Here is a 106,850-nt window from a genome sequence, read left to right on the forward strand (position 1 = left end):
GCTTCAGAACATTATTCTGAAAATCAAAAAATTTTATTTTTTTCATTACTTGTTCATATTAAATACCTTAAACTACTAATTTATATTTAAATTTTTCTTGATATAATACTTAAAATCATTTAATTCTGATTTTTTTGTTTATAACTTAGTAAAAGTTGAACCAACCACCTCTGAACCATGAAAACTCAAACCCAACCCAACTATCTATTTATTAATGAGCATGATCTAGCCCATCATTTACATAATTCCGATCCAATAATCAAAATAAATCTATATGGTGAGCATCTTGAAGAATCTCCGTACAAGCCACTATACATAAAACTTTTGGATCGATCCAAATTAAAATTCAACCAACTCGATCATGTCATCCGATCTATCATAAAAGCCCACGCCAATTATGCTTTAGCGTTTAAGTGTGAATGCTTGAATTTCATGAATGTCGGAGAAGGCGTTTTCAAAAACAGTTCTCAAATGAGCTTAAACTATTAAATAAAAATGGAGAGAGCTGCTAAACCGGAAACACCCCTGTAAAAATTATTTTTTTTGTTAAACCCTCAAGTGATTTCAATGCGACTGACCTTGTAAAGGGTGCAATACCCCATATTTTTCAAAGCATAAACCCCGCCCTCAATCTCAGTTTGCGGATTCCCATGTGGCTAAAAAACTAAGCCAAACAAACACCCACGACTCTTTTCACTTACTGAGCTAAAAACTCCAAAAGTGGCTTAATAAACTTTTCGAAACTTTGAATGTGAGGCAGGTGACCTACATTTTGAATTTCTACAAGTTTGGCATCTGGAACTGCATCTCGGGTCTTTTCCCCCAGTTGTCCATACAATCCCAGCGTTTTTCTTACCTCTTCATTTACAAGCTGCTTTCCTAGTGCTGTTCTGTCTTTTGTCCCAATTATTAACAGTGTGGGCATTTGGATTTCACCGAATTCATATAGAATAGGCTGGGTAAAAATCATATCATAGGTCAGTGCTGCATTCCAGGCAATCCGTTCGTATTCAGGATTGAGAGTCCATCCTGCCAACAACTTCACCCACTCATTGTACTCTTCCTTCCAGTCGCCATGGTAGTAATTTGACAATTGGTACTCTTTAATCTGCTCATAATCCTTGTCCAATTCATTCTGATACCACCACTCTACTGGTTGATAAGGGACTTTCAGCTTCCAGTCTTCTAGGCCTATGGGATTTTCCAAAATGAGTTTTTCGGTGACTTCTGGATACATAAGAGCGAATCTCGTAGCCAACATTCCTCCCATGGAATGCCCCAGTACACTGACTTTATCAATAGTAAGTAAGTCAAGTAGTGCTTTGGTATTCAAAGCCAATTGATGGAAGGTGTATTGGAAATATGCTGGTTTGGAAGATTTGCCGAAGCCAATTTGATCGGGGACAATTACCCGATAACCACTTTCGGACAAGCGCTGGATGGTTGTTCTCCAATAAGCCCCATTGAAGTTTTTGCCATGTAGCAACATGACGTTTTCCCCATTTGGTTTTTCAGGCTTTACATCCATGTACCCCATTTTCAGCTCTTGGTTTTGAACATGAAGGTTCAGAAACTGAACTTCATAAGGATAGTCGTAATTCGAAAGGTTAAGATCCAACGATTTGAGCTCGCTTTGTTGAGCAATTGTACTGTTGATGGCTATGCAAAGGAGAATAGAAGTCAATGCTATAATTAATCTGTCCATCGTTTTTCAAGAATATTTGGTAAAACTTGTGATTAGCTCACCTAACTAGCGTGGCAACCAGGTAGGCCTTTTTCTTCCTAAATTCTTATTGGGATCATTTTATGGTTTCTCAATTTGTTTGCTTTCCAGATGAGTAGCACTTCCGAGAAAAAGCTCTGCTGCTTCCATAATGGTCTCAGAGAGCGTTGGATGCGGATGGACAGTTTCCGCTATTTCTTGCGCTGTAGCCGCCATTTCTATGGCAAGGCAGATTTGGGAGATCAAAATCCCAGCATCTTTTCCTGCTACGCCCCCTCCAAGTATTCTCCCCGTTTTAGCATCAAATATGAGTTTTGTCAGTCCTGTCTCAGTATCCAGTAAAACCGCCTTTCCAGAGGCTGTCCAAGGAAATTTGATCACCTTTGCATCCAGTTTTTTCTCTTCCACCTGAGTTTCCGTCACCCCGCACCAAGCGATTTCAGGATGGGTAAAAACTATTCCGGGGATAACTTTCGGTGCATATCCGGCACCTGCTTCTCCTGCCAACACTTCCGCTACTACTCTGCCTTCATGCGTGGCTTTGTGGGCAAGAAGGGGTTCTCCTGTAATATCTCCTATTGCATAGATATTCTCCACCTGGGTTTTACGCTGCTCATTTACTTTCAAAAACCCTTTTTCATCTGTCTTTAGATTCGCTTTTCCCAGATTCAAGGAATCTGTGTTTGGCTTCCTTCCCACAGCCACCAGCACCTTATCATATTCTTTTATCTGCTTTCCATCACCTGTTACTAGACTTACTTTTGCCTTCCCATTTTCCAAAAGATCGACTTTCTCCGCCTTAGTATCTAAGTATAAGGCTTCAAACAGATCCTTACACTCTTCTTCAAACACGTCCACAAGATCCCGATCGGCACCAGGAAGCAAGCCTGAGGTCATTTCCGCAATTGTTACTTTAGATCCCAAAGCAGCATATACGCTACCCAATTCCAATCCGATATATCCTCCTCCTATGACAAGCAGCTGGTCAGGAACATCTTTGAGCTCCAAAGCGTCAGTAGAATCCATAATCACCTGATGATCTATTTTTATATGTGGTAAATGCGTAGGAATTGATCCTGTTGCGATCACAGCTTTTTGAAATTCAAGAATACTATTTCCACCATCATTCATTTCCACATCAAGAGAATTCTCAGATCTGAATTTTGCTTTTCCCCTGATGTACCCAATCTTACGATGCTTGGCAAGTTGTCCCAATCCCGTAGTGAGTTTTTCGACTACATTATATTTCCAAGCATTGATTTTCTTTAGATCGACTTTGGGATTTTTATAATTTATTCCGCTTTTCCTGGCATTAAGCGCATCCTGCTTCACTTTGGCGATATGGAGCAAGGTTTTGGAAGGAATACATCCTCTGTAAAGACATACACCGCCAGGATTTGCCTCCGGATCTATCAAGGTGACTTCCAGACCTAGATCCGCAGCCCTGAACGCTGCCGCATAGCCTCCCGGGCCAGCTCCAATGATGACTATTTCCGCTTTCCTATTTCCTGTCATATTCTATCAATAAAGGATTTACACGTTTTTTCCTGCTGCCAAATGAGTGGCGGCTCCCTGGTAAGCTTCCGCAGCTTCCATAATACTCTCGGAGAGTGTGGGATGCGGATGTACGATAAGGGCTATATCCTCAGCACTGGCGGAAATTTGCAAAGCAAATGCGATCTCAGCGATCAAACTGCCTGCCTTTTCCCCTACCACTCCCCCTCCAAGGATTTTATTGCTCTGGGAATCAATGAGAAGTTTCGTAAGTCCTCTCCTTATCCCCATAGAAGCAGCTCTTCCCGAGGCTGACCATGGAAATTTTGCCACTCTGATTTCTATTTCTTGCTGTTTTGCTTCGGCTTCCGTCAAACCGCACCAGGCCATTTCTGTTCTGGTGGTAGCCACGATAGAAGGAATAGCTTTGGGGTCAAATTTATCTCTGTGTTTACCGGCTATTAGCCCTGCCACGAATTTGCCCTCATGGGATGCTTTATTTGCAAAAAGAGCTTGGTTGACAAGGTCTCCAATGGCAAAAATGTTCTCTTTGGCAGTTCTCCTTTTATCATCCACTTGTATAAAACCACCTGTGTCTGTCTCTATACCTGCTTTTTCCAGATTCAAAGAATGGGTATTGGGAATTCTCCCCATAGCTACCAAAACCAAATCAAAAGTCTCTTCCCATTCCTTTCCTTTGGTTTCCAACTTCACTTTTACCTTTTTCTTATTATTTACTATAGCTTCTTTTAGGGTGGTTTCGAAATGGGACTTTTCGAAAAGCATCTCATTCTCCTTGGTGTAAGCAGTAGCCAGATCAGGATCTATCCATGACAGCAGCCCTTTCGTCTCCTCCACCAAAGTCACTTTAGAGCCCAGAGACGCATAAATGCTCCCGAGTGAGGGACCAATATATCCTCCTCCGATTACCAGCATGCTTTTCGGAATCTTCTTCAACTCCAAGGCTTTAGTAGAATCTATGATTCTCTCCGAATCAAACTTAGCTTCGGGTAATTCCTTCGGAACAGATCCGGTGGCCAGTATGACATTTTTGAAAGTCACGGGGTACGGTTTACCTTCCACTGGTTGGATCTCCAGTTCATTTTCCGAAAGGAATACCGCTTTCCCTTTTATGTATTCTATCTCCCGATCTGTGGAAAGCAACCCTACTCCCTCGGTGAGTTTTTTCACAATTTCATCTTTCCATGTAGCCAAAGCCTCAACATCAATAGTAGGCTTGCCGAATTCCAGCCCCCATTCCTTTGCTGTAACAGCATCTTCCTTGATTTTCAAGGCTTCTATCAAGGTTTTTGTCGGGATACAACCTTCATAAAGACAAGTACCTCCAGGATCGATATCCGTACCAATGAGGGTGACTTGAAGCCCAAGATCCGCTGCTCTGAATGCCGCCGCATAGCCGCCAGGTCCCGCCCCGATGATTACCAGCTCCTTTTCTTTTGATTTGGCCATAGTGTTTTTATTTAACTTCAATTCTTCGAAGCATTGGTCAAAGAATCAGGCCCCTAACAGAGCCTTATAAGGATCTTCCAGTGCCTGGCAGATCCACCTCAGAAACCTGGCTCCATCTGCCCCATCGATTAGGCGGTGGTCGTAGGAAAGACTCAAAGGAAGAATCTGTCGGGGCTCGAAGCTGCCATCGATATAGACTGCTTGCTCTTTGGCTCTGGAAACTCCCAAAATCGCCACCTGTGGAGAATAAACAATGGGAGTAAACTGAGTCCCTCCTATGCCGCCGAGATTAGAAATTGTGATATTTCCTCCTTGCATTTCTTCGGGGGAGAGTTTTCCCTGCCGGGTTTTTTCTGCCAGTTCCGAAATCTCTACCGCCAATTCAACAATTGTCTTCTTTTCTACATCGCGGATTACCGGAACAAGTAGTCCTTTGTCCGTATCTACTGCGACCCCTATATGGAAGTATTTCTTCAGGATTACTTCCTCATTTTCCATGTCAATACTGGCATTGAACTGAGGAAACTGCTGTAGGGCACTGGCCATGACTTTCACCAGAATAGCGGTGATGGTCAGTTTACCACCGGCATTTTCTGTTTTGGATTTGTTTTCATCCATATACTGCGTTATGCCAGAGATGTCAGCTTCGTCAAATTGAAACACATGCGGAATAGATTGCCAGGAAGTGAGGGTGTTTTTGGCTGTGGTCTTTCGAATATTGGATAAGGCTTCCCGCTGCACGGCTCCCCACTTGCTAAAATCCGGTAGGTCAACTTCTTTTGATTTTTTGTCTTCACCTTCTTTCTCCGCTTGCTTTGACTGGGATTTTACATCTTGCTCAGTGATTCTACCTCCGGCTCCACTGCCCTTTATCCGCTTGATATCTACGCCGGATTCTCTCGCAAGTCTTCGCACACTTGGGGAAGCTGGGACATCGCTTGCTTCCATTTCAGCTTCTTTTGTCTCGCTTTTTTCTCCCGCCTTTTCATCTCTTGTAGGTTCATTTTTTCCCTCGTCTTCAGAGCTTTCCTCCTCACTATCATCGGTTTTTTCAGCTTTTTCACTTTTCCCGTTTTTCCCGGATTCCGAATCTTTATCGTTTTCTTTCTTATCTTTCTTTTGTTCGGTTTCACCAGAATCATCATCCCCATTTTCCTTTCCCTCTTCTTCACCACCTTCATCGTCAAGGATCAGGATGACATCCCCCACTTTGACTTCGTCCCCTACGCTGACTTTGATTTCTTTGATCACTCCGCTATGGGAGGAAGGAACCTCCACAGAAGCCTTGTCTGTCTCCAGCGCAATAATGGACTGTTCTTCTTTGATGCTGTCGCCTTCTGAGACCAGCACTTCTATTACTTCCGCGGTATCTACACCTTCTGATATGAGTGGAATTTTCACTTCTATAGCCATGACAGTTTGTTTTGGTTGATAAAATGTTCAGGAAGTTCTGGGAATGGATTTTTCAGGATCAATGCCCAGATCCTTGGCAGCTATTTTTAATTCCTCCGTTTTAAATTGCCCTGCCAATGCCAATTCATAGAGTGCCGCAAAAGCAATATGGTTTGAATTCACCTCGAAGAATTCCCGAAGTGCCTCCCGGGTGTCGCTTCTGCCAAATCCATCGGTTCCAAGCGTGGTCACTTTCCTTGGAAACCACCTGGCCACTGATTCAGGAAGAGCCTTGAGGTAATCGGAAGCGGCAATGAAAACGCCATCTTCATTTTGGAGGCACTGCTGGATGTAATTCGGTTTTTGATCCGGATCGGCACTACAGCGATTACTTCTATCCGTATCGATCGCATCATCATACAGCGATTTATAGCTGGTGATACTCCATACATCCGCAGCTACACGGTATTTCTTTTCCAGCAGTTCAGCAGCCTTCAACACTTCCGTCATGATGGCTCCACTGCCAAAAAGATGTGCTTTCTTCTTTTTGCTTTTGCTTGAGGACTTTTTGAATCTGTACATTCCTTTTAGAATACCTTCCTTGCTATCCTTAGGCATTCTTGGCATCACGTAGGTATCATTTCCTACGGTGAGGTAGTAGAAAACCACTTCCTTCTCCACATACATCCGCCTGATTCCATCCTGTACAATGACTGACAGTTCATAGGCAAAAGCCGGATCATAAGCCATCAGGTTGGGAACCGAATACGCATAGATATGGCTCTGCCCATCCTGATGCTGAAGTCCCTCTCCCGGCATACTGGAGCGACCGGAAATCCCTCCAATGAGGAAGCCTTTGGCACCTGCATCTGCCGCAGCCCAGATCAGATCCCCGATGCGTTGGAAACCAAACATGGAATAGAAAAAGTAAAATGGAATAGTATTGACCCCATGAACCAAATATGCCGTACCGGCTGCGATAAAATCGCTCATGGCCCCTGCTTCAGTGATCCCTTCTTCCAGGATCACTCCTTCCTTCGATTCTCTGTAGTACAAGAGGCTTTCCTGATCCACAGGATCGTATTGCTGACCTCCCGGCGCATAGATTCCCACCTGTCGAAAGAGGGATTCGATACCGAACGTGCGGGATTCATCAGGGATGATGGGTACAATCAATTTCCCGTAATCCTCATCACTGAGAAGCTTCGCCAAAATCTTGACCATCGCCATGGTAGTGGCCGCCTCGGATTTCCCTGAACCTTTAAAAAAGTCTGAAAATATGGATTCGGATGGTTTTTGGAGCCGTTCACTTTTATCTGATCTTTCGGGTATAAACCCACCGGCTTCTTCTCTTCTTTGCAGCAGGTATTTGATTTCAGGACTGTCTCTGTCCGGCTTGATAAAAGGGATATCCTTCAGGTCATCATCGGATAGCGGGATGTTGAAGCGATCACGATACTCCTTTAGTTCTTCTTTTTTAAATGACTTAGTTTGGTGGGAAACATTACTGGCCTCTCCTGCATTGCCTTGCCCATACCCTTTGATGGTTTGGGCGAGGATAATGGTGGGTTGACCTTTATGCGCAAGAGCTGTTGAATAGGCCTGATAGATCTTGACTGGATCATGCCCTCCTCTTTTCAGATTTTGAAGTTCCTGGTCTGAATAATTGTCGGCAAGTTTCCGGAGATTCTCATCCCCTTCAAAAAGATCCTTCCGAATAAATTCACCATCGGAATAGGCATATTTCTGAAACTGCCCGTCCGGTAATTCATTGAGCTTCTTGATTAGTGTCCCGTCTTTATCTTGCTCGAAAAGAGGATCCCAGTCACTGCCCCATAAAAGTTTGATCACATTCCAACCCGCACCTATAAAACTTGATTCCAACTCCTGGACTATCTTCCCGTTTCCCCTGACCGGACCATCCAATCGCTGCAGATTGCAGTTGACCACAAAGATCAGATTGTCCAATTTGTCCCTGGAAGCTACCCCGATCGCCCCTTTTGACTCCGGCTCGTCCATTTCCCCATCGCCTAAGAAAGCCCAAACTTTCTGCCTGTCTTCTTCAATAAGCCCTCTCTTCTTCAAATACTTGTTGAATCTGGCTTGATAGATAGCCATGATGGGGGACAAGCCCATGGATACTGTAGGAAAGCTCCAAAACTTGGGCATCAGATAGGGATGGGGATAAGAAGAAAGCCCTTCATCCGGTTGTAGCTCCCTGCGGAAATTGAGGAGTTGTTTCTCCGTAATTCTTCCTTCCAAAAAAGCTCTCGCATATACTCCGGGAGTGGCATGTCCCTGAAAGTAAATCATATCCGATTTGCCGTCATCATGGACTTTGAAGAAATGATGAAATCCCACTTCCCATAGATCAGCAATAGAACCATAAGTAGAAACATGTCCTCCGATTCCTTTGGATCTTTTATTGGCTTTTACGACCATAGCCATGGCATTCCAGCGTATCATGCCAGTCAGCTTTTCTTCTATTTCCAGATCTCCGGGATATTCTGCTTCATCCTCAGGAGGAAGAGTATTAATGTAAGGAGTGTTGAAGGACATGGAAGATCCAACTCCATTTTTTTGCGCCTCAAGGCGAAGCAAGTCCAAAATTTCCTGAACCCGCTCTTTAGATCCGTCTTTCAGGACATAACGTAGTGAGTCCAGCCATTCCCTGTTTTCAAGCTGTTGTATTTCTATCTTATCGATATTTGACATCTCTAGTTGGTTTTTATCCAAATCAGCAAACCTCAGGCACATTGCCCCTGGCTTTGTGTTCAGAACATTTTCTTCTGAAATTTTAAATATTTGTACAATTCACCTGCACCGATGATCACCGAGGAAATAAGGATAATCACCAGAAAGTCAAGAATCGGAAAATCCTCAAACTCCAATAAATCCCGGAAAAATGGGATCTTCACCATAAGGAACTGGAGAACTATGGCAACAATAAAAGCCAGATTGACCCAACGGTTACTCAACGGGCCGATTTTGAAGATTGATAAACGGAGCGAACGCATGTTGTATGCATTGAACAGCTGTGTGCTGGAGACCACGATAAAGGCTCCTGTGTGTGCCATCTCCTCACCTTCTGGCAGGTAGTATGAAAATGTGAGCATAGTGAGTGTAACCATCACAGCGGAAACCAAAAGCAGATATGGCAGAATGTCCCAACTCAGGATTTTCTCACTTTTCTTCACCGGCTTCTGTTTCATAATATCCCCATGGCCTGGCTCTGTTGCCAATGCCACATCCATGATTCCGTCTGTGATAAGATTGACATATAAGATCTGGGCCGCAGTAAACAGTAAGGGCCATCCTATAGAGATCCCCAACATAAAGGCTATAGCAAAGGCAAAATTGGTGGTGAGCAGAAAATAGCTGGTGATTTTGACATTATTGAATACTATACGCCCCTCCCTGATGGCGTTGACGATGCTGTTGAAATTATCATCCTGAAGTACAATTTCAGATGCGTCTTTGGCCACATCGGTGCCTCTGATCCCCATGGCAATCCCCACATCTGCCCTCTTCAGGGCGGGAGCGTCGTTCACCCCATCACCGGTCATGGCTATCAGGGTATCCTTTGCCTGTAGGCGCTCCGCTATTCTTAGCTTCGTGTCAGGATTCATGCGGGCAAAAACATTCACGTTATGGATATAATCATCAAACTCCTTATCCTCTACATCCAATTCCTGGGTAGTCATTGCCGATGGATAGTCATCTTCCTTCTCCTCACCTGACAGTATGCCCACTTCCTTGGCGATAGCCCTTGCGGTCTTTTTGTGATCTCCCGTTACCATCATGACCCTAATTCCTGCTGTCTTACATTCCTCTATAGACTCTTTTACCCCTTCACGTGGGGGATCCACTATTCCTACCATCCCTACCCAGCAAAGCTCTTTCACATCTTCCGCGGAAATACTTTCTTTATCCTCCGTCTTTCGAAAACCCAGTGCCAATACCCGCATGGCATCATCAGCCCATTCATCCATTTTGTCCTGGATTTCCTGCTTCATTTTCTCCCCCAGCTCCTCTGAACCCTCTTCAGTGAGGTATTCTGTGCTCAATTCCAAAATCCTCTCCGGAGCGCCAATAGCAAAAAGTTCCGGGCCTTCTTCTGTATCAACCAAGGATGCGCGAAACTTCTGTTCTGACTTAAAGGGAAGATCATCCAGGAGTTTATATCCGACAAAAGGATCCTTCTCCATCACTCCTGCTTTCTTGCCCATCACCAGCATAGCTACCTCTGTGGGATCTCCCACCACATCCGGTTCATCATTTTCTTCTGCATCTTCCTCCTCTTCCTCTTCTTCTTCCACATCTTCTTCATCTTCAGTTTCCTCAGTTGCTTGGGATTTTGTTTTCTTAAGCCTGATATTTATATCTACCTGATCCTCTTTCACATTTACTTTTACATCCATATTCTCCTCCCCTTCAGGATTTTCATCCGGCACATTCGAAATTTTTGTCTGCTGCCGCTCTTCCTGATTTCCCTCAGATGAACCTTCTTTTTTAACCTCACCACCGGATTCTTTTTCTTCTCCGCTTCTCTTGTTGTTTTGGACATTAGCATGGCCGGAAGCTTTCTCTTCTTTGGATGATTCATGCCCTTTACTACCTCCCCCTTCTTCTGATTCTTGGGTTTCTCTGGGTGATGTATCCTCCGAGGTTTTACTTTCCTCCTCTGAGTCCCTGGTTTCTTCTTGGCCATTCTTCACCTGTGCATCATTGCAAAAAGCCGCTATGGCCAGAAGCTTTCGCTCTACCGGATTTTCCTCCCAATCGAAAGCATTACCATTTGCGTTGAATTCTCCGCTTAGTTCATAGCCGTGACCCGAAACTGCCACTTCACTACCGCTGCCAGTGAAAATTTTCTTGATAACCAGAATACTCTGGGTCAACGTCCCGGTTTTATCCGTGAGCAAAGTGGAGACCGAGCCCATCATTTCCGTGGCGGTAAATTCTCTGATGAGGGCATTTTTCTTCGCCATTCTATTGGCCCCTATTGCCAATACAATGGAAATCACCGCCGGCAAACCCTCAGGAATAGTAGAAACCAGCACAGCAATGGTTACCAGCAAAATTTCCTGAAACTCATAGTCACGTACCCAATAACCTAAGGAAAAAATGACCAGTGAAACGAACAAAGCAAACACAGCCATTTGCTTCCCCAGAAGATTGGTTTTTTTCCTAAAGTTGGAATCCTGCATTTCCATTTCGTCCATAGACTTGGCTATCTTCCCTATTTCCGTCTGCTTACCGATAGCTGTCACTACAGCCTTCCCCATGCCGTTGACTATATTTGTACTGTTCCATACCATATTTACCCGGTCTCCGAGGGAGGCGTCTTCGTCTGTAGTATCGGTTATTTTATCCACAGGCATAGATTCCCCGGTAAGGGAAGCCTCTGAGGCACGTAGTTCATTTGCTTCGATCAACCTTCCATCTGCAGGAACCCGGTTGCCTTCCTTTAGTATCATAATATCACCAGGCACTACATCCTCAGCCAGAATTTCCTCCTCCTCTCCATTCCGCAGGACTAGGGCCTTTTTTTGCTGCATGCTCTTGATGGCCTGAATGGCTTTTTCAGCTTTGAATTCCTGTACAAACCCCATGATGGCATTAAAAAGAATCACGGCTAAAATGATGTAAACATCGGTCATCTTATCGGCCCAAAAAGCTATAGCCGCTGCCACAAAAAGTATGAGTATCAATAAGTCTTTAAACTGCTTCAGAAACAACAACACCGGATTGGTTCCGCCTTTTTCGGGCAGCTTGTTCTTCCCGAATTGTCTCTGCCTTTTGGACGCTTCATCTGAAGTAAGCCCGTTTTCATCTGAGGAGACCTTCTTGAAAACTTCATTGCTTCCTATGGTGTGATAAGGATGTTTTTGATCTATATCCATAAGGCCTGGTCGGTATATAGGTTGATAAAATAAATACTTTCAAAAATTTACTTTTGACTTTTGAGAAAGCTTATCCATCAGCGGCATTTTCAGCTTCTAGGATATTCTTAATCCCTTTTGCGACAGCATCCGGATTGAAGGAAATTCTGGAAATCCCCTCGCTGACAAGGAACTTGGCAAAATCAGGGAAATCGCTCGGAGCCTGACCGCAAAGCCCTATTTTGATTTCTTTCTTTTTGGCCCGCTCAATGGCCATACTGATCATTTGTTTGGCTGAGGAATTATTTTCATCAAATAGCTCACTGACCAGTGCTGAATCCCGGTCCAGTCCCAGTGTGAGTTGGGTGAGGTCATTGGAACCGATGGAGAAGCCGTCAAAAACTTCAGCAAATTCCTCTGCCTGCAGGACATTGGAAGGAATCTCGCACATCATGTAGATTTCCAATCCATTCCAGCCCTTCTTTAGCCCAAAGTCTCCCATAAGGTTTACCACTTTTCTTCCCTCTTCCACCGTTCTGCAAAAAGGAACCATGAGTTTGACATTGGAAAATCCCATTTCATCCCGTACGAGTTTCATGGCATCGCACTCCATTCTGAAGGCTTCCCTATATTCCTCGCTATAATATCTGGATGCTCCACGGAAGCCTAGCATTGGATTTTCCTCGGTAGGTTCAAATTCCTCTCCACCAATAAGATTTGCATACTCATTGGATTTGAAGTCGCTCATGCGGACAATTACTTCCCGTGGATAAAAAGCAGCGGCAATAGTAGAGACCCCTTCAGCCAGTTTTTCCACGAAAAAGAGCCGCTTTTCAGAATAGGATCCGATCAGTTCCGCGATTCGCTTTTTGGTTTTGGGATCCTTCAACTCCCCATAATGGAGGAGTGCCAACGGATGAATCTGTATGGTATTATTGATCACAAATTCCAGGCGCATAAGCCCAACCCCTTTCACGGGATATTTACTATAGCTATAAGCCAAATCCGGATCGGCAAGGATAAGCATTACTTCGGTTTCTGGATCGCCATAGGTTTCGAAGTCAATCTCGTCTTCCTCCCAATCCAGGTATCCCTCATATATTCTTCCTGTGGCTCCTTCCGCACATGAAACGGTGATTTTCTGACCATCTTTGATCGTTTTTGTGGCATTTTCAGTACCCACCACGGCTACAGCTCCAAGTTCCCTAGCGACTATAGCCGCATGACTCGTACGCCCACCGCTGTCGGTGATGATGGCAGAGGCTTTTTTCATGACATTATCCCAATCAGGATTGGTAATAGCAGTGACCAGCACATCTCCATCCTGAAGCTTATCGGAATCTTCAGGTGAATCCAATAATCGGCCTATTCCTTTGGTGATTTTATCACCTATTCCGGTTCCTGAGGTGATCACTTTACTTTTGTCTTTCAGTCTATATTCTTTGACTTTTGTATTTTCTTTCCCCGAATGCACTGTTTCAGGCCTAGCCTGCACGATGTAGAGTTCCCCGGACACTCCGTCTTTGGCCCATTCTATATCCATAGCCCTGCCATAATGCTCCTCTATTTCCACAGCCCATACAGCTAGCTGTTTTATTTCTTCATCATTGATGACATACTTTTTACGCTTCGGGCCCGGAGTTTTTTTGTTTACAGTTGTATTTCCCTTTTCCTGATCCGAATCAGCATACACCATGGTAATTTCTTTGGTACCGAGTTTTTTGGAAATTATGGAACGAAGCCCCTTTTTTAATGTGGGTTTGAACACATAAAACTCATCAGCATTAACTGCTCCCTGGACTACATTGTCGCCGAGCCCCCAGGATCCTGTAAGGAATATGGTCTTTTCAAAGCCGGAATCAGGGAGAATGGTAAATCCCACCCCTGCGGAAGCCTTATCAGAGCGGACCATTTTCTGTACTCCTGCTGACAGCGCTACTTGCATATGGTCAAATCCATTGTGTTCCCTATACCTGATGGCACGGTCGGTAAACAGGGAGGCAAAACATTTCTTAACTGTTTCCAATGTATTCTCCGCTCCATGTATATTCATAAAGGAATCATGCTGCCCCGCAAAAGATGCCTCGGGAAGATCCTCGGCCGTGGCACTGCTTCTCACTGCTACACTTGTCAAGGCTTCTTCCTTTTTCTCCAATTGGCGGTAAGCTTCCTTGATCTGACTGGCCAGCTCCTCGGGAAAATCTCCCTTTAGGATATATTGCCTCAGTGATTCACCTGTTTTTCTGAGGTTCTTAAACCACTTCTTATCCAACTTATCCAGACTCTCGCCCAGTTTCTCTCTAAGATCGTTATGATCCAGATAGTCCCAATAGGCGTCTGAGGTAGTGGCAAATCCTGTGGGTATCCGGATCCCTTTGGGCGCCAGTTCCCTGATCATTTCTCCCAGAGAAGCATTCTTGCCACCCACCAATGCTGTATCTTCATGATTTAGATCGTTGAAAAACCGAATGTATTTACTCATTTTTCTATAGTTATAATTTGAGATAATTGACCCTCATATACTTCCTTCTGATCTGACAGGAGTATGCCTTCTATAGGACAGGGACAGGGGATTCCGCACTTGATTATTGTAGGTATAGATTGCCTAATCTTCTGCCTACGCGCGGTCTAGGCCTGGGAATATCTGATCAATTGAAATCCCGCATGTTTTATGAGCACAGGCAATCAATTTGGCTCACCCCCCACCTAATCAACTATTTGCGACAAAAAAAATGCCTTTACTCCAATCTGGCCATATATATGTCCTTAAGGAAAAATATGGTTGTTAAACCTCTGCTAAAAGAAAGTTTGAGGTGTTAATTCATCAAAATGAGCATAGTTTTTTCCCCTTCAAGACAAAAAACCACTCAGAGATGTAACATAAAAGCAACAGGTGGTAAGCATCTTGTATCACTGACTTACCACTAGGGCATACGTGGGACTCTTTTAGCAAGTCCTGTCTAAAAGGTTGGTTTACTCTGGGCGAAGCAAGGAGCTTCCGGTCATTTCTTCCGGAGTCTCTATACCCATCAGGGAAAGAACAGTTGGTGCCACATCGCAGAGCTTACCGTTGGATAGCTTATGCGTTTCCCTATTTCTTATGACAATACAAGGCACGGGATTGGAGGTATGCGAAGTGAATGGTACTCCTTTATGGTTTGTCATTTTTTCGGCATTTCCGTGATCTGACACTATCATTACTGCATAATGATTTCCCCGTGCTGCTTCTGCTACTGACTTCAAACAGGAATCGATTGTTTCACAGGCTTTAATGGTTGCTTCCATATCCCCTGAATGGCCCACCATGTCCGGATTGGCAAAGTTTAGACAGATAAAATCGGCACTTCCTTGGTTTAGTATAGGAATGATCTCATCACGGATACCGGCAGCGCTCATTTCGGGTGTTTTATCAAAAGTAGAAACATCAACTGTATCTACCATGATCCGATCTTCTCCTTCAAACGGCTCCTCTCTGCCCCCGCTGAAAAAATACGTCACGTGTGGATATTTAATGGACTCAGCTATACGGATCTGTTTCTTGCCTTTATTAGATAAAACTTCACCTAAAGTAAGCTCCAGATCCTGATGTTCAAATAGTACCGATACATTCGTAAACCTCCTGTCATATTGGGTCATGGTGAGGTATCGAAAATCCATTTTTTTCATATTATGATTAGGGAAATCCTGTTGAGTAAGTGCCCGAGTGATCTGCCGGACACGATCGGGGCGGTAGTTGAAGCAGATGATCACATCACCATCGCTGACGGTCGTCACCGGTTTGGAATTATCCTTTAGCACGATGGGGTTGATAAACTCATCTGTTTCCCCATTCCGGTATTTCTCCTCCATAGCTTCTTTCCATTTCCCCCCATCGACCTGAGTCTGTGAACGACCGTGTACCAAGGCATGATAAGCTATGGCTGTTCTATCCCAATTCTCTCCTCTGTCCATGGCATAATACCTTCCAGTAATACTTGCCAGTTTACCGGTAGTTTCATGAAGGTGTCCTTGTAAATCAGCGATGAACTCTACCCCACTGTTGGGATCCGTATCTCTTCCATCCGTGATGGCATGGATATATAGCTCCTTCACATGATGCCCACAAGCTATATCGCAAAGTACTTTGAGATGGTCAATATGGGAATGAACGCCACCATCCGAAACAAGTCCAAGAATATGGACTTTTTTTCCTTCCTCTTTAGCATAGTCAAGGGCGTCCAGCAACTGTTCATTTTTCTGTAAACCATGTTCTTCTACCGCTTTATTTATTTTTAAAAGCATTTGATATACAATCCTTCCTGCCCCAATGTTGATGTGCCCTACCTCTGAATTGCCTATCTGTCCCTCCGGCAGCCCCACTGCCATTCCATCAGCCCGCAATTGGGAATTCGGATGGCTCTGAAGAATTTCATCCAGATAGGGAGTACTAGCTTTCTCTATGGCTGACTGCTCCCTTGCATTTTCCGGGGCTATGCCCCACCCATCAATTATTACAAGGAGGACTTTTTCTTCTGATCTCTCCATTTGCTTTAGCTTGAAAATTGATTTTTACCTTTCTCCCACGGACTATCCAGATTTTTTATCTGGGTTTCCTTTGGAATTGATCCATTCGAAGATTTCCTGGACGTTTTCCTTGCGGCACAGTTCGGTGCCAGGGGTCATGGTCGCAGCTGTTCCCGCAGCCACTCCCCATTTGACAGCATCACGAATATCATCTCCACGAGATAGAGACAGAACAATGCCTGCCACCATGGTGTCACCAGCCCCAACGGTGCTTTTTTGCATTACAGTCGGAGGGACTACATATTCCAAGAGTTCCTTCGTCACCAGCATGGCACCTCTGGCTCCAAGTGATACGATCAGTTTATTTGCCTTTCCCTCACTGATGATTCTTCGTGCAATTTCTTCCTGTTCCATTCCTGAGATTTCATCTTTACCTACCAGTTCGCTCAATTCTGACAGATTCGGTTTCATTAAGTAAACCCCTGATTCAGCTGCCTGAAGTAGAGGCTTTCCGGAAGTATCTATTATACATTTCACATTTTTCTCACGGGCTATTGCTGCTATCTGGGCATAAAAATCTTCAGGTGCTCCAGGAGGAAGACTCCCGCTTGCTACCAGGTATTCTACTTCATCGGGCAGTTCCCGGACAGCATCTAGGCACTGCTGCAGTTCACTTTCACTCAATTCACTTCCGGGCATGCCAAATCGGTAATGCTTGTCTGTGGATGACTCCATTACCAATAGATTCTCACGGGTAGGCTCTTGGGTTTTGATGCGATGCTGGACGACTCCCTCCTTATCCAGCAAGACTTCGATTCGGTCTCCTTCAGGACCGCCTGCGGCATAAATAGCCAGCGATGCTCCGCCAAGAATATTAATCGCCCTTGAAACATTGATACCTCCGCCCCCAGGCTCATAGGTGGGTACTTCACAGCGAAGTTTTTTTTCTGGTTGAAGCCTATCGATGGTTGTGCTTTTATCGAGGGCAGGACTTATGGTTAGGGTTGCTATTTTCATGTGTTTATAATTGTTTTTTTAACGGTCACTTGAAATCCCTGCCTACCGCAGGCAGGTTTGACGATTAATCCGCCAGTCGGCGGAGCACTGTGTGTTTTAATGATGATTTTAATCGTGTCGATTTCATAACTAAAATTTCTTAGTTACTAATTTTAATGACTGTATTATAACTAAAGGCAGCAGACTTGTAACGATAATCAGCCCCCAAATACGGGGCTCCAGTTCCTGAAAGGATAATACATCTGAGACCGCGGGAATAAAATACGCAGCAATCAGGGTGACACCACAAAAGGCCAAAGCCATCCAGATATACTTGTTTCGCGTAACCTGATTATTCAACACATTTTCATGCGGATCCCTCATATTAAATACATGCAGTAATTGTGCAAAAGCCATACTGAAGAATGCCACATTATTGGTGATTTCTTCAGACTGATCCCACACAAAGTATGCATAAAAATAAGCACCGGTAATACAGGCTGTCATGATCCCTCCGTATAATGCAATCTGCCACCAGTTTCCCTTATCCAAGATCGGCTCATTTGGATCTTTCGGCTTTTTATTCATAATCCCTGAATCGCCCGCTCCCACACCTAGAGCCAAAGCTGGGAAAACATCGGATAACAAATTAAGAAACAGAAGCTGCAAGGGGAGTATGGGTAGAACAAACAAGGTAAAACTGATCAACGCAATGATCAGAATCTCACTCAGATGATAGGATAATTGGTAAGTAATAAATTTGCGGATATTTCCGAAAACCACCCTTCCATGTTTAATGGCCTCTACTATAGAACCAAACGCATCATCTTTCAAAACCATATCAGAGACTTCCTGGGCTACTTGCGTACCTCTCTTCCCCATCGCGATTCCAATATTGGCACGCTTCAGGGCAGGTGCATCGTTGATTCCATCACCTGTCATTCCTACTATTTCTCCCTGCTGCTGGAATAATTTGATCAGTTGAAGCTTTTGTGAAGGATCCACACGGGAGAACACACGGGTCTTGGCCACCATAGAATTGCTTTCTTTGGCTAGTTCCTCTTTCAGGTCAGTCCCAGCAAGGGCGTGGTCGGCATCATCATCCGAGTTAGAAAAATTGAGTTGTCTGGCAACATTTTTGGCTGTCCCGGCATGATCCCCAGTTACCATGAGTACTTTTATTCCGGCCTCATGACAAACAGAAATGGCTTCAGCTACTTCCTTGCGGGGAGGGTCAATAAATCCTATCAAGCCTATAAAAACCAACTCACGCAAGAAATCCTCCGCTTCCTCTCCTTCCGGCAATGCCTCAATATTTTTATAGCCAAAAGCCAAAACACGTAAACCCTCATCTGCCAGTTCATCATTTTTACTGTTCCAAAAGGCTTTATCTTCATTCGTCAGATCTTTTACCTCTCCTTGAAACAAAACCTGAGAGGAACGGTCTAGAATAGCATGGGCGGCTCCTTTTCCCGCTACATAAAATCCATCTCCATCCGCATTGACGCTTCCCATCACCATAGCCTCTGAATCGAATGGGTCATGGAGTTTGCGTTTTAATCTCCTGCACTCATTGTAAAAATCCTGATCATATTTTTGCGCAAACTCAAGTAATGCTACTTCCAATGGGTCTCCTTTGTCTTTTGCTCCTTCCTTCTCCTCATCATTGTCTTTAGATTTTGCCTGATCTTCAGATGTTGCATCATCCGCCCCTAAAGTGGCGTCATTGGCCAAAACGGAGATTTTTCTGAAATGATTGAAATTCTCATTCTCATCAAGCCTTTCTTGCTCTTTTAGAACAGGCCTGCCTTTATTGTCCCAATCCACTTCCTTCCGAAGATCATTCGGAAAAAAAAGGGTGCTCACCGTTAACTCGTTCTTGGTTAATGTCCCGGTTTTATCAGTAAAGATGACGGTGGTTTCCCCAAGGGTTTCCACTGCTTCCATCTTCTTGACGATCACATTTTTCTTTGCCAGATGCAGCATACCCCTGGCCAGTGCGATACTGGCGACAATGGGGAGTCCCTCCGGAATGGCGGCAATAATCCAAGCTATGGATGTCTGGACTAGTTGATAGATTTCCTCACCTGCTATCCAGCCGACTAAAAAAAACGCAGTTGCCAGACCCAGCGTCATAAAAATCAGCGCTTTGGTAAGCTTGCCCAATTTTCGGTTCAGGGGGATCTTATCTTTTTCCTCTTCACCGACCATCGCTGAAATACTTCCCAATTCAGTTTTCATGGCAGTACCAAAAACCACTGCTTTGCCGGTTCCGCCTGTGACTGCCGTGCCTTTGTAGAGAATATTGGTCCGGTCCGCTACCGGTTTATCCCCTTCAAGTGCTTCTATGGATTTATGTACAGGTACAGATTCTCCAGTGAGCGGGGACTCGTCCACATTCAGTTCGGTGGCCTCTAGAATTCTAGCGTCTGCCGGTATAAGGTCTCCTGCCTCTAGCACTAGTATATCTCCGGGAACCAGCTCTTCTGCATCGATGGTAGAGTTGTTACCATTTCGTAACACCTTGGATTTTATTTTATCCATCTTTTTTAAAGCCTCCATGGATTTCTGGGCTTTGAACTCCATCCAAAAACCAATGATCGCGTTCAGAAGAAGTACTATCAGAATAGCTGTACCCTCGGCGGTATCTCCAAAAATAAACGCAAGCACAGCCGCAGCCGTAAGCAGATAAACAATGGGGTTATTAAGCTGAGAAAGAAGGATTTGCCATATCCCCCGCTTTTTTTGCTCTTTAAGAATATTAGATCCATATTTTTCACTCCTCTCAGTTACTTCCTTATCAGAAAGGCCACGGTTAGGATCCACGGATATTGCTTCAGCTACTTCTTTACCAGATTTTTTATAGGCATCTTTAACGATTGCTTTTGGCTCTTCTGAAATATCCATATAAGGTCTGGTTTGGGATTCCCATTTCTACTTAATGTCTAATGAGGGATAGTTGATTCAAAAATCAGGTCATAGCTAATCAACAGCTGGAAAAACTCCTGAAAATCAACTATTCTTTGCTTTCACCTCAATCTCAGGCAAGAGAAAATTCCCTTGGGATTCCCTTGTGGAACTCACAGATATCATTTACAACACCGATTTTTAGTTTATCCTTATGTCCTTCTTCAAAAACAATTTTCAGATTTCTTCCTGAAATAGAGACCAATACCCAATGGCTCCGGAAGTTCACTTTCAATGACATCTCCTTGATATGGTCAAGCTTGTGAGGGTTGATCCAAAGTGTTTCCTCCCCCACTTCCAGCCCCAAGAATCCCCGTTGGACCAGATCAAGTGAACCTGCCATCGCTCCAAGATGAATTCCCTCTGCCGTGGTACCGCCCTGTATATCTTCAAAGTCACTCACTAGGACCTTTTCAAAATTCTGCCAAGACTGAAGCTGATTATACTTTAAAAGAATCCATGAAAAGACAACCCTGCTAAGCGTAGAACCATGAGAGGTTCGTTTTCTATAGTATTCGATGTTTTTCACAATTACATCTTCATTCACTTCATGACCAAGCTTCTTAAAAATCAAATGGAGCTCATCCACTGAAAACAAGTAAAAAAGCATAAGCACATCAGCTTGTTTGCTTGCTTTGTAGTTATTTGGATCTTTGTTTTCATTTTCTAAAACACGGTCCAGTCGGTGGATATCATCATATTTCTCCCGGTATTCATCCCAAGGAAACTCATCTAGCTTTTCATAGCCCTCAAATTGGTTGATAATACCCTCTTTAATAAAAGGAACATACATTTTGTGACTGATTTCCTTCCATAGTAGTATTTCCATATCATTGATCTCCAATAACTGAAGCAATTCCTCCTTGCGTCGAGTATCGATAATCTCAAGGATCTCCAATGCCTTTTGCATCACCCAGGCAGTCATCACATTGGTATAGGCATTGTTTTTCAATCCAGGTTCCTCTGATCCTGGATAGGCAGTATGATATTCATCGGGCCCTACTATTCCGTGGATTTCATAGCGGTCCTCCTCCGCATTATATATGACCATACTTGCCCAGAATGCCGCAATACTCAAAAACATTTCAGCCCCGAAAAAAGACAGAAACTTTCGATCTCCCGTAGTCAGAAAATAATTCCAAATGTTATACGCTATAGCTGAATTTACATGTCGCTGCAGATAAGTGTTATCTGCAATCCATCTACCCGATTCTGGATTAAGGTGTAGAACCTGGCTTTCAGACCTGCCATTGCTACCACTTTGCCAGGGAAACATTGCCCCTCTTTTCCCCTCCTCCTTAGCGGCATACCGTGCCTCATCTATCCGGTGGTATCGATACATTAACAAACTCCGGGTAATCTCGGGAAAGCGGAGATTGAGAAATGGGAAAACAAACAATTCATCCCAAAAGATGTGCCCCCGGTAAGCTTCGCCATGAAGCCCTCTGGCAGGAACCCCCACATCTACCCCGATAACATTGGGAGACACAGTCTGAAGGATATGGAAGGTATGAAGACGCAACAAAAGCTGGTTTTTATCATCATCCACCAACTTTATATCAGCCCGATGCCATAGGGTTTCAAATGCCAAGGTATGTTCACGTAACATCTCCGCAAAAGAACCTGCCCGTCTTACACTTTTACATGCTTCCTGCATGGGTTCGCTGATCGCAACATCCCGGGACGTATAGATAGCTACGGTTTTTTCCACTGCATATTCATTTCCCTCCTTGACTTCCGTAGAAAAAACCTGACTGATACGGCCTTCATCCTGATGTGTTTCAATATCAGCTGGGAGCGGTTTCCCTTTATGAAGTATAACGGCACTTGCAGCTTGCGCCATGGTGATCTTGGATTGCTTGGTCTGGACAGATAGCTGAATGATTTGATCCTGGCTCAGATCTGTCCTATGAGAAACCAAGTGGTGACTTTCCAAGTCTCTGTACCTTGCCACATTGTCATTGATCACATTTCCATCCAATGCTGAAAGGAATTCGACTTTCCCGCTCCAATTTTCAGGCCTGAAGATCCATTGCAGACCCACCATATGCTTCTTGTGCATACTTACCAACCGACAACTATGGATATGGGTTTTTCTGCCTTCCGCATCTTCTACCCGAAAATTTCGTTCTAAAACCCCCTTCTTCATATTAAGTGTCTGGCGGTATTCCAGCACCTTGAATCTTTCCAGATCCAGCCATTCTCCATCTGTGGGTCTGAAATTTAGACAAAGCCAATTGGGGAAGTTGACAAAATCCTCATTTTCTATAGTCCTTCCTGAAATTTCTGTTTTGGCCCTGTTGAATCCTCCTGCCAAGTAAGTCCCAGGATAATTATACTCCGTGTTGCCGCTCTCCTCTGCGGCACCCCTGGTAGCAATGTATCCATTGCCCAAAGTGCAGATAGCTTCTCTATGATTTTGTTCTTTTGGATTCCAGTTTTTATATACTATGCTGAATTTTTTCATGTGTATCCTGAAATGGTTTAGCAGTTATTGAAACAGAAAAATCTATTGAACACCACCTGGGATCCGACTATAGATTTAATTTATAAAATGTATTTATTTCATTTTTCTCTGTTCATCAATTTTTTTAATTCTTTTAAAAACAGATTGACATCTTCCACATTTCCCAAACTGTAGGACGCCGCAGTCTCTGTCTCATGAGATCCTACTATAATTCCAATGCCCCTACCCTGAATTGCCTGAAAAGCATCTTCATCCGTAATATCATCTCCTATGAAAACCGGGAACAGCTGATCAGTTTCAGATCTTAATTCTTCCAACAGCCACAAAAGAGCCTTCCCCTTGTGCCAATCCAAATCAGGTTTTAGCTCTCGAATTTTCTTCCCCTTCCCTTTTTTTAGTTTTGGCTGTTTTTCAATTTCTTTGGAGACAGCAGTTTTTACTTGCTGTACGAACTCTTTGTCAACATTTCTATAATGCACTGCTATGGCATATTTTTTACGCTCCACCTGCACCCCTGATACGTTTGTCAAACTTTCTTTTAGATTACGCTCTGCTTCATCCAGAACAGGTAATATTTCCTGACCTTGTTCATGTTGCTTCTGCATGCCATTTGGCCCTGAAATATCAAAACCATGGCTCCCTGCATAGATCAATTTTGGGATGCCGATCATGGATTCCACATTTTCCCGGTCACGTCCACTAATAAGTGCTATGGTAATGTCAGCAGCCAAATCTTTCAAGACCTCTTTGGTTTCAGATGATAGGACTGCATCTTCAGGATTAGGGACAATGGGAGTCAGGGTACCATCATAGTCTAAAAAAAGCATAGGTCTTTTCCCATCAAGCTTTTTAGCTATTTCATGAAAATTTTCCAATGCATCCGGAAGCTCTATGTACGGTTTGGTGTCCAGTAGTTCTTTCATAGTTTTAGCTCAGTAAGTTCTTTCACAATCCTATCTGCACCTGCATCTACCTGCTCTCTCTCTTCTCCATTTCTTGCCACGCCCACCACTTGGGCAAATCCGCCTTTCTTACCAGCTGATATGCCGGCAATAGAATCTTCCAGGATCATTGCTTCTTGGGGTGTCACATTGAGGATTTCGCAGGCTTTAAGAAAAATATCGGGTTCGGGTTTTCCCTTGGTCCCCTCCTCACTTAGGGTTTGTCCATCTACTCTGGCGTCAAACAATTCTGAGAGCCCTGCAGATTCAATAATGTATTTGCAATTCCGGCTGGAGGAAATAATTGCCAATTTAATCCCTGCCTTACTCCATTTTTCCAGCATCTCCAAGGCATCATCATAGACGTGTGCCCCTTTGGTCTCAACCAGCTCCCGGAAAATCACATTTTTGCGATTCCCCAAACCATAGACAGTCTCTTCGTCGATGCTGTCTTCATAATGTCCTTCAGGAATTTCTATTTGCCTTGAGGCTAAAAAATTACGCACACCGTCAAATCTTGGTATGCCGTCAATGTATTGTTTATAGTCCTTATTGATCACCAAAGGCTGAAAGTTATTTTCATCTCTTTCTTTTAAAAATCCATCAAACATCTGCTTCCATGCCTCCGCATGTAACATGGCCGTCTGTGTGACTACACCGTCCATATCCAATATAATTGCTTTGTAATTATTCTTCGTTTCTGACATAATTCTTTGCCTGCTTTTATTAAGTGAGTGACAGTTGGGTCATGTATGGTTATACCTGTAACCCTGATGCAACAGGTGTCTCAATTAATTTTAGCGCATTCCAGCAAGCCTAAGCAATCCCGATCTCCGGATTGAGATAAATATCCTGAACTTGATTCAGCAATTCAACCCCTTCCTTCATAGGTCTTTGAAATGCCTTTCTGCCCATGATCAGCCCCATTCCTCCTGCACGTTTATTAATCACTGCCGTTTTGATAGCCTCTTTGCTATCTCCCTCACCTATAGATGCGCCTCCAGAATTGATCAACCCAATTTTTCCCATATAACAGTTTGCTACTTGATAGCGGCATAAGTCTATGGGATGCCCACTGCTGAGTTTGTCATACATTGCCGGATCTGATTTACCAAAACCAACCGTAGTAAATCCCCCATTATTGGTCGGCAATTTTTGTTTGATTATATCCGCCTGGATCGTTACTCCCAGATGATTAGCTTGCCCTGTAAGATCAGCAGCTGTCTCATAGTTGGTTCCGTCTTTTTCAAAAGCTTCATTTCTGGTATAGCACCACAAAATGGTGGCCATGCCCAATTCGTGCGCACGCTCAAAAGCTGATGATACTTCAATAATCTGCCTATTAGACTCTTCAGCCCCAAAATAGACGGTTGCTCCCACAGCAGCCGCTCCCAAATTCCAGGCCTCATCCACTGATCCAAACATGATTTGATTGTGCTTATTGGGAAATGTTAGCAACTCATTGTGGTTTAGTTTGGCTATAAAGGGGATCTTATGGGCATACTTCCGGGAGAGAATGGCCAAGGAACCCATCGTGGTAGCCACGGCATTACACCCTGCTTCTATGGCAAGTTTGATGATATTCTCCGGATCAAAGAAGATGGGATTTGGGGCAAAAGCACTTCCTGCTGAGTGCTCTATCCCCTGATCTACAGGAAGAATGGACAGATACCCCGTCCCTCCCAATCTCCCGCTACCGAACAGCAAATTTAAATTTCGGAGCACCTGGCAATTTCTATTGCTATATAAGAAAACCTGATCTACAAAGTTTTCTGAAGGCAACTGCAAAAGGTTTTTACCAATGGTTTTACATTCATGGCCAAGTAGGTATTCAAGCTCTTCTCCTAGCATTTCAGCAAGTTTAGTATTCATATTAGTGTAGGTTAGGTTTAGTAAAGAGAAATCCCATTTAATGGGATCGATCCTAAAGACTAGTTAGTGTATGCTGAAAAACATGGGCAATCGATTAAAAGCTATCACCTGAATGAGATTGATCCATTTGTCATGCGAGCGGTTTTTTCAGCTAGTCGTAAGCAATAACATTACTTCTATCATAGACCAGATACACTCCAGCGAGGCTGCTCTTAATTAAGATGCAGACTACCTGGTTTATTTTCAACTCACAATTAGAGTTCCAATTGACACTATCCACAAAAGCTGCGTGGTATCCCATTCTATTCTTCATGAAAACCAGCAATATTCACTTGGGGATAGTTTATGATCTCAGCTATTTGAAAGCTATATGTTGTTAAACACTTACAAAATGTAGTTTTCTCACCACACCCTCTTCCTAAAAATTGTCTTCATCTGTTTATGATTGTTTTAAAATGGTCACATGCCCGCCTGTCGTCCGACAGGGAATCCCTGACTGAATCCTGTAGGTAGGCTCGATTTCATAAGCTAAAGTCTATCTGGCGACATCCCCAAATACAAAATGACTAGAGTTGAATAGCTATAGGATCATGGGCATTAGAGCAAATAATTCTTTTTCTTTGCCTCCACATGCTTTGCAGTTACCTTCTGCCAAAATGTTCAACTCTTCTATATTCAGCTTCTTCAATTAATCCAAATTAGCCTTTGCCAGCTTCACGACATTATTCCAGGCTTTGCATTTGTAATGGGGATGAAAATGAGAATTCTCCTGTAAAGCGTGCTTGTCAAAAATGTAACTTACGGCGCCTTTACAGTCTATCAACTTACAGAGAATGTTTTTGTCTGAAAAAGTCTGAAGTATGCGGTACAGACTCATACTGTCAATTTTGTCTTTGAACAGAACGATACTTGTCAATTAATACAATTTTATTGCATTAATTGACGGGAATGAATGGTGTTGTAAAGTTTTACGTTCAAAATCCAAATGGAAAAGTCAACGCTATTACAAAACGAGAACAACCTTTTCACATATACAATGCCTGGTTTAAACGAATAGCATAATAGGCACCGGGATTGGGTAAAAATCCTATTTCAACTGGACATCCATGTCAGTACCCTACCACCTATAATCGATGCTTTAACCCAAATTCTTGCATTAGAAAATCTAATACAGCTTCAAACCGCCTCAAAAAATGTTTTTGATTGCAATAGATGTCCCGATGATAAAATTATGATTTGTTGGCTCATTTTCACTGTTTAACCATCGCCCTTAAATTCTGCACATCGTTGATTATTTTGAATCCGAAAAATCCCCCCGGCAAAAATCTTTCTTATGGGAAGACACGTCGTGATTGTAATAGCTTTTGAAGTTTGAAAACTGACCATAATGGAAGAGTCTCAAAACACGCATGATTTCGGAACAGGGAAAGGAAGCATCTCTATTCATCAAACTACTTAGTTGATTATTCAAGAAGGTGTTTTAGGATTCCTGATCCAAAATCACTATAAAATCGTCGATGAAAACAAAAAATTCGGTAATTTCACCCTTAATCACAAGCGATTGTTTTTGGTTTTAAAATATTGAATCCCAAAATCTTAATACATCCAAAAACCCCATTCTCCTACTCGATTCTTTACAATTCCCCCCAGTTCATATTAGACAGGTATTATATGCCTATGAATACGCAACTTTATACCTTGTCGTTATCTGACTTGGTCTTCATCTGGCAACGCACACCCCATTCTACAAATGGGTTAACCACATGCATGAAAAACTGACTTGATGCCGAAAAACATCGTATGCTAAACAACAAAATAACTGTCAGGAAACTACAAGCGGGAAACCAAGCCACTTTCAAGGCAGTATATATGCAGTATTATGCCAAATTGATGGGCATAGGAAGGAAATTCAATTTCCAGTTGTTGTCTCCTGAGGATTTTGTACACGAAACCTTTTTAAAGCTATATGAGAAAAGGGGGCTGCTAAAAGAAGAAGTGCTTTTGGACAAACAGTTGTTCGTGATATGCAGAAATGTTATCCTCAACCATCTCAAAAGAGAAAAGAAACATAGTTCATTTGACCCAGCGGATCTTCTTTATACGCTCTCAAATGAGAGTGAAAGCTCGGACGATGACCAACTAGCGGAAAAACAGCAATTGCTGAATGCGCTTATAAATAAGCTCCCCAAAAAACAAAAGGAAATTTTTACACTGCACAAAATAGACGGATATTCTTACGAAGAGATTGAAGAAATGACCAGCCTCTCCCAAAAAACCATTGCCAACCATATTTATCTTGCCAATAAATTCATCAAAGAAAACCTGGGAAGCGCAGCGATCCTTGAAATCTCAATATCCCTGCTGATCAGCTGGTCCTGATTTTTTTTTCCAAAAAACCCTTTTCCCATTAGGAACTTTTCTTTTCCCAATTGTCATGACTGCTATATACCATATCAGCGAATTTATGACTGTAGAAGTTTTTAAGACCAATGTAAAGGGTAACCGGCAGGCCAAGGAGCTTTTGGAATTGATGCAGATGAAGTTGGCCGACTGCATCATCAATTTTGATCTGGAAGACTGCGATAAGATTTTAAGGGTAGAAACCAATGGAGGCTGTGAGGATCTATCGCAACGGGTCATCTCCCTGTTAACCTCAAAAGGCTTTTTCTGTGAAGAACTGGCATATTAACCTCCGGGACAATGGATAGAAAAAGAATAACAGATTATTTGAAAGTCCTTTGGGAACAAGAGTATCCCCGAAAACCAACAGCGGAAATGGAAACCTCATGGAGGCATTTTTCGGAAAAGGCATTTAAAAGAAAGGCGCCCCCACTATACCGTCGCTGGTATGTGGTTTCGCCAGCCGCGGCTGCGGTACTTATACTGCTGATTTTTATGTTTAATAATATTGGCAACAAACCTGCAGGTGGTGAAAGCGGGTATATGATCGCACAAAATTCGGGTGGTAGGGTAAAGACCCTCTATCTTCCCGATAGCACGGTGGTAAGGCTACAGCCCAAAAGTACCCTGTACTATGCCAAAAATTTTGGGGAAAAGCGATCTGTCAAACTGATTGGAGAAGCTTTTTTTGACGTGACCCGGAACGAGGCCACTCCCTTTACCCTGGCCGGCCTGAATACCATGACCACCGTATTGGGTACCTCGTTCCATATCGAAGCGCTGCCGGAAAAAGGCGTTATGCTTCAGCTTTATGAGGGCAGCGTAAAAATGGAAGTGGAGGGACTGGAAGGCAGCTGGGAATTGGCTCCGGGCCAACAATTTGACTACATCGGTGGTGAGGTAGATATCGACCTCTTTACAACTTATATAGATTTTGAAAACACCACGCTGGGCAAGGTCATGGAATATATTCTGGATACCTACGGATACACCGTTGCGGCCGATCAAACTCTGTTGGGGAAAACCGTTACCCTGCGGGTGAGCAAAAGTGACCATTTAAGTGATATTATAGAGACTATTGCCGCAATATATGGATTGAACATTCAAACAGATGAGGGCTTGAAGCAGATTACCTTGTCAGAATAAATGTATCAACAGAAAACAACCAACTAATAAATGAAACCCTCCTTTTTTGCGGCCTTTTTTATACTTATGATTTCGAAGGCCTTTTCACAAGGAATCTCCGTGGATCTAAAGAATCCCACGCTCCGGGATGTATTCCAGCAAGTAGAAAACCAAAGCAACTACAAATTTGCTTATGATGACGGACTGCCCCTCTCAAATTCGGTGGGGACAGACCTGAACATAAAAAATGCAGCCATTGATGAGGTGATTGCAACCCTAAATGAGAAACTCCCTTATAATTTCGTCCCGAAGGGAAAAAATATAGCCGTACTACTAAAAACGGAGCCCTTCCAAAAACCTAAGGATTCGCAGGCATCCTCTTACACCTACAGCGGTGTGGTGCTCGATGAGGCCAACGAACCCCTGATGGGTGCCACCATCTATATAAGGGAAAGGCAAACCGGCGCTGTAACCGACGAAAACGGAGCTTTTTCCATAACACTTTCAAGAGGTGCCCATACGGCACGAATCAGCCATATCGGATTTTCAGACAGGGAAATAACCCTAAATCTAACAGGAGATGTCCATGAGACCTATGTTTTGGATGCCGATGGCGAGGTGCTGGACGAGGTGCTCGTGACTTCCATAAAGAACAGTGCTGAAATAAAAAACCCACAGATGAGCATGAACCGGCTTTCGGTGGCTGAAATAAAACGGATGCCGGCGGCGCTCGGTGAGCCCGACCCACTGAAGTCTATCCTGCAGCTACCCGGTGTAACCAACGCCGGCGAAGCATCTTCCGGCTTTAATGTCCGTGGCGGTGCCGCCGACCAAAACCTCATTCTTTTGGACGGCGTTCCGATATTGGGCGATTCGCACCTATTCGGTTTCTTCTCCATATTCAACGCCGATGCCTTAAGTGGTTTGGAATTGTACAAAGGGGGTATTCCCGCCGGCTACGGCGGCAGGGTTTCTTCGGTGTTGGACGTACACCAGAAGACCGGCGATGACAGGGACTTTTATATAAACGGGGATATTGGCCTTATTTCAAGCAGATTGATGGCTGAAGGCCCGCTAAAAAAGGATCAGAGTTCCTTTATGTTAGCCGGAAGAAGTTCGTATGCCCACCTGTTTTTGAAACTGACAGAGAATCTTAGGGATAACGTAGCCTATTTTTATGACTTCAACGCCAAATTGAGCCATAGGCTTGGTCCCAACGACAACCTCTACTTCTCGGGATACCACGGAAGGGATGTTTTTAATATTGGAGGCGAATTTGCAAGCAGATATGGAAACTCGGTGGCCAACCTGCGCTGGCAACATCGTTTTTCGGACAAGTTGATTTCGAATCTGTCTGCAATGTACAGCATGTATTTATTCGAACTTGACCTAAACATTGTGGATTTTGGTTGGGAGAACTCGGTAACGAACTACGGGCTGAAATACGATTTCAACCATTATTTCTCTGATGATTTCATACTGAATTATGGGGCACAAGCTGTTTTTTACGACTTTAATCCCGGTACACTTACCGCCAAGGGTGAAAACTCGAGCTTTAATTCCACCCAGCTGGATAGAAAATATGCCATGGAACCCGCAATTTATATCGATGCCGAACACAAATTTTCTGAAAGGTTTTCGGTACGCTATGGAGCACGCTATAGCCTGTTTTATCGGATAGGGAGCGAGGAAATCAAGCAGTACGAAGGTGACAGGGCTGTGGTGTTCAATCCTGATTTTCAGCTATACGAAGGGGCTACGCCTACAGGATCTGTGCATTACGGGAGTGGCAAGACCATATCGAGCTTCGGCAATATAGAACCCCGTATGGGGATTTCTTATGCTTTCAATGAGGACATGTCCGTCAAGGCAAGTTACAACCGAATGGCCCAGTACATCCACCTTCTGGCCAATACCCAATCCCCCATACCGATCAACTTATGGACACCAAGTGGGCCATTCATAGACCCCCAGCAGCTAGACCAGATAGCCCTGGGATACTTCATGAACTTCAAGGGCGGAGATTTCTCACTGGAAACCGAAGTATTTCATAAAACCGTCCAAAACCGGATTGATTATATCGATGGGGCCAACCTTATCGCCAACAATGCCATTGAGCAAGTAATCCTCAATGGGGAGGCGCGCGCCCATGGGCTGGAAGTATTATTGAAGAAAAATACAGGAAGGCTCACAGGCTGGGTGGCCTATACGCTTTCAAGGGCTGAACAACGTACCCCCGGGCGTACACCTGAGGAAACAGGGATTGCCAACGGTGAATGGTACCGATCCCCCTATGACAAATTACACGATATATCTGTCACAGGGGGCTATCAGCTGGACTCCCGCTGGACGCTGGGTGCCAACTTCGCTTTCCAGACCGGACGGCCGGTTACTTTCCCCGACGGACAGTACGAGTTTGGCGGTATCAAGATACCCAACTACGGATCCCGGAACGACAGTAGGCTCCCGGCTTACCACCATCTTGACCTCTCGGCCACATACGTGCCCAAATCCAAAAAAGAAAAAAAATTGCAGGGCGAGTGGGTGTTCAGTTTGTACAATGTGTACGGACGAAACAACGCAGCGTCCATCAATTTTCGGACGAACGAAGAAACCGGAATCAATGAAGCCGTCAGGCTTTCCATATTCGGCATAGTCCCCGGTATTTCGTATAATTTTAAATTCTGATAAACATGAACTTATATAAGCGTATAGGCTACTTGCTAATTTTGGCATTATCCACGTCCTGTGAAGACGTCATCGATGTAAACCTGAACACGGCGGAACCGCGTCTGGTCATCGATGCCAATATATCCTGGGCAAAAGGGACGGACGGCAGCCAACAAACTATCCGACTGAGCACCACCGCCGATTATTATGCAGCCGAAGTCCCTCCGGTATCGGGAGCAGAGGTATTGATAGCCAACAGCTCCGGGGAAGAATTTCATTTTGTGGAAACCTCGGAAGCCGGGCGGTATGATTGCGGCAATTTTGTACCGGTTATCGGAGAGGAGTACCGCTTAACCATCATCAACAACGGACATACATACACCGCTAGCGAAAAGCTTATTGAAATGCCCGAAATTTCCGCCGTTGAACAAGATGGGGTCAGTTTTTTTGGGAACGAGTGGATCCGGATCAAGGTCTATTATCCGGATAATGGAGAGGAAGGCAATTTTTACCTTTCCGAAGTCAATACGGCTTTTCTGGCAACCCCTACCCGAACGCTCATCGACAATGAGTTGTCCCAAGGCAATCGAATACAGGTTGATTTTATGCATGAAGACCTGGAAGTGGGCAATGAGGTGACTTTTAGGATTGGCGGCATATCCCGTCGTTTTTTCCATTATATGACGCTCCTGGAAGAAGTGACGAGCGGTGGTGCTTTCAGTACACCGCCTGCCAATATCAGGGGAAATATTGTCAATCAGACTGACGGGAGCGAATATGCTCTGGGGTATTTCAGGCTGTCCGAAGTGGAGGTGATATCGTATGTGGTGAAATAACCGGGTTTTCGGGCTGGCAAAATAGGAAAAGACAAGCAACACGGTATTTGGTTTCCCTACAGCAGGAATAGACAGACAAGCGACGCTTAACGAAATCGCCCCCTCCAGGAGCAGTCAAAACGCTTGTGGGACTGGGTGGGATTTGCCTACCCTACAAGCTGGCCCTTCGCTAGATTAGTCCACCGGACTAATCCTAAACGCTCAGTCCTCCTACAAGCTGGCCTCCCGATATCGCTTTGCTCACCGGGACAGGCTTTCGCTAGATTAGTCCACCGGACTAATCCTAAACGCTCAGTCCTCCTACAAGCTGGCCTCCCGATATCGCTTTGCTCACCGGGACAGGCTTTCGCTAGATTAGTCCTCCTACAGGCTGGCCCATGGCTCCCCTCCCTGCATGCTGGCTCCTAGCTAAATCTTTTCAATGGAAAGATTCTTAACGCTAGGCCCTCCTCTGGAAGATTTCTTCACGCCCTGTCCTACCCGGTTATTAGCACCAATTTGCAATTGGCTTATCTACCTCATCCATCCTCCAGATATCGCTTTGCTCCCCTAATCACTTCGTTCTCTGGATTAGATCATCGGGACAGGCTTTCTCCTAAAGAAGGATCATGTTTAGAACTATAATATCATATCAAAATTTTGAGGATTAGGAAGGTTGTGAGGATTGAAAAAAATACCAAGAAGGGAATTTGAAAGTTGTTGTGGGAAAAAGCCTTAATACTTTTTTGAGGTGTTTTGTTTAAAATAATCCAAGGAGCTAATAATCGCCCTATCAATTGGTGTTGATTCAAGATTCAATGCTTGCAATGCTTTTTTGTTTGTGTAGTAGTTGTTGATTGTTAGCACTTTGACATTAACGGATGACAGTTCTGTCCTATGCTTAAAAAACCTGCAAAAATCACCAAACACTCCCAGAAGCATTAGTATGAGGTTAGGCAGTGGAATCAGTTTGGTTTTTTGATTGTTCAAATGAATTACCTTTTTGAAGAAATCCTTATAGCTTAAATTCTCATTTGCTAGAATAAATTTCTGCCCTGACTGTTTCAAGTATAACGATTTAATAATTGCCTTTGCGACATCATTAACATGAACAAAGTTTTTGCCTCCAGAAGGGTAAAACACAAAGCGTTTGTTCAATGCCATTAGTATTATCCTGCCTGAACTTGGTTTACTATCATAAGCACCAAGCATAAAAGTAGGGCATATGGTTGTGATATTTAGTTTTGAGGAAGCCTTGTCAATTATTCCTTGAGCTTGATTTTTGCTCAAAGCATAATATAACTTTGTATATGGAGGCTTCATAGGCAAATTCTCATTTCCAGGATTTGAAATATTACCATACCCGAAAGAGTTGGCTGTGCCAATATAAACCATCTTTTTGATGTGGTTTTTTACACATGCTTTCATTACATTCTGAGTTCCAAGCACATTTGCTGAATAGTATTCGCTTAGACTTAATAGCTTTTGTGAAGTATTTGCCGCAATATGAACAACAAATTTGCACTCTTGTATTTCTTTAATTAGTAGTTCTTCATTTTGCAATTCACCTTCAACTATTTTCAAATTTTCATGTCTTTGAATCACAAAACTGTGTCGCTTTCGAACAAATGCTACAACAAAGTAATTTTGTTCTAAAAGCATTAAAATCAAATTTGTGCCAAGCAATCCATTTGCTCCAGTAACAAAAACGCTTTCCACTTTTTTTAATTTATTATTTCCCTTCTTACTGCTTTTGAGAACAATGGCAACCTAATCCATATTGGGATGAATTTCAACAAAAGCCAACTGAGTCCATTTGTTCTCAACATTATTAATGTATCTCTTTTGAAAAGCTGTTTCACGGATATTTCAGCTACTTTTTCTGGTGACATCAATCCCAGTCTGCCCAAAAAACCTTGTCTGTTTATTCTTGCGGTTACATCTGAATTGGTTTTCATGGGACCAGGGTTTACCACGCTAACAAAAACATTTGATTTTTTAAATTCCTCATACAAACCCCTTGAAAAGAAATGCACAAATACCTTTGAAGCAGGATATACTGTTTTGAATGCAACAGGACTAAATGCGACCATACTTGAGACATTGAGAATGTATGATTTTTCCTGTTTTTGCAGATTCGGAAATATTTGCTTGGTCATAATGGTTGTTGCCATTACATTAAGCTGAATAATAGTGTTAAGATAATTAAAGTCCGCATCCTCAAATCGTTTAGTCCCACCAACTCCCGCATTGTTAACCAAAATTGAAACATTATATTTTTGGTTAATATCATCTGACATCTCGATTATGTTTCCGATATTAGTTAAATCAGTTTCATAATATAAAGACTTGTTACTGTATTTGTTTTCAATTTCATTAGAGATAGATGCCAATTCTTTATTTGGCAAATCAATGAGGATTGTATTATACCCTATTTTTGCTAATTCAAATGAAAAGGCCTTTCCAAGTCCTCCAGCGGCACCTGTTATTATTGCGAAACTTGTCATGGTTTTATAGACTATTCTAGATGATTATAACCTTATGACAACTCACTTAAAATTTACCCTTACTACAATCCTAAAATTATTTTCGAAAATTAGCAATCCGCAAAAAGAATTCGGACAAACTTTTTACCATTAACAAGAATAAGTAAGCCAATTGAAAGCCCCTTGAAGAATCACCGTTCATAGTCTAAAAGGCCGCTTTTACTAGTGAGGCTAGTTTGCAAAATTTTTATTGCTTTGTCAATTTACACTTGTTTCCTACATTTTATTAGGTGAAACGGGTAATTTTCGGTCACTTCTGTTACTTCAAATAGTCCTGCATTCCCAAATTCATTTTCTATGGCTTCCTTGCGGTAAAAGATAAAACTCATACCAATGAGGCATTACCATTAGAAAAACAGAAATCATGAAGTTTTAAGCCTATCATACCCAAGGGCCCTTGATCGCCAATGTAAGTCCGGCATGCTGAATGTTCACAAAGAGCGTTTTACCGCTGGGAGAAAAGCAAGCACCAGCCAATTCTGATTCATAGCCTACATTCAAACCCAGATGATAAACTTCTCCCTTAGAAGTAATACCAATCAGCCTGGGGTGCTTATCATCCTCACACAGCACAAGATCCCCCCAAGGAGCCACGGTGAGATTATCACAGGCACGCAAAATCTCCTTATCATTTGGCTCCGAAAACAATTCAAGAAGTCCTCCACCTGCTTGATCCCCCTTCTTTTCATCGGCTGAAGGAATATATCGGAATACTTGCCCCTGCTTTTCCTTACCGCCATTGGTACAGGCAAAATAGACCTCGTCATTGCCATACCACATACCTTCTCCCCTGGCAAATCTCGCTGCACCCTGCGCAAAGCCTCTGAGTCTAAGATCATCTTCCTCAGGATCAGTATCTTCAAGATAGATCCATTCTACTTCAAGTTGCTTTCCTGTTTTGATAGTCTGGCTTTCCCAGTTTCGGGTATCAAATCCCTTTTGTCCTTTAATACCAAGCGCCTGAAGTTTGCCTCCAGCACGTAGATTTCCAGGTTCATTTGGGATAAAACGATAGATGAGCCCATCCCCCCGATCTTCGGTGAGGTACACCAGCCCACTATCAGGATCGATTGCGACTGCTTCATGGTTGAATCGTCCCATCTCTTTTAAGGGAAAAGGCTCTGCCAGCAGGGCAACATCGGATACAGGCACCTCAAACACATACCCATGGTTTTGCTCATTTACTCCCTCCAGCTTACTGTCAAAAGTCTCTTCACAGCTAAGCCAGGATCCCCAGGGGGTGAGCCCTCCCGCGCAATTGCGTATAGTTCCTGCAAGGGAAAGATACTGGTACTCTATTTCCTGTGTATCCTCATTGAACACAAAGGTTGTGGTCCCACCCAAACTCGGGTTTTTGCCATAGCCCCTGTCGTAAATATCGGCCTCAGATAGCTGTTGAAGCTTAGCGTTGTCAACTCCAAACGGCCCGTTCTCAAGATCGTCAGAAGAGATCTCATGATTTCTGACTACGATTACCCTACCCTCTTTTCCCGGGAATGCGGCCATGGCATCGTTGCGGCCTGGAGACAAAAAACCATCATCCATAAGTTCTCCGGATCTTGAGATGATTTTATAAGAAAAGCCTTTTGGCAGGTCAAAGATACCTTTTGGATCCTTTAGCAATGGACCATATTTGTTATAAAGGGAAGTACTGTTTGCGGCAAGTGCTGAGGTACCTGTAAAATACCTAAGCCCCATAAAGCCCGCACTTACCATTAATGAGTTTTTTATAAAGGTTCTTCTTCCTGAATTTTCTTTTTGTTGCTCCGATTTCATTTGTGCCGTTTAGTAAGTAACAATTTAAAACACTCGAAATTAAAGTTATATTTTTTCATACAGATGAATGAAGCGTTACCCTTTTGTGAACAGGGATGAACGGTAATGCCTTTTGGGGCTTGGTGCCTAGGATGACTTTACCATGATTATGGATAGTTACTGAAACTTCAACTACATGTTAATCAGTAAGTCATTTACCATAAAGTTTCAGGTAGGGAACTTTCACCAATTTCACATAAGCTATACATAAATGAATTTAGAAGAAGGAAATAGCATCTAACAAAAAAACAACCTTCATTAACGCTTATACACCTAACTTAGGGCCTGCTAAAAAACGCTCGTATGAAAAATAGGCTTATCATGCAAAATGAAAGCTTTTAATCGGTTGCTGGCGTTTTTCAGCAGGCCCTACTTAAAAAAAAGCTGCCTGAAAAACCCAGACAGCTTTTAGCCATTCTAACCAATTCTACAATCAATGGTCATGATCGTCTTCAGCATGGATCTCAAACTCCAGTGCCAACACGTCTTGACCAGGAAATCTAGTTGCATAGTCATTTGAATTCCAGTCGGTTCTGGTAATAGTAGCTTTAGTGTCAGCTTCAGCAAATTCTCTAAGAACATAAGTGATCATGAATTCTCCCTCATTAGACTCTCCAAGCGTAAAGTACCCTAATATACCTGTAGTCTCATACTGACCGCTTACTGCTGTGTCATCACCATAAGTCTGCTCTCTAGGCTGGAAAATAGCACCAGACTCATCGTCGGTATCCGGATTCATAATAAGGTCACCACCGATAAGAAAAGCTTTGTACATATCCGCAGTGGCTTTGTCCTTGATAAAATCACCTTCCACTCTGTTGCCTTGGTAATCCCAAGCCTGAAGCTCAACCTTGTAAACCCCATCTGGGTGAAGATGCAGATGTCCTCCAGAAACCGCATTTCCCTGGGAATCGAATTCGATAGTGGAAGACTCTCCCTCTGTCGCTGAGTTGATTCCATGGAAATGGTCTCCGTGAGGCCCAAAATCACCCTCTCCGGAAATCTCAGTAAAGATCAAACTTGCCTTTTCTATGCCTTCCTGGACAATTGGATCCGGATCATCTTCCGAGCAGGAAAATGTCAAAAAAGCTCCGGCAATCAATGCTGGCATTAGGAATCTTGTGTTGTTCTTCTTCATGTTAATCATACTGGTAATTATAAAATAGTTGATTTAGTAGTCTGAGATCTGAGCGACAAACATACAACATTGTTGCAAAAACCAGAGCAAATAATGCAATATAGTTGCGTTAATTTTTACAGAAGGTCGATTTGTTATTTAATATTGCAAGCCCTCCAATCCATCAAAAGCCTCAAATTCCAGGTACAACAGGCTTTTCTCACCCAAAGTCAGGGATTCAGCATAGTACTGTGACAGAAGCTATCATAGTACTGTCAGGACACTACAGAAATGCTGTTTTTTAATGCTCAGCTTATCAGCTATTGCTTTTCTGCTAGTTTACCTTGATGCTTATCCCACGTATTGTCTGCCAACCTTCTTTATCTGTGAGTTTGACCATAAAATGATAATCTCCCGGGTCTATATCCTCAGGAACCTCCAAGGTCTGCGTTACCTGATATTCTTTTTGACCTGAAGGAATAGGGAAACCTTCGATTACCAACCAGGGATTCACGGGAGTTTTGACCGGATCCATCTCACAATCATTTACTTCAGTACTATGTGTGTGATGGTCGAAGTTGTGATGGATATCCAGGCTGTAGCTCCCCAACTCAAAATTATCAATAAACCGAGCTGCAAACTCATATGTTTCTCCCCGCTCCAGCACATCACATTGTTTGGGGAAGGCTTCGGCAAAGTCCATATCGATCACTGGCAACTGCGTGTCTATTTCGTCTTCATTGCCCGAACAAGCTAGTAGGGAAAAGGAAAGTAATGCTAGAAGAAAGGCTGATTGTAATTTCATTGTAATTAAGTTGGTAAGTTTAAAACTGATAATGCAATGACAAGGCTATGTTCCTGCCGGCCTCAGGAAGGTCTATCAGCCTATAGAAACTGGTATGGTTGAGGTATTCGGTGTTAAATAGATTTTGAACCTGAAGGTCAACGTTCACTTTCTGTCCGGCGATTGGCAGCTCAGAGCCCAGTCTTAAATTCACCAATTGGTAGCCAGGGGTCAGCTTTTCCGGCGGCACAATGTTGTTCTGTCTGGCTGTCAACCTACAATCCAACGTAATGTAGGGCGAACTGAAATTGCCCTGAAGCGCGGGCTTATACGTCACACTGACTATCCCGGATGGCGGTGGGGAAAACGGTAAGGTGAAGCCTTTTTTGTCACCAGAAAGCTGATGGCTATAGACATATTCACCTAGCAGCTCAAAGCTCCATTGGGAATCTAACAGATATGCGGCAGAGATTTCCGCCCCATACCTAAACACCTCGCTTTGGGTATAATTAAACACCTGATTTCCTGCACCATACAGATAATCATGCTCAAAAGAAGGATTGAGATAAATGTAATTGGGGAAATAGTTTAGAAAGGGACTGATACTTACCTTTAATTGCTCTTTGTTGATTTCAGTACCCAGATCCAATTGGAAAGAACGCTCCGGTGAGAGATCGGCGTTTCCTCGTTCGTATCTGAAATAATGATAGTTGACACCATTGGCCGCGAGCTCTTTGGCGATGGGAACCCGGAAACTTGTGCCCACATTTCCTTTAAAGCTAATATCTCCCGGGACATAATTGAACCCTGCCGACCATACCAAACTCCGAAAATCTCTTTTGAAATCCACGGCACGGTACAGGTAATCAGCTTCTGTGGCTTGACTTGCGTCTTTTACACTGGGAAACCAATCCTGATACGCAGAGACCTGGATCTGGCTGTGGTCATAGCGCAAAGCCCCTGTCAACTGCAGACGTGGGTTGACCTTGAACTTCTCTACTGCAAATATGCCATAACTGAACTGGTTAAACTCCGGAATCAAAAAACCCCATCCACCGATGGCGTTGTCCTGATACTCAGCACTTGCACCAAAAGATAATATGTGCTTATCCCAGAACAGCTCATTACGGATGTTAAGCGAAATCACTTCCTTGTCAAAAGCCCTTTCCAAAGATGAAGAATAGGGCATTTCCGAAGGAAACACCGGGGGCATATAGCCATGATTCACATATTGGCTCCACTCCTTGCGGTTATTTCTCTGATAACCAAGATCCACTTCGAGTAGATTATTACCTACCGCATAGCTGAGTTTATTGATATACTTGGTATGATCTACTTCCTGATATGGCAGCAGAATGTCCCTATTGGAGCGGTCATGAAGTTCTGTATCCACCTGACGGGGCTCTAGCCCATGTGCGTTGGCAAAGAATCCAGATTTGGAGCTCACTCTGGAAACTGAAAAAGTATTGCGAAGCCTGTCTCCTATGTAGCCTACTCTGCCGCTAACATTAAATTCGTCTCCCGCGGTATTTCTTACGTGATTATTGGCTAACTCCACCCCGAAATCATAAACAAATACTGAATCCGTAGGTACTCTGAAGTCGCCATAAGAAGCATATGTAATCCTCCCATCAACAAACCAGCGATTCTTCCTGGCAAATAAACTGACAGAACCTCCTAACCAAGCATTATTTGATTTAGCACCCAGATCTACTGTCCCACCAGCGCCGTTTTCTGAAGGGGCAGGACTTTCACGTATGTCCACTACTCCGGCTATAGCATCCGAACCGTATTTAAAAGAGGCTGGCCCTTTGATGATCATGACCTGATCAGCGGCGTACTGATCTATCTCCAATCCGTGATCTGCGCCCCACTGCTGGCCTTCGTGTTTTATACCATTCTCTACCACCATAACCTGATTGAAGCCCAAGCCCCGGATCAGTGGTTTGGATGCGCCGGATCCAATACCTATGGTACTGATTCCAGGCAGGCGCTCAAGAGACTTCATTAAACTCCCACCCCTATTTTCCCTTATAAAGCCCTGTTTTACAATATCCAGAGCGTTTGATTCCTCATTCCTCAACTGATAAGCCCGATCTATTAAAAGAAATTCTTCCAAGTTGACCGTACTGGATGTATCTGAGGGTATTGTATCTGTAGCTTGAGTAGAATATCCGGAAATGGTGGTCGAACCAGACTTATTCAAGCTACCATCTGCTGCGATTTGAAAGAGAGAGGTCAATTGAACTAGTCCCACCAAAGTGGATAAGAGAGAAAGCATAAACCATTATTTGCAACTGAATTGCAAATATACTTGCAATCGCTTTACGAAACAAAGTTGCAAAAACAAACTGGATTGGATTTCTTTCAAAGGTTATCTTTTGATTTGAACGACTCTCCAGTCCTGTTTTCTGTCTATAGGCAAAAAGTGCATCTGCTTAACTGCAGGTATGTGCTTTCAGTTTAAAATTGGGAATCCCATCCGTAGCGACGAGGATCAAGGTGGAATTCCCCAAGAATAGAACCAAACAGAGTTCAAGTAAGGGCATTAAAGTAATACGCAGAAAGCCAGAATGAATACTCCTCTACACAATGTCCCTTATTGACAGGGAGCGTGTAATTTCAAAACTTCAGAAACCGGGCGGGAAGAAAGCTTCCCATCAGGTGTTCTTTTCCTTAAGATGTAATCAGCAAACGGAGCCCAATAGGTAGTAGGGTCAATTGTCTCAAGTCTTAGTTTACTCCAATAGACTTGTCCATTTGAATCTCTATAAGTGGATTCCAGCTGGGTAATCAGCTGATCAGCCCCAAGCCCGAAAGACTGTCCCAGTATGTCAGGCAACCGAAGTTCTTTTGCCTGCTGGTTAAACAAGTAGATCAATCGTGTATCAAAATCTACTGTAGCGAGGTGGATTTTTTCAGAACCATTCGCCTCCTTGAGTTTCCTCACCTCATACGCCTTGCTCTCCAACCCTGCAATTACTTCATTAGGCTCAGGAATAGCAGTAAACTCGATGTACTCGTCCTTGGAAGGGATGGCAATAAGATTATCCTTGGGCTCCAGATATACCGAGTCCACCGTGACTACCCTGCCGTTGCCTGGCCCTTCGGCTTCTGTGCCGAAGGTCAGGTAACTGCCGTCAGGCTGGGCAATGAGGTAGTGGACCATCTCATCTTCCCTGCCCCATGCGGCGTGGTCAAAGAGGAAGCGCTTACTGCAGGTACTGTAATAGACCCACACTTCCCCTGACCTACCCGTATGATCTGAATAGGAGTAAATAATAGCCTGATCGAAATAAAGTCCGCCTTCTTCGCTGTCGTAGGTGGCAAGGTCTATGTCTTGGGTAAAAGAAGGTGTAAACGGAATTAAGAGGCAACACAATAGTGAAAAACCTTTAAGCTGTCCTATTACTAATTTATCTTTTAAGGAACTTACGAGCATATCTCTAATGTGTCGGTTAATCAATAATTTCTACAGTAAACGAAATCATGATAGGGGGATTCATTCCTCCAAGGTTTGCAAAAAAGTAGTAAGGTGGATTTACGAGGGGCGGCCCATGTTCAGCTTCGCCTTTTCCTTCTTGCATCCTGTTGTAATATTGTTCGTAGTTTGTGAGTTTGCGAGGATTTGTCAATTCATGTAAATATACCCTTCTATGAATATTACCAAAATTGATGTCTCCGGAGGCCAGTTTGTTAGACAAATGAGCTTGCCCATTTATCGCAACCCGTTCAGTTTCCCCCTCTAATGCCGCTCTGTTTACCTCAAATTCCCTCACTCGATCAACACGAAAAATCGCTTGGTTGCTATGATCGTTCGATTTTTCTAATTCTGCATCCTTTGCAAACTTATAAAAACCGAAATAAATAGGCCTGCTGCCTCCGAAAGTCAAATTCTTTTCCTTGTCAAAATAGTAGATATCGTGCTTATTTTGAGACCTCGATTTCGGTATATCAAAAACACGTGCAGGTGTGTTTCCTAGACTGTTCAATTCAGAGGTTCCTGAGGAAGTTTCTCTGTATGCTCGAATACTGCCAGTTCCATATAGCTCAATTGGCAGTTTTTTGGCCAGTCCATGGAAAGAATTCCCCACAGATGTGTCCCAAAATAAGGACGATGATAAATAAATAAACTTATATTCCACCCTCACCTTTACCGTAGCACTTAGCTTCTTACTCTCCCGCTCAGCTTCTGCCTGGCTGATTTTAATCATTTTATACCCCAATTTTGGAGCTACGAGATACGTGCCATTACTCCCAACCGCAATCCGACCGTTGGCCCGGGTATTCTTGGAGTTATTTTCGTAGATCGGATCAAACATCACGGTCACATCATCCTCATTGGTCTCGTACCCGAATAATCTTCCTTCTGGAGAACCTATGCCATAGGCATTTCCTAGGATCAGTGCTTCTCCGTACGCCTTACTTTTATCTTTATTGTCAGGAAAATTCCTAACATTCACGAAGAGGTTCCTTTTCGTGCCACTCGCATCGGCCATGCCTTCGATACGGTAATAGCCCCCGATGTTTCTAGCTGTTTTCTTTGGTGTCATCGCCATCTGAACTCCTACTTTGGGTGTCCCCGTAGCTTTCTGGACTACCGTACCACTTCCTTTAGAAAATGTGCCTTTTTGAAGTGATGTCGCTGCTTGAGCTTTATTTGCTTGCTGGCTCGTTAAGGTTTGATTCTTGAATATGGGGCCTCCAAAAAAGCGCGCACCTTTGGTGCTCTCGTGCATAAACATCGTGGCATTATCATTCGCTCTAATGAAAATCCTGAACTTCTGATCCAGCGAATGCCATGGATTTTTGTCATATTTCAGTGTACCCGCGACTTCCTTATTAGCCATTGTACCCGTAAGCGAAGCCCTCATGTTTTCCTTTTTGTGAATAATTTCCCCGGTGATCGTATTTCCATTTTGGGTCAAATGGTACTCGATATTAGGATCCACTTTTGACTTGTCATTCACCATAGATGCATTCCATACGCCTGTGAAATTTTGTGCCTGTGCCCATCCCGCCAAGAAAAGTAGGATTAGCTGTATATAAATGTGTTTTTTCATGATTTATTAGTTTAGAAAGACCATAATCCTCCCAGGCAGAAGATGAATATCATCTACGCCGCATGGGTTATAGCCTGATTTGTAAATGGACAGTGAGGCAGATTAGCGCCCCCAAAAAGAAAATCACCTTGGATCGAACCCCTTTACCCAGCCTTTGATCTTGACTTTTTCACCAGAGGTAGTTTCGGTAAAATCCCCCTCAAACTCAGCTTCTATATCTAATATCGGATACTCTTCTTTAGTGATCTGGTCTACCCAGGTTTTCGGTTTTTTAGAGATCAATTTATAAGAACCACTCTGCGATAGAAACACGTATTTTTCATCATCTTTCGCCACTTTCAATTCTATGAAGGAATTCTCACCAAAGGGATTTTCTTCGGGCTTAAGCGGACTTATCTTATCCTCTTCCCAGATCATTCTAAAGGTACTGTTGCCCTGTGGTGGATCTATAAAGCTAACTGTGGAAGCGCTGATTTCCTTGTTCCCGTCCCATCTGGAATCAATGCCACCCTGCGCATATACCGGCGTGGTGAACGTTTTCCCGTCCAGAGAACCGCCGGAGATTTTGAAGGAATAGAAGGATTTGCTTTTTAACTTCTCTTTGTCCATCCCTAGTTCCTTTGCTACTTTTTCAAGCGCCTGATCTTCTTTGGATCCACCGCAGGCAAAGGCAAGTAGGAAAATGCCGGCTAGCAGCATCATTCGATTTATAAAATCAGCCCTCATAACATGTCTATTGGATGGTGAAAGAAAAAGTGGCGGGCTTGATCTGGCCTTTTACTTCCAATGGCCGGGCAAGCAACTTGACCTGGTAATTCCCAGGGGCGAGCTTGGCAGGTGTTTCTTTCAAAGTAACCCTGCTTTTCTCGTTATAACTTAATAAGGAAATAAAGTCAAAACCTTCAGTGCCAATGATCATATCTCCCGGGATATATGGCATAGGGTTACGTGAAGTCTTCCCCATTAATTTTCCGTTGTGATAGACTTCAGTGATAAATTCAAAAAAGATGATCTCTCTCCCTTCTTTGGATTTGATTCCATCACCCTGAAAGGAAAACAAGATGGGGTATCTTTCTTTCCTGAAATCGATGAATAGATCTATCAGATTATCTGATTTGGTTTCCAGTTTCAGTTCAGAGCTTTTTCCTACGGTAATTGCTCCTTTGACAGTTTGGGCATTGGATTCCACTAGAATAAAAGCGAACCAAGCAAGCGCGAGTATTCGAATAAGTGTTTTCAATTTTTTAGAGTTATTGGTTGGTAAAACGTTCATTATTGATTTCTTAGAAGTGCTAATAGATCCCTATGTCGCACTTGCTACAGTAGTTATGAAGAGATGGCTCCTACATCTCAAATTTCTGGTACTTGCCTGATTCCACTCTACCTGAAAACGGAACCCAACTATCTGGATTACCTGCAGCATCTCCTTCGCCCAGTTTGCCCTCAAACTCAAAGACAAATTCCTCAGCAGTCCAACTAATCACCTGGAGTTTGCCCTCCATGATATCTTGGGGCAGGGAGGTGTCGTATTTGATCTGTCCAGGCTCGCGGTCATGGGAAAATTTTCCATAAGAAATAAAGAACACATCTCCAGATTCACTGTAGCCATGGAATAAGCCAGGCTCGTCGAAGGACAATACTTCAGGCTTCCGTTGTGAAATATCTTTTCCTGCAAAAGTCAATGAGATATGCTGGCCTTCATCATCCATCACGCTAAAAATTAGCTGGTTGGGATATACAGTAAGTGTAGAATTTGCCATCGCAACAGAATCAAAAACCAATTGTCCACCAACTTCAAAGTAAACCATGTGTTGCTCAGAAGACGACATCACTTGAGATTGACCCACTGCATAGTATGGTATCAAAGCCAAACAGAACGAAACCACCCTAAGCATCAGTTGCATACTCCTGCCACTTTATCTGCCAGCTTCCTAGCCAGTTCTACACTTTTTTCCTCATCCACAGACCCATAAGGGCCTACTTGGGCGCTGAGCGAGAGCAACACCTCTCCTACAACGACATATACCCCGAAACCTTTCCTGTTGTAAACCGCGTAATCTGCCTTTGTATCCAATGGGATGTAAGCGTTTTGCTGCATGTCCATGACCGTGTTTTGAAGAGTTTTATTGGAAGAGGCATTGGCATTGGGATCGTTGGATTTTCCAAGCTCATCATCGATTAGTTTGTTCAATTTTGCTGCTTCTTCAGGCGTTTTGTCCCGGTAAGTGTTTTTGGTATAGTCCACCACCAGATTCGGAATATCCTTATTCTTATCATTCCGCTTTAGCCGGAGTTTTTCAGCGGTTTCCATTTCATCAAACCCTATGAAATGGATGACACCATTCTCCTTCCAGGAATATCTATACATATGCCTCCGTTCATAATGATCCGATGTGATCGGATTTCCGTTGGCCAATTCCTTGATGAATTCTTCGGTGAAAAACTTCCCTTCATTTTCTCCCGTATAGTCCATCAAACAGGAATCATTCACTTTTTTGGAGCTGGAATTATTACCCAAGAGACTTTTCTCCCCTGAAGATGAACTGCACATAGATGCCGCGAGGAGCAGAAGCAGATTGAATGCGATCGCAAGTAGTTTCATGATTCAGCGGTTTAAAAGGCCATCCCATTCTTGTATTGACTCATATCTATCACTTGCTCGATCTCGCCAAGCTGCACTACTTTCATATGGGAAGTGACTTTTCCTTTCTTGTCAAAAGCCGTCATTTCCATCATAAATCCCTGCATTTTCTCCGGTAAGGGCACAGACTTTTTAGAATAAGAACCGAGGGATTTGGCAAAGGCGGCCTGATCAAACTTCACTTCAGGAGCCATCCAAAATTCCCCCTTCAAGTCTTCATCCTCCATGATGTATTTGGTGGCGGTATAGCCCAAAATAGTTTTGGTATCATTGGTCTTTTTCATTTCAGGCATGTTGGCATCATCCTCATCATCAGCAGTATTTCCGAACATTCCCATCATGGAGGTAGACATGGCCGTGTATGTTTTGTCTTTGGGATTGAGGGTCACCATTACATCACTGTCCAGGTCATATATGATCAACATATCGGACATTTCCATACCAAAGTAGCTTTCTGCCACATTGTACTTCCATACTTGGGTCATAGGCTTGCCCTTTTCCATATTCATCTCCATGGTGACCTGGAAATCAAAACTGTACTCGGAAGGGGCTTTAAAATCCTTAGACTGCCCCATCATACCGGCTAAGTCTATTCCCCCCATCCCTTTTCCTTCATTAGATTGGCCATCTCCTGAAATGGCTTTTGTTGCCATCTGGTCTTTGAGTTTCTTCAAGACTTGGGATTGTCCTTCGAATACCATAAAAAACAGGCAGAAACACAGTAGGTAAATCTTGGAGTTAAAATATCTTTTCATAGCGTATGATTTTTGATTGCTATGACTTAGTCTTCCTCCTTGAAAAATGGTAAACAGAATGCCTTAAAAAACTTTTGTGATTATCCGCAATGATGTCAGTAACCATATTCTCTTTGCTTTACTGGACGGAAGACCGAAGACGGGTGACCGAAGTGGCCTTGACGCTGGTGTTTTCCGAATCCTATGATGCTTTTATTGTTTTACTGGCAGAAAAGCGGATATACATAAAAACTTCTTACCTTATTCATTTGATTGGGCTGAAAAACAGGTTTTTCACATTTATTCAGGCATGTGAATTTCCGCATCTACCCGACAAAACTTTCGCCATCAACGTTTTTACACTAATCAACTGATTTTGAACTAAGTGTATATATAAATAAAAATTATGTATATGTTTACCTAATTCCAATTTTTAAGACTAAAGGTAAATGAGTGAAATTCTTATAGAGAAGCTGAAATCCGGGGATAAAGCAGCACTTGGAGAAGTTTATAAATTATATCGGGAGCAATTCCTGCAATTTGCCAAACGATACCACAAGGATGAAGAGCTACTTGAGGATATCTATCAAGATGTAAGCATAGCCTTATTTGACAGGGCTGTAAGCGGGAAATTAGAACTGGAAAAAAGCAGTATCAAAACCTACCTTTTTTCGATGGGGAAGTTTATGCTCTTTACCAAACTGAAAAAGGAACGTCCAAGCGTAGAATTCTCCCAAGATCAGGAATGGAATCAGGGAATGTATGAAGAAGCCAAACTCTTTATAGAAGAACCTGATTCAAGGGTGGCTTTCCTAGGAAAATCACTCGCCAAGCTGGGGGAGAAATGCAAAAAAATCCTTGAGCTGTATTACTATGAAAACAAAAGCATGAAGGAAATCCAGCTATTGTTGGATTACAATCATCCGGATGTGGTCAAAAGCCATAAATCCCGCTGCATGAAGACACTCAAGGAGTCGTTTAAACACAAAAAATTTGAATATTGATGGAAGGTAATGAACTGCTTGACCGTTTCTTTAAGGGAAAGCTGACTGAAGAGGAAAAGAAGAGGCTGGAATCTTTGCTGCGTTCAGATGAGGAATTCCGGGAGGAATTTGAGCTTCAGCAGGCTACCCGTGAAGCTGTGATTCGGCATAAGCATAAAGAACTCAAGTCGTTTTTAGGTGAGGTCGAGATGGAGCTAAAGGATGATCAAAAAGTGTATAAAATCCAACCTAAAACCTTTATCTGGAAGGTTGCAGCAGGAGTAGCATTGCTTATAGCTGCCACTGTCCTTATTCTGAATCTTACTGATACCCAGGACTCAGATACTGCTTATGATTCCTTTCTTTCCTATTACTCCCCTTATCCCAATGTAGTCTCCCCGATCACACGTGGAGAAGAATTCAATCCAGAGGATATGGAAAAAGCCGCATTCATAGCATATGAAAGCGGAAAATATAATGTTTCTGACAGTCTTTTTACTAAAATCTTACCCTACCAAACAGACTATATCCAATTCTATAAAGGCATCTCAAAGTTTGAACTGGGGCAATACGACAGTGCAATCCATTATTTTGACAATTACCTCTATAGCGATGGCACACAGCTTAGGGATCAGGCCAAGTGGTACATGGCTTTAAGCTATCTGGTAAAAGGCGACACTATTAAAGGAAAAGAGGAAATGATCCGTCTGAGAAAAAGCAGCGGTTATAAAATGGATGAGGTGGAGCGGATTCTGTTGAGTTTGGATTGAACAAGTTAGGCAGTGATTAATTTAAAGATACTATGGGATTTTTGAGTTGCTGTATTCTTTTCGAATTATTCACAGTGGTATATCAGGATGTTTATGCCCGCGAAAGGCATCTTTCCTAGATCTATGGGAGAAACTATTAGTTAATATTGAAGACCATCTATGCTTATTATAAAAAAATATGTTCAGATCAATAATTCTTACACTCTTTGTCGAACTTTTTATTAGTACTCCTGGATTTTCACTTTCCTCTGATACAACACACGTTTTATCCCTTTCCAAAAAAGGGGAAGCGCTCATGTATAATAATGAGCTGGACTCAGCCATCCTAATCCTGGATAGCGCTAATTCAATAATTGCTAGTGAAAACATAGCAATTATTGAATTAGTCCATGGAGTCAAAAACAGGCTGGCTATTGCCTTGGCTTACAAGCAATACAACCGACAGTCGATTAAGATTTTTCAGGAACTTAAAAACTTTTACCAGTCAAAAAACGACGGAGGGGAATATGACATCCAAATCGCACAACTTTTTAACAATATTGCGATCAATTATAATTTACTTTTTGATTACGAACAGTCCATCAGATATTTTGACAGTAGTTTAGTCACATTTCAAAGAAAAAACGTCCAGTTTGACAATCAAATCCGCAATCTGTACTTAAATAAGGCACTCAACCACCTTGATTTAGCCAACTACCAATCAGCAATCGAAAATTTAGAGCTATCGAAGTTGATCCGGATAAACAATCCAGAGAATGATCCAACCGGCTATGAAAAAATGAAAGAAAATCTGGCATATAGCGAAGTCCTGATAGAACTCAACCAGAATCCTGATGAAATTATCGAGGCAAGAAACTATCTGAAGGAAAACATCGCTATGCTGAAAAAGATAAACCCAAAAGATCAATACATCGGCTATGCCAAATCTTTGTTGCACAAGACCTATCTCCTAAAAAATGATTATGACAGCGCAATTTTTTATGGAAAAGAAACAATCCAATTTTTCAAAAATCAATATGGACAGGATTACACGGGACTGATTACAAAAATCACAGATCTCGGGAGAGTTTATTCTGTAATGGGAGAAGACATAAAAGCTATTCAAATGCTCGATAGTGCCATAGCTATTCCTACACCAAATGAGATTGATAAAAACGCCTACAAAGCAGATGCTCATCTTTGGAAAGCTAAAATACATTTGAAAAACAATACACTGGATTTGCTCCAAAAAGAGCTTATAAATGCAACCAAGTTAGTATTCCCAACATTCTCAAAAAGTGAGGATATTTTTGCAAACCCCAAAGTTGATTCACTTTTTCAAAGTCCTATATTCAGTAATTTTTTCATCAAGAAAGGGAGTCTACTGAAAGGGATTTACATACAAACCGGAGATGTGGAATACCTGAGAGCTTCACTTGATGCGTATATTCTTGGGATAAATATCGGAATGCGTACTAGAAAAGGACTTTCAGGTTTACGTGCAAAATCACTTTTTGCTTCCAAGCTGACAGACAATTTTGATGAAGCGCTAGATGTTTCTTACGAGCTTTATCAAAAAACAAAGAGCCCAGATGATTTCTGGAGAGTAATATGGCTAAGTGATTTATCAAAAGCTGCTTCGTTAAAAGATAAGGTCAATGGAAAAGAAAATATTTCTTTGGGAGTCCCCTCTTATATTCTATCCCGGGAAATCGATTTGAAAAGTAATTTGCTATACTATGAACAGGCAGTTTATAAAGAAAGCTTTACAAAAAGCATTCGTTCGACTTCAATGGAAAATGATAATATCAAAGGTTTGATAAATGCAAAAGCTGAAATGGAGTCATTCATGGATGAACTCAAAGAAGATTACCCAAAATACTATACCCTTGAATATGGATCAATTGAAAGCTTTGAATACAATTCCCTTCGATCCAGTTTTAGCAGCAACGCATTTCCAAAGGAAAAATTAATCATTGATTTCTACCATAACAAAGACTATTACCTAGTCAGCTATATAAGCAAAAAAAATCAAGGGGTTTATAAGGTTCAAAAAACTCCAGAACTTGAAAATGCTATAACAGAATTTCATGCAATCGTAAGCAATAAAGAAAAAGGAGATTTCCAAAAACCCTCCATTACACTCTATAATGAATTGTTAGCGCCTGCTTTGGCTAAAACTAAATCCAACGACCTTATTATTATTCCGGACGGAAAATTAGCCTATCTGCCATTTGACTTGCTAGTCGATAAAGAACTTGACAATGGTACCTTCAAAACATACGAATACCTGATAAAAAAATATACAATCAGCTATCAATATGCTTATTCTTTGATTAATAAAAAGCAAACAGCCCATCCCAATTCAAATTCAAAAGTGCTTGCTATCCTTCCTGATTTCAATAGTCTGCAGGGCAAAATGATAGCTGAGGTGGATACCGCCACAAGAGATGGGCTAAAATTCCTGACAAATCTACCATTTGCGGAGGATGAGCTGAATAACTTATCGCTTTTGTACAAGGGAGACTTTCTGAAAGGAAGTGAAGCAACAGAAAGCCAATTTAAAGCCAAGGCACCATTTGCAGATATCATACATCTTGCTACGCATTCCTTGATCAATGAAAACAACCCACTTACGTCCCAACTTCTATTCAATGGCGATGAAACCAACGATGGTTTACTTCATACTTATGAACTTTTCAGCCTCGCTTTGAATGCTGATCTAGTTACTCTTTCTGCATGCAATTCGGGATATGGTGAACTCCAACAAGGAGAAGGCGTCATCAGTCTTGCCAGGGGATTTATGTATGCGAATGTTTCCAATTTACTGATGAGCTTATGGGCCGTTTCTGACCAATCCACCAGCAAATTGATGGGAATATTCTATAAGAGAATTTATGAGGGTGAAGATTACAGTCAAGCATTGAGAAATGCCAAACTGGAATATTTGATGAAGGCAGATGAAAATACAGCCCATCCTAACTATTGGGCGGGCTTTGTTTATCTTGGAGATTATACAGAAAAAAGAAATCATAACTTAATCTGGATAATTGCATTGACTTTAATAGCTGCATTGATTGCTTATTTATTTTTCAAGAAAAGCAACTATTCCTTGTAACCTTTCATTAGGCCCAAAATAAGTATGACGTTACTTAGCAGTATATTTTATCAGTCACACAGTATACCTTTCATTTAATTTTAGACTTTCCGATATTATGGTAATTAAGCTGGCTTTTTTAATCTTGATAGCATCTAATACAGCTCTTACTTACAGTTGGAAAACGTTTATCTACATGGGGAATAATACAGAAGAGCGCGGATGGAGCGGTTGGTATGTTGAGGGTATAGTTTTTATTCTTTCACCTATAGGGCATTTTACACTCTTTAGAAAGAGCAGCTTTACAATTATTTTGTTACTACTTATAGCTGCCTGTGGAACTCAAAAAGAAACTGAAACTGTCCCTCAAAAAGAGTCTGAATCTGTCACTGAAAACATCTTGGATTTATATGGCGATTCGGCATGGGGCGTCTTTACAAAAAAAGCTGACTCCCTTCAGAACTTGGGGTTGCATACCGAATCTGTTTCCTATAGAGATAGCGCATTAGACTCCTATACAGACGGGGTGACTGAAATCCGGAATTATCTGCATGTAAAAAGAAATCACTCATTGGCTCTTTCATACAATTACGCAGCAGAAGGGATTCCTCTTTTGGCATCCGCTTACCAGCTGATGGACAGCACTAATCTTCCTTTGGAAGAGAAAATCTCCCTTCTCAACACCTACTATCATTTTCTCGGGTACAACGGAAAATGGCCCGAAGCACTTCCGGTAGCCGAAAAAATCCACACTACCCTTATTGCCACAGCTGATCCTGACCCGGAAAGTTTATCGAGTGTTCTTTTTGATATTGCCTATATCCAAAACAAAATCGGCAATTACCCGGAAGCTGTAGCCTATTATGAGCAGGCTATTGACAAGCAAATTTCTTTCTATGGAGAAAGCCACCAAGAGGTAGGACTAACTTATAACAACCTGGCATTTAACTATGGCTTACTGGGCCTGGCAAATAAGCAATACCAAACTTATCAAAAAGCGGTAAAGGCCTGGGAAGAAGCTGAGGAATTGGACCAAAGCTATCTGATGACGGTTTACGGGAATTTGATCAATTGGAATTTACGGTATGGTGACCTCAATGAAGCGGAAGGACTATTGGCTAAAATCAGAGAACTAGTTGTCAATAAAGATGAAAATTGGGGGAAGAAAAATCAGTTGATTTCCCAGAAAATAGATGATCCGAACCTCCACTTGATGTTGAACTATTGGAACAAACACTTACATGTACTGACACAAAAAGGGCAATTGGATGAGGCCATCAGCTACAGAGACTCAATCGCATCTTTGGTCTCATCAATAGACCAATCCCGAATTCAAGAGTTCCTAAAATATCTGGTTAGTTCTGAGGAAGAATTGGCAGAACTCCATTTTTTGAAAGGTGACCTTGATGGTGCAATTTCCCACTATGAAAAAGCATTGAAAATTAAAGACAGCCACGGACACTCCTCTTTATTGGCTGACACGTATGCAAAACTGTCCTTGATTTATCTGGATAAAAACAATCCTGCGAGTGCCGAAAAATACATCGACTCTGCCATGGCCGTCTCCCAGCACAAGGGAGAGGTGATTGACTACATTATTATTGCAGCTAAAATCTCCAACGCAAAACAGGATCTAAAGCGTGCGAAACACTACGGAAGTAAGACATTGGCAATGTTGACAGGACCGGACAGTCTGTCTAACTCACCGCAGTCTATTCAGTTAGTCAATTTTGGTGGACGGGTACATTCAAATTACATCTCCGGACTCACCATCGTTGGGCAAACTTATCTTTCGCTTTTTGACAGTATGGCTTCATCTCAGGATTTGGAAACTGCGAAGCATCTTTTTCAATTGGCCATGGAAATGCTGGACAGCTATTACCTGGGGGGTGCATATACTGATGCCTTAGCATCCCTGCAGTCAAAGATCCAACATGGATTGCTGGAATGCCATCTTAGATCAGAACATCCGGAAGACGAGGTCGCTCTAAGCCATTTATTGGGTGTCTTGGAAAACAATAGGAGCAGTCAGGATTGGAAGAAGTTCATGAAAAATGCACGCCAAACAGCCATTCTTGTTCCTGATTCAATTCAACAAAAGGAAGATGAGCACCGCAAACTGATTGTCCACTACAAAGAGCAGTTGCTAAGCCTGCAAAAAGATTCCGCTCAGATCGGGCAGCTGGACTTCTTGAGATCCAAGCTTCATCATCATGAGCAAGAGCTCGGGATGATGGAGAGCACATTGGAAGAACTCACTCCCCAATACCTGAGACTGAGTCAAAGCAAAGTAAAACTATCCCATGTTCAAGAAGCAATAGACAAACAAACGACCCTTCTGAGATACCTAGTGACAGATTCTACTGCTTATCTGTTTGAAATTTCGAAGGACAAAATTCTCCTACATAGCCTCGGCTCTACCTCCAAGCTAAGATCTTTAGTATCCATGGCAATGGATCAACTGAAGAGTAGGGATATAGCTTTTTATGAATCTTCCAAGGAGCTGTTTGCATATCTCCTTCCTGATGGAATAGATTCTGATTTCCAGAGGCAACTATTGATCATTCCCGATGATATAGTAAACTATGTGCCTTTTGAAGCACTGACACCAACCGGTAAGTCCGACGGATTTCTGGTAACACAGCATGACATCAGCTACTCCGGTTCGCTACCGCTTTGGTTGCTACAGGAAGGAATGGAGAAAAACAGTTCGGCTTCCTTTGCTGCATTTGCTCCGCAATATTCCACTACCCAAGAAAAAGAATTGCTACGTGGCAATTCAGCCATTGATTTACCGGGTGCCGCCTCAGAAGCTATCCGGATCTCCGAATTACTGGAAGGTGAAATCCATCAGGGAGATAAGCTGGATAAGGGCTTCTTCCTAGCAAAAGCCAAGGATTATTCTATTCTGCATCTTGCCATGCATGCAGAAGTCAACGATCTGGAAGGAGAGCAATCCAGTTTTGTATTTGCCGATGACAGTAGGCTTCATGCTTATGAACTTTATAATATGCGGCTTCAGGCGGACCTCGCTACCTTGAGTGCCTGCAATACTGGATATGGCCCGATCAAGAAAGGTGAAGGGGTAAAAAGTTTGGCCACCGCATTTTCATATGCCGGCGTACCAAGCTTGATCATGGGACTTTGGCAACTCCCCGATCAAAGTTCTGAATCGCTTATGGTCTCTTTTTATCAATCTTTATTGGAAGGAAATAAAAAAAACACTTCACTGGCCAATGCTAAGCGGGATTATCTAAAAGCCAATCCGGATGCAGAGCTGAGTCATCCATTTTACTGGGCAGGGCTGGTGGTCTCCGGTAATACCGATCCTATCAGGCACGCTGGAATACCCAATTGGATGATAGCAATTGCCTTACTTTTAGTCGTGGGGGGAATAGGAATTAGCTGGAGAGTCAGAGCTAAAAAGAGCAGTTAACGACTAACTAAAACATACACGCTTAGATAAAAGGAAAAGCTGGTTGATTCTAGTCTAAGACTGAAACACAAATACCACTTTGACACAGAAGCTGGTGAGATAAAAGCCAGATAAAATTGCCTTTGGCAGAAATAAAGAAAAGCACCAAGATTGCTCCTGATGCTTTTCAAACCTATGTTCAGAGGTTCCTGCTGAGACTACCTTTACCTCACCAACACCACTATCCCGAATTCTTCTTCATCAAAAGTGAGCTTCACGGAACTGTTGCTGATTTTTTCCAGCGTGGCATTACCTATGGGACTCTCCATCCTGTTTCCGGTGATCACATAATCAACATCCACTCCCAAGCCGTCATTCAGCACTGCTGCGCAATAAGTGCTGTTTCCATCACTTGCACTTGCATGTGGATTGACATTAAGTACTCCACCTGCCATAAAATTATAAGAAGTTTGCCGGTTGCACTCATCGATAATTTCAGGCTCACCAGACAAGGTGAAAATCTCAGAGATTGTCCATTCTCCCATCATAAACTGGGAATAATCAGTGGCTGGCTCCTCCTTTTCTTTACAGTTAGAAAGTAAAAGGACAGTTACCATGCTAAGAACCAAAAGATTGATATAATGAAGTTTCATTGTGAATTAAATGTTTTGTTTTTAAAAATTGATTTCAGATTGTCAAGATTATCTAGGTCTTGTTACCTACCAGAAAGGATTGGATCAGAATTAATTAAGGATGAATTCTACCCTTCTATTATTTGCCTTGCTTGTCGGGGTGTTGTTCTCCGCCACGGGATCCGAAGCACCTTTTCCAGAAGTTTGTATTGCATTACTAACACCAAATTCGGTTTGTAAAGCCCTCATTACAGCAGCTGCACGTTCCTCAGATAGGCGCTGGTTCAGTTCCGCTGAGCCATCACTATCTGTATGTCCGATGATTGACACGGCTTTACCAGATTCGGACTTCAAAGCATCTGCGATTTCTTTAAGAATAGCATAGGATTCTGGTTTAATTTCCGCCGAACCTGAGTTGAACGTGATTGCAGAAGTACTGTAAGTTCCGCTTTCCAATAACTTGCTGCGGGTATCCGGCTGCCCTACAGCATAGCGTAGGTTGCTGAGGTAGTAATTGTCTCCATCAGCAGAATTTGCGACATAGAAGCGGGCACTGCTGAGCTTTACATCTTTCTGAAATGCTGCCGTCAGATCCAACACCTTCTCTTCATTGGCAAAGACCTGAACACGCCTGCCCATGCGGGAAATGGAGATATGAATAGGCTTGTTGGCCCCTTCGGCATTAATGAGGTGCTTGGCATTAAAATCATTCCTGAAATTCAATCCCTTTTCGGTATGAACTGCTTTTCTGGCAATGATAAAGGGTCCCCCATCATGACTGTTGCCCGAAAACTGGATACCTAAATAGTTATCGGATAATTTCTGTAGGGTGAAGTAGTCCCCGGTACCCTCCCATCCCAAATTTGCTTCTGGATTGGCTATATCAGTGAACACCAGCATAAGGTTTCTACTTGAACTAAATGACCCAAACTCAAAGTCATACATCAAATCAAATTCCAACGTAAAATTTTCAGGAAAATCACTAAGGTACTCAGGTATAAAATTGCCTTTGGTCTTGTTAAACCATACCCAATTACCCTCAATTCCGTCAAAGTTGACAATTTCAGCTGTTCCGGTAGTGATCCATGAAGCAGGCAGATCTCCTACTTTATCCTGCATAAAATCATCATAGGCGATGATTTCCTCTCCCTGCACAAAAGAAAACTTGGTGTATTTGGACAAGCTGGGGGAACCTGCTGAGTGCATCTCCGAATCCATCTCCCCCTGGCTTTGCTCATCCCCCCAATCTTCTGAGCCATACTCACCGCCCATCCCCTGTCCATCACCAGACCCCATACCGTTGGACTGATTTCCGTCATTCCCCTTATTCTTTTTGCCTTTTTTAGTGAAAATTCCCTTTACGCCATTGACGATACCGTCTCCTACAGATTCAATGGTTTCATCCACTGTTCGCTCGGCTTTATTTGTGGATGATTCTTTGGCCCGCTCCACTACCCGTTCTTTTATTTGGGCCTGAAGGGGCATTATACTCCCTCCTATCATAAAAAGTACAGCCACACAAATTGTTTTTTCTATCCTTTTCAAATACATAGCATTTTTCAGTCTGGTTAAACTTGATTCTGCTACTTAGTCTGGGATAGTAAAAAAAGGTAAACAAAAAATTACGCATGGGCAGAGTTCATTAGGCCCAACAATTGTAGGATTATGTAGGAAAGTTACTGTACAGGAAGCTAATTATATGAAAAAAAACCATGGTTATTTTAAGCGTAAAATCAGGTTTTATACTGATTTTACGCCCTAAATATGTTATCATGATGAAAAGCTCACGTATCAATTCTGAACCCAATAATTAAGGTAACCGGCATCTGTTTCCAACACCACTTTATAAACATCAGATTGGATTCCCTGTAAAGTCATACTGGCACTTTCCTCGTCCAGATCCACTTCACCGACCAACCAATAATTATCCAATCCGCCCGTTTTGAAATTATTCGTGGTGGACACCCAAACCCTACCTTTCTGGCCTTGGGAAAGAGATTTCCATTTTAATTCCAACTTACTTTGATGCCGATTCGCTGTAAGACCAGTTGCCTGTACCGGCCCTATAAACGGCGTTCCGTCGAGCTCCATTGCTATCCTTTTGGGAATCTTTAACCCCAGATGAAGTGCCATTGCAGGTAGGATATCTACCATTTCCGGTTTCCGGTCAAAATACGAATTGGTCATTTTGGAATTGGTGGCAATCCATATAGTCCTTTCCCGTTCACTCTGACCCCCATGTCCAAAGCCATCCGCTTCCCTCCCATGATCGGTGGTAATGATCAGCAGCCAATCTTCTTTAAAATACATTTGCCTAAATTGGATTGCCTCCCAGACTCTACCGATCTGCACATCTGCTTTTTGCACCGCATCGATCATCTGGGGGCTGTTGCCAAACCTATGCCCCATGTCATCCGAATATTCCAGATACATCCAAGAAAGATCCGGCCCCTCCTTATGGATATAGCTTGCCGCCTCTTTGGAAACCAACTCATCTATCTGGTGTATATATAAGCGATCTTCCCCATGCGGGAAATTCAGCGTATCCAATTCCATCCCGTCGAAGAAATAATCAAACTCAAAATGATCAGTCTGAGGAAGATTTACTCCAACCAACTTTGTCCTGTTGTCCAGCCAAGTTGAAAATATTGCCGTTTTCTTTTTTGGATCCGTTTTCTTCAGCATCCTGAAAATCGTCCAGTAATTATAATTCGGATTTTCGATACTGTTGTCCCAGACATTGTGCTTATTTGCCCATACACCTGTAAGCAAAGAATTGTACCCCACTGCGGATATAGTCGGAGTTTCTGAATAACCCCCGACTTCACCGCCCATACTCGCCAAAGCAAATCCTCCCTCTGCTATAACTTTGTCTATGTTGGGAGTAGCCACAGAATCCATCACATCGGCTGGTATCCCGTCAAGGATGACAAATAGGACTTTTTTCTCGTTTTCCTGGGCAAATGTCTGGGAGGAGAGGACTCCCAACAGAACCAACATTACTAACTTCTTCATTGTTATTTTACCTAATCTATAGTTTTAGAGAGCAATGGCCTGGCTTTGATCGGAGGAGCTATTGCATTAATTTTAATTTAATTCCAGCCAAAAATCTGCTGAAGGTTAGGATTCAAAGTCATCTGCTGGATTGGTACGGGACGGTAATAATATTTAGGTTCCTCAAAATTCCTGGCTCTTGTATCGGTAACCATCCTACCGCCATTAGCTCCGTTTTCCAAAAAGACATCTACGTTTTCATCTATGGTACCGGCTTTGTAATAGATCAATTCAACACCAAGACTGTTCTTTTCTTTGGCATCTCCCACCGGAATAGGGGTGTCTTTTCCAATTAAAATCACGTCTTCGATGCCATCTCCTGTCAAATCATACTTACCCAGTCCTGCAAAATACATTCCCTGAGGGATCTCTTCCAAGAGTTTACCGGCATGCCATCTCATCAGATCATCGTAACGGTAACCTTCCATCGCCAATTCCACCCTTCTCTCTCTACGTATTTCCAGCAAAACCCCCAGATTTGAGCCATTCAGGTTAGGATATTTTTCCATCAAGAACGGATCAGGATCGGAATTCGCCTCGACCATGCTCAGATGTGGCATTCCCGCACGCTGACGCAACAGGTTTACAGACTTATCAAGATCAGTCTGTGTCAATGAATTCAATTCCGCTTTGGCTTCTGCATAGGTCAAAAGAACCTCGGCGAATCTATAAACAGGGAAATCAACACTTCCGGCAGCCACTGCATCCGTGGTATTTTGGTAACCTTTCAGTTGGTGATAACCTGTAAAATTTTTATTTAGTGACTGGATATAAGGAGTAGTGTTGGGCTGTCTAACCCAGCCAGGATATACTATGGTCTGCATCAGCCGTGGATCCCTGTTTTGAAACTCGGCGACAAACCCCATTTCCCCATGACCCTCTATGTCTGTAAACCTGGTTCCATCACTCATCAGATACCCCATCACCAGATCACGTGAAGGGGACTGTTCGTAATCCCCAAACACCGTGTAATTGATGTTCCCATCCCTATCCTTATTGGCATCATAGGCATTGGTAAGTATGACCTCGGGATTACCAAGCAGATTACTACTTCCAAACAAAGCCGCATAATCCCGGCTTGGATTTCCTGAGTTATAAATGCTATATAAACCTGCATCCATGATTTCTTCCGACAGCTCAACAGCCTTTTGCAAAAGAGCTGATGAACTTGACTCTAGCCCCAGTTCGGGATGGTATTTTCTATAGCTTCCCTCATAAAGCATAAGCCTTGAATAAAAGGCTTTGACGGCCCAAAAGCCAGGAGTACCGGCTGGAACTTCTTCCCTGACATGCTGTGAGGCAAACTCAAGATCTTCTATGATTTTCCCCATCACGAATTCCCTTGAATCCTGTCCTTTATAAAGCCCCTCATCGTCGGGATTAAGCGCGGTTTCGTACCAAGGCACATCGGAATACCTTTTGACCATCCCAAAATAGAATACCGCTCTGTAATACCTGGCCAATCCCACAAAATGCGAGATGGCCTCTTCGGAAGCATTGGCTTGCTGATAATTATCCAGGAAGTAATTGATGTTTCTCAACGAAGTCCAATTCCAGCCTCCGGTAAGGGTCTGTGAACTCGGAGTGCCCGTAAGCATATTTTTGATTTCAATAGCCCCAGTGGTTGCCATATTATCGCTGCTCTGATCCGCCTGATAGCTACCTGGACCAGGCATGCTCAGCAGCCCGTTAATATAAAGTTCCAAGTCTTCTTCTGATTTAAAAAACTCCTCAGGCGCAACAGAGGTTTGCGGATAGCGGTCTAGAAAATCGTCGTTGCAGGAGGAAAACATCATCACTGCTCCGAATATTAGGATATATTTTTTCATGTGATTATAATTTGTTTTTAAGGGCCATGGTGAAACTGATATTCGAAGATTCCCCGTGGGCAAGCATACATTTCTATCTGACATTTGCATGATGCTAGACTTCATCTGTATATGATTGTTTTTTTAAGGCCAGATAGCCTGTCCCGATCCGCCGCGGCGGATCGGGAGAATCTTTGACGATTAATCCGCCAGTCTGCGGAGCCCTGTGTATTTTAATGATGATTTTAATCGTGTCGATTTCATAACCTTATTCCATTTTTATTACAAATCTATGTTTAGCCCAAAAGCGAATTTTCTCTGAAAAGGATAGGCCCATCCATAGCCATCATTTATTGCCTCAGGATCAAAAATTTTCTTGATTGGGGAAAACTCAAAAATGTTCTCACCGGTCACATATACTCTCACTCTGGAAACTTTAAATTTCTCCAAGACCGGGGCGGGGATAGTGTAGCCAAGTGTCACATTCTTGATCCTTAAATAAGCCGCATTCTGCAAATACCTTGTTTGGGGAATATCCAATCCCGCTCCATAGTTATTATCTGCCAGCCAAGCTTGGAGTACAGGGAATTCTGAGTTCAGATTCTGCTGCGCCAAACCTGCCTCGATATAGGCTTGGGAATGCTGGGCCATCAAATCCGCAGTATCATCTTCTCCTCTATAAAAGTCAAGATTCCAGGGATAGATATTCGCGTAGGGTTGCTGATAGGGTCCCCAGTACAGGTAATGTCTTGGATAATAATCCCGCTTCCCCACTCCCTGAAGGAACACAGACAGATCAAATCCGCTGTAACTCACATCCAAAGTCACCCCATAACGATATCTGGCGGTGGTGTCCGCCACAATAGTCAGATCTTTAGGATCAAACTCGGTCAGCCCCTGTTCGATTTTCCCGTCACCATTCAGATCCTTGTATTTTGGCCAGCCAGGTACTACGTCAATGGCCCCCCAGGGAACAATAGCTGACTGATCCAGCTGTTCGATCTGATCTTGGTTTTCCATGATGCCATCATTGACCAATCCCCAGATTTCTCCAATATTCTGACCTACACGGTAGCTGGAAAACAGACCGTTTTCATTTTGGAAACTGGTGATTTGGGATCGCGAGTCAGAAAGATTCGCCCGAATACCGAACCTCACGGGATTGGAAGCACTTCCAAACTGATCCCTATAACCTAATGTAACTTCAAAGCCTTTGGTGCGTAGGTCTGCCGCATTTTGCTTAGGCGGACTGGTGCCCAGTACTGCTGGAAGTTCAACGGGGTCGGTAAGCATCCCTTTTGTATCCCTGATAAAATAATCAAAAGTACCTGTAACCCGATCTCCCAACAACCCAAAGTCCAGCCCCACATTGTTGGTCACTACTTTCTCCCACGTGTAATTCGTTGGATCTACTGCCAGCAAAGGGGAAGATGTAATGACCGTCTGCCTGTCTCCATCGATCAGATATTCTGATAGCCCTGTAGGCAAAGTCTGGATATATCCAAAATTGGAAACATTCTGGTTGCCCAGACTACCATAAGAAGCCCTGATCTTAAATGTGGAAACCACATGGGTCAGCCCCGAGAAAAAATCCTCATCCATCATCAGCCAAGATCCCGATACCGAAGGAAAAAAGCCCCAACGGTTGTCGGAAGGAAACCTGGAGGAACCATCATAGCGACCATTTAACTCCAGAATATACTTTTGCCTGAAAGAATAATTAATCCTACCAAAACCACTCCTCAACGCATAAGTACTATAGGAAGGGGTAATAAACGCATCCCCGGTCGTCAATCCCAAATACGGCAGGGAAGATGAGATCAACACCCTTCTTTCGGCCTGAACGGTGGAATACTCGTAGTTTTCCTGATTGTACCCAACCAACAGATCAAACCTATGATCTCCCAAGGTTTTGGAGTATTTCCCAAATAGATCAAAAATAGTGTTGACAAGGGTACCATTTCGCTCGATTACTGAGCCCTCCCCTCCTTCTGTTCTTATATCCTCTGGCCCAAAACCAATGTTGTATTTTCTTCTATCCCAATTGTATTTCCACTGCTCACGTTTAAAACTTGCCCTGCCGGTAAAAGTCAGATCACCATTGAGAAAAGATCCAGTGGCCTGAAGGATGTTTTGAAATCCGAACATATCTTCTTTTCGTTTGCCCCCATCGACCAATTCCGCCGCCAATCTCCCGGCACCAGTATTTGCCCAGGTACCATCCGGATTTTTATCCACATCAGTTGGCTGTAGATAGTAGATATCTGTTATGTTCTTGGTAGGATCAGCTCTTTCAGTCTGATAGAGATTAAGGTTATTGTCCACAGACAACCAATCCAGTGGCCTGGCATTGATTTTGGCGCGCATGGAATACCTGTCCCAATAATCCGGCGTAAGCTTGTTCAAGCCATTTTCCTTGGTGTAATCACCAGCAACATAGTAACCGATCGGCATCTTCCCACCGCTGTTGCCACTGATGGAAAGACTCTGGTTTGTGGAAAAACTTGATGAATTGAAAAAGTAATCATTCCAGTTATTGCTACCCATATATGCCCATAGACTGGGATCGGTAGGATCCAGGCGGGTGTTCTCCACCGAAGGATCATCCGAGCGCTCCCTTGCCCATTGGTAATGGGCATCTGAATAATTCACATAATCCCAAGGAGTGTTATTTGTTGCTGTTTCCAGAACCCTGGAGTAGATGTAGGGATCGGTTACGGGCTTAGGCAGTACAGATGGCCTTCCCCAAGCATAGTAACTATTGTAAGATATCTGCTGCTTTCCTTCCGCTCCGCTTTTGGTAGTGATTAGGATTACCCCGAAAGCAGCTCTTGCACCGTAGATTGCGGCAGATGCCGCATCCCTAAGCACGGAATAGGACTCAATATCAGCAGGACTCAATCTCAACAGGTCGCTTTCATTGCCCGGTATCCCATCGATCACAATCAAAGGCCCTCCCCCATTGATGGAGGTAAAACCTCTGATATTGATGTTTGGTACAGTTCCAGGTTTACCTCCCTGATAAGTAATGTTTAACCCCGGACTCATACCCTGAAGTCCCTGCACCACATTGGCAATGGGTCTGTTGGCAATGTCTTCCCCCGCCAACTGGTCCACGGCGCCGGTGACATTGATTTTTTTCTGGCTACCATACCCTACCACGACCACCTGATCCAAGAGCGTATCCTCTTCCTTCATCGACAGATTGATCTCAGACCTCCCGTTCACAGCTTCCTCAATACTCTGAAAACCTATGAATGAGAATACTAGGATCGCATCCTCTGAACCAGATATTATTCTATACATTCCTTCCAGATCAGTGATAACACCATTTTGGGTTCCCTTCTCTAGCACTGAAACACCCGGTAGGGCCTCACCTGAGGCATCGGTTACTTTCCCCTTGATCTCACCTTGGGCAAAGGCCTGGAAACTTACAATTAACAGAATCGACAGCATCAGGCCTTTCTGTTGAATTTCCTTCCAAATGATAGAAGGTATTGGTAAAGAATTATCCATATACTATTGGGTTAAGTTTAGAAATGCCATCAAATCACCTAGTCTAAAACCAGTTCAACAAAACAATAATTTATTGAACATTCATTCAATATTAAATATTGAAATCATAAAATCAAAGGAATTATATTTCAAATAACCATAGAATAATAATTGATTAACAATTAAATAGTAATCTTCACAGTAAAGCAATGGAGACTTAACAAGAATGCGGAAGAGCAATCCCTAGTTTAATTTTTTTCAACCAAAGGGTTTTATCATAAGCGTAGGTACCCATGCTTTCTGTCGGGTAACGACATTTCCACCAGACTGCCACAATCTGGAAAAATGGGTCAACACCGGAGGACCTGACAAGCTCATAACCCAAGGCTAAATGGAGCTGAGTATCTTCAGTATTTTAAAAGCTTTTTGGTTGTTTGCCAATAAAATGCCGGTTTACCTATAGACTATTCTATACCTAAAAAACAGAGGGCAACAGAATTTTTTCTGCTGCCCTCGAATGAATTGGTCGAAAAAAACTAAACCTTCTTCAGAAATTTGGCTCTTAATCTTGCTTTTTCCTTTTCCCCAATACCGAACTCTTTCTCCAGCATGGCATCTATACTTCCATATTTCTTCTCGATCTCAGCCCAAGCCGATTCTAGATATGCTGGCTGCACCCCCATCAAATACCTGGCTCTATCCTTTGATATCCCATACATGGCCAACTTGTTTTCATCGAGCTTCTGCACAGCATCATTTGACCTCAAATAGTCAGACATGATGGTATCCCAATCAGCCCCTAGGATATGAAGCAATAGAGAGGACGCCAAACCTGTCCTGTCTTTGCCCGCACTACAATGGAATAGGACTACAGCATCCTGATCTAGCAGGCTTTCAAAGAATGGCGTATAATCCGCAATATGTACTACAAAATTCCTATTCGCCTCCACCATCAAGGAATCTAGGCTCTCTGTCCTGAATTCATCCCTATTGAGCACCTCCATAAATTTGCCCATGGCATTTTGATCCATTGCTCCTATAGGGGAAGAGACATAGGTAGCATGCAATGAAGCAGGGATATCATCCGGCTCCCGCTCGATTTCGAAAGCAGAGCGGAAATCCACAATTGTATTAATATTGGTCTTGGCCAGTTTCTCCTGATCTGCCTCCGGTAGATGACTGAAGCTCCCAGAGCGATAGATCATTTCATCTCTGATCAAATACCCCTCACCAACTGCAATTCCGCCCAGCTCTCTGAAATTAGGGCTTGATTCAAGTCCAAGGTTTTTTTGTGCAACTGCCTGCAATGTGGCAAGCATTGTCGCCGAAATAAATAGTGTTTTTACTGTCTTCATAAGTATTGGTTAGAATATAACATATCTAAGTCCAGCCTGACCATTGGTAGCATACCATTCGCTGGAGGTAATCCGGTTTTTGTTTTCGCCAAGGTATTGGACATAGGGCTCATTGGTGAGGTTTCTTACTTCCGCGAACACTTTGATTCGTTCGGAAATGGAATAAGCCGCAGAGAAGTCAACTGTAAAATTTTTGCCTACATGTATGTAATAATCCGGCCCCAGATTTTGGTTGATGGTCTCTACAGAATGGCCTCTGTAGTTTCCTGCCAACCTCAACATCAATCCGTTTTTCTCATAGAAAACAGATGCATTGAAGAGATTCCGCGATTGGTTTGGAAGTGAAGTAATATCCAGGGCAATCGGATCCCCATCCTCGCTGATTCTGGACACTTCCAATTCGGAATGGATAAGGGTATAATTAAGATCCACCCCAAAACCACCCCAGAATCCAGGTAAACCTGAAAAACGTTTAGTGATGCCCATTTCCAAACCCAGCAGATAAGCAGATTCCAGGTTTTTAGGCTGTGACACCAGATATCCAGTACCATCAATGGTTTCTGTAGAAAGATCCCTGAAAATGAAATTATCTATGTCCTTGAAGAAAACCCCGGCAGTCACCAATCCCACATCCTGTAGAAACCATTCACCCATGATATCGAAGTTATTGGAGAAAGTAGGCAGCAGGAATGTGTTTCCACGGGTGATTCTCGGTACTCCTCCGGTGACATCGATGTTTTCTGAAGGACTTAGGTCGGCAAAATTCGCCCTGGCAAAGGTGCGGGTATAGGCAAACCGCAGGTTTTTGTTCTCAGCCAGACTGTATTTGAAGTGCAACATTGGCAGAAAGGCGTTGTAACTATGCTCCTTGGTAATAGGACTTACCTCTTGATTTGCCACATCATACACCGAACTGTTCATTTCGATTTTGGTGTACTCATTTCTGAATCCACCAATCACTTTCAGCTTTGCATTGATGTCGTACATTCCCATAAGATATCCCGCATAGACATCCTCTGTTCCGTTGAATTTGGTAGTGGCATTGGAGGCAGGAGAGTAATCATTGATATCATTAGCAGCAAAAAACTCCGGTGAAAAGATTTCAAACACCTGGTTTTGAGTCATCGGGTTGATTGCCAGTCCATCAAACTGACCGTTCAATTCGCTGAAATAGGTACTTGCTACAGGAAAGTCCATCCTGTCAAACTCACTCAAGAATCTTAAAGGAGCGGAGTTGGGGATTCCAAGAGCGGCATTTGGCAGAAATACCTGGGGGGTATTCATCCCTTCATTTTTCTTAAACCTAAACTTACCGCCGGCCTTGAGGGTAAATTTAGAATCCTTATCCCAAGTGAAATCCATTTGCCCAACATTGTCTCTATCCCTTTGATCTATCTGATAAATAATCAGCTGCTGAAGAGACAAGCGACTTGGATCCAAAAAATCATTCTCATTGGTCAGTTGGGGATCAAAGTTAAGTGGGGCAATTCCTTTGCCATCAGGAGCATCGAAGGCATTATAAATCAGCCCATCTGATGATCTCCCACCGAAATCACCCGTCAGGTTTTGATAAAATTGGGCTATAGGAAGTCCTTTTTGATCAGATGGCATATTGGGAGGAGTATCGAGTCGGTAGAACATATCGTAGGAGGATACTTTCCAGTCGATCTTGAAGTTGGTAGCGACACTATGGTTACCGCCCAATTCAAATCCTTTCAAATTGGTCTTATACTCCGACTCCCGGTTACTGTAGCGATATCTATTTCTATTGAACTCGTAATAAGTCTCATACACCGGTCTTACATCATCGAATCTATCGCGTACGATACGGGCGAATACTTTGTTTGAAGGAGAAAACTCATATTCTACTGCAGCATTGATCGCAGAGGTAGTTCTTCTTCCATAGTAGCGCTTGGCGTTCATGGTGTTGATACTATACCTTTCCCCAGGATTCACTTTGGTCAGGTTATAGTCCAAAGCAATTTCATCGGAAGCAAAGTTTCTATTCCAGATAGATGCAGAGACTACAAAACCCAGTTTGCCGTTAAGAAGCCGGTCACCGTAAACCACGGAAGCATTGTAACTCCCCTTTTGGGATTTCTCACCATACCCACCAGCTAGGCTTATATTCAGCGTCCTGTCTTCCGGAGCGGTTCTGGTCACAAAGTTCACACTTCCTCCAATAGCATCTCCTTCCATATCCGGAGTGATAGCCTTGGAAAGCTGTACGTACTGGATCATTTCGGCAGGAATAGCATCCAAAAGTGAATTTCTATTTCCAAACACGTTGGCACTGGGAAGCCGGGTACCATTATATAAAGTAGATGCCCATGAATATGGAGTTCCCCTTACACTGACCTGGTTGGCTTCCCCATGATATCTGTTTACGCTGGCTCCGGGAAGGCGCTGCACTGCCTCTGCCGCATTTCTATCGGGGAGCTTACCTATGGCATCGGCGGCAATTACATCCATAATCGCCATAGAATTCCGCTTAATGGAGATAGCCTTCATCTGAGAAGGAATCATCGTACCGTTCATGACGTATTCTTCTAGATCTCCCGCGGTTTCAGCTAACACAATGTTTCCAAGTGAATTCTTCCCTGGCACTAGATCTACCTCTTGAGTCAAGGTCTCATAACCCAAGTAACTGATCCGAAGAGATACTTTTCCTACTGGGAGATTGGAAATATCAAACTTCCCCGACAAGTCTGTAGGAGCTCCATGGCTTGTCTCTACTACATAGACATTCACTCCCGGCAGATACCCATTTCCATCAGAAATCCTTCCTGATAATGAGGCGCTGGTTTGGGCATTTGCCACAAAGCTCCAGAGCACCAATACCAACATTAACTGTAATTGTTTTTGCATAGGTTTAAAATTTTCAACAAACCTATACATCCGGGATTCAGTTGTCGTCCGTATAAATTTACGTGTACTTTTCCCAGCGGGGATAGAATATAAAACACTGATCTACAGACTATTAAATAGAATTATCAAATAGTTATGAAAAAATTAACTAAGATAATGTGGGAGTTTTTCCTCTGTAATTAACCACATTTTCTTCGGCTTGGTCTAACAAGAAAGTCTGCCCATTCCGGTAAGCTGATCCCAACTAGCTTTAGATTACTGATCGTGCCGTTGGCACTCTGAAAAACATATCAATTATATCATTAACCCAGAATTGCATTCTGGGCATTTACAGGCCTTACCTTTGGTAAGGGAAATCATTCATGCCAGAAATTAGTTAAGTTGAGCGTTTGTGCCAAAGGCACAACAGGTAACCGCCCTGAATGCAGCAAAGCGAAATTCAGGGTTGAGAAATCCGAATGAATCTGTCAAGAGTGCCAACGGCACGATCGGTAAATCCTGGGGCACTCCTATATCTCTGGTAAACACTTTGAGAGCAAGGTGGTCAAACCCTAGTTTACTACATAGTAAAACATCACGATCCCTCCCCTGCTTTTAGAACTGATCTTTTTTAATGCTAACCAGTTCTTCTGGACTTTTTGAAAAAAAGGCAGAAAATACCCAACTACACTAACCTTTTACTCCCTTCCATTCAAGCTACTCAAAAAGTTTGACCACAATTGAAGACACCTAAGGGCTGAATAGCTCAGCTCACCACCTGAAACGATTTTTTATAATCGCTTGGACTTGATCCTGTAGCCTCTTTGAAATACTTGTAAAATGTGGATTTTGATTTAAACCCCGCTTCATATCCTACCAGCGTAAGATTCTCTTCCGTTGGGTTTTGAAGCAAAAGTTTGGATTCTTCAATCCTGGCTGAATTGATAAACTGATAAAAATTCTGTCCCAGATGTAAGTTCAATGCCTGTGTGATTTTGAGTTTGGGAAAACCAGTATCATTCGCCAGTTGATCCAAGCTATACTCCTGATCAAGATAGGGTTTATGGCTGGCAAAAAACGCCTGAATCCTAACCATCACCTCTTCCAGTTCCTCTTCCTTGATTTTTGAGTTTTTATATTTCGTCTGTGGGAGTATAGCCAGTTGGCTTTCCTCAGTAATCTGATTTTCCCTGGACAGGAGTATCCGCATTCTGATCTGCAATACCGAAAAAAACATACCCAACATCATCAAGAAATAGATATACCGCATATTTATACTGATGGCAAAGCCAAAGATCCTAGAAGCAAAGCCTATCAAAATCAGGAGAGAAAGGACTAAAAAACTCCCGGCGATTATCTTGGATACCAGCACCTTTTGTTTCAGCGCCCAAGACCCTCTGATAGATATCAAAGTATAAAAACAATATAAACCATACCCAGTGAACGAAATGAATACCATCCACTGGGTCAGCTGATGATAAAATTCCATTATTGCCTGGAAATCTGTCTCTATAAACAGAAAAACCAGCATCATGACATTCAATCCCAATCCTGTGAAAAACGGAATTCCATGGAGTAAAAGCTGCTTGAAATCAATGGATCTTCCGAGAATAGAGCAGCTATAAAAGTAGAGCAGGGGGCCATATAGCAAGGAAAAACAACCATGCAGTTTTTCGAATATTTCCCGGTCCTCAAAAAAAACAAGCAATGCGCCTTTATATACCAAATGGATAAATATAACGCCAAACAATATACTCAGATACAGATCTTCACCCTTATACCGCTTGTTGAGATAAATCAACAAACCGGTAGTAAGTGCTTGCAAGGTGACCACAGCGAGTATTATTCCCATGTCGCTTGATTTGGAAATGATGACATCTGAACAGAAGCCCTTTGGATCCGGCAAAGCATATCCATTACACCTGCGAATCCTCCCATTCTAACATAAAGTAAAGATACCTTGTAGGGATTAATTGGATATTAATCCAATGTTATGAATCAATACCGCACTCTTTGCTCCATATCACAGATGTCCCTATCCTTCCGGAGGAAAAATCGCTGGAACGCTCAAAGTATAGAATGAACTTGCCGTAAACCACTACCATCGGGTTTTACTTCGTTGGTGATAAGGGTGCGTTTTGCAACTGATGAGAATGAAAAAGTAGCACCCAGTGGGATTTCAGTAGCGGTTGATTCAGCAGGACACAGTAAAAAGTCTCTTCTTTTCATGGTTGTTTAACTGCTTTTATCGAACTAATACACTCATAATACTAAAACCCCAAACAAGTAAATTTCTTACCAAAGAGTTGCCCTGATCTTAAATTTGAAAACAAATCCATAAATTGAATGATCATTCAATTTTATATATCGTATTTCGTAGTGTCAAGGCATTTTTCCCGTAGAGAACAGCTATTTCATTTTCTAACAACACAGTATTAACATGAGCAATAAAATTTCCGAAGAACGCAAAAAAGAGATTATTGAAGGGTTTTATGAACTTTCCAAGAAAAACGGACTAGAAAACACTTCAATTGCTAAAATCGGAAAGCATCTTGATATGCCCCCTAGTCTGGTCATGCATTACTTTCCTACTAAAGAAATATTGATATCCAACCTGATATCCTATATTCTGGATCAGTACCTGAAGATCTACGAACCGGTCTTAAAGGAACTGGAGACAAAGCACTATGCAGATCCCCATACATTTGTGGACAAGCTGTTTTCCAGGGATTGGAACTTGCTTTTTGATGATGGAGTATTTTACAGTTGTTTCAGCTTGATTTTCCGCAATTCAAGAATCAAAGCTGAATACCGCCTCCTGCATGAAAAATTGCGCGAGTCATTAAAGGCTATTTTAGACCAAGATGAAAATCTCCGGGAAAAAGATACTGCCTTACTATCCGAACAGATCTTTGTAGTCGTGGAGGGGGCTTACTATTACCTATCGATGATCGATAATGAAGAAGTTTACAACAGAAAATTAGAGGTCTTTAAAAGTCAGGTTTATGATCTGCTGCGAAAATATGAAGTCCAGCATTTATAGAGCGCCATAAGGGCAATACCTGCCCACACTCCATTTACTGCCAGGTTTGCATGATCTGAAAAATGAAGCGCGTTGACCATCAGACACACTGCACCAAAAAAATTGAAAGCATGGTACTTAGGCTCTTCCTGTTTCCATATGCCTTTAGCCAGCAGGAAATAGGAGGAGACAAAAAAAGCAGCACCTAGCCATCCGATAAGTTGAAATATCATAACCCAATTATATTTTTCACCATTGTCTATTACCTTTAGTTAGTGTTTTGAAATCATTATGATATGCCTTGATTCCAACACAAATGGCCTCACTTCCAATCCAAGTATCTCCGCCATGGATGCTGTTCTTTAAATCCCAACACTTCTCGGATTTTTCGATTAGAAAATAAGCCTTCATACTCTCCTAGCTCACGAGTCAGGGGCACTCCCGGAAAAAACCTGTCTGCCAGCTCCCTGCTAGGGATAACTGCTCCATTTTGATCGTTTGCCGCATTAAAAACCTGATAGCCCAAACCATCCTTTTTCAAACACAAATCCACAATCTGTCCCAAATCCCGCGCGTCCATATAATTGAAAGCATTTCTACGCCGTACCACAGGATTATTGAGATAGTGGGGGAAAAGTTCAGCATATTCATGTGGCTCTATCACATTCCCTATACGCAAAGCATAGATGTCAATGCCAGACCTTCGTTGAAAACTACAGGCCGTTCTCTCATTTACCACCTTTGACAAACCATAACTATCCATAGGATCCACATCATAATCTTCCTCCAATGGAAGGGATTGAGGATTCGTCTTTCCATCTGAGAAACAAACCCCATAGGTGGTTTCCGAAGAAGCAATAATGACTTTCCTGACACCAAACTTCACAGCCGCTTCTATGACATTATATGTCCCCATGGTATTCACCCTGAAAGTCTCATTGTCAGGATTGATCAGAATCCTAGGCACCGCTGCGAAGTGTACCACTGCATCAAACTTGGGAACACCATTTCCTGCTTCCAACTCATCCAAACCAGCGTAGGAACTCATCGCATTGAACATCTGGCCGGAATCCGTGATATCAGCCACTAAATTATCCACACCTGGATGATCTAGAGGTTTAAGATCCACATTCAACACTCGATGACCCTGATCAAGAAGGTATGGAATTACATGTTTTCCTGCTTTCCCAGATCCTCCGGTAAAAAACACTCTTTTTGTAGTCATATAGTTGTTTGGTTTTGGTGAAGTTGGGGAAGTCTTGCTTCCCCTATTAGTTGCACAAAGGAGACGAAGGACTCCTTCTTTATTTAGCTTCTTATAAGCTAGCTACAATAGAATCAGAAGCTAACTTACGGTTTCATTCCAATTAGTGAATGCCAAATGCATAAAAGTTTTCATAAGCCAAGTCCAAGGCAGACGAGATCAAGCCCAGCTCACTTCCCCCTGATCTTCATCAGCAAATACGTGAAACAAAAACCAACCACCGCTAGCACACACGATAAAATCACAGCCCCGACCAGATATTGGTGGAGTTGAAGATAAATCGTTTCCATCGTGATCTCGGCAAAATCAGGGATCAGCACTTTCTCCTTCACGAAGAAACTCCCAAAAAAATAACTCGAAAGAATGATCACCGGAATCAACGGTGGCAAACTAATATTGGAAAAGGTAAGTACCAATACACGGTTCAATTTCAATAAACTTGCCACGAAAAATGCTGCTATCATCTGGAAACCCCAGATGGGGAAAACCCCGAAAAACAATCCCAAACCAACCGAACCGGCCATGTGGATAGGATCATCCTGATGCCTCTGAAACTCCCTTCGGATCTGGGTGAAAATGTTTCGCTCCCCTTTGGTGAAAAACAAGCGCTTTGGAGCATAATAAACCAAGGCCAATACAAATAAAACTGTATTCAAAACCGATATCCTGGCAAAATCAGTAAAAGGTCTGAAATGGCTGACCCGATCTTCCGGATAATTCACACGCACAGGCACTTCCCTCACAGGTATGCCCTCCCATGCCAGCCGCACAATTACCTCTATTTCAAATTCAAACTTTCGGGTAAACCATTTTTTCTCCGAAATAGCTGCGAGGGGGTAAGCTCTAAATCCAGTTTGGGTATCTGATAGTTTGATTCCTGTGTCCACCCAAAACCAAAAATTACTGAAGCTGTTCCCAAAACTACTTTTCTTGGGAATACCATCTTGTCTCATATTCCTGGAGCCCATCAGCACAGTTTCCTCTTCCAGATGCTCAAGCTGAGCCAGTAGATCCAATATATTCCCAGGCTCATGCTGCCCGTCCGAATCCAAGGTGATCGCATAATCAAACCCTTGGTGGTATGCATGTTCAAATCCTTTTCTTAAGGCCATCCCTTTCCCCTGATTTGCAGGAAAACTGAGGTAGTCCAGTCCTGGAAATCCCTTAAGAATATCCTCTGTTTCATCCGTGGAGCCGTCATTGACCACCAACAGATCCTTACTGACCACCAACACTTCAGATAGCACTGTACGAAGTGTCCCGGCATTGTTATAGGTGGGAATGATGATACAGATTCTCTTCTTCATCAAATGCTCTGGTATATACCTTTCATTTTAAAGAACACAGTATCTCCTCTAGTGAGATTTGCATCGACTTTCAGCCCCTCCTCCACTTCAGAATGCCTGATCGCCAGTTGTACTTCCGCATATTCCATAGGGTTAAGCACGGCAAGGAATTTGATGTTCAACGCTGTCTTAAGCTGAAACTCTTTTTGAAAAAGTCTGCCCAAAGAAGCCCTCACCGCCTCCACCATGATGACACCTGGCAGAATAGGATTGCTTGGAAAATGCCCTTCAAACACTGGACTTTGCACCTGGATTTTCACCACCAAAACAGACTCAGATGCTCCTTGTGAATGGATGGAAATATCGAGGGTTTGATCTAGTACGGATTGCTTCATTTATCGAAAAATTGCAGGTGGTATCTGAGCATTTACTTTCTGATCGGTAAAAGTGATTTCTGTAAAATCATCTGCGTTCTCATACATTTTCAGCTGATCTAGAAGCAGGGATTTTTCGTCAAATTTCAACTCGATTTTTTGCAATCGCTTAGCCAGGCGCTTATCTAAAGGTATCAAAGTGATATACATCTTACCATTTCTTGGCTGAAAATCCTTTTCGAATGCCTTATCATTTAAAATAGACCCATCTATGGTGCTCAGTATAAACTGCCGGAAAATACTCATCTGCATGTTCAATCCTGTGGATTTTTTCACTGACTCACCGTCAAACTGTATGACTTGATCCTTGTTGATCACGAAGTAGGTGGAACTTGGCTCTTGCTGTTCCCAGCGGATTTTGTCCGGCCTATCAAAGTAAAAAAGGCCTTTGGAGTCCAATGGTTCATCAAAAAGCGGACTTTGCTTCAGTTGCGTAAAGTCAGATGAAATAGTTTTTACTGACTCATAATGCTTCTGTAGCCTGAGCGCAAAATCAGCCCCCGCTTGTTGGCCAAAGGCAACCACTGAAAGTACAAACATCAATAGGATAGAGATAGTCAAGCGCATTTAATTCAATTCAGCTTTCAAGGTCAATTTTCTTTTTTTCAGCTCCACGATCAGTGGGTCTAAGATCGATAAGGTGTGGGGCTGCGTATCGTGCATCAGTACAATATCCGATCCTTTTACGCTGCGTTTGAGGCTATTTAGCATTTTTGCAGGCTCCTTCCGTATCGTATCAAAACTTCTTACAGTCCAGCCCACCGATCGCAATCCGCATTTTTTGATTGCGTAAGCTATTGCGGGATTCGTCACTCCGAAGGGAGGTCTGTACAGATTTCCAGCTTGAGGGATGATTTTCAGCAGTTCAGCATGCCCTTCGGCTATATCGGTTGTTGTTCTTTCTCTGTTCCAAAATCCCATGGTGGGAGCATGACTAAACGAATGGCTGCCCAGTAAATGACCTTCCTCATGGATTCTGCTGATGAGTGCTTCATTTCCTTTCACCTTTTTGCCAATCAGAAAGAATAGCGCAGTTACGTTATGTTTTTTCAGAATATCCAAGACCAAAGGTGTATTCACCGGATCGGGTCCGTCATCAAAACTCAACAACACATTACCTGCACTTGTTCTAGGGATAGAATTGAGGAAAAACTGAGCCCCCATCCAAAGCGACATAGCACCGAAAAAGACCAGAACTCCAACTACTAAAACCAAAACGTATAAATCTGAAATAGGAGTCAGCAAAATCCCTACAGCCACTACAAGGGCAATCATCAGAATTACGTGCAATTTATTCATGAGAAAGCAGTATTAGTCCCAATCCTTTGGTTGAGCTGTTATTCACGATTACTACCTGTCTGAATTCTTTCTTCGCCAGGAAAGAACATCCCAAATGCATTGCCAAACCTGAAGAAGTCATGTATTTCCCTGCCAAACTTGTCATTGATCTCTGCTGCATAGTGGTTCCATGAAGCTTATCACCAGTGGAAATCACCAGACAACAATCCTTGTCCACCTGATTTTTGTGAAGAAACTCATCCAATGCATTCAAAGGGTTATTTGCAGATGATTGTGAAGAAATATCCTGGACAAAAACATTACTAGACCTTTCTTCACCTAAGTGAAAAAAGGACGCCCCTTCACCAAATACAGAAATCTCCTCATCTGAATAGCCCGCATCTTTAGCCAAGCTATCAAGTAAGGGAATGTGCTCATCTGCGGCACCCAGTAAAATATTGTTCGCACCAAACTTGAATTGAAGAGCCGCGTCTTTCAGCGCATTTTCAAATGAAAAGTTCCGCTGAACATGGGTCATGTTATAACCATGGTTTTTCAGTTGCAAAGCAAGTTGCCCGGAAAGTGTATTGTGACTGGACTGCGTAAAAGCGGTAGGCGAAACCAATCCAGTTTGGGAGAGACTATTCATTAAAAACTTCTCAGTATCGGCTAAATTGCCAAGCCCGGTTCCCACAATAATCGCATCCCAATCCACTGCTGGATCTCTCGAAATCGACAGGCCACAAAGCAGCGACATCTTGGTGATTTTGGACATTCTTCGCAGTGGTGAGGCCGGGATCACCGTTTTGTAGTCGGCATCAGCCGCTTTAAAACCCAACAAATCGTCTCTCAAATCCTGCAAGGAAAATCCTTCCCAAAAACCTTGGGCAGAAATTGAAACCGCTTGACGAATATATAATCTGTTCATTGAACTTTGGAGAAAATCAACGAAGTGGAATTCCCTCCAAAACCAAAAGAATTTGACATAACATATTGCATTTCTTTTGATTTTGGATTTGCCAACAGTGACTCTGAAGAAGTCATGGGATCACTTAAACCGGCGGTACCAAAGGCACAGTTTTCTAGTAAGCTATTAATTGAAATCACTGCTTCTATAGCTCCCGAGGCAGCCAGGGTATGGCCAGTTGCTCCTTTGGTAGAGCTAAAGTCCGGAAGATGCTTACCGAAAACTGTCTCCATAGCAGCTAATTCTGAAGAATCATTGGTTGGAGTGCCGGTGCCATGGGCATTAATATAGGTAATTTCTGAAGGAAGAATTTGGGCTACCTCCAGCGCTGCATTCATGGCTTTCTGCGCACCTATTCCCTCGGGTGAGGTCCCTGTGTTGTGAAAGGCATCATTACGGTTTGCCCATCCTGATATTCTTGCGATACATGAATTGCCACTTTCCTTTATCCCCTCGTCACTTTCCAGTAGCAGGTAAGCTGCCCCCTCTCCCAGGTTCAAGCCCCGTCGATTGATATCAAATGGTTGGCACAATTCGGAATCATACACCATCAGGGACTTAAACCCCTCGACGGTAAAGTTGCACAGCGCATCAGTCCCCCCTACCAAGACCCGGTGGTATTCCCCGGAACTGATCAGCTGAGCCCCCAGCAAAATCGCGTTAGCGGCAGAGGAACAGGCTGTGGAAATGGTATTGACATCGTCAAATCGCATTAAATTACTGGCTATAAAATCGGTATTTGCACCCAGATCGTGCATTTGAAAAAGTGCGGGATCCCCGAGCTCTCCTCTGCTAATAGCTTTAAAGTACTGCTCGCTCAGATCCATACCACCTACTGTGGTGCCATTGATGAAAGCTGCCGGGATTTTAAAATCAAACGCTAAGTTGCCCAAAGCTTCCTTTGCGGCTAGTAACCCAAGCCAGCCGGTTCTGGATACGTAGGGCGAGAATGGCACTTCGCACAATGCAGCCAATTGGAGATTGGAAAATTTTACTTTTCCGGCATACAGAACGCTCTGATCTACTTGGTATTGGCTTATGCCCACCACCCCTGACCTGAGTTGGTTGCTGTGGTGCTTTGTGCCTATACCCAAAGCGCTTACCACTCCTAATCCTGTAATGTTTACTGCTGTCAAGCCCTGCTTTTTTCTATAAAGTTAGCGAGTGAATTTACCGATTTGAAAACTTCCCTGCCTTGTTCAGGACTCTCCAGCACCACCCCGAAGTGATTGTCCAACATTACGATAATCTCCAAGGCATCTATAGAATCCAGACCGATACCGGCATCTCCGAAGAGCGGTTGATCATCAGTAATATCCCCCGGTGTCAAATCTTCCAGATTTAACTGCTCTATCAGCTGGATTTTTATTTCTTCCTGTAAACTCATTTCTATATTGACATTAATGACATTATACTTCCTGTAGCCTCGACCAAATAAAGCTGAAGCTGATAGTTCTCCTGAAATACATCCGCCCATCCTCCCAGACAATAGTTAGCTTTGCCGCTTGCGATTAACACATCAGCTTCATTCGCCCAGCTTTCAAAATTAAATTCAGGCTTCAAAATAAGCAGATTTTCCCCGTACCATTTATTTCTGATGGCTATTTCTCCCAGCATAATATTCGGTAAGGTATAAACAAAGATGGCCGGGCTTACATTAACTCCCTCATTGATCAATTGCTGATGCCGAAAGTCGGTGTCCAGACTCGACTGCCCACAGAAAAAACACAGGGCAACTTCATCATCGTCGAATTTCTCCTCCACTGCTTTCAATAGAAACTCTGCGCCTACAAATGCCAACTGGCACAACTTATCCATCTTATAGAACTTGGGATAAGAAAGCCGCAATTCCTTAAAAGCCTCCTTCAGAAACATGGCAGTATCTCTGTTTTCGCTGGAAAACACCTCCGCCCCGTTTACGGAAACAGTGCCATTTTCAACGATGCAGGAAGATATTGTTTTTACCGGCATAGCTTACACTTTTTCGATTAAAACCGCCGCATTGCACCCTCCAAAACCAGAAGCGGTTTTCATCGCCACCCGTACCTCCATTTCAGTGTTTTCCATCAAAATGTTAAGTCCGGTTTTCTCCTCTGGATTCTCGCAGCCCAGGGTTTTTACCAGCAGGTTCTGCCCCAGACTCTGTAAGGTCATGGCTATCTCCACCAGGCCACTTGCCCCTAAGGTGTGACCAAAGTATCCTTTGAAACTGTTTATGAAGGCATTTTCCATTCCTGAACGGGCAAAGGCCTCGGCTTCCATCGCGTCGTTGAATAGAGTACCTGTACCATGAGCCGAAATAAAGCCTACATCCTTCCTCTGCTTAGCACTAAACTTCAGGGCTTTTTCTACTGCCCTGTAAAGGCCCTCACCCGTCCTGGACGGCCCGGAAATATGGTTTGCGTCATTGCTGGTGGCTCCTGAGAGGTATTTTACAGGCCGTGTTTTGAAAATATCCCGATCCCTTGAAAGCACCAGACTGGCAGCTGCCTCACCCAGGTTTAGCCCCTTCCTGTTTTTATCAAAAGGTTTGCACTGCCCACTGTCCAATGCGAAAAATGACTCAAAGCCCTTGGTGGTAAACTCACTTAACACATCCACTCCCAACACCAGAGCATGGTCCACCTGACCTGCGGATATTTTATCCGCGGCATAGATTACAGCAGATATGCCCGAAATACACGCACAGGAAATCACGACTCCTTCACTGGAAAAAGGCAATCCTATCTGGATATTTTTCATCAGTGTATGCGGATTGGCCCGGGATAAATCCCCCGACTTCAACTGTGCCACATCACCCTTGGTGGTGCTCAAGACAAATAGCCAGCGCTCCTCAAGCTGATTTGTAAGGTATAACTCTTCCCAGCTCCCCCTCCAACATTCCTCTGCCAGCTCAGAAATAGGTGAATCCGTAGAAAAGCAAGACATTTCAAACTTAGCCGCAAAAAGTTCGGAAACACCGGGAAACGGCTGATCCAAAGCTTGGAGACCAGTCTTACCGAGTTTGGCGTTGGTAAAGGTCTCTTCAATACCCCAACCCAACGGAGAGATGATGTTTTCACCACCTAAAAAGACTTCTACTTTTCCAGCCATGCTTGCTCAGACTTCCACTTTTCGAAAACAGGAGGAGTATTCAGCTGAAGTTCCATCTCTTCATTGACAAATACCTGTGTAGTCTCACCTACCGCAGCTAGTTTTTGGGTAGTCTCATTATATACTGTATAATGATAGATAACCTTTGCTGCCTGACTGTACTGGAGCCTGGTCACCAAACGGGCCACGTGGCCAAATTTTAACACAGATTTGAACTTCATCTGGGTGTCCACTATGGGCAAGATCAGCTTATGTTCATATAGATCCTGATAGGACATCCCGTATTTAAGACCAAGATTCTCTCTGCCGTCCTCAAAAAATTTCAGGTAATTCCCATGCCAAACGATCCCCAATGAATCTACTTCTGAAAATCGGATATTGACCAGAATCTCGTCTTCTATATATTTCATGTGTTTATAACTGTTTTTCAAAGGCCACACCTGCCTGCCAGCAGGTCGTAGGATTTATAATCATCCGGCTGCGTGTCGCTTGCATCCTGCCCGCCTAAAGACCCCGTAGGCAGGCTCGATTTCACGGATTGATTACAATTTTCATTTCACATTCCAGCAACAAATTTTCCAAGTGGAATATTTTGCCTTTGATCAGTGTAATATTAAATACTTCCTGCAGGATCTCCACCTGCGTATGTATGGTACAAGATGCTGGAGCGAAGTCATAAACTTTCACTTTAGTGATCCCTCCGATAAATCCCAAAGGCACCTCCTTTCCCACATTCCGAGCCTCCAAACCTACTATCGCAGCGGCACTTTGGGCTATATTCTCCAGCATTCCGGATTCTGAAAACCCAACTTTGCCAAGAAAGATATTTTCCTCAATAAGATCGAGTTCAGTTTGTATTTGCTTCCCTGTATATGCTGTCACCCGACTGATCATCATAATAGGTTCCCGCTGTGGAATCAGCGTATGTACAGGTATATTTTCTAATTCTTGAGCTGAATACATTAGGATGGGTTTTGGAAGAAATCGTAGTAATTAAACCACTGTGCGGGAAATTGTTTTACTTTTTCCTCCAGAACGCTTACATAATCCGTCACAATCCCGTGGATCTGTCCATCGGCTTTTTGGGACTTGGTAGCACTGAACTTATAACCAAATTTACTACTCTTCACCGCAAATATGAAAGTATATTCCGCTTTAAGCTTATTTACTATGGAGAATGGGCCTTCTGGAAAGTGAGCGGTGCCATTCAGAAAATCAGCGGTGATGGTTTTCGCTCCCGGCAAAAAACGGTCTGCATTGATACATATAAGTTCCTTTTGTTTATAGTGCTTGTAGATTTTCACCAAATGGGACATATCCTCTTTAATAGGAATGATGTTGAAATTGGGCTTTGATCCAATACGCTGAAGAAAACCATTGATTTTTTCCTCTTCATTTTCATACATCAGCACATTCAGCGGCACATCCAGATTCTGGAGCAGATTTCCCGCAATATCCCAATTACCCAGATGGGCTGAAAAGACAAAACCGCCTTGTCCTGATTTCGCCATGCGAATGAGCTGATCCTCTCCCTGCTGCGTATAGTAAATCTCCTTTCCCAAGTCCATAGCCAAGGCGATCTTATCCAGAATACTCTGCGCCAGCAGATAGAAATTTTCTTTACATAAGGCTTTCGCCTTCCTTCTGGAAAAACCCAATCGATCTTGATAAAAGCGGAGAATGTGTTTCTTAGGTTCTCCTGCAAAGAGGTAATAATAATAGGATATTGCCCTGAGTAAAAAATAAGTTTTGGACAGCCCAAAAACACGGAGGGAATACACTACTATTTTATACCCAAGTACATTCCCCCTGCTTCTACCTGTCCACGAAGCCATTAGGTTGCACTCACTTTTTCAAAAATCAGATCGTAAAAATCCTGATAAGTCTTCACCGATTTAAAATCCTCTCCGGTCACTTTAAATCCAAAATTATCCTCGATCACCACTACAAGATCCACGTAATCCAAGCTGTCTAGTTCCAAGGTATCCTGCAGGCTTGCAGAAGGTTCGATGACGCTTTCATCCACTTCAAATTCCTCTACCAGAAAATTATTTATCCGCTCTATTACCTTATCCTTCGTCATACTTCTTTAATATTAAAGTTGAATTTGTCCCCCCAAAACCAAAGGAATTGGAAACTACATGCGCTAATTCAGCCTTCTTTGAATGTGCAATAATATTAAGTTTGGCAGAAACTTCATCTGGATTTTCGAAATTAATGTTGGGTGCGATGAAGTCATGCCGCATCATCAGCAAGCAATAAACGATCTCACTCGCCCCAGCCATCCAGCATTCATGGCCTGTCATAGACTTGGTAGAGCTAATCGGGGTTTTGGATCCAAATACCTCATGAAGCGCCATCCCCTCAAAACGGTCCCCCACCGGAGTGGAAGTGGCATGCGCATTCACATAATCAATTTTATCAGCGGTCAGATCTGCAGCTTTCAAAGCCATCCGGATAGAGCGAACCTGTCCATCCACATTGGGATTGGAAATATGCTCACCATTGGATGAAAAACCATAGCCAACCAACTCCGCCAAAATACTGGCACCTCTTGCTATTGCGGATTCATAACTCTCAATAATCAATGTCGCCGCCCCACCGCTTGCCACTAGTCCATCCCTGTCCCGGTCAAAAGGACGGCAAGATGCTTTAGGGTCATCCTCACGGATAGAAAACACGCCCAAACCATCAAAACTTCCAAATGCCATAGGGTTCACTTCCTGGGCACCACCCACGATAATCATATCCTGCAATCCGGCTTTGATCAGCTGGTATCCCATACCTATGGCATGCGAACCCGATGCACAAGCAGCACTGACGGTATAATTGATTCCGCGAAGTTTATAGATCGTCGCCAGGTTCATTGTGACCGTACTATTCATAGATTGGAAAATGGACCCTGACCCCACCAGAGTCGTATCCTTTTTCTCCCGGATAGTATCCACAGACTCTATGACAGCTTTTGCAGATGAATCATTACCATAAATCACTCCTGCTTCGTGCTGCTCGAAGAATGAATTATCCAAACCCGCCATTGCCAAAGCTTCTTCAGTGGCAACTACCGCATATTTAGCCTCTTCACTCAGCGTATTGCGTTGTTTTCTATTCAACACAGCTTTCAAATCTGGCTCTTCTACCATTCCTGCCAGTCTGGAACGAAAACCTAATCCTTCGCGGGAAGGATCAATGGAAATCCCACTCACTCCATTTTGCAGGGAATGCAGTACCTCTTCCAGATTCTTGCCTATGCAGGAATAAATCCCCATGCCTGTGATCACTACCCTTTTCATGAAATCCCTCCGTTTATATTGATGGTTTCCCCAGTGATGTAAGCGGCCTTCTCAGACACCAAAAAGGATACTGTACCGGCCACTTCATCTGGAGTACCGAATCTATTCATCGGTATCAGCTTTCTAAGTTCATCCTCTGGTAGATCCTTGGTCATATCCGTGGTAATAAATCCCGGAGCAACGGCATTTACTGTGATTTTACGCTTGGCGACCTCTTGTGCCAAAGACTTGGTAAAAGCAATCATCCCACCTTTAGATGCTGAATAGTTAGTCTGACCCGGCACTCCTTTCACTCCGGCAAGGGAAGCAATATTGATTATCCGTCCATACCTCTTTCTAACCATGTGATTGATCACCGCTTTTGTCACGTTATAGGTTCCGCGCAAATTGACATCTACCACAGAATCAAAATCATCCTTTTCCATAAAGACCAATAGATTGTCTTTTGTAATCCCTGCGTTGTTTACCAGCACTTTGATCTGTGATTCAGGATTTGATTTAATCCAGTCTGCTATGGCAGAGGAGGTCTCATCATACTCCTGTACCCGAAAGCGAAGTAATTCAGCTGTACCTCCAATGGCCTGAATCGCTGCCAAGGTGTCCTGGGCTGCAGCTTCATTGCCGGAGTAATTCACCAATATATGAAACCCATAATCCTGGGCCAAGGTGACGGCAATAGTCCTACCTATACCTCTGGATGCTCCAGTGATCAAACAACAATCTCTCATTTATACTCCTTCTTTGCTTTGTAATAACTTAGCCTTCAACTCGGCCAACACCTCATAATTGGGTTTATCCTCTTTTATTGGTGCTGCTTTCTCCCTCACAAAATCATATAGTTTCTTGGAGGCAGAGGATAGCTTATCATAGCTCTGATCTATATCAATTGCCTGGGCAATCGCCACCAACTGTACGGCCAACACTTCAAATGTATTATCTATTACCCGCTCCGCCATCAAGGCCGAGTTGGTACCCATACTCACTATATCCTGGTTATCTCCGTTATTCGGAATAGAGTGGATATATACGGAAGAACTCAAGGATTGATTTTCGGCTGTAGTACTTACTGCCGTGAACTGCATTCCTTGTAGCCCAAAATTAAAGCCCAACTTGCCCATATTCAGGAAAGCGGGGAATTTATTGTTTAATCTATCATTCATCAGGTAATTGATCTGGCGCTCCATCAGCATGCTCAGTTTTGTCACAGCGATCTTCAGCTTGTCCATTTCAAAGGAAATATAATCTCCATGAAAATTACCTCCATGATATACATTCTCTGTCTCTGTACAGACTATAGGATTGTCGTTGGCCGAATTGATTTCTTCTTCCACTATTTCCCTGGCATTCACAAAGGTGTCGTAAATAGGCCCGATGATCTGAGGAACGCACCTAAGTGAGTAATATTCCTGTATTTTCTCCGAGAAAAACTCCTGTCCATCAATGTAATTCTCATTGAAGAGATGATCCTTCCTGTTCTTAAGCACATTGCCATCGGCCAGGATTTCACGCATCTTTTGAGCCACGAATTGCTGGCCTCTATGCAACTTGGTTCCGTTCAGCTCTTCACTGAATGAATCCGTATAGGAAGCCGTCAACTCATTCATCACCGATGAGGTAAGTATGCTGAAATATATCAGTGTGGATGAATGGATCAGATTAATAGCAGCCAACCCACTCATACAGGAGGTGCCATTGATCAGAGAAAGACCGTCCCGAAGCTTTAAACTAGCAGGCTTCAGCCCTGTGGCGTGTAGTGCTTCTGAGGTGGGTACCAGTTGATTTCGATAGTAGGCATTCCCCTCCCCTATCAGGCCCAGTGCCAAATGTGCAAGCTGAACCAGGTCGCCACTTGCCCCTACTCCACCGTGTTGGGGTATCACAGGATAAATCCCACGGGCTATGTAGGCAGCGAGCGTGTTCAATACATCCGGGCTAGTACCTGAAAACCCTAAAGCCAAGGTATTTAATCTGCAGATCATGATAATCTTGGTAGCCTGAGGGGAAAGGAAATCCCCGGCCCCATTTGCATGGCTCCGGATCAGATTATACTGAAGATCTGTCAAATCCTCTTCCCCGATTCTGTATTGGGCCATAGGGCCAAAACCAGTATTAATCCCATAGATGACCTTGTTTTGGGAAAATTCGCTTAAAAAAAGAAAAGAGCGCAGTGTTCGTTCAAGTTGAACGTCTGTCAATACATACTCGCTTTCTCCATTAAAGTATCTCTTGATATCCTCTAGCCGCTGATAGTCGCCCGGCAGATTTTCTTTCATATCCCTATAGCTTGTAAATAACAAAACTAGGATATTTAGCTGTTTTCAAGCGGCGAAACACTTAGAATAAACTATTATTTGAGATAGATTTAATAAAGTCCGGCAGGGAGATTGTAATATTGCATTAGAAAACCACGTCTTTCGTTGATGGATTTTTATGCCTCAAATGACAAAGTACCTACCCCTACTTCTATTCATACTCGTAATTCTTGCTGGGGCATACAGTGCGATGAATCTGGATATCCGGGAAAACCTGAACAAATCCATTCCCAACACCCTGGACATGGATGTCGTCAAACCGGTAATCGAAAAAGGAGAGCGCACCCTGTTTCTCTCCCTAGATATACAGGGACTTCAAAATGACACCTACCTTATCGACAGTGTGGCGAACGCATTGGTCAAACGATTGGAAGAAGACTTTGGAGATCAACTTACAGACCTACAGTTCCGCTCTGATATAGAGGTTGACATTTTCAATTCCTTTGTACAGGATCATATTTATATGTTTTTGGAGGAAAACGATTATGATATTATTGACAGCCTCATTGGGCGGAAGCAAATCGTAAAAACCTTAACCAAAAACAAGGAGTCTTTAAGCAATGCCCGGGGATTTGGAATGGGGCAAAACATAGCCAATGACCCGCTGCATTTTGGGCAGTTAGCCTATAAAAACCTTTCACAAGGTCTATCTCTCCAAAATTTACTTGCCACAGAGGGCCTGTTTATCTCCAATGATGGTACACGGTTATTGATCAACGGCACCTTAACTATAGACACTAAGGACGTAAGCCAAGTACAGGCTTTGGAAGAGCGACTTTCTGCATTTACTTACAGTTGGAACCAAGATTCCAGCCATCCTGTCTTAGATTACTTTGGCTCCTTCGCTATAGTATCAGCCAACGCCAAACAGATTAAGCGTGACATTATTCTAACAGTGACGCTTGCACTACTCTTTATCATAGGCTTGCTTTACTTCTATTACCGCAGACTTTCCGCTATCCTGTTTTTTATACTTCCTGGTACTTTTGGAATCGCCGCATCCATCACCTTGATTTATGGCTTTGCTGATGGGATTTCGGCTTTGGCTCTCAGTGCCAGCGCAGTCATCATGGGTATAGTGGTGGATTATTCCTTCCATTTCTTCTCTCATCTGAGCCAGGAAAAGGACGCTGTCAAAACCCGGAACAGCATCGCCTTCCCTTTGATGATCAGCAGTATCACCACGATCATTGCGTTTTTCTCCCTCACTTTCGCCAATTCTGAAGCGCTCAGGGATTTCGGGATATTCACGGGATTGAGCTTGTTATTTACGTTGCTTTTTATCCTGCTATTGTTGCCCCACCTGATTCAGCTTATGGGTGGGCAAGTGCAGAAAAGCGGCAGTGAAAGGCTAGATCTTTTAGTAGAAAAATTTAACTCTGAAGGTGACAAACAGCCTAAATGGGTTCTTTTCGTGGTCTTATCGGCAACTGTTTTCCTAGCTTTCCGCACAAATGATGTAGGTTTTGAAAACGACCTTTCCAAACTCAATTTTTATCCGCAAGAGCTCAAAAAGAAAGAAATTTCCCATCAAAACATCAATCCTGATAGAGAGAAAAGAATTACCGTGGTTTCTCATGGGGCTACAGAAAATGAAGCCGCAGAACAAAACAGGCTACTTTTCAAAACACTAACTAATCATGAGGGTAAAAATAGGTTGGAAGTAAGCTCTATAGGTTCATTCCTTTTGCCAGCCAACGAAATAGAGCAAAAAGCTGATGCGTGGACAAGCTTCTGGAAGCAAAGAGAAGAGACTTTTACAGACTCATTTCTTTCAATTGCAGATTCGCTAGGTTACAGTTCAAAGGCATTTTTGCCTTTTATCCGGAAGGTACAAACAGCTCCTGAACCGGTTAACACCTTCGAATTTGCGAGCCAGTTTGAAAGCCTCCAAAAACTGATAATACAAGATCAAAACACCAGCATACTCACCACTTTGGTTTTTGACAAGGAGGACTACCCATTATGGAAAGAAACTATCTCAGCTATTCCCGGCACTTTTATCGTCGATGGGGAAAGTGTAGCTGAATCCCTGGTAGGTGAAGTCAAGAAGGACTTTAATTTATTGCTTATCATTGCCAGCGCTTTGGTTTTTTTCACCATGCTGCTGGTGTATGGTCGGTTGGAACTGACCTTGATCTCTTTCCTGCCCATGGCCTTGAGTTGGGTATGGATCTTGGGCCTTTCCGCACTACTTGACATTAAGTTCAACTTTATCAATATCATGATCGCCACGATCATCTTCGGGCTGGGAGATGATTTCGCCATTTTCATCACCGACGGGCTCCAAACTAAATACAAGTATGGCAGGAACGCACTTGCCACTAACAAAGCTGGGATTTTACTTTCTTCGATCAGCACGATTATCGGCACTGGGGTATTGTTTTTTGGACAGCATCCAGCCATTCGGTCTATAGCTGCGGTCAGCGTGATAGGGATCAGTACCATTGTGGTGTTGAGCTTTGTGGTACAGCCCTTTTTGTATAAAACGCTTATCACCAGACGGACAAATCAAGGGAAGCCCCCCTATACCCTGTTGGAACTGACTATGAGCGTGTTGGCTTTCTCCTTTTTCTTCGCCGGCTGTCTTATCAGTACTGTGTTCACTATGACCGTGCGGATTATTCCCTTCTGGAAAGAAAAAAGCAAAAAGCTGTTTGTCCATCGGCTAATCCGGTTTTTCACCTGGAGCCTGCTGAAATTCATGGTGTTTGTCAAGAAGAGATACTATGACTTTGAATTGTTGGATTTCAGCAAACCATCCATCATCATCGCAAATCACAGTTCGTTTTTGGACATCCTGTACATTGCGATGCAACATCCGAAAATCACATTTTTGGTCGGTCCTTGGGTTTACAACTCTCCTATTTTCGGCAGATTCATCCGGTTTGCCGACTATATCCCAGCATTTCAGCCTCTAGAGGATAATCTGGAAAAAATTAAGGAAATAGTGTCCGATGGGTATTCGGTTCTGGTATTCCCGGAAAGCCACCGTTCTCCTGATGGACAAATGACGCGCTTTCACAAAGGTGCATTTTACCTAAGTGAGGTACTGCAACTCGATATCACTCCGGTACTTCTTCATGGCTTACATTATTGCTTGCCCAAAGGTGATTATTACGTAAAGAGCGGCTATCTGAACATGAAAATCCTCCCTCGAATAGCTCCCACAGACTCCGGATTTGGAGAAGGCTATAGGCAGCGAGCAAAAAACATCACGAAATATTACAAAGCTGAGCATGCCAGATTCACCCAAGAGCGGGAAGATGCCGATTATTTATATGTCCCCCTATACTATGGATACCTATACAAAGGCCCGGTTTTGGAATGGTATTTTAGAATAAAATACAGGTATGAGAAGCACAATTATGGGCTAATTCATCAAGAACTCATCGACAAGGAGAAAATTTATGATCTGGGATGTGGCAATGGGTTTCTGTGTTATTTCCTCCACTTAAAAAATCCAAAGCGGAAGATTATCGGTATTGACTACGATGAGAATAAGGTAGCGACCGCAGCAAATCACTACTTGAACACGGAAAGTCAGCAATTCTTTACAGAGGATATCACCAAGTCCAAGGTTGAATCAGCTGACGCAGTTATCCTGACGGATGTGCTGCACTACCTTAGCGCTGAACAAAGGATTCTGATATTACAAAACTGTCTCAATGGATTGAACAAGGACGGGATTCTGATCATTAAAGATGGTTTGATCAGTGATTCTGAAAAACACAAGTGGACGCTCAAGTCTGAGAAATGGAGCACCAGATGGATAAAATTCAACAAAGTAGCCGATGAACTTTCATTTTTTGACTTGGCCTTTATCGAAAACTGGGCCGCTGACAACCAGTTGCAGTTGAAAATCCTCTCCGAGTCCAAAGACTCAAGCAACACGTTGATGGCGATCAAAAAGCGATCTTGACTCTAGCTACTTGATACTTAATCCTTGATTCTCTTCGCCCCCGTTCGTGTCACACGAACGGCTTATGAAAACTGTAAACAAAAACCAAAACCTAGCTATCCCAAACACAATCCTTCAATTACATAATCCGCTGTGGAATTTATACCACCAAGCGTTCCGATGGAACGCTCCTAACGAACCCACCATCTATTTCTACCGACCAAATGTCCCGATGGGACATATCCATAAGCATCTTCCAACAACCTCAATCCTTACTCATACCCCCGTTGGGGTAGCCTAGCTCTTGATTCTTGACTCTTGTTTCTTAATTCTTGGATCTTGACTAACTCACTACTCACTGCAATTCCACGCTTTCATCCGTTCTATTCTCGATCTGAATCACTTTTGCCAATGTGGCTAAAATGGTTTTATGTTTTTTGACAAAGGGATTTTCCAGGTCCCAAACATGGCCTGCGAGTACCGAACAAATCTGCCTCTTGATCAACGGATTTATTTTAGGATTGAAGAAGATAGTCTGTAGTTCGCCATTATACCAGCCATCCACATAGGATCTGAACACCTCAATACCATACTTCATTTCATCCTCATAGTCCTTTTGCCAATCTACGGTTTCTCCATTTAATTCCTTTTCTACAAACTTAGCTGCTAGCAAGCCTGAGACCGTAGCAAGGGTGACACCCGATGAGAATACAGGATCCAGAAATTCGGTGGAGTTGCCGCAGAGCACATAGCCCTCTCCGTACATCTGCTTCACTCCCACGGAATATCCCAATATCATAGCAGGGGACCGCTGATAGGCTGCCTCAGCAAACCTGCCATGGAGTAAAGGAAAGTTTTGAACGAATTTCAAATATTCCTTAAAGTCATCAGCGGCAAAAACCTGAGTCTGCTCAGTATCAGAGACCAAACCCACACTGGCAGTGCCATCGGAAAAAGGAATAGCCCAAATCCAGGAATTCTTATCGTCAAAGGGATAAATAAAAATATCATCTCCCTCCCGTCCTGACCGCTTCTGATCCACAAAATGCGCAAAAACAGCACCTCTAGGCTTTTGGATTGATGGCTTGTCCAGCTCAAACAACCTTGGTAACACTCTCCCATACCCACTCGCATCGATGACAAAAGCAGCATCTATTGTGGCAATCGCACCTGTATCAGATTGGTAAGTGACGATCCTGCTGTCACCGTCAATTTTCACTGCTGTCACGGTACTGCCAAATTCAAATCGCACACCATTAGCCTGCGCGGCATCTACCAGATCCTGATCAAATTTAACCCGCTGCACATTCCAGGTCCAATCCCAGGATTTGGAAAATTGCTGGCTAAACAGGAAGGTACAGCTTTGGTTTTCCCTATTATAATAGGAAGCTCCCAGTTTCTTTTGGTAGTCCTTATTGAGTAATGAAGGCATCAGGCCAGCTTCTTCCAAGGACTCCATGCACTTAGGCAGCAGGCTTTCACCAATAACAAAACGGGGAAACCCTTCTTTTTCCAGCACAAGCACCGGGTAGCCTTTTTTGGCAAGGTAACTGGCCGCTACCGTACCGGCAGGCCCAGCCCCTATCACAACTATTTTTTTCATATAAACCCTTTACCTGCGCCCCGCTTCTCTTTTGTAAAAGCACCTACCTACTTGTCTATCAACTTACTTTATGGACTTCCCCTTGCTCTTGAGCAGTTCGTAAATGGTGCGTGCCCAGTAATTTCTCAGCCCAAACCCACCTGGCTTTTCCACAAAACGCTCGGCTGAGAGTATTTCAGAACTCTGGGCATCCATAAGGATTAACCAGTGTGAGCCTCTGGTCAGCTTCTTGTTATAACACTCAGCAACCAACAAAGCTACCGTACCTTCTACCTCAGACAGCTCATAGGATTTAGCCACCGCTTCAGCTTCTTGCTGTGTCAACTGGTGGTCTTCCTCCTGTACCATCGCTTTGGTATCAATGGCCTCGTTTTTTTCATAGGTATAAGTCAAATCTATGTTCACATCAGTGCTGCCCAATGCCTTTTTCACATCATATTTATCCGGCTCAGTGATGACAAAATCATTCCAGGCCAGCAGAAACCTCGGCAGATCAGCCGGATCAGTAAACCCGTCAGCACCTACAAATTTGGCCTGGGTGTAATCAATTCCTATCCAGGTGACGGGATTTGCTGACGCAGCAGCTTCACCATTCCCATATCCCATAAAAAACGTGAGAAATGGAGAGATTAGTAAGAAAAATAAATTCATAACTTTGATGTTTAGTAATGTGAAGATCCCTTCTTTTTTATACACGAAAGATTCAGAAGACTAAATTAAAATAGAATTGCAGAAGAAAAAACTCATCCTGCTAGGTGGCATTTCTCTGTTGCTTATTTTACCGTTGATTTATATTAGAATCACAGTTTATCCAGCACCTGATTTTCCAGTAATCACCACACAGATCCTTCAACGGGAGGAAATTGGCAATTCTACTTTTCGATACAAAAACAACTGGCTCCGCAAAAACGAACACGGTAACTGGGAAAGTTACATTGAAGGCACACCCTATGAAAGAGGGATTGCTTTGGGGATATTGCATAAAGAGCTCATCCAAAGTCAGGAAACTGCCTTCATAGCGGAAATCGAGAAGCTCCTTCCTTCTAAAGTGCTGCGGACGGTGATGCAATTGGGAATTGGCTGGTTCAACAGAAATCTGGATCAGAACATACCTTTAGAATACCTACAGGAAATCTATATGGTCTCCCAAAGTTTCTCTGATGAATATTCTTATGTGGGGCCAAAATTCAACCGGATACTGAATTACCATGCCGCACACGATATTGGGCACATGGCGCAAAACATGAATCTGGTGGCATGCACCGCAGTGGCCCAGTGGGACTTTGGGAAAGAAAATCCCAAAATGGTTCTGGGACGGAATTTTGACTTTTATTTTGGAGATGAATTTGCCAAGGATAAAATCGTGCTGTTCGTCAATCCCAGCGAAGGCTACGATTTTGTATCTGTTACCTGGGGAGGCTTTAGCGGGGTGGTCTCCGGGATGAACGAAAAAGGACTTTCCGTCACGCTGAACGCACTGCCATCAGAACTGCCTGTCAAAAGTGCTACTCCTGTATCTATCATAGCAAGAGAAGTAGTCCAGTATGCCTCCACCATAGAAGAAGCTCTGGACATCATTTCAAAGTACAAGGTATTCGTATCGGAGTCATTTACCATAGCCTCGGCCATAGATCAGAAAGCTGCTGTAATAGAAAAAACCCCGGAAAAGACAGCAATTTTTTATCCTGAGGGCAGGCAACTCATCGTCGCCAATCATTTCCAGAGTGAGGAATACAAAAATTCCCAGCTCAATCTGGATCATATCCGAGATTCGGAATCTATGTCGCGTTTCGATAGAATGGGACAATTGACCGCCGAGGACACCTCTATTTCTGTAGATAACACCCTACGCTACATCAGGGATCAGAAAGGCATGGACGGACAAGATATAGGCATGGGAAACCCAATGGCCATCAACCAGCTGCTAGCGCATCATGCTGTGATCTTCGAACCTTTAAAAAAAATCGCCTACATCTCCGCAGCACCTTTTCAGGAAAATGTCTTCCAAGCATACAACGTCTCTTCAATCAAAAACCTGGCAGATCAAGATCTTTTCAATTCTCCAGAAATCGATTCATTGCGGCTAGACCCGGATCCTTTTTTTTCCAACGATGGGTTTCTGGATTTCGCTAAATATAAAAGACTGAAGGAGGATTTTCTGGCAAGTTATAAAACATCCTCTCCAAGCGCGGGTTTTATAGAAAAATGGATTTCGACCAATCCCGGATATTACGAGCCCTACTATATGCTAGGTAGATACTATTTTAAAAAGAAGGAGTTTGCCCAGGCAAAAAATTACTATGAGAAGGCCCTGAACAAAGCTATCCCCTATCGCAGCATCAAGACAGAGATCACCGAAAACATGGAAAAAATGAGATGAGGGGAATAGGAATAGATATAGTCGAAGTGGATAGAATAGCCCAAAAATGCCAGAAAACGGCATTTGTAAAGTTGGTTTTCACTGCAGAGGAAGAAGCCTATTGCTCCGCCCAGGGCAATCCGCTTCCTAGCTTTGCCGCACGCTTTGCGGCCAAAGAAGCCTATATGAAAGCTATTGGAAAAGGCTGGGCAAATGATGCCCAATTCCATGAAATAGAAGTTGTTAAACTTGGATCAGGTCAACCAAAGATAAGATTGCTCGGAAAAAGCATGGAATATTTTGAACAAGAAGGCTATTCTGAGATACTTTTGACACTCAGCCACACTAGGCAAACTGCCGTGGCTGTCGTAATTGTAGTTTAATCCTATGAATTTCAGCCTCACTAATGTTCCGGATTTTTTGCCATTGGCAGAGATAGAAAACCTACAGGTTGCCCTATTGAAAAAGCAATTGCGCTACATTCAGGCTAATTCGCGGTTTTATAAAGGGAAATTTTCTATAGGAGAAATCGAAGGTATTTCCACGGTTTCGGATCTTTCAAGTTTCATCAGGACAAGTAAAAAAGACCTAGCAGAATTTAATCCCGATTTTCTGAGTATTTCCCAAAGAGAAGTGGTAGAATATGTCACTACTTCGGGCACAACCGGAAAACCTGTGACAATCGCACTGAGTAAAGCAAATCTGAAAAGACTTGCCTACAACGAAGCCAGATCGCTGTCAATTGCCGGCTTTACTGCTGATGACATCGTCCAGATCACCACTACGCTGGACAAAGGCTTCATGGCGGGGATGGCATATTACATGGGATTGACAGAACTAGGTGCGGCGGTATTACGCGCTGGACAGGGCAGTCCGGAATTTCACTGTGAGATGATCAAGCAAATCCAGCCAACTGCCCTGGTTGCCGTCCCTTCCTTTCTCCAAAAATTAGGTTTGTCTGCCAGTTCCTTTACCCATCAGATCAAAAAAGCCCTATGCATAGGAGAGCCTTTGAGAAACAAGGACTTCAGTGACAATCAATTGTCTATAAACATCGCCAAGTGCTGGGACCTGGATCTCAGATCCACGTATGCGTCCACGGAAATGGCCACTGCATTTACAGAATGCAGTGAAAAAAAAGGAGGTCACCTGCTTCCAGAGCTGATTATCTTGGAGATTCTCGACGAGCATGGCAATGAAGTAGCAGATGGAGAACTTGGTGAAGTGACAGTAACCCCTTTGGGTGTAGAAGCGATGCCTTTGCTTAGATTCAGAACGGGAGACTTAGCCAGAAAATACAGTTCCCCATGCGCCTGTGGGAGAAATACGCCAAGACTCGGCCCTATAGAAGGAAGATTGGCCCAGATGATCAAGCTGAAAGGGACTGCTATTTTTCCTGGACAGATCGAAGACGTATTGCACAGTTTCCCAACTGCCAACCCATACCTCATTCGCCTGGAAAGTGATGACAATGGCATGGATGCTGTCACTATTGAGCTACCTGAGACCTGCACGCATCAGGATATGGACACTTTACTTGTAAACCTACAGGCAAGGCTCCGCGTAAAGCCCACCTTGAAAAGATCATCTATCTCCGAAATCCAGAGGATTCTTTTCCGTGGGGAAAGCAGAAAGCCAAAAAAGATAATAGATACTAGAAATGCGGAGAATTAAGGAGGAATACGACATTGTCATCATAGGGGCTGGATTGGGAGGGCTGCTATGTGGCTACGTGCTGGCGGAGGAAGGGAAATCCGTATGCATTCTCGAAAAAAACGCCCAGATCGGAGGAAACCTCCAGACTTTCAAACGAGACCAAGTCAAATTCGACTCAGGCGTACACTACATCGGTGGACTGGATAAAGGGCAAGCTTTGTACCCTTTTTTCAAATACTTCAATCTGCTGGACAACGTGGATAAGGAGCTCCTTGACAAAGATGCTTACGATGTGATCTCCTTCGGGTCTGAGGACATTCTCTACCCCCATGGTCAGGGCTATGAGAACTTTGTCCAGCAATTGATCAAGTATTTCCCAGAAGAAGAAGCGGGGCTGAGAAAGTATTGCGAAGAGATCCGACGCATTTGCAAAGAATTTGAATGGTACAATCTGTACAAAGATTATGAAGAAACGGATGAAATGAGCACGTTCAGCCTGAGTGCCAAAGAAGTCATAGCCTCCTGTACGGATAATGAAAAGCTAAGAAAAGTCCTCGCAGGATCAAATTTGCTCTATGCGGGAGAGGGAGATTCTTCCCCTTTTTATATCCATGCCCTTATCCTGGATTCATATATTGGTAGTGCCTATAAGCTGAAACACAGTGATCAGATTTCCAAACAGCTGAGAAAAGACCTCAAAAAAATGGGAGGTCAAATTTTCATTAATTCTGAAGTAGTGAAAATAGAAAACACCACTAAGCAGGTTCAGCATGTAGTCTTGGCAGATGGACAGCAGATCAGAGGTAAGCTGTTTATCTCCAACCTACATCCGACTCTCACGTTCAGGCTTCTCAATACTGAAGGTCTCAGGAAAGTTAATGTGAACCGAATGCTCCAGTTGGGCAATACAGCCTCATCATTCATTCTTTATATCAAATTAAAACCGGAAACCTTCAGGTTTACAAATTCCAACCGCTATCACTTCATAGATGAGGACGTCTGGAGCTCGCATCACTATGATTCAGACAATTGGCTAAAAGCGCTGGCGATTTTCAATTCCAGGCCTGATAGTAATACTCAGTATGCGCATACGCTTACGGCCATGGCTTACATGAACTATGAAGATGTGAAAAAATGGGAAAACAGCTTCAATACCACACTGCGTGAAAGCGAGCGTTCTAAAGAATATCTGAGGTTTAAGCAGAAAAAAGCGGAAGAGCTGATCCGTGCCTTGTCCCGGGTTTATCCAGGTTTTTCTTCTTGCATTGAGAGCTACTATACCGCCACCCCACTTACGCAGCGGGATTATATAGGTTCAATCGAGGGTGGACTATACGGGATCAAAAAAGATTACAGAGCTCCGGTGAAATCCTTTATCAGTGCAAACACCAAATTGGACAACCTGTTTCTTACCGGGCAAAACGTAGTGCTGCATGGGGTGCTAGGAGTTACGATCAGTGCCATGGTCACGTGCCAGTTTATTTTGGGGAAAAAATACATGTTGGACAAACTAAAGGCATATGTCTGAACTGGTTAATTTCATTACGTGGTTGAAATAGCTTAAGAAATGAATTGTCAGAACCATTTGAAAGGCCACAATCTGCATTAATTCGGATTATTGCGCAATTCCGCTAAAATACAGTCGTTCTTTATCCTCATACCATTCTCCTAAATCAAATCCATGTCCAAAGGAAAACCTTGCTGAACAAACCCACATCAAATCAAGTTACTGACTAGCAACACCATACTGTTAAACACCTCTCAGAGCTCCCAATGAATACATGAGCAAAGCCCCTGCTACCCCAGCTAAAAAAAGCGGGGAGATCAGGCGGAAAAGAATTCATTTTGCTTAATATTGAGATTAAATTATACTTCAATACACACCATGGGAAAAATCATTGCCATTGCCAATCAAAAAGGCGGTGTAGGCAAAACTACCACAGCGATGAACTTGGCGGCTAGTTTGGCTGTCCTTGAATTTAAGACCCTGGTGATTGACGCTGATCCACAGGCAAACACTACTTCTGGACTAGGTCATGATCCCAAATCCATCAATACTAGTATTTACGAATGCATGGTGGATGGAAATGACGTAAGTGAAATTATCCTAAAAACAGAAATCGAAAATCTCGATTTGGTGCCTTCGCACATCGATCTGGTGGGAGCTGAAGTGGAAATGATCAATCTGGACAATCGCGAGGAGAAGATGAAAGAGGTCATCCACGAGCTCAAGGAAAAATATGACTACGTCATTATTGATTGCTCCCCTTCCTTAGGTTTAATTACAATCAATGCACTTACTGCTGCCAATTCTGTGATCATACCGGTACAATGCGAGTATTTTGCGTTGGAGGGCTTGGGAAAACTACTAAATACAATAAAAATAATCCAGACTAGATTAAATCCTGACCTGGAAATCGAAGGCATCTTACTCACCATGTATGATGTGAGGTTGAGGCTTTCAAATCAAGTGGTGGAAGAAGTGAAGCTGCATTTTAAGAACATGGTTTTCGAGACGATCATTCCAAGGAATGTAAGACTAAGTGAAGCACCTAGTTTTGGCTTGCCGGCCATATCCTTCGATGCAGATGGAAAAGGGGCGGTAGCCTACCTTAACCTTGCCGGAGAAATAGCACAGAAGAACAACCTGCAAAAAGTGAGCAACTAATTATGTCAGATCAAAAGCCGAACCGAAAAAAAAGTGCGCTTGGTAGAGGTCTTGGAGCCCTGCTCGAAGACAGTCCCTCCAAGCACAAATCTGAGGACATTTTGCCTGAGGTAGTTAAAACCGGGATTTTTGAAATCCCACTTGAGCAGATACAGGTCAATCCATTCCAGCCTCGGGTTCATTTTGACAAGGACGCACTAGCGGAACTGGCAGAGTCTATCAAAGTGCAGGGCATCATCCAGCCCATCACTGTCAGGAAACTTGACACGGAAGAATATCAGTTGATCTCAGGAGAAAGGAGGTTTCAGGCTTCAAAAATTGCGGGTCTCACCCAAATCCCTGCATACGTGCGTACAGCCAATGACCAGCAGATGTTGGAAATGGCACTGATAGAAAACATACAGCGGGAAAACCTCAATGCATTGGAAATTGCCCATTCCTATCAGCGTTTGCTTGCCGAGTGTGATTTAAAACAGGAAGAGTTGGGAGATCGGGTAGGTAAAAACCGGACTACTGTCAATAATTATCTACGCCTGCTCAAACTCCCACCTACGATCCAAGCGGCCATCCGTGACCAGCAATTGTCTATGGGCCATGCCCGTGCGCTTATCAATATAGAGGATGTGGATAAGCAACTCGCTATCTTCAAGAAAACCGTGGAAGAGGGATTAAGTGTTCGAAATGTGGAAGCACTGGTAAAAGCCCTAAGCGAAGGCAAGCCTGAGAAGCCCACAGCGCAGGAGCTGGATCCTGTCAGGAAATACGAGATCAATAAACTACAGCAGCGATTGGCTTCTCATTTTGGGACCAAGGTAGCCCTGAAGGCCAATGCCAAAAATAAAGGAGAAATAAAAATCCCCTTCAATTCAGCATCAGATCTTAACCGCATCCTGGAAATCCTGGAAATCATCTAACTGTGGATCCTGGAGTGCCTTATAGCATATCGAATTCCAAAGTCCCATATATCCTATTGGGGCTTTTGCTTTTCTGTTTCAATTTGACAGGTAATAAAGCTATGGCGCAGGATGCAGACACGTTGACCACAGACACTTCAAAATCTGAGTATCCTTTATTGCCAAAAAACCCAAAAAAAGCCACTATCCTTTCTGCTGTTCTACCAGGGGCAGGACAAGTATATAACGGCAAGGCATGGAAAGTACCGCTGATATACGGGGGGCTGATTACCGACATTTATTTCATCAATTTCAACAATCGCCGTTACCAGATATTTAGAGAGGCACTTGCAGACTTTGACGATGGAAACACTACGGATTTCCCCAGCCTAAACAGAGATGGGTTAGTCCGCAATGTTAATTACTGGAGGAGTAACCGTGATCTTTGCTACCTGGTGCTAGTAGGGATATATGCCTTAAACATAATAGATGCCAACGTAGATGCCCACCTATCGGGATTTGATGTTTCTGACGACATTGCATTAAAATTTGAACCTCATTATGAAAGATTTTCATCGAACAATACTTCTGTGGGACTTTCAGTAAAACTTTACTTTTAAACATGAACATATTACTTCTTGGCTACGGAAAAATGGGGCAGCTGATCGGACAGCTGTCAGAATCCCGAGGCCACCATCTAATCGGGAAAATCAATATTGACAACCGCCATGAACTGGATCAGCTAGACACTTCTACCATAGATGTCGCCATAGAATTCAGCCAGCCTGAAGCCGCAGTGGATAATATAAAGTGGGCGATTGAACACGGCATCCCCGTCGTCTCAGGAACTACCGGATGGCTAACCCAAAAACCTGAGATCGAAGAACTGGCGCGCAGCAAAAACGGAGCGTTTTTCTATGCCTCCAACTACAGCATAGGAGTCAATATCTTCTTTAAAGTCAATGAGTTTTTGGCCAAACTGATGAACGAAACCAGTGGGTACAAGAGCTCAGTAGAAGAAATCCACCATACCGCCAAATTGGATGCGCCTTCCGGCACGGCAATCACTTTGGCCGAAGGCATCATCAAAAACATAAGTAATCTAAACTCCTGGGAGCTGTCCGAAGGGGCGAGCGGAAATGAACACTCACTGCCGATCACTGCCAAACGGATAGACCCAGCTCCCGGCACACATATCATCCGCTACTCATCTGAAATCGATGATATTGAGATCATCCATACAGCACACAGCCGGCAGGGCTTTGCTCTTGGCGCAATTTTGGTGGCTGAATGGATTAAAGAAAGGAAAGGCGTACTTTCCATGGATGATTTTCTATCTTTCTGAACTTAAAAACCAATCATGAGTAAGTCAACTAAAAAGAAATCAGTCGCACGGGAATGGGGTGATGCATTGATTTTTGCAGTAGTAGCAGCCAGTTTGATCCGATGGCTACTCTTAGAACCTTTCACTATCCCTACCGCCTCCATGGAAAAATCACTTTTAGTGGGAGATTTCCTTTTTGTAAGTAAGATGCACTATGGAACCAGGTTTCCTATGACACCGCTTCAGGTTCCCCTTACCCATCAGAAAGTCTGGGGGACGGAGATCCCTTCCTATTCTGATGCTATCCAGATTCCCTACTTCAGGTTTCCGGGGTTCTCAGATGTAGAGCGCAATGATGTGGTGGTTTTCAATTACCCTGTGGAATTCCAGTACCCTACTGACCTTAAAACCAATTACATCAAACGTGCGGTAGGTGTTCCTGGTGATGTGATCAAAATCAACGAGGGAAACCTCATTGTTAATGACCAGCCTGCAATGCAGCCGGAGGAGATGCAATATTCTTACGATGTCAAAACCAACAGGCCTTTAAATGTTGATTTCTTAAAAGAATATGGAATAAACCAAGACAGTTTCTATGTATTTACCGATGGTAGCTACATGGTCTCTGCCACTGACCAGATCATAGAACGTCTGAAAAGCTCTCCAGTGGTCACATCCGTGACCAAACGGATAGAAAAAAACGGAGGTAAATCGGAAATTTTCCCCGATGGGATGACACTGGGATGGACCCGGGACAACTACGGCCCGCTGAAGGTTCCCGGAGAAGGATGGACCATAGAGATGACCAATGAGAATGTCATGAAATATAGTTTCACCATAGAAAAATACGAAGGGCTGGATGATGTGCAGGTGAAAGAAGGGCAGCTTTTCATCGATGGACAGAAAGTGGACAGCTATACATTCAAACAGAATTATTATTTCATGATGGGTGATAACCGTCATGACTCATTGGATTCCCGCTATTGGGGCTTTGTCCCGGAGGATCATATAGTAGGCAAAGCCTGGTTCCTATGGCTTTCACTGGACAAATACGAGTCCATGTTCAGCAAGATCCGCTGGAGCAGAATATTCAGGGGAATCAATTGATCCCTTACTTAAGAGGCTGTCTCACAATTCATAATGTCACATTGAGCGAAGTCGAAATGGGCTTAATTAGCACATAAAAGGCTTCGACTTCGCCCAGCCTGGCAAGAAAACATAATTATGTGACCGCCTCTTTTTTTCGCAAATCGACTTACTAGTTTTCACTCTACCACACGATAGGCTCTATGCCATGGGTTTCCAGATATTCATTTGCCTTGGAGAAGTGTTTACTGCCAAAAAAGCCACGATAGGAAGAAAGTGGACTAGGGTGCGGGGCTTTTAAAACCAGATGTTTACGAGTATCGATCAATACGGATTTCTTCTGGGCATAGGATCCCCATAGCAAGAAAACGACATGCTCCCGCCGCTCACTGATAGTTTTGATCACCTCATCTGTAAATTCCTCCCAGCCTCTTTTCTGATGGGAGCCGGCTTGGTGAGCACGTACTGTAAGTGTGGCGTTCAGCAGAAACACCCCTTGATCTGCCCATTGCGTAAGATCCCCGCTCGCTGGCAGGGGTTTTCCCACATCAGACTGCACCTCTTTGAAAATATTCACAAGACTGGGCGGAAAAGGCACTCCTGGCTTAACTGAAAATGAGAGCCCATGGGCCTGCCCGGGACCATGGTAAGGATCCTGGCCCAGAATCACCACCTTCACATTTTGTAAGGGGCAGTGGTTAAACGCATTAAAGATTTCTTTACCTGGAGGGTAAACCTTTGTGCTGGCATACTCGTCTTTCACAAAAGCCACCAGGTTTTTGAAAAACTCCTGTCCAAACAAATGATCTAACGCATCATGCCAGCTTGGTTCAATTTTGACTTGCATAAGGATATTTACATTCAGATATTAAATGGTATATTTACGGGCTTTTAAAACACTATGTCTATGGTAGTTGCAGTTACTTCTGGTATTCAGGTAAGCGTGGAAGTCACATATCAAGCAGAATTCTCAAGTCCACATCAGCACCATTTTGTATTTACCTACAAGGTAACGATTGAAAACAAAAGCAACCAAACCGTGCAGCTATTAAGGAGAAGATGGGAAATCTCTGACGCGGCAGAGCTGAAAAGAACCGTCGAAGGAGACGGGGTAGTAGGCCAACAACCAATCTTGGAGCCAGGAGAATCCCACAGTTATGTCTCTGGATGTAATCTAAAATCCGGTTTGGGAAAAATGACAGGAGCATATTACATGGAAAAACTTTTTGACGGGGCTAAGTTTGAAGTGATTATTCCTGAATTCCAGATGATCGCCAATTATCTTCATAACTGAATTGCACAATAATGCCTACTCCCTGCTTTCCTATATAAAGTATTGGCTCATTAAAGAGGACAAGTACTCACTTCAGTCGCCATTTCTCTTCACACTTTACCAAAATCTCTTCCGTTTCTTACATGCCCGTAAAGATGAGGATCAGGATATTGAGATGTTCAGAAATCAGCTGCTTTCCTGCACTAAAAGTATTGAGGTGAAAGACCACGGTGCCGGGTCTAAAACTGTCAACACCCCAAAGCGAGCTGTGGCGGATATCACCAAGTACAGTACCAGCAATAGGAAATACGCCCAACTCTACCAGTATTTTGCCACACTCACCCCAGCCCATACCGTATTGGAACTTGGTACCTGTATGGGCATTTGCAGCAGATACCTTTCGAAGGTGACGCATGGCCAAGTCTATACTTTCGAGGGCTCCCCGGAAATAGCCAGAGTAGCAAAGCCTGGGCAAGGATACGATAACGTACATGTGGTCGTGGGTGAGCTTAGTGATAAGTTGCCACCCCTCCTGTCAACCCTAGGAAAGATTGACTTCGCATTAATCGACGCCACTCATACCTATGAGGCCACCCTGAGATATTTCGAGCAGCTTCTACCACAAACCCATCCAAAAACCATTATTGCCATTGGGGATATCCACTGGTCAAGGGAAATGGAGCAGGCTTGGGAAGCAATAAAAAACAAACCGCAAGTACAACTTAGTCTGGACTTCTATGAATGTGGAATTGTGTTCTTTGAGTACCCGGGAGCCAAAGCTGAATATGTACTGGATTTTTGAATTTTTTAAAAGCTTAAGTACTTCATATCCTAATCCCACATCTGGAACAGAACTGAAGTATCCCGTTTTACAATTTGGTCTAAATATTGCACCAAGGGAATCAGGGCAACCCCGATATCCCAACCTGTTTTGCCTGAAGAATATCTTTCGGACCAATAATTAGTCTAAAAAAGTCATAAAACGCCTAATTTAAATGAATACTGAATTTGAAAATAACTCGACTCAAAAGAAAGACCAGGGCAAAAACATCATCATCATTGTTTTGGTTCTTTTGGTTATTATCAGCGGGATCAAACTATACACCGATTATGTTGACCGGACTAAGAAAACAGAAGAAATCCTATTGCTTTCCACTGAAAACAATGACCTGAACAAACGACTGGACTCTGTCGCATATCAGCTTGATCTACGGATACAGGAAATAGAAAAATTGGGCGGAGATGTAAAATCGCTCGAAGAAGTGAGAGATCAACTGATATCCGAACGAAACACCTCCAGGCAAAGAAGTGCCTCGGAAATCGCTTCCTTAAACGCAAAAATCAAAAACTACAATTCTATGATTGTAGAGAAGGATCAGGAAATCCTGGAACTTCGGGCGATGAACCAGCAGCTTTTCACTGAAAATCAGGACTTAAAAACCACTCAAGCCGAAATAGAGGAAGAGGTAGCCCAACTGAACATCCAAAAGGAAGATCTACAGGCAAAGGTCAATGTGGCCTCCATGCTGAAGGCGGAGAACATAGAAATAGCGGCAGTCAATTCCAGGGGAAAAGAACGGGTGGAAACAACCAAAGATTTTAAAAACAGACAAATCGAGCGAATAAAGGTTAGCTTCAATCTTGCCGACAACAAAGTAGCTGACAAGGGGCCGAGGAACATCTATGTACAGGTACTAGCCCCGAATTCCCAACCTATTTTCGATGTCGCCAAAGGATCCGGGACGTTTATGGTAGATGGTGCAGAACAATTCTACACCGTAAAGCAGGACATCATTTTCGACAATACAGAACAGGAATTGACCTTCTTCTACGAAAAAGGCTCTGATTATGTATCCGGAAACCATCAGGTGAAAATTTTCGTGGATAATTACGAAATCGGATCAAAGTCCTTTTCGATAAAATAATCAAGTCTGGATTCCCCAAATATGATTATTGCGCATCAAGCCAGTAGTCATGTATTCTCTCAGCACGGATTCCTGCCGACACACTGGACGGACAGGGACCGGGCTTCCATTTAGACAGGCAATAGGACATCATCTATTTCTTGACCCAAACATCAACGGATCACTTGGTGGTAGCTACTCTCTGCACATTACAGGTTTGACCAATCATTTGCATTGCCTAAGAAGGGAATGTCAAGGATCTGCTTTTTTGATTTATTTTTGCCTTTACCTTTGTTGGGTTTTAGCTACCCATTTGGAATACAGGAGTATTTCCCGTACTTTTGCAACCTGTTTATTAAATTCCTTAAACACATTAAAAAATGTTCCAAAGAAATTACGAGACGGTATTCATTTTAACTCCCGTTTTATCTGATGTTCAGATGAAGGATACTGTCGACAAGTTTGTGAACTTGTTAAAAGAACTGGGGGCAGACGTTATTAATGTGGAAAATTGGGGTCTTAAAAAAATGGCTTATGCCATTGAGAAGAAGACAACAGGATTCTACGTTATGGTTGAATTCAAGGCCGATCCTACGCTCATCCGCAAATTCGAAGTAGAATTCAGAAGAGATGAGAAAGTGATGAGATTCTTGACTACTGTTTTGGACAAGCATTCTATTGCCTATGCCGAAAGAAGAAGAAAAGGAGAGTTTAACAAAAAAGTTGAAGCTAAGGAGGAAGCCACCAAATGACACTAGTAAACGAGCCAATCAACAGAGGCGAAATCAGAAAAAAGTATTGCCGATTCAAGAAGCACGGCATCAAGTACATTGACTACAAGGATCCTAATTTCTTGTTGAAATTTGTCAATGAGCAAGGTAAAATCCTTCCTAGGAGACTTACCGGAAACTCTGCTAAATTTCAGAGAAAAGTGGCTCAGGCCATCAAAAAAGCAAGACATTTGGCGTTGTTGCCATTCGTAACCGATGGGTTGAAATAATCGTCCAATCACAAAAGATCATTACAAATGGAAATCATACTAAAAACAGACATCAAAGGTCTTGGTTATAAGAATGACTTGGTAGATGTAAAGCCAGGATATGGACGGAACTATCTGATCCCTCAGGGTTTTGCCGTACTGGCAACTGGTTCTAACAAGAAAATTCTTGCTGAGAACATCAAGCAAGCTGCCCATAAAGCAGAAAAGATCAAAACTGAAGCTCAGAATATCGCCGAAAAGCTTGAGGTTCTTACATTGGAGATCAAAGCGAAGATCGGTGAATCAGGTAAAATCTTCGGTAAAGTCACTACCCTTCAGATCGCCGATGCGTTGGCGGCCCAAGGTATAGATATCGACAGAAAGAAAATCTCCATCAATACGCCAGTAGATGGCGCAGGAGAATTCGAAGCAGAGGTCGATCTTCACAGAGAAGTGAAAACCAACGTAAAATTCAACGTCTCAGGAGAATAAGTAATCCTCCTGGATCTAATAAAAACAAAACCCCGGAAACCCGGGGTTTTTTTTACGCTTTATTCAGGGCTTTTTCAAAGCTTTCTACCAACTTCTTGGAAACGGCCTTTTCGTTTTTCTTTCTGGCCTCTTTAAAAACCGCAAGAGCCTGCTCACCCTTCTCTAAAACCCCTACCGGGTTGTGGTCATTCTGAAAACTAGCCCAGCACCAAGTCAGCTCAGCTGCCAGTGTTTCCGACTTCAGTTTTGTTAATTTCTGTACCACCTCGGGCACTGTTTTTTCTAATTTCTCAACTTGCATGGTAAATAATGGTTTGATAGTTTGATCACTTCCTATAAAAATGATTAATCATTTCCAAATACGCAACACAATCACGTCAATATTAACAATATCACAATATTAAAGCTGAGGTTTGCTGATTTCACAAAACCAGCCTAGGCTTTCCCAGAATCAAATCCCATCCCTTATTTACCCCAGGCAACTGACCTGATCCAGACCCAATATTTTCAACTGATTAAAAGGCAATTAGGCAGAAACTTGAAAAATGTTTTGGCTCCAACTTGGAAAAAAAGAAGCAAGAACCTACCTTTGTGACACTTTAAAGGAGAGGAGTTCCATCTCTCTTAAACTGGCTCATGGTGTAACTGGCAACACGTCTGATTTTGGTTCAGAAGAGTCCAGGTTCGAGCCCTGGTGAGCCAACAAAGGCTCTTGATTTCAACATCAAGGGCTTTTTTTATGCCTATTGACGTTTGCGGATTAGTCTGGACCAGTCCTAAAAGGGATCAGTCCTAAAAGTTGGGGGAATTGACTGAATCGATTTTCTTTGTTGAAAAAAAGAATTGGAAGAAAAGGATTACCTCAGCTTGCTTTTGCCGCATGGCCTGCTTGAATTTTTCAAGGTTAC

At 43.1% G+C, this 106,850-nt stretch carries 85 protein-coding genes and 1 tRNA gene; 28 read left to right on the forward strand and 58 right to left on the reverse strand.

Annotation, left to right across the window (positions count from 1 at the left end; genetic code table 11):
* Positions 1–697: 697 nt before the first annotated feature.
* The 14 genes from LZF95_RS17155 to LZF95_RS17220 form a co-directional block, all read right to left on the reverse strand.
* Positions 698–1,705 carry an alpha/beta fold hydrolase gene (locus tag LZF95_RS17155; protein WP_233756254.1) on the reverse strand — a complete coding sequence of 336 codons (1,008 nt, stop codon included), beginning with the start codon at positions 1,703–1,705 and terminating at the stop codon, positions 698–700.
* Positions 1,706–1,804: 99 nt separating this feature from the next.
* Entirely contained in the window at positions 1,805–3,238 is a 1,434-nt protein-coding gene (lpdA, locus tag LZF95_RS17160) for a dihydrolipoyl dehydrogenase (RefSeq protein ID WP_233756255.1), read from the reverse strand.
* A gap of 18 nt (positions 3,239–3,256) precedes the next feature.
* Entirely contained in the window at positions 3,257–4,687 is a 1,431-nt protein-coding gene (gene lpdA, locus LZF95_RS17165) for a dihydrolipoyl dehydrogenase (RefSeq protein WP_233756256.1), read from the reverse strand.
* 45 nt (positions 4,688–4,732) lie between these two features.
* Positions 4,733–6,100: a 2-oxo acid dehydrogenase subunit E2 gene (locus LZF95_RS17170; RefSeq protein ID WP_233756257.1), complete on the reverse strand. Its 1,368-nt coding sequence runs from the start codon at positions 6,098–6,100 to the stop codon at positions 4,733–4,735.
* 27 nt (positions 6,101–6,127) lie between these two features.
* Positions 6,128–8,794 (reverse strand): pyruvate dehydrogenase (acetyl-transferring), homodimeric type, encoded by a 2,667-nt coding sequence (gene aceE / locus LZF95_RS17175; RefSeq protein WP_233756258.1) that lies wholly within the window; start codon positions 8,792–8,794, stop codon positions 6,128–6,130.
* A 59-nt stretch (positions 8,795–8,853) separates the two neighbouring features.
* Complete coding sequence (locus LZF95_RS17180; RefSeq protein WP_233756259.1) at positions 8,854–11,985, reverse strand: cation-transporting P-type ATPase; 3,132 nt, start codon at positions 11,983–11,985, stop codon at positions 8,854–8,856.
* 70 nt (positions 11,986–12,055) lie between these two features.
* Positions 12,056–14,446 (reverse strand): phosphoenolpyruvate synthase, encoded by a 2,391-nt coding sequence (gene ppsA / locus LZF95_RS17185; RefSeq protein ID WP_233756260.1) that lies wholly within the window; start codon positions 14,444–14,446, stop codon positions 12,056–12,058.
* A gap of 491 nt (positions 14,447–14,937) precedes the next feature.
* The gene (gene gpmI / locus LZF95_RS17190) at positions 14,938–16,488 is read right to left on the reverse strand and encodes a 2,3-bisphosphoglycerate-independent phosphoglycerate mutase (protein ID WP_233756261.1); all 1,551 of its coding nucleotides are present in this window, start codon (positions 16,486–16,488) and stop codon (positions 14,938–14,940) included.
* Positions 16,489–16,530: 42 nt separating this feature from the next.
* Entirely contained in the window at positions 16,531–17,484 is a 954-nt protein-coding gene (locus LZF95_RS17195; protein WP_233756262.1) for a 1-phosphofructokinase family hexose kinase, read from the reverse strand.
* A 129-nt stretch (positions 17,485–17,613) separates the two neighbouring features.
* Positions 17,614–20,370: a cation-transporting P-type ATPase gene (locus tag LZF95_RS17200; RefSeq protein ID WP_233756263.1), complete on the reverse strand. Its 2,757-nt coding sequence runs from the start codon at positions 20,368–20,370 to the stop codon at positions 17,614–17,616.
* Positions 20,371–20,503: 133 nt separating this feature from the next.
* Positions 20,504–22,897 carry a glycoside hydrolase family 65 protein gene (locus LZF95_RS17205; RefSeq protein WP_233756264.1) on the reverse strand — a complete coding sequence of 798 codons (2,394 nt, stop codon included), beginning with the start codon at positions 22,895–22,897 and terminating at the stop codon, positions 20,504–20,506.
* 98 nt (positions 22,898–22,995) lie between these two features.
* Positions 22,996–23,820 carry a trehalose-phosphatase gene (otsB, locus tag LZF95_RS17210; protein WP_233756265.1) on the reverse strand — a complete coding sequence of 275 codons (825 nt, stop codon included), beginning with the start codon at positions 23,818–23,820 and terminating at the stop codon, positions 22,996–22,998.
* Complete coding sequence (locus LZF95_RS17215; protein ID WP_233756266.1) at positions 23,817–24,545, reverse strand: beta-phosphoglucomutase family hydrolase; 729 nt, start codon at positions 24,543–24,545, stop codon at positions 23,817–23,819. The genes otsB and LZF95_RS17215 overlap by 4 nt, the downstream gene beginning before the upstream one ends.
* Positions 24,546–24,654: 109 nt before the next feature.
* On the reverse strand, positions 24,655–25,710 hold the full coding sequence (locus LZF95_RS17220; protein WP_233756267.1) for a class I fructose-bisphosphate aldolase: 1,056 nt from the start codon (positions 25,708–25,710) through the stop codon (positions 24,655–24,657).
* A 1,800-nt stretch (positions 25,711–27,510) separates the two neighbouring features.
* Between LZF95_RS17220 and LZF95_RS17225 the strand changes: the two genes are divergently transcribed.
* Genes LZF95_RS17225 through LZF95_RS17245 form a run of 5 tightly spaced genes read left to right on the forward strand, consistent with a single transcriptional unit; the run spans position 27,511 to position 32,741 of the window.
* Positions 27,511–28,089, forward strand: a complete 579-nt coding sequence (locus LZF95_RS17225; RefSeq protein WP_233756268.1) for an RNA polymerase sigma factor — start codon at positions 27,511–27,513, stop codon at positions 28,087–28,089.
* 55 nt (positions 28,090–28,144) lie between these two features.
* Positions 28,145–28,399, forward strand: coding sequence for a hypothetical protein (locus LZF95_RS17230; protein WP_233756269.1), 255 nt, complete (start codon positions 28,145–28,147; stop codon positions 28,397–28,399).
* Positions 28,400–28,410: 11 nt separating this feature from the next.
* Positions 28,411–29,256: a FecR family protein gene (locus tag LZF95_RS17235; protein ID WP_233756270.1), complete on the forward strand. Its 846-nt coding sequence runs from the start codon at positions 28,411–28,413 to the stop codon at positions 29,254–29,256.
* 30 nt (positions 29,257–29,286) lie between these two features.
* Complete coding sequence (locus tag LZF95_RS17240; protein WP_233756271.1) at positions 29,287–31,923, forward strand: carboxypeptidase-like regulatory domain-containing protein; 2,637 nt, start codon at positions 29,287–29,289, stop codon at positions 31,921–31,923.
* Positions 31,924–31,928: 5 nt separating this feature from the next.
* A complete protein-coding gene (locus LZF95_RS17245) occupies positions 31,929–32,741 on the forward strand; it encodes a DUF4249 domain-containing protein (protein ID WP_233756272.1) in 813 nt (270 codons plus the stop codon).
* A gap of 714 nt (positions 32,742–33,455) precedes the next feature.
* Here the strand turns inward: LZF95_RS17245 and LZF95_RS17250 are convergent.
* From LZF95_RS17250 to LZF95_RS17310, 13 genes are all read right to left on the reverse strand, one after another.
* Positions 33,456–34,439 carry an NAD-dependent epimerase/dehydratase family protein gene (locus LZF95_RS17250; RefSeq protein WP_233756273.1) on the reverse strand — a complete coding sequence of 328 codons (984 nt, stop codon included), beginning with the start codon at positions 34,437–34,439 and terminating at the stop codon, positions 33,456–33,458.
* Positions 34,440–34,444: 5 nt separating this feature from the next.
* Complete coding sequence (locus LZF95_RS17255; protein ID WP_233756274.1) at positions 34,445–35,227, reverse strand: SDR family oxidoreductase; 783 nt, start codon at positions 35,225–35,227, stop codon at positions 34,445–34,447.
* A 420-nt stretch (positions 35,228–35,647) separates the two neighbouring features.
* Positions 35,648–37,042: an alkaline phosphatase PhoX gene (locus LZF95_RS17260; RefSeq protein ID WP_233756275.1), complete on the reverse strand. Its 1,395-nt coding sequence runs from the start codon at positions 37,040–37,042 to the stop codon at positions 35,648–35,650.
* 472 nt (positions 37,043–37,514) lie between these two features.
* Positions 37,515–38,219 (reverse strand): hypothetical protein, encoded by a 705-nt coding sequence (locus LZF95_RS17265; protein WP_233756276.1) that lies wholly within the window; start codon positions 38,217–38,219, stop codon positions 37,515–37,517.
* A gap of 313 nt (positions 38,220–38,532) precedes the next feature.
* Positions 38,533–39,003 (reverse strand): DUF4625 domain-containing protein, encoded by a 471-nt coding sequence (locus LZF95_RS17270; RefSeq protein ID WP_233756277.1) that lies wholly within the window; start codon positions 39,001–39,003, stop codon positions 38,533–38,535.
* 19 nt (positions 39,004–39,022) lie between these two features.
* Entirely contained in the window at positions 39,023–41,263 is a 2,241-nt protein-coding gene (locus LZF95_RS17275) for a TonB-dependent receptor (protein ID WP_233756278.1), read from the reverse strand.
* A 318-nt stretch (positions 41,264–41,581) separates the two neighbouring features.
* Entirely contained in the window at positions 41,582–42,424 is an 843-nt protein-coding gene (locus tag LZF95_RS17280) for a hypothetical protein (RefSeq protein WP_233756279.1), read from the reverse strand.
* Positions 42,425–42,440: 16 nt separating this feature from the next.
* Positions 42,441–44,045: a hypothetical protein gene (locus LZF95_RS17285; RefSeq protein WP_233756280.1), complete on the reverse strand. Its 1,605-nt coding sequence runs from the start codon at positions 44,043–44,045 to the stop codon at positions 42,441–42,443.
* A gap of 123 nt (positions 44,046–44,168) precedes the next feature.
* Positions 44,169–44,747, reverse strand: coding sequence for a hypothetical protein (locus LZF95_RS17290; RefSeq protein WP_233756281.1), 579 nt, complete (start codon positions 44,745–44,747; stop codon positions 44,169–44,171).
* A gap of 31 nt (positions 44,748–44,778) precedes the next feature.
* Complete coding sequence (locus LZF95_RS17295) at positions 44,779–45,285, reverse strand: hypothetical protein (RefSeq protein ID WP_233756282.1); 507 nt, start codon at positions 45,283–45,285, stop codon at positions 44,779–44,781.
* A gap of 103 nt (positions 45,286–45,388) precedes the next feature.
* A complete protein-coding gene (locus LZF95_RS17300) occupies positions 45,389–45,949 on the reverse strand; it encodes a hypothetical protein (protein ID WP_233756283.1) in 561 nt (186 codons plus the stop codon).
* Positions 45,940–46,647, reverse strand: coding sequence for a hypothetical protein (locus LZF95_RS17305; RefSeq protein ID WP_233756284.1), 708 nt, complete (start codon positions 46,645–46,647; stop codon positions 45,940–45,942). Before LZF95_RS17305 ends, LZF95_RS17300 begins: the two co-directional genes overlap by 10 nt.
* Positions 46,648–46,658: 11 nt before the next feature.
* Complete coding sequence (locus LZF95_RS17310) at positions 46,659–47,441, reverse strand: DUF4412 domain-containing protein (protein WP_233756285.1); 783 nt, start codon at positions 47,439–47,441, stop codon at positions 46,659–46,661.
* An 89-nt stretch (positions 47,442–47,530) separates the two neighbouring features.
* On the opposite strand from LZF95_RS17310, the gene LZF95_RS17315 reads away from it, so the two are divergent.
* The 5 genes from LZF95_RS17315 to LZF95_RS17335 all read left to right on the forward strand — a co-directional run bounded on the left by LZF95_RS17315 (position 47,531) and on the right by LZF95_RS17335 (position 55,685).
* Positions 47,531–47,794 carry a hypothetical protein gene (locus LZF95_RS17315; RefSeq protein ID WP_233756286.1) on the forward strand — a complete coding sequence of 88 codons (264 nt, stop codon included), beginning with the start codon at positions 47,531–47,533 and terminating at the stop codon, positions 47,792–47,794.
* Between the two features lie 75 nt (positions 47,795–47,869).
* Complete coding sequence (locus LZF95_RS17320) at positions 47,870–48,424, forward strand: RNA polymerase sigma factor (protein WP_233756287.1); 555 nt, start codon at positions 47,870–47,872, stop codon at positions 48,422–48,424.
* Positions 48,424–49,173, forward strand: a complete 750-nt coding sequence (locus tag LZF95_RS17325) for a hypothetical protein (protein ID WP_233756288.1) — start codon at positions 48,424–48,426, stop codon at positions 49,171–49,173. Before LZF95_RS17320 ends, LZF95_RS17325 begins: the two co-directional genes overlap by 1 nt.
* A gap of 178 nt (positions 49,174–49,351) precedes the next feature.
* A complete protein-coding gene (locus LZF95_RS17330; protein WP_233756289.1) occupies positions 49,352–52,270 on the forward strand; it encodes a CHAT domain-containing tetratricopeptide repeat protein in 2,919 nt (972 codons plus the stop codon).
* Positions 52,271–52,445: 175 nt separating this feature from the next.
* Positions 52,446–55,685, forward strand: coding sequence for a CHAT domain-containing tetratricopeptide repeat protein (locus LZF95_RS17335; RefSeq protein WP_233756290.1), 3,240 nt, complete (start codon positions 52,446–52,448; stop codon positions 55,683–55,685).
* A gap of 203 nt (positions 55,686–55,888) precedes the next feature.
* Here LZF95_RS17335 and LZF95_RS17340 read toward each other — a convergent pair whose 3' ends face one another.
* The 9 genes from LZF95_RS17340 to LZF95_RS17380 form a co-directional block, all read right to left on the reverse strand.
* Positions 55,889–56,317: a hypothetical protein gene (locus tag LZF95_RS17340; RefSeq protein ID WP_233756291.1), complete on the reverse strand. Its 429-nt coding sequence runs from the start codon at positions 56,315–56,317 to the stop codon at positions 55,889–55,891.
* 90 nt (positions 56,318–56,407) lie between these two features.
* Positions 56,408–57,814, reverse strand: a complete 1,407-nt coding sequence (locus LZF95_RS27690; protein ID WP_233756292.1) for an OmpA family protein — start codon at positions 57,812–57,814, stop codon at positions 56,408–56,410.
* 273 nt (positions 57,815–58,087) lie between these two features.
* The gene (locus LZF95_RS17350) at positions 58,088–59,311 is read right to left on the reverse strand and encodes an alkaline phosphatase family protein (protein ID WP_233756293.1); all 1,224 of its coding nucleotides are present in this window, start codon (positions 59,309–59,311) and stop codon (positions 58,088–58,090) included.
* Between the two features lie 77 nt (positions 59,312–59,388).
* Positions 59,389–61,179, reverse strand: coding sequence for a RagB/SusD family nutrient uptake outer membrane protein (locus LZF95_RS17355; RefSeq protein ID WP_233756294.1), 1,791 nt, complete (start codon positions 61,177–61,179; stop codon positions 59,389–59,391).
* Between the two features lie 261 nt (positions 61,180–61,440).
* Positions 61,441–64,674, reverse strand: coding sequence for a TonB-dependent receptor (locus tag LZF95_RS17360; RefSeq protein ID WP_233756295.1), 3,234 nt, complete (start codon positions 64,672–64,674; stop codon positions 61,441–61,443).
* 515 nt (positions 64,675–65,189) lie between these two features.
* Entirely contained in the window at positions 65,190–66,008 is an 819-nt protein-coding gene (locus LZF95_RS17365) for a tyrosine-protein phosphatase (protein WP_233756296.1), read from the reverse strand.
* A gap of 9 nt (positions 66,009–66,017) precedes the next feature.
* Positions 66,018–68,876: a TonB-dependent receptor gene (locus tag LZF95_RS17370; RefSeq protein WP_233756297.1), complete on the reverse strand. Its 2,859-nt coding sequence runs from the start codon at positions 68,874–68,876 to the stop codon at positions 66,018–66,020.
* A 745-nt stretch (positions 68,877–69,621) separates the two neighbouring features.
* Complete coding sequence (locus LZF95_RS17375) at positions 69,622–70,707, reverse strand: AraC family transcriptional regulator (RefSeq protein ID WP_233756298.1); 1,086 nt, start codon at positions 70,705–70,707, stop codon at positions 69,622–69,624.
* Positions 70,708–70,922: 215 nt separating this feature from the next.
* Positions 70,923–71,084: a hypothetical protein gene (locus tag LZF95_RS17380; RefSeq protein ID WP_233756299.1), complete on the reverse strand. Its 162-nt coding sequence runs from the start codon at positions 71,082–71,084 to the stop codon at positions 70,923–70,925.
* A 211-nt stretch (positions 71,085–71,295) separates the two neighbouring features.
* Here LZF95_RS17380 and LZF95_RS17385 point away from each other — a divergent pair, with 211 nt between their 5' ends.
* Positions 71,296–71,898, forward strand: a complete 603-nt coding sequence (locus LZF95_RS17385; protein WP_233756300.1) for a TetR family transcriptional regulator — start codon at positions 71,296–71,298, stop codon at positions 71,896–71,898.
* Here the strand turns inward: LZF95_RS17385 and LZF95_RS17390 are convergent.
* From LZF95_RS17390 to hutH, 18 genes are all read right to left on the reverse strand, one after another.
* Positions 71,859–72,110 (reverse strand): hypothetical protein, encoded by a 252-nt coding sequence (locus LZF95_RS17390; protein WP_233756301.1) that lies wholly within the window; start codon positions 72,108–72,110, stop codon positions 71,859–71,861. The genes LZF95_RS17385 and LZF95_RS17390 overlap by 40 nt on opposite strands.
* Before the next feature lie 89 nt (positions 72,111–72,199).
* Positions 72,200–73,102 carry an NAD(P)-dependent oxidoreductase gene (locus LZF95_RS17395; protein ID WP_233756302.1) on the reverse strand — a complete coding sequence of 301 codons (903 nt, stop codon included), beginning with the start codon at positions 73,100–73,102 and terminating at the stop codon, positions 72,200–72,202.
* 209 nt (positions 73,103–73,311) lie between these two features.
* Positions 73,312–74,448: a DUF2062 domain-containing protein gene (locus LZF95_RS17400; protein ID WP_233756303.1), complete on the reverse strand. Its 1,137-nt coding sequence runs from the start codon at positions 74,446–74,448 to the stop codon at positions 73,312–73,314.
* Positions 74,448–74,822 carry a hypothetical protein gene (locus tag LZF95_RS17405; protein ID WP_233756304.1) on the reverse strand — a complete coding sequence of 125 codons (375 nt, stop codon included), beginning with the start codon at positions 74,820–74,822 and terminating at the stop codon, positions 74,448–74,450. The genes LZF95_RS17400 and LZF95_RS17405 overlap by 1 nt, the downstream gene beginning before the upstream one ends.
* The gene (locus tag LZF95_RS17410; protein WP_233756305.1) at positions 74,823–75,428 is read right to left on the reverse strand and encodes an outer membrane lipoprotein carrier protein LolA; all 606 of its coding nucleotides are present in this window, start codon (positions 75,426–75,428) and stop codon (positions 74,823–74,825) included.
* Positions 75,429–76,160, reverse strand: a complete 732-nt coding sequence (locus LZF95_RS17415) for a polysaccharide deacetylase family protein (RefSeq protein ID WP_233756306.1) — start codon at positions 76,158–76,160, stop codon at positions 75,429–75,431.
* Complete coding sequence (locus LZF95_RS17420; protein ID WP_233756307.1) at positions 76,153–77,067, reverse strand: beta-ketoacyl synthase chain length factor; 915 nt, start codon at positions 77,065–77,067, stop codon at positions 76,153–76,155. Before LZF95_RS17420 ends, LZF95_RS17415 begins: the two co-directional genes overlap by 8 nt.
* Positions 77,064–78,242 (reverse strand): beta-ketoacyl-[acyl-carrier-protein] synthase family protein, encoded by a 1,179-nt coding sequence (locus tag LZF95_RS17425; protein WP_233756308.1) that lies wholly within the window; start codon positions 78,240–78,242, stop codon positions 77,064–77,066. Before LZF95_RS17425 ends, LZF95_RS17420 begins: the two co-directional genes overlap by 4 nt.
* The gene (locus LZF95_RS17430) at positions 78,239–78,493 is read right to left on the reverse strand and encodes a phosphopantetheine-binding protein (RefSeq protein ID WP_233756309.1); all 255 of its coding nucleotides are present in this window, start codon (positions 78,491–78,493) and stop codon (positions 78,239–78,241) included. Before LZF95_RS17430 ends, LZF95_RS17425 begins: the two co-directional genes overlap by 4 nt.
* Before the next feature lie 2 nt (positions 78,494–78,495).
* Complete coding sequence (locus LZF95_RS17435; protein ID WP_233756310.1) at positions 78,496–79,077, reverse strand: hypothetical protein; 582 nt, start codon at positions 79,075–79,077, stop codon at positions 78,496–78,498.
* A 3-nt stretch (positions 79,078–79,080) separates the two neighbouring features.
* On the reverse strand, positions 79,081–80,199 hold the full coding sequence (locus LZF95_RS17440) for a beta-ketoacyl synthase N-terminal-like domain-containing protein (RefSeq protein WP_233756311.1): 1,119 nt from the start codon (positions 80,197–80,199) through the stop codon (positions 79,081–79,083).
* The gene (locus tag LZF95_RS17445) at positions 80,184–80,609 is read right to left on the reverse strand and encodes a thioesterase family protein (protein ID WP_233756312.1); all 426 of its coding nucleotides are present in this window, start codon (positions 80,607–80,609) and stop codon (positions 80,184–80,186) included. Before LZF95_RS17445 ends, LZF95_RS17440 begins: the two co-directional genes overlap by 16 nt.
* A 121-nt stretch (positions 80,610–80,730) precedes the next feature.
* The gene (locus LZF95_RS17450; RefSeq protein WP_233756313.1) at positions 80,731–81,162 is read right to left on the reverse strand and encodes a hypothetical protein; all 432 of its coding nucleotides are present in this window, start codon (positions 81,160–81,162) and stop codon (positions 80,731–80,733) included.
* The gene (locus LZF95_RS17455; RefSeq protein ID WP_233756314.1) at positions 81,162–82,034 is read right to left on the reverse strand and encodes a lipid A biosynthesis acyltransferase; all 873 of its coding nucleotides are present in this window, start codon (positions 82,032–82,034) and stop codon (positions 81,162–81,164) included. Before LZF95_RS17455 ends, LZF95_RS17450 begins: the two co-directional genes overlap by 1 nt.
* Entirely contained in the window at positions 82,034–82,282 is a 249-nt protein-coding gene (locus LZF95_RS17460) for an acyl carrier protein (RefSeq protein ID WP_233756315.1), read from the reverse strand. The genes LZF95_RS17455 and LZF95_RS17460 overlap by 1 nt, the downstream gene beginning before the upstream one ends.
* Positions 82,269–83,492, reverse strand: coding sequence for a beta-ketoacyl synthase (locus LZF95_RS17465; protein WP_233756316.1), 1,224 nt, complete (start codon positions 83,490–83,492; stop codon positions 82,269–82,271). The genes LZF95_RS17460 and LZF95_RS17465 overlap by 14 nt, the downstream gene beginning before the upstream one ends.
* A complete protein-coding gene (gene fabG, locus LZF95_RS17470; RefSeq protein WP_233756317.1) occupies positions 83,489–84,220 on the reverse strand; it encodes a 3-oxoacyl-ACP reductase FabG in 732 nt (243 codons plus the stop codon). The genes LZF95_RS17465 and fabG overlap by 4 nt, the downstream gene beginning before the upstream one ends.
* Positions 84,221–85,765 carry a histidine ammonia-lyase gene (gene hutH, locus LZF95_RS17475; RefSeq protein ID WP_233756318.1) on the reverse strand — a complete coding sequence of 515 codons (1,545 nt, stop codon included), beginning with the start codon at positions 85,763–85,765 and terminating at the stop codon, positions 84,221–84,223.
* 166 nt (positions 85,766–85,931) lie between these two features.
* Here hutH and LZF95_RS17480 point away from each other — a divergent pair, with 166 nt between their 5' ends.
* Positions 85,932–89,726: a trifunctional MMPL family transporter/lysophospholipid acyltransferase/class I SAM-dependent methyltransferase gene (locus LZF95_RS17480; RefSeq protein ID WP_233756319.1), complete on the forward strand. Its 3,795-nt coding sequence runs from the start codon at positions 85,932–85,934 to the stop codon at positions 89,724–89,726.
* A gap of 334 nt (positions 89,727–90,060) precedes the next feature.
* Here LZF95_RS17480 and LZF95_RS17485 read toward each other — a convergent pair whose 3' ends face one another.
* The gene (locus LZF95_RS17485; RefSeq protein WP_233756320.1) at positions 90,061–91,308 is read right to left on the reverse strand and encodes an NAD(P)/FAD-dependent oxidoreductase; all 1,248 of its coding nucleotides are present in this window, start codon (positions 91,306–91,308) and stop codon (positions 90,061–90,063) included.
* Positions 91,309–91,371: 63 nt separating this feature from the next.
* Complete coding sequence (locus tag LZF95_RS17490) at positions 91,372–91,959, reverse strand: hypothetical protein (protein ID WP_233756321.1); 588 nt, start codon at positions 91,957–91,959, stop codon at positions 91,372–91,374.
* 76 nt (positions 91,960–92,035) lie between these two features.
* On the opposite strand from LZF95_RS17490, the gene LZF95_RS17495 reads away from it, so the two are divergent.
* From LZF95_RS17495 to lepB, 9 genes are all read left to right on the forward strand, one after another.
* Entirely contained in the window at positions 92,036–93,688 is a 1,653-nt protein-coding gene (locus tag LZF95_RS17495; protein WP_233756322.1) for a C45 family autoproteolytic acyltransferase/hydolase, read from the forward strand.
* Complete coding sequence (gene acpS, locus LZF95_RS17500; protein ID WP_233756323.1) at positions 93,685–94,050, forward strand: holo-ACP synthase; 366 nt, start codon at positions 93,685–93,687, stop codon at positions 94,048–94,050. The genes LZF95_RS17495 and acpS overlap by 4 nt, the downstream gene beginning before the upstream one ends.
* A gap of 4 nt (positions 94,051–94,054) precedes the next feature.
* Complete coding sequence (locus tag LZF95_RS17505; protein ID WP_233756324.1) at positions 94,055–95,341, forward strand: phenylacetate--CoA ligase family protein; 1,287 nt, start codon at positions 94,055–94,057, stop codon at positions 95,339–95,341.
* Positions 95,328–96,851 carry an NAD(P)/FAD-dependent oxidoreductase gene (locus LZF95_RS17510; RefSeq protein ID WP_233756325.1) on the forward strand — a complete coding sequence of 508 codons (1,524 nt, stop codon included), beginning with the start codon at positions 95,328–95,330 and terminating at the stop codon, positions 96,849–96,851. Before LZF95_RS17505 ends, LZF95_RS17510 begins: the two co-directional genes overlap by 14 nt.
* A 357-nt stretch (positions 96,852–97,208) precedes the next feature.
* A complete protein-coding gene (locus LZF95_RS17515) occupies positions 97,209–97,991 on the forward strand; it encodes a ParA family protein (RefSeq protein ID WP_233756326.1) in 783 nt (260 codons plus the stop codon).
* A gap of 2 nt (positions 97,992–97,993) precedes the next feature.
* Positions 97,994–98,905, forward strand: a complete 912-nt coding sequence (locus LZF95_RS17520; RefSeq protein ID WP_233756327.1) for a ParB/RepB/Spo0J family partition protein — start codon at positions 97,994–97,996, stop codon at positions 98,903–98,905.
* Positions 98,906–98,907: 2 nt separating this feature from the next.
* Complete coding sequence (locus LZF95_RS17525; protein WP_233756328.1) at positions 98,908–99,504, forward strand: DUF5683 domain-containing protein; 597 nt, start codon at positions 98,908–98,910, stop codon at positions 99,502–99,504.
* Between the two features lie 2 nt (positions 99,505–99,506).
* Positions 99,507–100,229 (forward strand): 4-hydroxy-tetrahydrodipicolinate reductase, encoded by a 723-nt coding sequence (dapB, locus tag LZF95_RS17530; protein ID WP_233756329.1) that lies wholly within the window; start codon positions 99,507–99,509, stop codon positions 100,227–100,229.
* A 15-nt stretch (positions 100,230–100,244) separates the two neighbouring features.
* Entirely contained in the window at positions 100,245–101,315 is a 1,071-nt protein-coding gene (gene lepB, locus LZF95_RS17535; protein WP_233756330.1) for a signal peptidase I, read from the forward strand.
* A gap of 163 nt (positions 101,316–101,478) precedes the next feature.
* Here lepB and ung read toward each other — a convergent pair whose 3' ends face one another.
* Entirely contained in the window at positions 101,479–102,141 is a 663-nt protein-coding gene (gene ung, locus LZF95_RS17540) for a uracil-DNA glycosylase (RefSeq protein WP_233756331.1), read from the reverse strand.
* A gap of 60 nt (positions 102,142–102,201) precedes the next feature.
* Between ung and apaG the strand changes: the two genes are divergently transcribed.
* The 6 genes from apaG to rplI all read left to right on the forward strand — a co-directional run bounded on the left by apaG (position 102,202) and on the right by rplI (position 105,942).
* Positions 102,202–102,588 carry a Co2+/Mg2+ efflux protein ApaG gene (apaG, locus tag LZF95_RS17545; protein WP_233756332.1) on the forward strand — a complete coding sequence of 129 codons (387 nt, stop codon included), beginning with the start codon at positions 102,202–102,204 and terminating at the stop codon, positions 102,586–102,588.
* A 1-nt stretch (position 102,589) separates the two neighbouring features.
* A complete protein-coding gene (locus tag LZF95_RS17550) occupies positions 102,590–103,369 on the forward strand; it encodes an O-methyltransferase (protein ID WP_233756333.1) in 780 nt (259 codons plus the stop codon).
* Positions 103,370–103,562: 193 nt separating this feature from the next.
* The gene (locus LZF95_RS17555; RefSeq protein ID WP_233756334.1) at positions 103,563–104,492 is read left to right on the forward strand and encodes a hypothetical protein; all 930 of its coding nucleotides are present in this window, start codon (positions 103,563–103,565) and stop codon (positions 104,490–104,492) included.
* Positions 104,493–104,851: 359 nt separating this feature from the next.
* The gene (gene rpsF, locus LZF95_RS17560; RefSeq protein ID WP_233756335.1) at positions 104,852–105,223 is read left to right on the forward strand and encodes a 30S ribosomal protein S6; all 372 of its coding nucleotides are present in this window, start codon (positions 104,852–104,854) and stop codon (positions 105,221–105,223) included.
* Positions 105,220–105,471 carry a 30S ribosomal protein S18 gene (gene rpsR, locus LZF95_RS17565; protein WP_057937597.1) on the forward strand — a complete coding sequence of 84 codons (252 nt, stop codon included), beginning with the start codon at positions 105,220–105,222 and terminating at the stop codon, positions 105,469–105,471. Before rpsF ends, rpsR begins: the two co-directional genes overlap by 4 nt.
* Positions 105,472–105,498: 27 nt before the next feature.
* Positions 105,499–105,942, forward strand: a complete 444-nt coding sequence (gene rplI, locus LZF95_RS17570; RefSeq protein WP_233756336.1) for a 50S ribosomal protein L9 — start codon at positions 105,499–105,501, stop codon at positions 105,940–105,942.
* Positions 105,943–105,994: 52 nt separating this feature from the next.
* Here rplI and LZF95_RS17575 read toward each other — a convergent pair whose 3' ends face one another.
* Entirely contained in the window at positions 105,995–106,243 is a 249-nt protein-coding gene (locus LZF95_RS17575; RefSeq protein ID WP_233756337.1) for a hypothetical protein, read from the reverse strand.
* Between the two features lie 329 nt (positions 106,244–106,572).
* Here LZF95_RS17575 and LZF95_RS17580 point away from each other — a divergent pair.
* Positions 106,573–106,645, forward strand: a tRNA-Gln gene (locus tag LZF95_RS17580).
* Positions 106,646–106,850: the final 205 nt, after the last annotated feature.

This window comes from Algoriphagus sp. AGSA1, assembly GCF_021390545.1.
Lineage (GTDB): Bacteria > Bacteroidota > Bacteroidia > Cytophagales > Cyclobacteriaceae > Algoriphagus.

Coding starts and splice junctions, on each gene's coding strand:
- LZF95_RS17220 (WP_233756267.1), bottom strand. CDS start 25,710: ATGAATACTAAACTTGCTGAAATGCTAGGAGAAGAGCTTGAATACCTA.
- LZF95_RS17300 (WP_233756283.1), bottom strand. CDS start 45,949: ATGCAACTGATGCTTAGGGTGGTTTCGTTCTGTTTGGCTTTGATACCA.
- gpmI (WP_233756261.1), bottom strand. CDS start 16,488: ATGGAGAGATCAGAAGAAAAAGTCCTCCTTGTAATAATTGATGGGTGG.
- lpdA (WP_233756256.1), bottom strand. CDS start 4,687: ATGGCCAAATCAAAAGAAAAGGAGCTGGTAATCATCGGGGCGGGACCT.
- LZF95_RS17180 (WP_233756259.1), bottom strand. CDS start 11,985: ATGGATATAGATCAAAAACATCCTTATCACACCATAGGAAGCAATGAA.
- LZF95_RS17370 (WP_233756297.1), bottom strand. CDS start 68,876: ATGCAAAAACAATTACAGTTAATGTTGGTATTGGTGCTCTGGAGCTTT.
- LZF95_RS17435 (WP_233756310.1), bottom strand. CDS start 79,077: ATGCCGGTAAAAACAATATCTTCCTGCATCGTTGAAAATGGCACTGTT.
- LZF95_RS17200 (WP_233756263.1), bottom strand. CDS start 20,370: ATGGATATTTCAGAAGAGCCAAAAGCAATCGTTAAAGATGCCTATAAA.
- LZF95_RS17575 (WP_233756337.1), bottom strand. CDS start 106,243: ATGCAAGTTGAGAAATTAGAAAAAACAGTGCCCGAGGTGGTACAGAAA.
- LZF95_RS17375 (WP_233756298.1), bottom strand. CDS start 70,707: ATGGGAATAATACTCGCTGTGGTCACCTTGCAAGCACTTACTACCGGT.
- LZF95_RS17405 (WP_233756304.1), bottom strand. CDS start 74,822: ATGAAGCAATCCGTACTAGATCAAACCCTCGATATTTCCATCCATTCA.
- LZF95_RS17285 (WP_233756280.1), bottom strand. CDS start 44,045: ATGAAAAAACACATTTATATACAGCTAATCCTACTTTTCTTGGCGGGA.
- LZF95_RS17505 (WP_233756324.1), top strand. CDS start 94,055: ATGAATTTCAGCCTCACTAATGTTCCGGATTTTTTGCCATTGGCAGAG.
- LZF95_RS17380 (WP_233756299.1), bottom strand. CDS start 71,084: ATGAAAAGAAGAGACTTTTTACTGTGTCCTGCTGAATCAACCGCTACT.
- LZF95_RS17215 (WP_233756266.1), bottom strand. CDS start 24,545: ATGTCAGAAACGAAGAATAATTACAAAGCAATTATATTGGATATGGAC.
- LZF95_RS17395 (WP_233756302.1), bottom strand. CDS start 73,102: ATGACTACAAAAAGAGTGTTTTTTACCGGAGGATCTGGGAAAGCAGGA.
- LZF95_RS17310 (WP_233756285.1), bottom strand. CDS start 47,441: ATGAAAAGATATTTTAACTCCAAGATTTACCTACTGTGTTTCTGCCTG.
- LZF95_RS17335 (WP_233756290.1), top strand. CDS start 52,446: ATGGGGAATAATACAGAAGAGCGCGGATGGAGCGGTTGGTATGTTGAG.
- rpsR (WP_057937597.1), top strand. CDS start 105,220: ATGACACTAGTAAACGAGCCAATCAACAGAGGCGAAATCAGAAAAAAG.
- LZF95_RS17455 (WP_233756314.1), bottom strand. CDS start 82,034: ATGGCTTCGTGGACAGGTAGAAGCAGGGGGAATGTACTTGGGTATAAA.
- LZF95_RS17350 (WP_233756293.1), bottom strand. CDS start 59,311: ATGAAGAAGTTAGTAATGTTGGTTCTGTTGGGAGTCCTCTCCTCCCAG.
- LZF95_RS17245 (WP_233756272.1), top strand. CDS start 31,929: ATGAACTTATATAAGCGTATAGGCTACTTGCTAATTTTGGCATTATCC.
- LZF95_RS17305 (WP_233756284.1), bottom strand. CDS start 46,647: ATGAAACTACTTGCGATCGCATTCAATCTGCTTCTGCTCCTCGCGGCA.
- LZF95_RS17260 (WP_233756275.1), bottom strand. CDS start 37,042: ATGAAATCGGAGCAACAAAAAGAAAATTCAGGAAGAAGAACCTTTATA.
- LZF95_RS17195 (WP_233756262.1), bottom strand. CDS start 17,484: ATGAAAATAGCAACCCTAACCATAAGTCCTGCCCTCGATAAAAGCACA.
- LZF95_RS17465 (WP_233756316.1), bottom strand. CDS start 83,492: ATGAAAAGGGTAGTGATCACAGGCATGGGGATTTATTCCTGCATAGGC.
- LZF95_RS17325 (WP_233756288.1), top strand. CDS start 48,424: ATGGAAGGTAATGAACTGCTTGACCGTTTCTTTAAGGGAAAGCTGACT.
- apaG (WP_233756332.1), top strand. CDS start 102,202: ATGGTAGTTGCAGTTACTTCTGGTATTCAGGTAAGCGTGGAAGTCACA.
- fabG (WP_233756317.1), bottom strand. CDS start 84,220: ATGAGAGATTGTTGTTTGATCACTGGAGCATCCAGAGGTATAGGTAGG.
- dapB (WP_233756329.1), top strand. CDS start 99,507: ATGAACATATTACTTCTTGGCTACGGAAAAATGGGGCAGCTGATCGGA.
- LZF95_RS17485 (WP_233756320.1), bottom strand. CDS start 91,308: ATGAAAAAAATAGTTGTGATAGGGGCTGGGCCTGCCGGTACGGTAGCG.
- ung (WP_233756331.1), bottom strand. CDS start 102,141: ATGCAAGTCAAAATTGAACCAAGCTGGCATGATGCGTTAGATCATTTG.
- LZF95_RS17520 (WP_233756327.1), top strand. CDS start 97,994: ATGTCAGATCAAAAGCCGAACCGAAAAAAAAGTGCGCTTGGTAGAGGT.
- LZF95_RS17290 (WP_233756281.1), bottom strand. CDS start 44,747: ATGATGCTGCTAGCCGGCATTTTCCTACTTGCCTTTGCCTGCGGTGGA.
- LZF95_RS17155 (WP_233756254.1), bottom strand. CDS start 1,705: ATGGACAGATTAATTATAGCATTGACTTCTATTCTCCTTTGCATAGCC.
- LZF95_RS17330 (WP_233756289.1), top strand. CDS start 49,352: ATGTTCAGATCAATAATTCTTACACTCTTTGTCGAACTTTTTATTAGT.
- LZF95_RS17365 (WP_233756296.1), bottom strand. CDS start 66,008: ATGAAGACAGTAAAAACACTATTTATTTCGGCGACAATGCTTGCCACA.
- LZF95_RS17315 (WP_233756286.1), top strand. CDS start 47,531: ATGATGTCAGTAACCATATTCTCTTTGCTTTACTGGACGGAAGACCGA.
- LZF95_RS17360 (WP_233756295.1), bottom strand. CDS start 64,674: ATGGATAATTCTTTACCAATACCTTCTATCATTTGGAAGGAAATTCAA.
- LZF95_RS17170 (WP_233756257.1), bottom strand. CDS start 6,100: ATGGCTATAGAAGTGAAAATTCCACTCATATCAGAAGGTGTAGATACC.
- rpsF (WP_233756335.1), top strand. CDS start 104,852: ATGTTCCAAAGAAATTACGAGACGGTATTCATTTTAACTCCCGTTTTA.
- LZF95_RS17280 (WP_233756279.1), bottom strand. CDS start 42,424: ATGCTCGTAAGTTCCTTAAAAGATAAATTAGTAATAGGACAGCTTAAA.
- LZF95_RS17420 (WP_233756307.1), bottom strand. CDS start 77,067: ATGAACAGATTATATATTCGTCAAGCGGTTTCAATTTCTGCCCAAGGT.
- LZF95_RS17225 (WP_233756268.1), top strand. CDS start 27,511: ATGCTAAACAACAAAATAACTGTCAGGAAACTACAAGCGGGAAACCAA.
- LZF95_RS17205 (WP_233756264.1), bottom strand. CDS start 22,897: ATGAAAAAATTCAGCATAGTATATAAAAACTGGAATCCAAAAGAACAA.
- LZF95_RS17440 (WP_233756311.1), bottom strand. CDS start 80,199: ATGGCTGGAAAAGTAGAAGTCTTTTTAGGTGGTGAAAACATCATCTCT.
- LZF95_RS17230 (WP_233756269.1), top strand. CDS start 28,145: ATGACTGCTATATACCATATCAGCGAATTTATGACTGTAGAAGTTTTT.
- LZF95_RS17460 (WP_233756315.1), bottom strand. CDS start 82,282: ATGACGAAGGATAAGGTAATAGAGCGGATAAATAATTTTCTGGTAGAG.
- LZF95_RS17275 (WP_233756278.1), bottom strand. CDS start 41,263: ATGCTTTCTCTCTTATCCACTTTGGTGGGACTAGTTCAATTGACCTCT.
- LZF95_RS17490 (WP_233756321.1), bottom strand. CDS start 91,959: ATGAATTTATTTTTCTTACTAATCTCTCCATTTCTCACGTTTTTTATG.
- LZF95_RS17390 (WP_233756301.1), bottom strand. CDS start 72,110: ATGATATTTCAACTTATCGGATGGCTAGGTGCTGCTTTTTTTGTCTCC.
- LZF95_RS17430 (WP_233756309.1), bottom strand. CDS start 78,493: ATGAGTTTACAGGAAGAAATAAAAATCCAGCTGATAGAGCAGTTAAAT.
- LZF95_RS17240 (WP_233756271.1), top strand. CDS start 29,287: ATGAAACCCTCCTTTTTTGCGGCCTTTTTTATACTTATGATTTCGAAG.
- LZF95_RS17235 (WP_233756270.1), top strand. CDS start 28,411: ATGGATAGAAAAAGAATAACAGATTATTTGAAAGTCCTTTGGGAACAA.
- LZF95_RS17385 (WP_233756300.1), top strand. CDS start 71,296: ATGAGCAATAAAATTTCCGAAGAACGCAAAAAAGAGATTATTGAAGGG.
- LZF95_RS17415 (WP_233756306.1), bottom strand. CDS start 76,160: ATGAATAAATTGCACGTAATTCTGATGATTGCCCTTGTAGTGGCTGTA.
- LZF95_RS17355 (WP_233756294.1), bottom strand. CDS start 61,179: ATGAAAAAATATATCCTAATATTCGGAGCAGTGATGATGTTTTCCTCC.
- LZF95_RS17255 (WP_233756274.1), bottom strand. CDS start 35,227: ATGACAAGTTTCGCAATAATAACAGGTGCCGCTGGAGGACTTGGAAAG.
- LZF95_RS17515 (WP_233756326.1), top strand. CDS start 97,209: ATGGGAAAAATCATTGCCATTGCCAATCAAAAAGGCGGTGTAGGCAAA.
- lpdA (WP_233756255.1), bottom strand. CDS start 3,238: ATGACAGGAAATAGGAAAGCGGAAATAGTCATCATTGGAGCTGGCCCG.
- LZF95_RS17450 (WP_233756313.1), bottom strand. CDS start 81,162: ATGTATTCAGCTCAAGAATTAGAAAATATACCTGTACATACGCTGATT.
- LZF95_RS17555 (WP_233756334.1), top strand. CDS start 103,563: ATGAATACTGAATTTGAAAATAACTCGACTCAAAAGAAAGACCAGGGC.
- otsB (WP_233756265.1), bottom strand. CDS start 23,820: ATGAAAGAACTACTGGACACCAAACCGTACATAGAGCTTCCGGATGCA.
- LZF95_RS17270 (WP_233756277.1), bottom strand. CDS start 39,003: ATGAAATTACAATCAGCCTTTCTTCTAGCATTACTTTCCTTTTCCCTA.
- LZF95_RS17445 (WP_233756312.1), bottom strand. CDS start 80,609: ATGAAATATATAGAAGACGAGATTCTGGTCAATATCCGATTTTCAGAA.
- LZF95_RS17400 (WP_233756303.1), bottom strand. CDS start 74,448: ATGAAGAAGAGAATCTGTATCATCATTCCCACCTATAACAATGCCGGG.
- LZF95_RS17320 (WP_233756287.1), top strand. CDS start 47,870: ATGAGTGAAATTCTTATAGAGAAGCTGAAATCCGGGGATAAAGCAGCA.
- aceE (WP_233756258.1), bottom strand. CDS start 8,794: ATGTCAAATATCGATAAGATAGAAATACAACAGCTTGAAAACAGGGAA.
- rplI (WP_233756336.1), top strand. CDS start 105,499: ATGGAAATCATACTAAAAACAGACATCAAAGGTCTTGGTTATAAGAAT.
- LZF95_RS17410 (WP_233756305.1), bottom strand. CDS start 75,428: ATGCGCTTGACTATCTCTATCCTATTGATGTTTGTACTTTCAGTGGTT.
- hutH (WP_233756318.1), bottom strand. CDS start 85,765: ATGAAAGAAAATCTGCCGGGCGACTATCAGCGGCTAGAGGATATCAAG.
- lepB (WP_233756330.1), top strand. CDS start 100,245: ATGAGTAAGTCAACTAAAAAGAAATCAGTCGCACGGGAATGGGGTGAT.
- LZF95_RS17340 (WP_233756291.1), bottom strand. CDS start 56,317: ATGAAACTTCATTATATCAATCTTTTGGTTCTTAGCATGGTAACTGTC.
- LZF95_RS17480 (WP_233756319.1), top strand. CDS start 85,932: ATGACAAAGTACCTACCCCTACTTCTATTCATACTCGTAATTCTTGCT.
- LZF95_RS17510 (WP_233756325.1), top strand. CDS start 95,328: ATGCGGAGAATTAAGGAGGAATACGACATTGTCATCATAGGGGCTGGA.
- LZF95_RS17265 (WP_233756276.1), bottom strand. CDS start 38,219: ATGAAGAAGAACAACACAAGATTCCTAATGCCAGCATTGATTGCCGGA.
- acpS (WP_233756323.1), top strand. CDS start 93,685: ATGAGGGGAATAGGAATAGATATAGTCGAAGTGGATAGAATAGCCCAA.
- ppsA (WP_233756260.1), bottom strand. CDS start 14,446: ATGAGTAAATACATTCGGTTTTTCAACGATCTAAATCATGAAGATACA.